This window comes from Candidatus Pelagibacter sp. PS_11 (assembly GCF_059417975.1).
The window spans coordinates 915,480-1,030,822 of the sequence record NZ_CM182075.1 but is presented as its reverse complement, the minus strand read 5'-3'; the positions used below and the strand labels follow the sequence as shown (position 1 = coordinate 1,030,822).

Annotated in this window: 106 protein-coding genes, 2 tRNA genes and 2 other RNA genes (2 of these 110 cut by a window edge); 72 read left to right on the top strand and 38 right to left on the bottom strand. The window is 29.3% G+C overall.

What is annotated here, in order from left to right; all coding sequences use genetic code 11:
• Positions 1 to 2,123 carry the 3' portion of a PilC/PilY family type IV pilus protein gene (locus AC5SLT_RS05405; RefSeq protein ID WP_494591589.1) on the top strand. The gene continues 2,593 nt to the left of window position 1, outside the view, so the window shows 2,123 of its 4,716 coding nt (coding positions 2,594–4,716); its start codon lies beyond the left edge, outside the window; it ends in the stop codon at positions 2,121 to 2,123.
• A 29-nt stretch (positions 2,124 to 2,152) separates the two neighbouring features.
• Here AC5SLT_RS05405 and AC5SLT_RS05400 read toward each other — a convergent pair whose 3' ends face one another.
• The 3 genes from AC5SLT_RS05400 to AC5SLT_RS05390 form a co-directional block, all read right to left on the bottom strand.
• Positions 2,153 to 2,362 (bottom strand): hypothetical protein, encoded by a 210-nt coding sequence (locus AC5SLT_RS05400; protein ID WP_006997841.1) that lies wholly within the window; start codon positions 2,360 to 2,362, stop codon positions 2,153 to 2,155.
• Positions 2,363 to 3,076, bottom strand: a complete 714-nt coding sequence (locus AC5SLT_RS05395; RefSeq protein ID WP_494591587.1) for a hypothetical protein — start codon at positions 3,074 to 3,076, stop codon at positions 2,363 to 2,365.
• A 66-nt stretch (positions 3,077 to 3,142) separates the two neighbouring features.
• Positions 3,143 to 3,907: a prepilin peptidase gene (locus AC5SLT_RS05390; protein WP_027307142.1), complete on the bottom strand. Its 765-nt coding sequence runs from the start codon at positions 3,905 to 3,907 to the stop codon at positions 3,143 to 3,145.
• Between the two features lie 99 nt (positions 3,908 to 4,006).
• Between AC5SLT_RS05390 and AC5SLT_RS05385 the strand changes: the two genes are divergently transcribed.
• The 7 genes from AC5SLT_RS05385 to AC5SLT_RS05355 all read left to right on the top strand — a co-directional run bounded on the left by AC5SLT_RS05385 (position 4,007) and on the right by AC5SLT_RS05355 (position 15,151).
• Positions 4,007 to 5,353, top strand: a complete 1,347-nt coding sequence (locus AC5SLT_RS05385) for a GAF domain-containing SpoIIE family protein phosphatase (RefSeq protein ID WP_018413512.1) — start codon at positions 4,007 to 4,009, stop codon at positions 5,351 to 5,353.
• Between the two features lie 1,341 nt (positions 5,354 to 6,694).
• Entirely contained in the window at positions 6,695 to 9,433 is a 2,739-nt protein-coding gene (pilM, locus tag AC5SLT_RS05380; protein ID WP_494573923.1) for a pilus assembly protein PilM, read from the top strand.
• Positions 9,434 to 9,435: 2 nt separating this feature from the next.
• Positions 9,436 to 10,113: a pilus assembly protein PilO gene (locus AC5SLT_RS05375; RefSeq protein ID WP_494591586.1), complete on the top strand. Its 678-nt coding sequence runs from the start codon at positions 9,436 to 9,438 to the stop codon at positions 10,111 to 10,113.
• Positions 10,100 to 10,606, top strand: a complete 507-nt coding sequence (locus AC5SLT_RS05370; protein WP_006997847.1) for a hypothetical protein — start codon at positions 10,100 to 10,102, stop codon at positions 10,604 to 10,606. Before AC5SLT_RS05375 ends, AC5SLT_RS05370 begins: the two co-directional genes overlap by 14 nt.
• Before the next feature lie 2 nt (positions 10,607 to 10,608).
• Positions 10,609 to 12,165 carry a secretin GspD/PilQ domain-containing protein gene (locus AC5SLT_RS05365; protein ID WP_494591584.1) on the top strand — a complete coding sequence of 519 codons (1,557 nt, stop codon included), beginning with the start codon at positions 10,609 to 10,611 and terminating at the stop codon, positions 12,163 to 12,165.
• Entirely contained in the window at positions 12,165 to 13,916 is a 1,752-nt protein-coding gene (locus tag AC5SLT_RS05360; protein ID WP_006997849.1) for a GspE/PulE family protein, read from the top strand. Before AC5SLT_RS05365 ends, AC5SLT_RS05360 begins: the two co-directional genes overlap by 1 nt.
• A gap of 2 nt (positions 13,917 to 13,918) precedes the next feature.
• Positions 13,919 to 15,151: a type II secretion system F family protein gene (locus AC5SLT_RS05355; protein ID WP_006997850.1), complete on the top strand. Its 1,233-nt coding sequence runs from the start codon at positions 13,919 to 13,921 to the stop codon at positions 15,149 to 15,151.
• On the opposite strand, the gene AC5SLT_RS05350 is transcribed toward AC5SLT_RS05355, so the two are convergent.
• From AC5SLT_RS05350 to AC5SLT_RS05340, 3 genes are read right to left on the bottom strand one after another with little or no spacing between them, the layout of a single operon-like run.
• Complete coding sequence (locus AC5SLT_RS05350) at positions 15,148 to 15,582, bottom strand: ATP-binding protein (protein WP_494591582.1); 435 nt, start codon at positions 15,580 to 15,582, stop codon at positions 15,148 to 15,150. The two genes, AC5SLT_RS05355 and AC5SLT_RS05350, sit on opposite strands and share 4 nt — an antisense overlap.
• Positions 15,583 to 15,589: 7 nt before the next feature.
• A complete protein-coding gene (locus AC5SLT_RS05345; RefSeq protein WP_494591580.1) occupies positions 15,590 to 15,889 on the bottom strand; it encodes an STAS domain-containing protein in 300 nt (99 codons plus the stop codon).
• Positions 15,886 to 16,170 carry an STAS domain-containing protein gene (locus AC5SLT_RS05340; protein ID WP_006997853.1) on the bottom strand — a complete coding sequence of 95 codons (285 nt, stop codon included), beginning with the start codon at positions 16,168 to 16,170 and terminating at the stop codon, positions 15,886 to 15,888. The genes AC5SLT_RS05345 and AC5SLT_RS05340 overlap by 4 nt, the downstream gene beginning before the upstream one ends.
• A gap of 158 nt (positions 16,171 to 16,328) precedes the next feature.
• Here AC5SLT_RS05340 and AC5SLT_RS05335 point away from each other — a divergent pair, with 158 nt between their 5' ends.
• From AC5SLT_RS05335 to AC5SLT_RS05305, 7 genes are all read left to right on the top strand, one after another.
• A complete protein-coding gene (locus AC5SLT_RS05335) occupies positions 16,329 to 16,808 on the top strand; it encodes a prepilin-type N-terminal cleavage/methylation domain-containing protein (RefSeq protein ID WP_494591578.1) in 480 nt (159 codons plus the stop codon).
• A 9-nt stretch (positions 16,809 to 16,817) separates the two neighbouring features.
• Positions 16,818 to 17,261, top strand: coding sequence for a type IV pilin protein (locus AC5SLT_RS05330; protein ID WP_494591576.1), 444 nt, complete (start codon positions 16,818 to 16,820; stop codon positions 17,259 to 17,261).
• Positions 17,262 to 17,333: 72 nt separating this feature from the next.
• Positions 17,334 to 17,624 carry a hypothetical protein gene (locus tag AC5SLT_RS05325; protein WP_018414356.1) on the top strand — a complete coding sequence of 97 codons (291 nt, stop codon included), beginning with the start codon at positions 17,334 to 17,336 and terminating at the stop codon, positions 17,622 to 17,624.
• Positions 17,625 to 17,756: 132 nt separating this feature from the next.
• Positions 17,757 to 18,086 carry a heavy-metal-associated domain-containing protein gene (locus AC5SLT_RS05320; protein WP_494591574.1) on the top strand — a complete coding sequence of 110 codons (330 nt, stop codon included), beginning with the start codon at positions 17,757 to 17,759 and terminating at the stop codon, positions 18,084 to 18,086.
• A 13-nt stretch (positions 18,087 to 18,099) separates the two neighbouring features.
• Entirely contained in the window at positions 18,100 to 20,337 is a 2,238-nt protein-coding gene (amt, locus tag AC5SLT_RS05315; RefSeq protein WP_494591572.1) for an ammonium transporter, read from the top strand.
• Between the two features lie 32 nt (positions 20,338 to 20,369).
• Entirely contained in the window at positions 20,370 to 20,600 is a 231-nt protein-coding gene (locus AC5SLT_RS05310) for a SpoIIE family protein phosphatase (RefSeq protein WP_494592578.1), read from the top strand.
• A gap of 223 nt (positions 20,601 to 20,823) precedes the next feature.
• Positions 20,824 to 21,672: a bile acid:sodium symporter family protein gene (locus tag AC5SLT_RS05305; protein WP_494591570.1), complete on the top strand. Its 849-nt coding sequence runs from the start codon at positions 20,824 to 20,826 to the stop codon at positions 21,670 to 21,672.
• Here AC5SLT_RS05305 and AC5SLT_RS05300 read toward each other — a convergent pair.
• Positions 21,665 to 22,645, bottom strand: a complete 981-nt coding sequence (locus tag AC5SLT_RS05300; RefSeq protein ID WP_494591567.1) for a helix-turn-helix transcriptional regulator — start codon at positions 22,643 to 22,645, stop codon at positions 21,665 to 21,667. The two genes, AC5SLT_RS05305 and AC5SLT_RS05300, sit on opposite strands and share 8 nt — an antisense overlap.
• Before the next feature lie 158 nt (positions 22,646 to 22,803).
• Here AC5SLT_RS05300 and AC5SLT_RS05295 point away from each other — a divergent pair, with 158 nt between their 5' ends.
• Positions 22,804 to 24,969, top strand: a complete 2,166-nt coding sequence (locus AC5SLT_RS05295; protein ID WP_494591566.1) for an autotransporter outer membrane beta-barrel domain-containing protein — start codon at positions 22,804 to 22,806, stop codon at positions 24,967 to 24,969.
• 8 nt (positions 24,970 to 24,977) lie between these two features.
• Here the strand turns inward: AC5SLT_RS05295 and AC5SLT_RS05290 are convergent, their stop codons facing one another.
• The gene (locus AC5SLT_RS05290; RefSeq protein WP_494591564.1) at positions 24,978 to 25,322 is read right to left on the bottom strand and encodes a hypothetical protein; all 345 of its coding nucleotides are present in this window, start codon (positions 25,320 to 25,322) and stop codon (positions 24,978 to 24,980) included.
• Entirely contained in the window at positions 25,322 to 27,886 is a 2,565-nt protein-coding gene (locus tag AC5SLT_RS05285; RefSeq protein WP_494591562.1) for an autotransporter outer membrane beta-barrel domain-containing protein, read from the bottom strand. Before AC5SLT_RS05285 ends, AC5SLT_RS05290 begins: the two co-directional genes overlap by 1 nt.
• 138 nt (positions 27,887 to 28,024) lie before the next feature.
• On the opposite strand from AC5SLT_RS05285, the gene AC5SLT_RS05280 reads away from it, so the two are divergent.
• The 3 genes from AC5SLT_RS05280 (at position 28,025) to AC5SLT_RS05270 (ending at position 34,838) form a co-directional block, all read left to right on the top strand.
• A complete protein-coding gene (locus tag AC5SLT_RS05280; RefSeq protein WP_494591561.1) occupies positions 28,025 to 30,211 on the top strand; it encodes an autotransporter domain-containing protein in 2,187 nt (728 codons plus the stop codon).
• Between the two features lie 4 nt (positions 30,212 to 30,215).
• Entirely contained in the window at positions 30,216 to 32,489 is a 2,274-nt protein-coding gene (locus tag AC5SLT_RS05275) for an autotransporter domain-containing protein (protein WP_494591560.1), read from the top strand.
• A gap of 129 nt (positions 32,490 to 32,618) precedes the next feature.
• Positions 32,619 to 34,838, top strand: a complete 2,220-nt coding sequence (locus AC5SLT_RS05270; protein WP_494591559.1) for an autotransporter domain-containing protein — start codon at positions 32,619 to 32,621, stop codon at positions 34,836 to 34,838.
• Between the two features lie 130 nt (positions 34,839 to 34,968).
• Here AC5SLT_RS05270 and AC5SLT_RS05265 read toward each other — a convergent pair whose 3' ends face one another.
• Both AC5SLT_RS05265 and AC5SLT_RS05260 read right to left on the bottom strand, forming a co-directional pair.
• Complete coding sequence (locus AC5SLT_RS05265; protein WP_494591558.1) at positions 34,969 to 35,187, bottom strand: hypothetical protein; 219 nt, start codon at positions 35,185 to 35,187, stop codon at positions 34,969 to 34,971.
• Between the two features lie 104 nt (positions 35,188 to 35,291).
• Positions 35,292 to 35,462 (bottom strand): hypothetical protein, encoded by a 171-nt coding sequence (locus AC5SLT_RS05260; protein WP_494591556.1) that lies wholly within the window; start codon positions 35,460 to 35,462, stop codon positions 35,292 to 35,294.
• Positions 35,463 to 35,483: 21 nt separating this feature from the next.
• Here AC5SLT_RS05260 and AC5SLT_RS05255 point away from each other — a divergent pair, with 21 nt between their 5' ends.
• Positions 35,484 to 36,233 (top strand): hypothetical protein, encoded by a 750-nt coding sequence (locus AC5SLT_RS05255; protein WP_271481487.1) that lies wholly within the window; start codon positions 35,484 to 35,486, stop codon positions 36,231 to 36,233.
• 234 nt (positions 36,234 to 36,467) lie between these two features.
• A complete protein-coding gene (locus tag AC5SLT_RS05250) occupies positions 36,468 to 37,523 on the top strand; it encodes a D-alanine--D-alanine ligase family protein (RefSeq protein WP_494591554.1) in 1,056 nt (351 codons plus the stop codon).
• Here AC5SLT_RS05250 and carB read toward each other — a convergent pair.
• Together carB and carA are read right to left on the bottom strand one after the other, a co-directional pair.
• Entirely contained in the window at positions 37,520 to 40,744 is a 3,225-nt protein-coding gene (carB, locus tag AC5SLT_RS05245) for a carbamoyl-phosphate synthase large subunit (protein WP_494591552.1), read from the bottom strand. The genes AC5SLT_RS05250 and carB overlap by 4 nt on opposite strands.
• Positions 40,722 to 41,918 (bottom strand): glutamine-hydrolyzing carbamoyl-phosphate synthase small subunit, encoded by a 1,197-nt coding sequence (gene carA, locus AC5SLT_RS05240; RefSeq protein ID WP_494591550.1) that lies wholly within the window; start codon positions 41,916 to 41,918, stop codon positions 40,722 to 40,724. The genes carB and carA overlap by 23 nt, the downstream gene beginning before the upstream one ends.
• A 128-nt stretch (positions 41,919 to 42,046) precedes the next feature.
• Here carA and AC5SLT_RS05235 point away from each other — a divergent pair, with 128 nt between their 5' ends.
• The 6 genes from AC5SLT_RS05235 to AC5SLT_RS05210 all read left to right on the top strand — a co-directional run bounded on the left by AC5SLT_RS05235 (position 42,047) and on the right by AC5SLT_RS05210 (position 49,333).
• Positions 42,047 to 42,508: a GatB/YqeY domain-containing protein gene (locus AC5SLT_RS05235; RefSeq protein ID WP_271479995.1), complete on the top strand. Its 462-nt coding sequence runs from the start codon at positions 42,047 to 42,049 to the stop codon at positions 42,506 to 42,508.
• A complete protein-coding gene (dnaG, locus tag AC5SLT_RS05230; protein WP_494591549.1) occupies positions 42,508 to 44,283 on the top strand; it encodes a DNA primase in 1,776 nt (591 codons plus the stop codon). Before AC5SLT_RS05235 ends, dnaG begins: the two co-directional genes overlap by 1 nt.
• 66 nt (positions 44,284 to 44,349) lie before the next feature.
• Complete coding sequence (gene rpoD, locus AC5SLT_RS05225) at positions 44,350 to 46,173, top strand: RNA polymerase sigma factor RpoD (RefSeq protein WP_006997871.1); 1,824 nt, start codon at positions 44,350 to 44,352, stop codon at positions 46,171 to 46,173.
• Between the two features lie 305 nt (positions 46,174 to 46,478).
• Positions 46,479 to 47,498, top strand: coding sequence for an O-antigen ligase family protein (locus tag AC5SLT_RS05220; RefSeq protein ID WP_494591547.1), 1,020 nt, complete (start codon positions 46,479 to 46,481; stop codon positions 47,496 to 47,498).
• A gap of 25 nt (positions 47,499 to 47,523) precedes the next feature.
• A tRNA-Val gene (locus AC5SLT_RS05215) sits at positions 47,524 to 47,598 on the top strand.
• Positions 47,599 to 47,842: 244 nt separating this feature from the next.
• Positions 47,843 to 49,333, top strand: coding sequence for a S1C family serine protease (locus AC5SLT_RS05210; protein WP_494591545.1), 1,491 nt, complete (start codon positions 47,843 to 47,845; stop codon positions 49,331 to 49,333).
• On the opposite strand, the gene AC5SLT_RS05205 is transcribed toward AC5SLT_RS05210, so the two are convergent.
• The 10 genes from AC5SLT_RS05205 to AC5SLT_RS05160 all read right to left on the bottom strand — a co-directional run bounded on the left by AC5SLT_RS05205 (position 49,330) and on the right by AC5SLT_RS05160 (position 54,092).
• Positions 49,330 to 51,174 (bottom strand): caspase family protein, encoded by a 1,845-nt coding sequence (locus AC5SLT_RS05205; protein WP_494591543.1) that lies wholly within the window; start codon positions 51,172 to 51,174, stop codon positions 49,330 to 49,332. The genes AC5SLT_RS05210 and AC5SLT_RS05205 overlap by 4 nt on opposite strands.
• Before the next feature lie 18 nt (positions 51,175 to 51,192).
• On the bottom strand, positions 51,193 to 51,948 hold the full coding sequence (locus AC5SLT_RS05200; protein WP_494591541.1) for an anti-sigma factor: 756 nt from the start codon (positions 51,946 to 51,948) through the stop codon (positions 51,193 to 51,195).
• A complete protein-coding gene (locus AC5SLT_RS05195; RefSeq protein WP_494591539.1) occupies positions 51,948 to 52,334 on the bottom strand; it encodes an RNA polymerase sigma factor in 387 nt (128 codons plus the stop codon). The genes AC5SLT_RS05200 and AC5SLT_RS05195 overlap by 1 nt, the downstream gene beginning before the upstream one ends.
• Before the next feature lie 169 nt (positions 52,335 to 52,503).
• Positions 52,504 to 52,686: a hypothetical protein gene (locus tag AC5SLT_RS05190; protein ID WP_494591537.1), complete on the bottom strand. Its 183-nt coding sequence runs from the start codon at positions 52,684 to 52,686 to the stop codon at positions 52,504 to 52,506.
• Positions 52,687 to 52,688: 2 nt separating this feature from the next.
• On the bottom strand, positions 52,689 to 52,919 hold the full coding sequence (locus AC5SLT_RS05185; protein ID WP_494591535.1) for a hypothetical protein: 231 nt from the start codon (positions 52,917 to 52,919) through the stop codon (positions 52,689 to 52,691).
• Positions 52,919 to 53,059, bottom strand: coding sequence for a hypothetical protein (locus AC5SLT_RS05180; RefSeq protein ID WP_494591534.1), 141 nt, complete (start codon positions 53,057 to 53,059; stop codon positions 52,919 to 52,921). Before AC5SLT_RS05180 ends, AC5SLT_RS05185 begins: the two co-directional genes overlap by 1 nt.
• Positions 53,060 to 53,063: 4 nt before the next feature.
• Complete coding sequence (locus AC5SLT_RS05175; RefSeq protein ID WP_494591531.1) at positions 53,064 to 53,306, bottom strand: hypothetical protein; 243 nt, start codon at positions 53,304 to 53,306, stop codon at positions 53,064 to 53,066.
• Positions 53,307 to 53,398: 92 nt separating this feature from the next.
• A complete protein-coding gene (locus AC5SLT_RS05170; protein WP_494591529.1) occupies positions 53,399 to 53,539 on the bottom strand; it encodes a hypothetical protein in 141 nt (46 codons plus the stop codon).
• A gap of 120 nt (positions 53,540 to 53,659) precedes the next feature.
• The gene (locus tag AC5SLT_RS05165) at positions 53,660 to 53,833 is read right to left on the bottom strand and encodes a hypothetical protein (RefSeq protein WP_494591527.1); all 174 of its coding nucleotides are present in this window, start codon (positions 53,831 to 53,833) and stop codon (positions 53,660 to 53,662) included.
• A gap of 97 nt (positions 53,834 to 53,930) precedes the next feature.
• Positions 53,931 to 54,092 carry a hypothetical protein gene (locus AC5SLT_RS05160; RefSeq protein ID WP_494591525.1) on the bottom strand — a complete coding sequence of 54 codons (162 nt, stop codon included), beginning with the start codon at positions 54,090 to 54,092 and terminating at the stop codon, positions 53,931 to 53,933.
• 98 nt (positions 54,093 to 54,190) lie between these two features.
• Here AC5SLT_RS05160 and AC5SLT_RS05155 point away from each other — a divergent pair, with 98 nt between their 5' ends.
• Complete coding sequence (locus AC5SLT_RS05155) at positions 54,191 to 55,951, top strand: caspase family protein (protein ID WP_494591523.1); 1,761 nt, start codon at positions 54,191 to 54,193, stop codon at positions 55,949 to 55,951.
• Between the two features lie 47 nt (positions 55,952 to 55,998).
• Here AC5SLT_RS05155 and AC5SLT_RS05150 read toward each other — a convergent pair whose 3' ends face one another.
• Positions 55,999 to 56,175 carry a hypothetical protein gene (locus AC5SLT_RS05150; RefSeq protein ID WP_494591520.1) on the bottom strand — a complete coding sequence of 59 codons (177 nt, stop codon included), beginning with the start codon at positions 56,173 to 56,175 and terminating at the stop codon, positions 55,999 to 56,001.
• Between the two features lie 126 nt (positions 56,176 to 56,301).
• Positions 56,302 to 56,502, bottom strand: a complete 201-nt coding sequence (locus AC5SLT_RS05145) for a hypothetical protein (RefSeq protein WP_494591518.1) — start codon at positions 56,500 to 56,502, stop codon at positions 56,302 to 56,304.
• A gap of 196 nt (positions 56,503 to 56,698) precedes the next feature.
• Here AC5SLT_RS05145 and AC5SLT_RS05140 point away from each other — a divergent pair.
• Positions 56,699 to 56,775: transfer RNA gene (locus AC5SLT_RS05140), tRNA-Ile, on the top strand.
• Between the two features lie 20 nt (positions 56,776 to 56,795).
• Here AC5SLT_RS05140 and AC5SLT_RS05135 read toward each other — a convergent pair.
• The gene (locus AC5SLT_RS05135) at positions 56,796 to 57,389 is read right to left on the bottom strand and encodes a Tgt2/MlaC family protein (protein ID WP_494591516.1); all 594 of its coding nucleotides are present in this window, start codon (positions 57,387 to 57,389) and stop codon (positions 56,796 to 56,798) included.
• A 13-nt stretch (positions 57,390 to 57,402) separates the two neighbouring features.
• Complete coding sequence (locus AC5SLT_RS05130) at positions 57,403 to 58,188, bottom strand: MlaA family lipoprotein (protein WP_494591515.1); 786 nt, start codon at positions 58,186 to 58,188, stop codon at positions 57,403 to 57,405.
• A gap of 69 nt (positions 58,189 to 58,257) precedes the next feature.
• On the opposite strand from AC5SLT_RS05130, the gene AC5SLT_RS05125 reads away from it, so the two are divergent.
• The 20 genes from AC5SLT_RS05125 to ligA all read left to right on the top strand — a co-directional run bounded on the left by AC5SLT_RS05125 (position 58,258) and on the right by ligA (position 80,883).
• On the top strand, positions 58,258 to 59,001 hold the full coding sequence (locus AC5SLT_RS05125; RefSeq protein ID WP_494591513.1) for an N-acetylmuramoyl-L-alanine amidase: 744 nt from the start codon (positions 58,258 to 58,260) through the stop codon (positions 58,999 to 59,001).
• A gap of 42 nt (positions 59,002 to 59,043) precedes the next feature.
• Positions 59,044 to 59,398, top strand: an RNA gene (gene rnpB / locus AC5SLT_RS05120) — RNase P RNA component class A.
• Positions 59,399 to 59,653: 255 nt separating this feature from the next.
• The gene (gene mraZ, locus AC5SLT_RS05115) at positions 59,654 to 60,121 is read left to right on the top strand and encodes a division/cell wall cluster transcriptional repressor MraZ (protein WP_494591511.1); all 468 of its coding nucleotides are present in this window, start codon (positions 59,654 to 59,656) and stop codon (positions 60,119 to 60,121) included.
• Positions 60,122 to 60,123: 2 nt separating this feature from the next.
• Entirely contained in the window at positions 60,124 to 61,611 is a 1,488-nt protein-coding gene (gene ftsZ, locus AC5SLT_RS05110) for a cell division protein FtsZ (protein WP_494591509.1), read from the top strand.
• A gap of 18 nt (positions 61,612 to 61,629) precedes the next feature.
• Positions 61,630 to 62,640 (top strand): 16S rRNA (cytosine(1402)-N(4))-methyltransferase RsmH, encoded by a 1,011-nt coding sequence (gene rsmH / locus AC5SLT_RS05105; protein WP_494591506.1) that lies wholly within the window; start codon positions 61,630 to 61,632, stop codon positions 62,638 to 62,640.
• Positions 62,637 to 62,945, top strand: coding sequence for a cell division protein FtsL (locus AC5SLT_RS05100; RefSeq protein ID WP_494591504.1), 309 nt, complete (start codon positions 62,637 to 62,639; stop codon positions 62,943 to 62,945). The genes rsmH and AC5SLT_RS05100 overlap by 4 nt, the downstream gene beginning before the upstream one ends.
• Positions 62,932 to 64,614 carry a peptidoglycan D,D-transpeptidase FtsI family protein gene (locus AC5SLT_RS05095; RefSeq protein ID WP_494591502.1) on the top strand — a complete coding sequence of 561 codons (1,683 nt, stop codon included), beginning with the start codon at positions 62,932 to 62,934 and terminating at the stop codon, positions 64,612 to 64,614. Before AC5SLT_RS05100 ends, AC5SLT_RS05095 begins: the two co-directional genes overlap by 14 nt.
• Positions 64,615 to 64,621: 7 nt before the next feature.
• Entirely contained in the window at positions 64,622 to 67,465 is a 2,844-nt protein-coding gene (gene murF / locus AC5SLT_RS05090) for a bifunctional UDP-N-acetylmuramoyl-L-alanyl-D-glutamate--2,6-diaminopimelate ligase MurE/UDP-N-acetylmuramoyl-tripeptide--D-alanyl-D-alanine ligase MurF (protein ID WP_494591500.1), read from the top strand.
• On the top strand, positions 67,455 to 68,540 hold the full coding sequence (gene mraY / locus AC5SLT_RS05085) for a phospho-N-acetylmuramoyl-pentapeptide-transferase (protein ID WP_494591498.1): 1,086 nt from the start codon (positions 67,455 to 67,457) through the stop codon (positions 68,538 to 68,540). Before murF ends, mraY begins: the two co-directional genes overlap by 11 nt.
• Positions 68,540 to 69,835 carry a UDP-N-acetylmuramoyl-L-alanine--D-glutamate ligase gene (gene murD / locus AC5SLT_RS05080; protein WP_494591495.1) on the top strand — a complete coding sequence of 432 codons (1,296 nt, stop codon included), beginning with the start codon at positions 68,540 to 68,542 and terminating at the stop codon, positions 69,833 to 69,835. The genes mraY and murD overlap by 1 nt, the downstream gene beginning before the upstream one ends.
• The gene (locus AC5SLT_RS05075) at positions 69,832 to 70,956 is read left to right on the top strand and encodes an FtsW/RodA/SpoVE family cell cycle protein (RefSeq protein ID WP_494591493.1); all 1,125 of its coding nucleotides are present in this window, start codon (positions 69,832 to 69,834) and stop codon (positions 70,954 to 70,956) included. Before murD ends, AC5SLT_RS05075 begins: the two co-directional genes overlap by 4 nt.
• Positions 70,957 to 72,027 (top strand): UDP-N-acetylglucosamine--N-acetylmuramyl-(pentapeptide) pyrophosphoryl-undecaprenol N-acetylglucosamine transferase, encoded by a 1,071-nt coding sequence (locus tag AC5SLT_RS05070; protein ID WP_494591491.1) that lies wholly within the window; start codon positions 70,957 to 70,959, stop codon positions 72,025 to 72,027.
• Positions 72,017 to 73,411: a UDP-N-acetylmuramate--L-alanine ligase gene (gene murC / locus AC5SLT_RS05065; protein ID WP_494591489.1), complete on the top strand. Its 1,395-nt coding sequence runs from the start codon at positions 72,017 to 72,019 to the stop codon at positions 73,409 to 73,411. Before AC5SLT_RS05070 ends, murC begins: the two co-directional genes overlap by 11 nt.
• On the top strand, positions 73,381 to 74,319 hold the full coding sequence (gene murB / locus AC5SLT_RS05060; protein WP_494591487.1) for a UDP-N-acetylmuramate dehydrogenase: 939 nt from the start codon (positions 73,381 to 73,383) through the stop codon (positions 74,317 to 74,319). Before murC ends, murB begins: the two co-directional genes overlap by 31 nt.
• Before the next feature lies 1 nt (position 74,320).
• A complete protein-coding gene (locus AC5SLT_RS05055; RefSeq protein ID WP_494591485.1) occupies positions 74,321 to 75,235 on the top strand; it encodes a D-alanine--D-alanine ligase in 915 nt (304 codons plus the stop codon).
• Positions 75,216 to 75,893 carry a cell division protein FtsQ/DivIB gene (locus AC5SLT_RS05050; RefSeq protein WP_271486875.1) on the top strand — a complete coding sequence of 226 codons (678 nt, stop codon included), beginning with the start codon at positions 75,216 to 75,218 and terminating at the stop codon, positions 75,891 to 75,893. Before AC5SLT_RS05055 ends, AC5SLT_RS05050 begins: the two co-directional genes overlap by 20 nt.
• A complete protein-coding gene (locus AC5SLT_RS05045; RefSeq protein ID WP_271486878.1) occupies positions 75,893 to 77,002 on the top strand; it encodes a cell division FtsA domain-containing protein in 1,110 nt (369 codons plus the stop codon). Before AC5SLT_RS05050 ends, AC5SLT_RS05045 begins: the two co-directional genes overlap by 1 nt.
• 65 nt (positions 77,003 to 77,067) lie before the next feature.
• The gene (gene lpxC, locus AC5SLT_RS05040; RefSeq protein ID WP_494591482.1) at positions 77,068 to 77,988 is read left to right on the top strand and encodes a UDP-3-O-acyl-N-acetylglucosamine deacetylase; all 921 of its coding nucleotides are present in this window, start codon (positions 77,068 to 77,070) and stop codon (positions 77,986 to 77,988) included.
• Positions 77,989 to 78,021: 33 nt separating this feature from the next.
• Positions 78,022 to 78,849, top strand: a complete 828-nt coding sequence (locus tag AC5SLT_RS05035) for an outer membrane protein assembly factor BamD (protein WP_494591481.1) — start codon at positions 78,022 to 78,024, stop codon at positions 78,847 to 78,849.
• Between the two features lie 3 nt (positions 78,850 to 78,852).
• A complete protein-coding gene (gene ligA, locus AC5SLT_RS05030) occupies positions 78,853 to 80,883 on the top strand; it encodes an NAD-dependent DNA ligase LigA (protein WP_494591479.1) in 2,031 nt (676 codons plus the stop codon).
• On the opposite strand, the gene AC5SLT_RS05025 is transcribed toward ligA, so the two are convergent.
• Positions 80,866 to 82,560 carry an aminopeptidase P family protein gene (locus AC5SLT_RS05025; protein WP_494591477.1) on the bottom strand — a complete coding sequence of 565 codons (1,695 nt, stop codon included), beginning with the start codon at positions 82,558 to 82,560 and terminating at the stop codon, positions 80,866 to 80,868. The two genes, ligA and AC5SLT_RS05025, sit on opposite strands and share 18 nt — an antisense overlap.
• Positions 82,557 to 84,593 carry an ATP-dependent helicase gene (locus AC5SLT_RS05020; RefSeq protein WP_494591474.1) on the bottom strand — a complete coding sequence of 679 codons (2,037 nt, stop codon included), beginning with the start codon at positions 84,591 to 84,593 and terminating at the stop codon, positions 82,557 to 82,559. The genes AC5SLT_RS05025 and AC5SLT_RS05020 overlap by 4 nt, the downstream gene beginning before the upstream one ends.
• A gap of 44 nt (positions 84,594 to 84,637) precedes the next feature.
• Here AC5SLT_RS05020 and AC5SLT_RS05015 point away from each other — a divergent pair, with 44 nt between their 5' ends.
• The gene (locus AC5SLT_RS05015) at positions 84,638 to 86,089 is read left to right on the top strand and encodes a hypothetical protein (protein WP_494591472.1); all 1,452 of its coding nucleotides are present in this window, start codon (positions 84,638 to 84,640) and stop codon (positions 86,087 to 86,089) included.
• Here the strand turns inward: AC5SLT_RS05015 and fumC are convergent.
• Entirely contained in the window at positions 86,077 to 87,465 is a 1,389-nt protein-coding gene (gene fumC / locus AC5SLT_RS05010) for a class II fumarate hydratase (RefSeq protein ID WP_494591469.1), read from the bottom strand. The genes AC5SLT_RS05015 and fumC overlap by 13 nt on opposite strands.
• Before the next feature lie 66 nt (positions 87,466 to 87,531).
• On the opposite strand from fumC, the gene AC5SLT_RS05005 reads away from it, so the two are divergent.
• The 3 genes from AC5SLT_RS05005 to AC5SLT_RS04995 all read left to right on the top strand — a co-directional run bounded on the left by AC5SLT_RS05005 (position 87,532) and on the right by AC5SLT_RS04995 (position 90,334).
• Complete coding sequence (locus AC5SLT_RS05005) at positions 87,532 to 87,903, top strand: pyrophosphohydrolase domain-containing protein (RefSeq protein WP_494591466.1); 372 nt, start codon at positions 87,532 to 87,534, stop codon at positions 87,901 to 87,903.
• A 138-nt stretch (positions 87,904 to 88,041) separates the two neighbouring features.
• The gene (locus AC5SLT_RS05000) at positions 88,042 to 89,127 is read left to right on the top strand and encodes a GIY-YIG nuclease family protein (RefSeq protein ID WP_494591464.1); all 1,086 of its coding nucleotides are present in this window, start codon (positions 88,042 to 88,044) and stop codon (positions 89,125 to 89,127) included.
• 379 nt (positions 89,128 to 89,506) lie between these two features.
• Complete coding sequence (locus AC5SLT_RS04995; RefSeq protein ID WP_494591462.1) at positions 89,507 to 90,334, top strand: hypothetical protein; 828 nt, start codon at positions 89,507 to 89,509, stop codon at positions 90,332 to 90,334.
• A 10-nt stretch (positions 90,335 to 90,344) separates the two neighbouring features.
• Here the strand turns inward: AC5SLT_RS04995 and AC5SLT_RS04990 are convergent, their stop codons facing one another.
• The 5 genes from AC5SLT_RS04990 to ssrA form a co-directional block, all read right to left on the bottom strand.
• Positions 90,345 to 91,019: a hypothetical protein gene (locus tag AC5SLT_RS04990; protein ID WP_494591460.1), complete on the bottom strand. Its 675-nt coding sequence runs from the start codon at positions 91,017 to 91,019 to the stop codon at positions 90,345 to 90,347.
• Between the two features lie 294 nt (positions 91,020 to 91,313).
• Complete coding sequence (locus AC5SLT_RS04985; RefSeq protein WP_494591458.1) at positions 91,314 to 92,744, bottom strand: bifunctional DNA primase/polymerase; 1,431 nt, start codon at positions 92,742 to 92,744, stop codon at positions 91,314 to 91,316.
• A complete protein-coding gene (locus tag AC5SLT_RS04980; RefSeq protein WP_494591456.1) occupies positions 92,734 to 93,036 on the bottom strand; it encodes a hypothetical protein in 303 nt (100 codons plus the stop codon). The genes AC5SLT_RS04985 and AC5SLT_RS04980 overlap by 11 nt, the downstream gene beginning before the upstream one ends.
• 235 nt (positions 93,037 to 93,271) lie before the next feature.
• A complete protein-coding gene (locus tag AC5SLT_RS04975; RefSeq protein ID WP_494591454.1) occupies positions 93,272 to 94,267 on the bottom strand; it encodes a tyrosine-type recombinase/integrase in 996 nt (331 codons plus the stop codon).
• Positions 94,268 to 94,360: 93 nt separating this feature from the next.
• Positions 94,361 to 94,662: a transfer-messenger RNA gene (ssrA, locus tag AC5SLT_RS04970) on the bottom strand.
• Positions 94,663 to 94,666: 4 nt separating this feature from the next.
• Between ssrA and thyX the strand changes: the two genes are divergently transcribed.
• Positions 94,667 to 95,614 carry an FAD-dependent thymidylate synthase gene (thyX, locus tag AC5SLT_RS04965; protein WP_494591452.1) on the top strand — a complete coding sequence of 316 codons (948 nt, stop codon included), beginning with the start codon at positions 94,667 to 94,669 and terminating at the stop codon, positions 95,612 to 95,614.
• On the opposite strand, the gene AC5SLT_RS04960 is transcribed toward thyX, so the two are convergent.
• Positions 95,595 to 96,470 carry an Mrp/NBP35 family ATP-binding protein gene (locus AC5SLT_RS04960; protein ID WP_494591450.1) on the bottom strand — a complete coding sequence of 292 codons (876 nt, stop codon included), beginning with the start codon at positions 96,468 to 96,470 and terminating at the stop codon, positions 95,595 to 95,597. The two genes, thyX and AC5SLT_RS04960, sit on opposite strands and share 20 nt — an antisense overlap.
• Between AC5SLT_RS04960 and hflK the strand changes: the two genes are divergently transcribed.
• The 18 genes from hflK (at position 96,471) to msrB (ending at position 115,070) form a co-directional block, all read left to right on the top strand.
• On the top strand, positions 96,471 to 97,571 hold the full coding sequence (gene hflK, locus AC5SLT_RS04955; protein WP_494591448.1) for an FtsH protease activity modulator HflK: 1,101 nt from the start codon (positions 96,471 to 96,473) through the stop codon (positions 97,569 to 97,571). It begins immediately after the preceding gene.
• Positions 97,571 to 98,437, top strand: coding sequence for a protease modulator HflC (gene hflC, locus AC5SLT_RS04950; protein WP_494591446.1), 867 nt, complete (start codon positions 97,571 to 97,573; stop codon positions 98,435 to 98,437). Before hflK ends, hflC begins: the two co-directional genes overlap by 1 nt.
• Positions 98,438 to 98,446: 9 nt before the next feature.
• Positions 98,447 to 98,632: a DUF2065 domain-containing protein gene (locus AC5SLT_RS04945; RefSeq protein ID WP_006997904.1), complete on the top strand. Its 186-nt coding sequence runs from the start codon at positions 98,447 to 98,449 to the stop codon at positions 98,630 to 98,632.
• Between the two features lies 1 nt (position 98,633).
• Entirely contained in the window at positions 98,634 to 100,046 is a 1,413-nt protein-coding gene (locus AC5SLT_RS04940; RefSeq protein WP_494591445.1) for a Do family serine endopeptidase, read from the top strand.
• A gap of 2 nt (positions 100,047 to 100,048) precedes the next feature.
• Positions 100,049 to 100,990 (top strand): tRNA (adenosine(37)-N6)-dimethylallyltransferase MiaA, encoded by a 942-nt coding sequence (gene miaA / locus AC5SLT_RS04935; RefSeq protein WP_494591444.1) that lies wholly within the window; start codon positions 100,049 to 100,051, stop codon positions 100,988 to 100,990.
• A gap of 19 nt (positions 100,991 to 101,009) precedes the next feature.
• Positions 101,010 to 102,776 carry an acetolactate synthase 3 large subunit gene (locus AC5SLT_RS04930; protein WP_494591442.1) on the top strand — a complete coding sequence of 589 codons (1,767 nt, stop codon included), beginning with the start codon at positions 101,010 to 101,012 and terminating at the stop codon, positions 102,774 to 102,776.
• Positions 102,777 to 103,325, top strand: coding sequence for an acetolactate synthase small subunit (gene ilvN, locus AC5SLT_RS04925; RefSeq protein ID WP_494591440.1), 549 nt, complete (start codon positions 102,777 to 102,779; stop codon positions 103,323 to 103,325).
• 20 nt (positions 103,326 to 103,345) lie between these two features.
• Positions 103,346 to 104,365, top strand: a complete 1,020-nt coding sequence (ilvC, locus tag AC5SLT_RS04920) for a ketol-acid reductoisomerase (protein ID WP_006997909.1) — start codon at positions 103,346 to 103,348, stop codon at positions 104,363 to 104,365.
• 105 nt (positions 104,366 to 104,470) lie between these two features.
• The gene (locus tag AC5SLT_RS04915; RefSeq protein WP_494591438.1) at positions 104,471 to 106,039 is read left to right on the top strand and encodes a 2-isopropylmalate synthase; all 1,569 of its coding nucleotides are present in this window, start codon (positions 104,471 to 104,473) and stop codon (positions 106,037 to 106,039) included.
• 1 nt (position 106,040) lies between these two features.
• Positions 106,041 to 107,078: a rod shape-determining protein gene (locus AC5SLT_RS04910; RefSeq protein WP_494591436.1), complete on the top strand. Its 1,038-nt coding sequence runs from the start codon at positions 106,041 to 106,043 to the stop codon at positions 107,076 to 107,078.
• Positions 107,079 to 107,083: 5 nt separating this feature from the next.
• Positions 107,084 to 107,941 carry a rod shape-determining protein MreC gene (gene mreC, locus AC5SLT_RS04905; protein ID WP_494591434.1) on the top strand — a complete coding sequence of 286 codons (858 nt, stop codon included), beginning with the start codon at positions 107,084 to 107,086 and terminating at the stop codon, positions 107,939 to 107,941.
• Entirely contained in the window at positions 107,938 to 108,459 is a 522-nt protein-coding gene (locus AC5SLT_RS04900; protein WP_494591432.1) for a rod shape-determining protein MreD, read from the top strand. The genes mreC and AC5SLT_RS04900 overlap by 4 nt, the downstream gene beginning before the upstream one ends.
• Entirely contained in the window at positions 108,449 to 110,416 is a 1,968-nt protein-coding gene (gene mrdA, locus AC5SLT_RS04895; RefSeq protein WP_494591430.1) for a penicillin-binding protein 2, read from the top strand. Before AC5SLT_RS04900 ends, mrdA begins: the two co-directional genes overlap by 11 nt.
• Positions 110,417 to 111,538 (top strand): rod shape-determining protein RodA, encoded by a 1,122-nt coding sequence (gene rodA, locus AC5SLT_RS04890; RefSeq protein WP_494591428.1) that lies wholly within the window; start codon positions 110,417 to 110,419, stop codon positions 111,536 to 111,538.
• 68 nt (positions 111,539 to 111,606) lie between these two features.
• Entirely contained in the window at positions 111,607 to 112,848 is a 1,242-nt protein-coding gene (locus AC5SLT_RS04885; RefSeq protein ID WP_494591426.1) for an NAD(P)/FAD-dependent oxidoreductase, read from the top strand.
• Positions 112,849 to 113,748 (top strand): DMT family transporter, encoded by a 900-nt coding sequence (locus tag AC5SLT_RS04880; protein WP_494591424.1) that lies wholly within the window; start codon positions 112,849 to 112,851, stop codon positions 113,746 to 113,748.
• Positions 113,741 to 114,691 carry a D-2-hydroxyacid dehydrogenase family protein gene (locus AC5SLT_RS04875; protein ID WP_494591422.1) on the top strand — a complete coding sequence of 317 codons (951 nt, stop codon included), beginning with the start codon at positions 113,741 to 113,743 and terminating at the stop codon, positions 114,689 to 114,691. Before AC5SLT_RS04880 ends, AC5SLT_RS04875 begins: the two co-directional genes overlap by 8 nt.
• Positions 114,692 to 114,695: 4 nt before the next feature.
• Positions 114,696 to 115,070: a peptide-methionine (R)-S-oxide reductase MsrB gene (msrB, locus tag AC5SLT_RS04870; RefSeq protein WP_494591420.1), complete on the top strand. Its 375-nt coding sequence runs from the start codon at positions 114,696 to 114,698 to the stop codon at positions 115,068 to 115,070.
• A gap of 1 nt (position 115,071) precedes the next feature.
• On the opposite strand, the gene grxC is transcribed toward msrB, so the two are convergent.
• Positions 115,072 to 115,326 carry a glutaredoxin 3 gene (gene grxC, locus AC5SLT_RS04865; protein WP_494591418.1) on the bottom strand — a complete coding sequence of 85 codons (255 nt, stop codon included), beginning with the start codon at positions 115,324 to 115,326 and terminating at the stop codon, positions 115,072 to 115,074.
• Between the two features lie 3 nt (positions 115,327 to 115,329).
• Positions 115,330 to 115,343, bottom strand: partial view of a TIGR03643 family protein gene (locus AC5SLT_RS04860; RefSeq protein ID WP_271625945.1) — the 3' portion only. 283 nt of this gene lie beyond the right edge of the window; 14 of the gene's 297 nt are visible here — the last part of the coding sequence; its start codon lies off the right edge, out of view; it ends in the stop codon at positions 115,330 to 115,332.

The window sequence follows — 115,343 nt, the reverse complement described above, 5'->3', positions numbered from 1 at the left end:
AAAGTAGAAGAAATATTTTATATGCAGGTTCTAACAGTGGATTACTCCATGCTTTTTCTGCTGAAACAGGAAATGAAGAATGGGCATTCTTACCACCCTTTTTAATTGGAAAATTACCTACATTAATTAACTCCAGACTTGATGGAGCAATTGATGGATTTAAGGGAGGTAGTAATGCAGTGTTTGGAGTAGACGGCTCTCCAGTTGTCCATGATGTGTTTATGAAAGGCTTAACTCCAGAGGGTGATGTCGAAGGTTCCGCTAGTTGGCATACCATATTATTCCAACCGTTTGGAAGAGGTGGATCTGGTTTTTCAGTATTAGATGTAACCACTCCACTAGTAAGAGATGGTTTAGGACCAATGCATATGTTCAGTGTATATAATGATTATATTAATAATGTTGTATATATCATGGACAACGAAGGAGAAGTTAGAGAATTAGAGTATTTTTCAAGCTCTGCAGAAATATCTGCTTCAGATGAAGCCCTAAAAGCGCAATCAAATTTTAATGAAGCTGTTACTGCTGATGAAGCCATCGACTCGGAGACGACTACTAATCAAGATGCAATTGCTGTATGTCAGTCTGATGCAGATGTGACTGGAGAATTTAAAACTGCTGGAACTGCTTCTTGTTACATAGGAAGAACTTTCACTTTTAGTGATATATCTTTTAATACCCCAAATAATCAATCCATACCTGAAAACATGATAAATGTTTCAGAAATGGTTGATGGTGAATTTTTGCCAGTAGAATTTTCAGATGCAAGAATGATCGATGGCCAATTTGTAATTACTTTTGATGAAGATAAAATTTATAATCCAGGTGGAAGTGTAAATGAAACAAGAGAAACAACAAATATATTTGTTCAAACCTCATGCACATCATCTTCTGGAATTGATCCATTCTTTGACTATAGTAAATTAGGTGAAACTTGGTCAACACCAAGGATTGTAAGATTACCATCAGACATTGAAGCAGAGAGAGAAGACCCAGCAAATGATAAATATGTTGCAATTATGGGTGCAGGAATGGCTAATAATAATTTATGTGCGGGCTCTGCTTTGTTTATGGTTGAATTAGACAATATGGATGAGCCAGGAAAACTTTACGGTGGAGATCAAAACGGTGGACCAATTACAATTGTTGATACATCGCCATCAGGCGTGGCTCTTGGAAATGATATAATTGAAACACCTAACGGTAGCAATATTAATAATGCGGTTCCAACGTCCCCACTTGTGATCACTCCTGATACTGGATTTGGAATTCCTTGGCGTGGGGCAATGGTTTATATTAATGATAGAGAAGGAAAAATTACTAAAATAAATTTAACAGACTCTACAAAAAATGATGCTAAATTATTTGATCAAACAACCTTATTTAGATTAAACGCAAGTACTACCAATAAAAGATATACTTTTTTCTCAATGGATGCAGGTGTAGGAGTTACCACAAAAGATTTTTGGTTGTTTGGAGGTACTGGAGACTTTAATAAACTTGGAGATATAGATAGAAATATGGATAATATTTTATATGGGATTAGAGATTTTGATTATCCTTATTTTAAACATTTAAATGGAGTGACTATTCCTTCATTTGATGATCAAGCTTTTACATCCACAGCTCATCAAGGAGCTGATAATGCTAAATCGATTGATGATGCAACTGTTTGCTCAGATGTTACAGGAGATACTGATGCTAGTCTTTGCCCAGATTCTGCAGAAAGTGCCTGGGTAATCCATTTAGATACACAAGGTGATAATAATTCACACAGAAAAGCATCTGCCCCACCAACTTTATTTAAAGGACAAGTATATTTTCCAGTTTATGAACCGCCTCCAGGATCAAATCGATGTAATATTGGAAATGCATATATTTGTGTAGCAGATGATGAATGTGGAACTAATAATTCACATAAACTTGTTAAAGGCGCAGAAGCTAACGGAAGCAACTGTACATTCATTAGAGAAGGGGTTTTATCTGAATTAGTAATATTTGGTGACAAACTTTACGCAAACGTTGCAGGGCCTAGTGAAGACAGTGATACTTTATATTCTGTTATAGCTGTTCCTGGTGAGATCTTGTCAAATACAGGTGGTTGGAGAGATACAGGATATTAATTCAAGTTATAACACTCTCACAAGTGGATCTAAGAAGCTGAAAACAACCTAAAATAGGAATATATAACCCACACAAACATATCAAGCATAGTTATAAATATAATTGCCAAACCAACAATTGAATCTTGTTTTATTTTTTTTCTCCATTTGATTGGAAAAAAATTTAAAGAATATGCATAAACTAAAATGAATATATTTAATGATGCAATAATAATGTTGATAAATAAAAAAGTATTCATTTAGTTAATCAAACCTTTCAGCTTGTTCTTTAATTTGTCTTTTACTGTATTCTCTATTTGCTTGATATCCAAATTTTTAACAGCATCTAATAAATTATTACTCATTATTTTTTCTCGTACATCAACCACCATGTCTTTAAATACTTTTTTTAAAATATCTTTGTAGTTTTTACTATCCTTAGTATTACCAATATCTTTAAAATTCATATCATTAATTGTAAAGGTTTTTTCAAAATCAAAATCAGAAGATAATACGGCTAAATTAATATTTTTAGCATCTAGGTTTTTAATATTAAAGTATTTGCTTGATTGAGAGTCGGTATTTTTAAATTCAAGATCTTGTTGAAGATTTCTTAGATTGTCTGAAGTAATTCTGTCAGAAAATTTAAAATAATAATTTAAATTTATATTGTTTAATTGAACATCGTTAATCAATATATCATTAGAAAAAATTGAGAATGTATCTAAATTTACTTTAACAAAATCTACTTCTGCTAAATTACCATCAAACTTTTTGTTAAGTATCTTAATGTTATTTGCACGAGCTTCACCACTTAAATAATCAATACTTAATTTTTTAATTGATACTTCTCTATTTAATGAACTTGAAATATTATCTTCTAATATATTTTTAATTAATCTGTCTCCTATAAATTCAACCAATATATAAAAAGATAAAGTGAATATGGTTATTATGGAAAGAAATTTTTTCATACACACTGATCTATATTAATTTAAAAAATAATTCTAATGGTTAATCGACCACTCTGGGTTATATTCTTAATTCAAAAATAATCTTATCTGTTCATTAAAAATAAGAAAAACTAAGTTTCCTATAATTAAATAAGGACCAAAAGGAATTTGAGACGAAAGATCTTTTTTATTTTTAATTATATCTGGGACAACACTTAAAAGTGCAATGACAGATGAAAAAAATATTACAAAAGGAATTGAAGCCCATCCAAACCAAAAACCAATTACAGAAAGTAATTTAGCATCACCCAAACCCATTCCTTCTTTGTTTCTTAATTTTTTATAAGTAAAAATTATTAACCAAATGATTATGTAACCAAACAAACCACCTATTAAAGAGTTAACTAAATTTGGAAACAGAGTGGTATTTAAATTTGGATCAAATGATTTTAATAAACCAATTATCATAAGAGGGTATGTTAACTCATTTGGAATTATGAAATGTTTTAAATCAATAAAAAAAATAATCACAAAACAGATGCTTAAAATAAAAAAAAGAAGAGTAGTTAATGAAACTCCAAAGAAATGAAAAATTACTACAAAATTTATTGCTGATATTAATTCTACTAAAAAATATTTAATATTAATTTTAGCCGAACAACCTCTGCATTTTGCTTTTAAAAACAAATATGAAAATAATGGAATGTTATCGTGCCATTTAATTAGGGTTTTACAGGATGGACAGTGGGATCTTCCTGTTACAACGCTTATATCGTCAGGAATTCTATGGATACAAACGTTACTAAAGCTGCCCCATATACTTCCAAAGATAAATGCTATAAGATATAACACAACTTATAATTTAATTTTGGAGGACAGTTCTATGAAACCATCAATGCAATATTGTACAAGCATCATTGCGTCTGTAAGGTGTAAGTAGAAGTTAGGACTATGAATAATGAGTTCCATCAGTCTCAAAACTATCAAAAATTTAATGAATATCAATTTATAAATAACATGTTCTTTGGTGCTAAAAAAACAGAAACAATAAAAGTCGACAATACAAGCGTTAAAGACTTAGAATTGGTTACAAAAATGGGCCAGGAGTTTGCTAAAACTCTTGATTTAAAAGAAACACTACAAACTTCATTAGAGCTAATTATTAAAAGAATTAATGCTCAAGCTGCTAACATTTTTTTAATAGATAATGATAAGCAAAACTTTCAATGTATTGCATCAAAACACCAAGCATATCTAGAAGATTTTGAAATTCCAATTACTCAAGGTGTCATGGGAAAAGCAGCACTCATGAAACAATGTATAAGAGTTGGAGATGTTAGAAAGGATGTAAGAGAAATTGCAGAATTTTATTTTGATTTAGATAATAAAACAAATTTTACAACTTATTCTGTTTTATGTTCACCATTAATTGTTTCAGATGAATGTATTGGTGTTATTCATTGTTTAAATAAAAAAACAGACAACAAACTTTTTGAAGAAAGCGATAGAAAACTTTTAGAAACTTTATCTGGTCCTGCTGCATTAGCAATTAGAAATGCTAAGATGGCAAAAGATTTGATTGTTAAAAATAGAATAGAAAAAGAAATAGAAATTGTTGGAGAGATTCAAAAAACATTACTATCTCAAAACATTAAAGAAAATTTTCCTATTGCTGGAATAAATATTCCTGCCAAAGTTGTTTCTGGAGACTTTTATAATTTTTCAGAATTATCTAATGGAGTTTACGGATTTGGAGTTGCAGATGTTTCAGGTAAAGGAATTAAATCTTCATTACTAATGTCTAAAGCATCTAGTCTTTATAGATGTTTAAGTAAAACAAATTTTTCTGCAGCAGGTCTTTTAGATATTTTAAATACAGAAATTTGTGAAACTACTTCAAGAGGAATGTTTGTAACAATGCTGGTTGGAATTTACGATAGTAACAAAAAAGAATTAACTTTATCAAACGCTGGTCATGAACCTCCGTTAATTTATTCTAAAGATGGAAACTTTTCTAATTTTGAAGAAGCAGGACCTCCTTTAGGCATTGCTCCTAAGTTTAAATTTAAAGAAACTAAAATTAATTTTTCAAACAGCTCAATGTATATTTTTACTGATGGTATTACGGAAATAAGAGATGCTAAAGGAAATATGTTAGAGGCAGAAGGATTTAAAGATTATATAAAAAAGTATCAACAAATTCCAAACCATGAAAGATTAAACAAGATTATCGAGGATATAATTAAATCTGGTCGAATACAAAAGGATGATTTAACAATTGTAACGGTTGATGGTTAATAATTATGGATAGATGTTTTTATTTACACTCTTTAAGATAGAGTAAAAATGTTTATGGGATAGTTTCCAGTTAATAAGAGTAATTACCCCCAGTTTCATGTAATAATTCTAATTTTGGGTCAAATATCTGATAATTAGAAATAAATCCTGCAATCCTAGTCAAATCTCTAATTTAGAGTGAAATCTCTCATAATTTGCTATAAATCCTATACTGGTAGTCAAATCTCTAATTTAGAGTGAAATCTCTCATAATTTGCCACAAATCAGATTTAATTAGTTAATTTGAGTTTAGTCCCCAGATTTAGGCTTTAACCATAATATAAATTGTATCAAAATCTAATATTGCCATCCGCAATAATCAACAATTGATGGATCAATGTTAAAATTTATATATATTATCCCAAAGGGATGAGTGATGTAAGGCTGTTTGAGCTTTTGTTAATATTCATATTTATCTCTAACACACAGCATAAAAAATATAAATTATCTCTAACACATAGGATAAAAATTAAAATTATCTCTAACACAAATCAATAAATTTATTGAAAATATAAAAAATGTTGATTTTATTGACTTTTTTAAAAATATGATAATATTAATAATTATAACACAAAATAAATATAGCTCTAACACATTTTATGTTTTATATTCATAATATTAAAAACGTTGATTTTGCTTACTTTTTTAAAAAAGAATATTATGTTAATTTTCTAACACAAAATGAAATAATTTTTTTTTTTAAATGTGTTAGAATAAAATTTTTGTGTTAGAGAAAAAAAAATAATTTTTTTTTTTATAAATTAGAATAATTCTAAAATTTGCAAAAAATATATTAGAATCTTTCTAAAGTAAAATAAAAATATATTAGAATCTTTCTAAAGAGAAAAAAAATAGTTTGGAATATTTCTAATGTAGGAAAAAAAAATATATTAGAATAATTCTAAACAAAAAAAATTAAAAAAATTATAACACAAATAAATTTTTCTCTCACACAAAAAAAATTTTCTCTCACACAAAAAACAATTAAAAGTTGTTTTAATAAAAAATAGCTATTTTACTTATTTTTTAAAAATAGAAAAAAATATTAAATTTCTAACACAATATAAAAAGATAAAATTATGATAAATGTGTTAGAGAAAATATTATTTAGAAAAAAATATCTTAAATTTAATTTTTTTCAATGATTTTAATAAACTGTTGATTTAATTGAATATTTTGTATTTCATTATTAAATTCAACCCATTTTGAACATAATGATTATAATCTTGTGTTAGAATTTTATTAATTTTGTGTTAGAGAATCAATTAACAATTTAAATATTAATTTTTATTTATAAGTTTTATGGACGAAGATAATAAAGATAAATTTGATTATAAAGAGGAAGATACTCTCAAGAGTGATCAGGAAAACCAATCTGAAAACGATTCAACTGATACTTTAAATCCTCAAGAAACTGATAATAATGAATCAGAAAAATCCAATGAAAATGATAATTTAACTGAAAATTCAGAAACTTTACAATCTCAAGATGAATCTGTTGAGCAAAATGTAAGTGCATCAAATACTAATAATGATGAAGAGACTTTAAAGAGTGATCAGGAAAACCAATCTGAAAACGATTCAACTGATACTTTAAATCCTCAAGAAACTGATAATAATGAATCAGAAAAATCCAATGAAAATGATAATTTAACTGAAAATTCAGAAACTTTACAATCTCAAGATGAATCTGTTGAGCAAAATGTAAGTGCATCAAATACTAATAATGATGAAGAGACTTTAAAGAGTGATCAGGAAAACCAATCTGAAAACGATTCAACTGATACTTTAAATCCTCAAGAAACTGATAATAATGAATCAGAAAAATCCAATGAAAATGATAATTTAACTGAAAATTCAGAAACTTTACAATCTCAAGATGAATCTGTTGAGCAAAATGTAAGTGCATCAAATACTAATAATGAGGAACAAAAAAAAGAGCATGAGGTAATTCATAAAAAAGATGGAAGACTACATATATATGTAAGGCAAGATAAATATAAAGGTGAACTTAAATCAAGAAACTGGGTAGGTAGACTTTATATTGATGGTAAACAAAAAATTTCATCTTCTGGAACAACAAATTTAGATGATGCAATACCAATTTTGGAAAAATGGTTTGATGATGTTCATGAAGAAAGTAAAAAATTAAAAATTGAAGAAAATATTAAGCCAGAAGAGGGTGAATCTTCACAAATTGATATTTCAACAACCAATCAAAGTAATAATGAAGCACAACCACAAACTTCAAGTGTTCCATTAAATGAAAACTCAGAAATATCTACCCAAGATCAGGTAAAAAGTAAATTATCAAATATTTTTGGAAAAATTAAGGAAATTAAAATTAAAAAACCAGATTTTGCTAAAAATATAAAAAAATCATCTTTTAATAATTCTAAAGTTGGAAATTATAAATCAAAAATACAAAATTTTTTCAAATCCAAATTAGGTAAATCTAGTGTTCAAGGCGAAGAAATAATTGGTATTGAGTTAGCAAATAAAGAAATAAGAATAGTCCAAGTTTCTAGTAACAAAGCTAATCAATGGGTGTTAGAAAAATTACATATTCACCCCGTCGACATTACAGATGATAGTACTCCAATTGATAATGCGGATAAATTTTCAGAAGAATTAGTATTAGCAATTCAAAAATACAAAATAACTTCACCAAATGCAGCAATTGCTATTCCGGTAACTAGTGCAATCATAAGAGTAGTCACCGCACCTTTAATGAAAGAAGATGAATTAAATAAAGCAATCGAAACTAATTCATTGTGGGAAAACCTAGTTCAACTAACAGATAGTTTGGAAGATTATTCTATTTTTCATCAAGTCATAAATAGAAATGATAAAGAAAATACAATGGATATTTTATTCGTTGCATCAAAATTAACTGATATAAATAGTTATACTTCAATAATTAAAAATGCAGGTTTAAATCCTGTAATCATAGATGTTAAATGTTTTGCTTTAAAGTCATCAGTTGATCAAGTTAATCAAATAACAAATAAAACTGAGGATGCCAATTTAACTGCTGTTTTAGAATTTGGATTAGATGAAAATTATTTAATGATCCTCTATAATAATAACCCAATAATAACTGATATTTTTATTAGAGGGCAAGATAGAAAAATTTTACAAGATTCCCAAGATACTGAAGAAAAAGAAGGATTAGTTAGAAGATATGTTACTCAAGTTAAGCAAGCAATTCAAGATTTTGAGACTAAATATGAAAAGAGAATTCGAAACATAAAAGTTGTTTCAGATATCAAAAATGTAGACGAATATTTAGGAAGTTTTAGAAAAATTTTAATGAATGTTGGATTTAACACTTTTGATCCCACAGAAGGATTAAAAATTCCAAGTCAGTATCAACAAATTTTAGATAATAAGTTAAATAGATCTTATCTATCTACTTCTGTTGGCTTAGCCTTTAGAAAACTTGATGTCTTTGGTTATTATAAATTTGTTACTGCAGTTAAAAATATAAATCTTCTTCCAGATAGATCAAATGTAATGAAGCAAAAGAAGATGAAAGCAATTTCAGGTTTTGCATTCAAGGGTATTACTGCTGCTGTAGTTGCAATTTATGTGGTATTATTTGGTTTATCTTTTTGGAATATTGTTTCCTATAATAATAAATTAAAACAATATGAAACTGTAAAAATAGATCATGCTAAAATTATTAAACAGAAAAAAATAGTTTCAAAAGAACTTAGTGTAATTAATACGTCTTTAAAATTAAGTAGAACACTTAAATCAAATAAAGAATTAACTTATAGAATTTTAGCTCAAGTAGCCTCAAGTGTTCCAAACCGTGTAAAATTTGATCAAGTTGAATTTAATGGATCTAGAAGATTAACTATTCAAGGAATAGCTGCAAGTGATCAAGATATTTTGAAATTTATAGAAAATTTAGGAAATCAAAAATTGGTTGAGCAAGCATCATTATCATCAATGCGATTACCAAAATCTACAGCAGGTGGTGCTACAATGAAAGGTTTTAGAGTGTTTGTAAAAATTAAAACAGGTAAAATATAGCAATGGATATAGATTTAAAAAATATTAACATGTCTGACATCAAGGATCAGATTACAAAATTAGCTGATAAAAAAACTCTTATAAAAATAGGAATAATTTTTGGTGCAATCGTTTTTTTCTTAATAGTTTATTACGCAATTTTAAATCCAATGGTTGAGTCTAGAAAAGCTAAATTGGACGACATGAATTTGAAAATACAAGAAACTGCAAAATTTACTTCTGAAATTTATTCAATGAGAGCAAGAATTAAAAAACTTAAGCCTGATTATGAAAAATACTCTAGCTTGTTTCATTCTAAAGCTGAAGTAGAGGGTCTTTATCAAACATTAAGTGAATATGCCGGACAAAATGATCTAGTAATCACTAGAATTGAAAAAAAGGTAATTCAAGAAGTATTAAAAGCACAAGCCTTAGCCCAAGCAGACGGTAAAAAAACGAAAAAAAAGAAAAACAACCAAGTTAAAAATGTTGCAAATATTGCCTATTATTTGATCCCTGTTGATTTTGAAATTGATGGTAATTTTATTGGTTACATAAAATTTAAAAGAGCTCTATCGCTTTCTAACAAAATGTTAAACTTTGACAAAGAGTCTATTCAGGTGGTAAAAGGGAATACAACTGGAGCGATAAAAGTAAAAGGTACGTTAACAATAGTGGGGTTACCAAATGAATTTTTTTAAAATAATCATTATTTCAGTGTTTTTTATGTTGCTATCAAAAGTTTCCATGGCTGATAGTCATGATAAAGAGCAAAACATTATTGATAAAGCTAAAGAGATAAATAAAAAGATCAAAGAAAAACAGGCAAATTCACAATCGAATATTTCATCAGAAATTAAAGATGAAGAGCCTCTTCCATTAAACGATCCTTTTGCTGGAGATAGTTCATTAACTGGTGGTAATACAATTTTATCAAGTAATCCAGAAGAGGCACAAAATGAAATGAGCTTATATAAGTTTAAATTAGTTGGGATAATGACCTCTGCAAATGATGATGGGTTCGTATCTTTAATTAATTCAAGTGGAAATATAATTACTTTAGCTAGGTTTGAAGAATTAAGCCCTGGAGTAAAATTAGTTGGACTTAACAATAGAGAAGCAGTTTTTGAAAAAAATGAAAACTCTCTCTTAGTGATAAATTTTAATAATAAAATTACAGAAAGAACAAAATAATTATGAAATTTAAAAACAAAATATTATTTTTAATTTTACCTTTTTTATTTATTTTTTTAACAGGTTGTGCTGAAAAATTTGCTAAAAACACTGGTTCTTTTAAACACGACACCCCACTAATAAAAACTGATATCAAGAAAACTGGAAAACTAGAGGTTGAAAAAAGTGTAGAAATGGGACCAACTCCTGCTGAAGGTGATGTCGTAAAGCTTAAAAAAAGAAAACAAATATCATCTGTTAAAGAGAGAAATTATTTATTAATTTCGGAAGATTTCAAATCTTTAAAACAAAATGTTTCTTTTAAATTTCAAGCTTTAGATTTTAAAGAAGCAATGAAATTAATGTCTGAAGTTGGTCAAATTAATATTTTAGTAGGTGACGATGTGGCAGGATCAATAAGTGCAGAGTTAGATAATGTTCCATGGGATAAAGCATTTAATGCATTATTAGATTTAAAAAATTATGCAGCAGACATAGATGTAGCAAGTAATATTATTAGAGTTTCAACTCCTGCTAATCTAACGTCACAAGAAGGTTATAAATCAGCGAGAGCTTCAGCAGTTAAGAAAAAAGTTGAATTAGAAGATTCAGTAGAACCAATTATTTCAGAAATTTTTAGACTTTATTATATAACCCCATCAGAAGCTAAAGCCACAATCACAGAATTATTTACATCTGTTGGAACGAATGGGAATTTTATACCAATACAAGTAACGGAAGAAGCAACCACAAGATCAATTATTGTTAGAGGTAAAGAGAAAGATTTAGATATCGTTGATAAAGTTATTCGAGAAATTGATAAAAGAACAAAACAAGTTTTAATAGAAGCTTTTATAGTTGAAGCTACTTCAACATTTGAGCAAAGTTTAGGAAAAAGACTTGGAGCTGCTTACACAAGAAAAAGTTTAAGAATGGGTGGTACACAAGGAGGTAGCAGTGTAGGAGCTGCATCAGGAACAGGGGCTGCATTATCTGATTCAACAGGTGCTTTTACAAGCGGTGCTGGAACAGATAATTTATTAAATTTTGGGTCAGCTGCTGCAACAAGTGGAATTGGAATATTGAAAAAAACAGGTTCTGCTGTTTTAAAACTTGAACTTGATTTTTTAGAAGCTCAAGGCTTATCAAAAACAGTATCTAATCCAAAATTATTTACATTAGATAATCAACAAGCAAGTATTAATCAGGGTGAAACAATTTATATTGATGGTGGAGAAGGGGAAGATAAACCAGTTGATGCATCATTAAAACTGATAGTTACTCCTAATATCATAGGTGATGGAAACGTTATGCTTTCAATTCAAGTAAACAATGATACTCCAAATAGAGCAAATGCAGCATCAGTAGGTGTAAATAAAATGGAGATAAATACAAAATTATTAGTAGCTGATGGGGATATAGTTGTAATTGGTGGTATTAAAAAAAATAACGTAGCGAATAATAGACAAGGTGTTCCAGGAACGTCAAAAGTACCAATTCTAGGAAAAGTACTTAGTGGAAAATCAAATTCTGATACAATGAACGAGTTATTGGTATTTATCGCTCCAAGAATTTTATAATGTTTAAAATAAGTAGAGAGAGTGAAATTAATTTAGTTAATGTCTTAATTGATAATGACATTATTTCTGGAAAAGATTTAATAGATATTAAAAAAGTAAGCACTGAAAACAATAAATCTCAAATTGATGCAATATTTGAATTAAAGCTTACTGATGAAAAAAAAATAATTGATTTATTAATTAAAGAACAAAATCTAGAAATAATTGATCTAAAGTCAGTTGAAATTACTGAAGAAGTAAAAACAGTTTTACCATCAAACTATATTAAGATGAATTTTGTAGCACCATTTAAAATTGATGGAAAAACTTTACACATGGCAATCCCAGATAGTTCAAAATTGGGATTGATGCGAAATTTAAAAGCTATTACAAAAAAAAACATAGAACTTCATGCTGCAAAAATAGGTGATATTTCTGAATATATTGAAAGATTATCAAGTGAAACAGATGAAGTAACTATTGCGTCAATTCGAAATGAGAATAGGAGAAAAACAAAAACTTTTGAAACAGATTTAGGAGATGCAGGGGAAGTTTTAGACAATAAACCAGAAGAAGATATTGAAGCAATTGAAAATGAGTCAGAGGTAATCAAATTTAGTACAGCGGTGGTAGCAGATGCAATTAAAATGGGTGTTAGTGATATTCATATAGAGCCTTACCGATTTAGTTCAAGAGTAAGATATCGATTAGACGGTATGCTTCAAGAACAAGAAACCTATAGACAGTTTCTGCATGACAATTACGGGGCAGTAGTTACTCGATTTAAAATTATGGGTAAATTAGATATTGCAGAAAGAAGATTACCACAAGATGGAGCTATTAATTTTAAAATTGGTAATAAAGTAGTTGACTTACGTTTATCAATTTTACCTACTGCAAATAATGAGAGAATTGTTATGCGTATTCTTAACAAAGACGCGGGAGATATTACCCTTGAACAATTAAATTTTGAAAAGCAAGATTTAGAAAGTCTAAGAAAAGGAATTCACGGTAGTCAGGGATTAATTTTGGTAACTGGACCAACAGGATCTGGGAAATCAACAACGTTATATAGTATTTTAAAAGAAGTAAGTAAGCCCCATTTAAATATTTTAACAGCTGAAGATCCTGTGGAATATGAATTAGATGGTGTAGGACAAGTACAAATTAAAGATGATATCGGTTTTACCTTTGCTAAAGCTTTAAGATCTTTTTTAAGACAAGACCCTGAAATTATTCTAGTTGGTGAGATGAGGGATAAAGAAACAGTTGATATCGGATTAAAGGCTGCCCTTACAGGTCACTTAGTATTTAGTACTCTACACACTAATGACGCTCCAAGTACTATTACTAGATTACAAAACATGGGAACGCCAGATTATTTAATAAGTGCTGCCTGCCAACTTGTTGTAGCCCAAAGACTAGCTAGAAAAAATTGTAAAGATTGTAGAGTGCCTGATGATGATGTTAATCCTAAGGTTCTTAAAGATATGGGATTTAGTGATGAAGACGCTTCAAAAGTAAAAGCCATCAAAGGTAAAGGTTGTGCAAAATGTAGTGACTCAGGATACAAAGGTCGACAAGGTATTTATGAAATCTTAGTGGTCTCAAAACCAATTAAAGAAGCTATTTTAAAACAAGCAACCACTCCTGAATTAAGAGAAATAGCTATTAAGGAAGGATTTAGAACGATGCAAGATATGGGCAGAAGAATGATTGCATCTGGTGAGCTTAATTTTAGAGAGTATGAGAGAATTCTTTCAAGCGAATAAAAATGGAAGCTTTTACTTATAAAGGAATATCCGAAGGTAAATATGTAGAAGGAGATATTGAGGCAATCAACCTTGATGAAGCTTCTCATTTATTAAAAGAAAAAAAAGTAATAATCACCAACATAATTAAGTCTAAGAAAAAAAAAGGTGAAGCAAAAAAAAAATCAGGTGGCTCATCTCTTTTTGGTAAAAAAAAAGTTAAAGTAGAAGAAATTCTTATATTCTCAAAGCAATTTGCAACCATGGTTAAGGCGGGCTTACCTATTTTGCAGGTTTTAATAATGTTAAGGGACCAATTAGAAAGTCCTGCTCTTAAAGACATTATAGAAGATATTAGAAAAAGTTTAGAAGGGGGTGTGAACCTATCAAAATGTTTTGAAAAATATCCTCAATATTTTGATAATATTTATGTCAACTTGATTAAAGCTGGTGAAGCAAGTGGTAAGCTAGATGTATTTTTACTTAAAATAGTAGATTCATTAGAGAAAAAAGAAAAGATTAAGAAAAAAATTAAGGGAGCTTTAATGTATCCAGCGATCATGTTTACGGTAGCGATTACTGTAAGTGCTTTTATGTTGATTAAAGTAGTTCCAGTATTTGCAAAAATGTACGATGGAATGGGCTTAGAATTACCCGCTGCAACAGCAACCATCATGGCAATGAGTGATTTTTTAAGTGGTACAGGTGGAAAAGTAATTCTGTTTGGTGGAATAGGTGGATATTTCGGGTTTAATTTTATTGTAAAAAGAAATGCTGCAATTCGTTTTAGATGGCATAAACAAATTTTAAAATTACCTATTTTTGGAGATATGATCTTAAAATCTCTACTGGCAAGAATTGCATTGATTTTAGGTAATTTAAGTGCTGCTGGTGTAAATTTATTAGAGAGTTTAGAAATTGCAAAATCAGTTAGTAATAATGATGTGATAACTGATGCACTAGAGAGTGTAAAAAAAGGTGTGTTCTCTGGTGACACCTTAACAAAACTTTTTTTAAAAGAACCACTCTTCCCACCGACTTTTAGTCAATTAATTTCTGTCGGAGAACAAACAGGTCAATTAGATGAAATGTTTAATTCTGTATCTGCTTATTATGAAGAAGAATTTGATACTACAGTCGATAACATGTCTGCTTTAATTGAACCTATCATGATTGTTTTCATGGGAGTAATGATTGGTGGTTTAATGATAGCTATGTACTCACCAATATTTAACGTGGGTGCTTTAATTAACTAATTTTTTAATTTTTTGGTTAAAACTAAATTATTAATCCAGGGTTCTTTTCCTGGTTCAAAATTAATTGAATCCATAATTTGTTGAATGAAAAATGTTCCTAGTCCACCTGGTTTAATATCATCAATCGCTCTATGTTTAACTTTGCTTTTTTCTACTGGTTTGCCTTTATCAAAGAAAGAAATCTCTAGAACATCATCATTACAAGATATTCTTACAACCATTTTATCTTGAGTATCAGGCATATCTTTATATGCATGTTTAACTATATTTTGTGCAGCTTCAGCAATTGCTAAAACTAATTCTTCTCTTAATTCTTCATCAATTTTAAATTTTTCAAAAACATCTCTAGAAAAAGCTCTGACATCTTTCAAACTTGCTGAGCTAACTAAAAAATCTTTTTTTTCTGAACGATTAAAGTTTTCTAAACTCATAATTTATTTACTCCAAATTTAAAATTTGTTCTAACTTTGCCATCATGATTACTTTTAAAACAGATTTACTCACATCTTTAATGACAAGCTTGGTTCCCTTTTCAAGGGCTTTTTGATGACTTTCTATTAAAACTGAAATACCAGAAGAATCCATGTATTGAACATTACTTAGATTTAAAGCAACATTTTTACCAGAGTCGATAACAGGAAAGATAACTCCCTTAACTTCATCCGTTTTATCCATGTCTATTTCACCATCTAAAAATATGGTGCTTATATTGTCTTGTTCTGTAATTTTGTATGTCATAAAAACTTTCTTGCCATTGCTAGAACTTTTTCAACAGGTTGACTAACCTCTTTAAGTTCAACTTTAGTATTTTTCTCTCGAGCTCTTTGATTGCTTTCTATAATTATCGATATACCAGAAGAGTCCATGTAGGGTACATCTTTTAAATTTAAATGAACTTCTTTTCCAGCATCAATTAAAGGAAAAACAATTTCTCTTACCTCATCTGCAACATCCATATCTATTTCTCCAGTAAGAAAAACAGTGCTTACATTTTCATTATCTGTAACTTTATATTTCATATTTTATTTACTATTTATAGCTATTAACAAAAATAAGAAACAAGTAAACCCAATATGGTCAATTATCTTTGATTATTATTTAATATAATAAGATTTTTAGTTTACATCATCAATAATTATAATAAATTTAATAATAATAACTAATAACAGAGGAAATTATGAAAAATAATAAAGGTTTTACACTTATTGAATTGCTAGTTGTTGTAGCAATTATAGGTATTTTAGCTGCGGTAGGTGTTGTTGCTTACAATGGTTACACTAAGAGTGCAAAAATTAATGCTTCTAAATCAAACCAAGGGGCAGTAACAAAATATTTAGCTGCTGAAATTCAAAAATGTAACATGGGTACAGAGGCTAAAGCTATGAGTGGATTATTAACATGTTCGACTAGAGATGAAGCTTCAATCATAGTAGCTGCTGTAGCTGCGCTAGCAGATTTTAAAAACACTTACACGCCACTTTGTAAAGGAGTAACAGACGGTGAAACTGTGGCAAAGGCTTCAGATGGTACAGATTGTCTAGCATTAGGAAAAGGTGTTACAACAATAATAGGGGATGAAGCTGGAACTATTACCGTTTCAACACAGTATGGTGAGACAACTGCTGACGTATTAACTAATGCTGTTGCAATAGAATAATCATCTCGATTGCAAGAAACAAAAAAAATAAAAATTAAAAGCTCACTAGGGTTTTCCCTGGTTGAGCTTTTAGTTGTGGTAGCAATAATTGGTATTTTAGCTTCTGTAGGAGTTATTACTTACAGCGGTTATATTTCAGGCACTAAAGAAAAATCTGCAAAAAATGTGATGCTACAAATATCACTAGCTCAAACAGAAGAATATTCAAATAGTGGAAGTTATTACACGCAGGACGATGATAGCTGTACACCTTCTTCATCAACATCTAATGATATTGAAACAATTTTATTTGGTGGAGGAGATCAAATTGGTAAAGACATGGGTTATGAAATTTGTGTTGCAAGCATAGGTTCTTCAAATTTTAATATAATTGCAGAAGAAATTAAAGATACAGATCCTTGTCAATTAATCCTTAGTCGTAACGGCAATTTTACTAGAGGCGATGATTGCTAAAAAAATTAGCTAACCACCCATAATGGATAGTTTTACAGTTTCAAATTAAATATTATTGTATAAATTGATGATGTGAAAAAAATTATTTTAATATTCTTGCTTATACCGTTATTAAATAATTGCGGTCCATATTCTGCAGCACTTGGGCCAAGCTTGACTCTAGTAAACTCTGGAAGTATTTTACAAGCTTCAGCATCTTATGCTGGCTCTTCAGCAATGAAAAAATTTAATAAAGATTATATCAATGAATTAAATGTAGAAAAAATTTGTCCAACGGTCCATTCTAGTGAGTTAAATGAAATTTTTTTTGAAACTATAGATCATATGGATTGTTATTTTGATCCAATGAGTATTCATAGATAATATATAAACTATTCAAGAAATATAGGAATTTGAGTTCATCTTAATCAAAAGGCCTCATTTTGGGCGATTGACGAATTTAAAAATGAATTGATACGTGATAGCTTTGACTTATAATTAACAATAGGAAAAACTATGTTCAAAAAATATATACTATTTATAGGTTTCGTTTTATTTTCAACCAATTTATTTGCAGCTCAAACTCAAATTGCTCAAGTAAATGGAATGATGTGTATTAAATGCCAAAAAATGGTAACTAAAGCACTTCAAGCAGCTAGCCCATCTGCTACTGTTAAAGTTTCATGGCCAGAAGGTGTTGCGGTATCATCTTACCCTGATAAATCTGATTTAACTAATGAAGATTATAAAAAAGCAATACTTGGAACAGGCTTTGAAGTTATTAAAGTAGTAAGTGTTGATAAGATTATTACTGATGCTGGTGAAGCTAGAAAATTAGTAGATTAATTAAAATAAAATTATGACTGCAGCTGATACTCAGATATTGCTCAATAAGCTGCAGTCCAACATAAATCAATTAGAGCTTACTAATAAGGGAGCTTTAAATGCATTAGAATTTCGCTTAGATGCAATCTTACAAGCAAATTTAGATACCTTTTGGCTTTTAATTTGTGCAATCCTTGTTTTTTTAATGCAGGCAGGCTTTATGTGTTTAGAGACTGGTTTGTCTCGGAACAAGAACAGTATTAACGTTGCCCTTAAAAATGTTTCAGACTTTGGAATATCTGTTGTAGTTTTTTGGGCGTTTGGTTTCGCATTAATGTATGGAACCAGTGTATCAGGACTGTTTGGTACCAAATTTTTTTTCTTTACCACTAAGGTTGCTGGCTATCAAACATATTTTGTCTTCCAAGCAATGTTTGTTGCAACAGCTGCAACTATTATCTCAGGTGCAGTTGCAGAAAGATTAAAGTTTTTCTCATATATAATTATTACATTATTAGTTTCTGGCCTCTTTTATCCAATTGTAGGTCACTGGTCTTGGGCATTTAATTTTGAAAATCCTGCTGAAAAATTTGGTTGGTTAGGTCAATTAGGATATTTAGATTTTGCAGGTGCATCCGTTGTACACTCTGTAGGAGGATGGATTGCTTTATCAGTATTACTGGTAGTTGGTAACCGTACTGGAAGATTTAGAGAAGATGATAAAAAAAAATCTTTTCAAGGAAGTAATACACCAATGGCAGCTTTAGGTGCTTTAATTTTGTGGTTTGGGTGGTTTGGATTTAATGGTGGTGCTAATGGTGCAATGGATTTAAAAATTCCATTAATTTTAATTAATACTTTTTTATCAGCATCCTTTGGACTTATTTTTTCAAGTATTATGGGTATCATTGTCTTAAAAAAACCAGAGCCATTATTTATGATCACGGGTCCCCTTGCAGGACTAGTTTCAATAACTGCTTCTTGTGCTTATGTTGATCCCACTCATGCAATCATAATAGGAAGCATTGGTGGAATTATTTCAGGCTCAACAATTGTATTACTTGAAAAAATTAAAATTGACGATGTGGTTAGTGCAATACCAGTTCACTTAGCATGTGGAATTTGGGGAACTATTGCAGTTGCTTTGTTTGCAAATTTTGAATTGATGGGTGTTGAAAAAACAAGATTAGAGCAAATATATATTCAACTAATTGGCATAAGTTCAATTGGTGCTTTTTGTTTCATTGGTTCTTATTTAATATTAAAAACTATTAATTCTTTTTTCCCTCTTAGAGTAAGTAAAATTCATGAAGAACTTGGTTTAAATATTTCAGAACACAATGCATCAACGGACACGCACGAATTACTTGAGGTATTAACTAATCAAGCAAAATCAGACAATTATTCAAGCCGCGCACCACAAGATCCTTTTACTGAAAGTGGAATTATTGGCACGCAATATAATGTCATAATGAACAAATTGGAACAAAGTGAAAAGCAAAAAAACAAATGGAAGAATAGAGTTTCTAAAGAAATTAAACTTGCAATGAATGTTCAGCAACGATTAATGCCAAAAAGAGATATAGAAAACTATCCTATATTTGGATTAAATATTCCTGCAAGAGAAATCTCGGGAGATTTTTATGATTTTTACCTTCATGATGATGAGGTGTATTTCACCCTATCTGATGTTTCAGGAAAAGGGGTGAATGCAGGAATGGTTATGGCAAAAGCTATTACTTTATTTAAGATCTTCGCTAAGCAAAAATTTAAGCCTAACGAAATTTTATTAGAGATGAATAATGATTTGAAAGAAACTAATCCTGTTGGTACCTTTATTACTTCAATTGTTGGAAGATATAATTTGAAAACAGATTTAGTTGAAATTGCAAATGCTGGACATCAGCCAACTTTATTAAAAGTGGGTAAAGATTTTAAAGAATATCCTTCAAGCTCAATGCCTTTGGCAGTTATTAAGCATAAAGATGAAAGTGTTTATCAATTAGAAAGCTTTAAATTAAATGGTGGACGAATTTACTGTTTTACCGATGGATTTTCAGAATGTATGGATGAAAATAAACAAGAAATAGGAATTGATGGTGTAAAAGAATTAATTCTAAAACATACAAACTCTTCATTACAAAAAGAATTAACAAGTGCGACAGAAGAAATTCGATTAAAAAGTTTGAAAAAAGGAACTTCAGAAGTAGGTGTTAAAAAAGATAATGATATTCTTGATGATGATTTAACAATTATTGCAATTGGTAAATAAGAAATTTTAAGAGTTATTATTAATTTTAGCTAATTAATAAACAACTTTTAAATGGAAACAAATTTTATGTTTTTACAGATGGATTGTCTGAAAGTTTAAATGCTGAAGGACAAGAAATAGGTATTGAAGGTTCAATTGAAATAATTGAAGATAACTACACAAAAGATTCGAAGAAACACTTATCAGATATTAGTAAAAAAATAATTGACAGCTCTAAATCTGGAAAATTAAGTGATGATCTTACTTTAATATCAATTGGATAGTTTTTGCTTTTTTTAAACACCATCTTTTAAAAGATAAAAATCTTATAATTTCTTAAGCATCTTAGTGTATTTAGAATAAATCTTTATTAGTTCTTTAATCGAATTAACTTTAATATTTGTAGTTTTTTTTTAGGATTTATCTTGTCCTGTTTACAACCGACCAAAATGGGTTGACAAATGATCAAAATGGGTGGAACTATGCATAAATTTTTAAATTAAACTAATGGAAATAGTAACCAACATCGCTCCAATCGCTCTAGCTATTATTATGCTTGGACTAGGAGCTTCTTTAACAGTAGATGACTTTTTAAGAGTTGCAAAAAACCCTAAAGATTTTTTTATTGGTTTTATTTGTCAGTTAATTGTTTTACCAATCGTTGCCTATCTACTTATCATTACCTTAGGTGTGCCGATTGAAATGGCCTTAGGAGTAATGCTAATTGCAGCTGCTCCAGGGGGTGTAACCTCCAATGTTCTTACAAAATTTGCAGAGGGTGATGTAGCGCTATCAATATCACTGACAGCGGTTATGAGCTTATTAAGTATAGTTACGGTGCCATTCATTGTGATTAATTCAATTAATATATTTGATATCACCTATGTTGAAAAAGAAATAATAATGACAGCTATAGCTTTAAAAATGTTTTTTGTAGTCACAGTTCCAGTAATAATTGGAATGACTATCAGGCATTTTACTGGTGACCTTGTCATAAAAAATTTGAAGTTAATTCAAAGATTTTCTATTGCATTATTTTTACTTGTTTTTGCTGCAATATATATTGAAGAATGGGATAAAATTGTAAGCTTTTTAACTCGAGCAGGTTTAATAGCCCTAATATTAAATGTAACTATGATGGTGATAGGATTTTATGTTGCAAAATTTTTTGCATCAGGTGTACCTCAACAAAGAGCTATTTCTTTAGAGTGTGGTTTGCAAAATGGAACTTTAGCAGTTTTTGTTGCAACTCAATTATTTGATAATATTATTTATATGGTGCCAACCGCTGCTTATGCTTTAGTAATGATGGCAACCTCTGTAATCTTTGTTTTTATTTTAAGAAAATCTAATTAGAATTTATTACTTTAATTTGGTTAAAAACCCTATACAAAAATTTACTTAAAGCATTCATATTTCTATCTTGTAATTTAGAAATCACTTTAAATTGTTTACTTTGCACACCTATACCAAAAGTATAAAGTTTTTTTTCATCAATATTTAGAAATTTATTTTTAATTAAAAATTCTAGTTTTCTAACAACCGTTGCCCTTGGAATTCCTGTTATCTCAGCTATAGAAAATGCATTAATACCAATATGATCAGGTTTTTGAATTTCTTTAAGATATTTTTTTCTATCTAAATTTTTATTTTTAAAATTTTTATTTTGGACAGTATTAATCAATACAATAAACCCTACACATATTGTTTCTAAATCTTGAGTTTTAGTACCTGTTTTCCAGCTGTTAGCGAAAATGAATATAAACTTGTAAAATTGATACCAACAAAAAGAAAAGTTTTCTTTAATTAATTTTGAAATTTCTTCTGCATCAAAAGATTTATCAACTATATTTTTATCTTTTAATACTTCACTAAATTTAGAAACAAAAACACTTAAATCATTTAAAGTTATATTGGGCTTTGCTTGTGAAAAACCAGATATTTCAATAAAGATTTTTTTTCCTTTTCTTTTAATAATACCTCTTTCTTCTAATTCAGATATTTTTCTTCTTACATTTTCTTTAGGTATTAGAAGGTCTTTTGCGATATCAGAAATATTAATTTTTGGAATTTCTAATGATTTATCCTTATAAAACGTATCGTAATCAACTATTAGTCCATTTTTTTTATAGAATATAAAGTCTTTATTAATCAGATAAATTAAAATTATAAACTTATCGATACCCTTATGAACTTTGTAAGCATTTATAAGCCAACTACTAACTAATGTATAATATGCAGGTGCCAGTTGACTAAAATTTTCATTAATAACTTTGAAGATTTTTTCTTCATTAACTTCACTAGAAATGCTGGGAATACTTTTTATCATTTTTTATTTAAGAATTATTAAATTGGTATTTCCACCCATTTTGAGCAGTTGTCAATGGATCAAAATAAATCTTCAAAAATGAAGTTATTGCTAACAAATTTAATCTGATTTGAGCACCAACACACTTGTATTTATCCTAAATTCATTAGTCTGCAGAAGTGAAAAAAATTCTCAAGACATCATTTTTTGTATTTAGCTTTTTAGCTTTATTTTATTCTAATGCTTTTGCTTTTATAGAATTTAAGCAATCAAAAGATATTTCATCAGACACTGTAGCTGTTAGAGGAATAAACTTTAATCCAGACGGAACCATAATGTATATAACTAACCGTAAAACTGATACTGATGGTGGTGATGGTGAAAAAGGAGAAGTAACGCAATATTCTCTTAGTGTACCGTTTGATATTAGCACTGCAACAAAATCTTTTACAACTCAATTAGTAGGTGATGGAGGTTCTGTTCCACAAATGAAATTACCACATGCAATTGAATTTAAATCTGATGGAACAAAAATTTTTGTAACAACCAACAAAGATCCAACTTCAGTCTATCAATACAAATTAACTACTCCTTGGGATACCTCTACATTAGAGTATGAAATAAGATATTCAGTAGATATAGCTGGAGGCACAGATTATACGCAACAAGTAAGAGCTTTAGCATTTAAACCTGATGGAACACGTATGTTTATTGGTGAAAAAAATAGTGATCGAATAAGAGAATATATACTAACAATTCCTTTTGATCTTACATCTGGAGTGTCATTAGGCTCTAGATCGGCTGCACTAACAAGTGCTGATAACAACATGAGAAATATTCAATTTAATTCAGATGGAACCATTATGTATATTGCTGGCAATCAAAATAATAATATGAACAAATATACTTTAAGCACAGCTTGGGATATTACAACTATTTCTTCTACTCCTACTTCTTATGATTTAGGCAGTAGATTTTCCAACATGAGAGGTTTTATATTTGCAGCAAATTTTACAAAGCTATTTGTAACTGATGATACCAGTTCAACAAATACAATTTTTGAATATAGTCCAGCTTGTGCTGGTACCATTACTTGTGCTGATGCATCAGCTAATGATGATGTTAAAGCAATCATTGAAGCAAATGTCGAATTATCAAAACGTATAATTAAGAATAATACGCTTCCAATCTTTCACCGAATTGAATGGTTAAGAAGACATAAAAACAAAGACAATCTTTCAAATCTTAATGCAGAAATTGATTTTACAAATGAAAAAATATCAAAACTAGTTACCGCTCTTAAAAGCTCTAAAAAAGAAGTTGATAGAAGTTATGATAGTGAGGATTGGTTTCAGTGGAGTGAAGGTAGAATTAGTTTAGGTAAAAATAAATCTATAAATTCATCATCAAGAGATTTTCACAGTTATGGTATCTCAGTTGGTGCGGATAAAATTAAAGATGATGACAGAGATGCTATGCATGGATACGTTTTTCAGTATGCAAACGATATTATTGATATTGGATATAAAGGAAGCAAATTAGAGACTGATGCTTATAGTTTTGCCTTATATAATACCAAACTTAGAGATGATCACGTTTTTACAGATGCGTTAATTGGAGTTAGTTTACTAGATATAGACCAAAAAAGGGTTACTTTTGGCAACACTTTAGAGGGAAACCGAGAAGGCCAACAGATCTATGGATCATTTAATTTTGGAAAAAGAATAGTTGATGAAGATCTAAATCTTAATCCAGGTATTAAATTAGATTTAGGGTACACAAAACTAAAAGCTTTTAGAGAAAAATCAAATGTAGCAAATAGTTTAACCGATGTATTACTTTATAAAGAGCAAAATATAAAATCAGCATTAGTAACACTCGGTGTCCTTTTAGATAAAACAGATACAGATAAGGAAGAAGATGAAATTATTAATCATCATGGGAGATTAGAATATATTGCTGATCTTAGTCCATCATCAGATGCAGAATTTTATTATCTAAATAGTCAAAGTACTGTTTACAATTATAAAGTAGACAATAAATCCAAACATAATCTTAGAATTGGTTACGGTTTTGATGTCACTTCCATATCAGGTTGGTCATTAGTTGGAAATTTTGAAAGATTTCAATCTGCCAAAAGCCACAGTAATGAAATTTATTTATCAGTAGGGTATGTGCCAATTGATGAAATGAAATTTGTGTTTGATATAAATAATTTTGAAAATACTAGTTTATCATTAACCAATAATGTAAATGGATTTGATTTAAAAATGAGTTCTAACTATAATTTTTTAAGTGATGTACCTGACTATGGTGCAAATATAGAGGTTTCAAATAAATTTTAATTTAATAATTATTCTATAACTTCAATTTCATTAATGATGCTTACAATTTTTCTACCCTTAAGGACAGCTTTCACTCTTGCACATTCATAGTAAGCAGATGAGCTCTCTTCTGCTGTTTGTTTCATTTCCAAACACCTAGATTTGTTCTTAGTTAATAAATGCTCATATAATTTTGGTGGGTCACCCAAATACATCATGAGACCAATTACTTCACCTTCTTTTTCAAAATCTGCTTTTTCTTCTATATCTGCTACTCTGTCATCAACACCAATTTCAAAATTTTGAAATGCAACAAAGCCTTTATAAAAAATAAAAGCTAAAGCTAAGTAGAAAATTATTTTTATTTTACTCATTAAAATTTACTTAAAACTTCTAGATTTGCACCATAGTCAGGAATTTTAGTAAATAAATTCATATTAGAGTTTAATTTGAGATTAAAATTATTGATGTCTTTTACGTAGCTCAAATTCGCAGAATTATTTGATAAAGGATCAAAATCAAAAGCAAACTGCGTATCTTCCTCAGAGATATGTCCAACTTTAATTAAAAAACTATCTGTGTGTGAAAATTTATCACTGTCAAGATGCTGAAATCTTTCGTAGTTTAATGAAAGCGTAAAGTTGTTATTATAAACGTTCTCGTATCCGTAATTTGCTCGAATATTTTTTTGAGAATATTTTTCAACTGTATATTGTTGAGCATTAGAACTTCCCGCATAAGAATATTCAAAAGTAATGTCAGGTGAATAGTCATAAACAAATTCTAAGCCACCGTTATGGAACACAGTTCCAGTAGAATGTTTTACTGGATCAGAATTAAATAAAAATCCCGTTGCCAAATCACCAGTTTGAAATGTTTCTTTTTCATGAATTAGATTTGTCGCTGCTGAGGAAGTGTTTGTCATAAACTCAGTAAAGTCAGACAATGAAGTTAAAGCATGTTTTATTTTTAGAGATGGTGTCAGGTTAAACTTGCCATATTCACTATCACTTCTAAAATCAATTGATGTAAAAAGTTGTTTACCATTTCTTTGACCAGTTACAACTCCTCCAGTTTTAAGATCGTATTTAAGTGAACTTAAACCAAAAACTGTATTAGTGTATCCACTATCTTTTAAAGGGGTAATCAAGTAATAATTTAATGTTAATGAGGCCATCGTAGTGCTAGGACCAGAAGCAGCAAAATTTGATTTACCATCTGCATATCTAATTGCATAACCAGTATAATTATTTTTACTATTTTTTTTATCTGCTCCAAAAGTTAAACCACTAGTACGTATATCCTTGGGTTTTTCCAAATTTATCCCTAGTCCTCCTGATTTTCCATGATAAGAACCAATTGTTACATCACCAAAACTCCAATACAGCCAATCACTTTTTTTATTTTTACTTAACTTCTCTTTAAGGGCTACTTGATAAGCAGTTATTGTTTCTGGAAGTTTATCCATCCAAGAATTTAACAATGGGTTATCTGATTTAATTGCAGTGGTAAAATTATTTAATTTGTTATTATTTATATCTTTCGGACCAATAGTTATAGACTGACCATTTTCTACTTTTTCATTAACTGAAAGTAATTTATCTGGAAATTTTTTTACCCAGTAATTTAATAATGGGTTATCTGATTTGATGGAAGCAGTAAAATTATTAAGGTTATTACTATTTCTATTTCTTTTTATCCATTCAAATCTTTTAAAAATTATTGAAGTGTTCATACTTATATTATTTTTTGCCAATTGAACTTGAGTACCTAAGCTTGATCTTGGGTCAGATACACAGGCAACTAAACCATAGTTACAAGATAAACTTACTTGCGTAACAACATCTGCACCAGTACCAGCAACCTGCGGACCTATATCATTAATAATATATAGTTTATCTCCCATACCACTAAAGGCTATTCCATAAGTTCTTAAACTTAATTCTTCAGGTAAAGTAATTGAACCTATCATAGTTGCAGTGCTCGTTGAAAAAGATGTAGTCAAACTAAATTGAAAAACAGAATCTAAGCTTGTGTTATTATCGTTAGTATTATCATTTATTAAAACAAACATTGTCATTCCATCTTGGCTAAATTCTAAAGCCATTCCATGATCTTGACCACTCGATAAATTAGCAGTTGTGGTTAAGGTTATGGTATTGACCAAAGTTATAGATGTAAGATCGTAGGCGGTTGACAAACTGTATTCATCAATATGCTGACCTTCTCTAGTACCATCTAAATAAATAAGTTTTTTTCCATCATTACTAAAGCTAAAGGCTGGCGATGCACCAAGGTCACTTGTTACATTATTTGAATAAGTTAAACCTGTAAGATCAAATGGTTTAGCCAATTCAAATCCATGAATTTTTCCCGTTATGTTTCCTAAAAACAGTTTAAGTCCATCTTTGCTGAATTTAATATCAGTACATTTTGTATCATTAGAGACATCTGTCAGACCTACTTTTGATACTAGTGGATCAGCTTGGTCCACAACCAAAGAAGCGGTTCTTAAATCGTAAGGAGTTGAAAGAGTCATCATTTTAAAACATTTATGAGCATTGTTTAAATATTTATTGGATACAAAAACTTTTCTACCATCATTACTAAAAGCTAAACCTGTTGGATCTTGAAAAGCATCGTTCACAATTTGATCTCCTTCTGAGTCAGTTGTGAACGATGCTAGAGGTCTTATTGAGATATCAGATGTTAGAGTAGCTTGAGCTTTAGCTGTCGTCTCGAGAAAAACTATTATACTAGCTATTAAAAAAAATGATTTTAATAGTTCTATTATAATTAGTTCTTTATTTTTTCTAAAAAAAAAATTATTTAAGAGTTTTGTATATTTAGCTTCTTTTAAAAATTTAAGCATATTTAAATTTAGATAATTTGAATTTATGATGAAGATTATTTTATCTTCGATAAAACGCACGCTCATATTAGAAATTAGGCCCGGTTTGAGCACTTAAATGAACTGAAAAACCACTAAATTAAATTTTATATAGTATTTTTTATTATGGTATTTTTTTACATAAAATTAGCTGTAGGTTTATTTGTGTTATCATTTTTTTTCTTGATGCAAGCACAAGCGGAGACAGTTAAACCAACCTTTGTACGTTCATCTGCCGCTGTTCTGGAAATACCTGTTGGACTAACACTTAGCCCGGATGGAACTAAAATTCACTATGCTAGATATAACCTTGATACTATTTTATACCAGTATGATTTAAGTATTCCATTTAATGTATCATCAATAGATTCTAGCTCAGAAGTTACCCTCAATGTAAATGGTGGTGGTGACGATAATCTTAGTAGTACTGATTTACATGATTTAACATTTAATGGAGACGGTACAAAAGTATATACAATAGATTGGCGTGGAAACATGAATGTTCACAGTTTATCAACACCATATGATTTATCTAATGCTACACAGGATGATGATGACGGTATTGATTGGAAAACTGATCTTGCTGGAGGGGATTCGGATGGTGCTCATAGAATACATGCTATGCGTTTTAATAATGATGGAACAAAAATGTTTTTAGTTGATGCTGATGGTACTGTAGGAGTTATAGAATATAATTTAAGCACTCCTTACCTTCCAGGTTCTGCATCATTTGGTAATTTTTTTGGATTAGGGGATTTAGGATCGCACTTTCAGGATATAGATTTTGATGATGATGGCACAAGAATGTATGTATTAGAAGGTAGATACGGTGGTACAAATGCAAATAGAATTCATGTTTATAAATTAAGTACTGGTTTTGATACTTCAACTGCAACTTTTGTTAGTAGTATGTTAAATTTTTTTGATGCAGCAGGAGGTGGTGGATCACCAGGAAGTATGCATTTTTCTAAAGATGGTATGAAATTTTATCAGGCAACTTTTCAAGATAACGGTTATGGTAATCAAAAAAAAGTTTTTGAATATGATTTAAGTTGTCCTTATGGAATTGTATTATGTGAAAGTGAAACATCATCAGTTGCAAGTGCTCAAGTAGAAATTGTTAAAAATGTTATTCATCAGAATACTTCAACAATTTTTAAAAGATTTGAATGGTTACGTAGAAATGAAAATAAAACAAATTTAAATAGTCATAATTTAAAATTAAATATCAATAATCCAATTTTAGCGTCTTTAAAAAATGAACTACAATCATCTTTTAAGTCTTCTTTTAAAGATGTTAAATATACTCAAGCATCATTAAAAACAAAAAAACCAGCAGAGAATAAAAGAAAATGGTCCCACTGGTCAAATGCTGATATTTCATTTGGAAGAGTGGGTGATACCCTCTCATTAAAACCAAAAGAAATTACTACTAAGGGAATATCAATAGGAGCAGATAAATTAACCAAAAATAACAACTTTTTTGGATTTGCAGTGAGATACGGTAATGACGATGTTGATATAAAATCTGCAACTAATGAGAAATTAAATTCTCAATCATTATCTTTTAATGTGTATAGCCAATTACCTGTTAATGAAAAATCAAATTTAAATGCTTTATTAGGGGTAAGCTTTTTAAGTATAGACCAAATGACCTCTGGAACCATTACGGGTGAACGAAATGGAAAACAAATTTATACGGCTTTAAGTTACGAAGAAGAGCAAAATTACACTAAATTTGACATAATTCCTTATGGTAAAGCAGAATTAGGGATTACTCAATTATCTGAATATACGGATTTTGGTACCTCATCGACAAATAATATCGAGACCCATGAAAGACTAACTTTTAAAACTGGAAATGCATCTGCCGGCTTTAAGTTTGATCACACTTTGTATTGGGATGAAAATAAACTAAGTGGAAATGGGCATTATGATGAAAACAAACTAAATAGAAATGGATTTCTAGAGTATGTGGTTGATTTCACTCCTGATATTGATCATCGTTATAAAAATCACATTGATAGTGTCACAGTTCAAAACACCATTAAAAGATATTCTTTAAATAATATTAAAGGAAATATTGGCTTTGAATTATTTAAAAAAAGTGGTCAAACATTTGCATTAAATTATGAACGGTTTCAAAGCTTAGATAATAGTGCACACACAGATAGTTTGCTTTTTAAATTTGGAAAACAGAAAAATAAAAATACTAATCTTAATGTAATTTATGATCCTTTAAAAAATAATAATACTGAAATCAGTTATTTAAAAAATTACGATAATTTTAATTTAAAAGTAAAATCTAACTACGCGATGTATAGTAAAATTCCTGACTATGGAGCAGGTATTGAATTATCAGCAACATTTTAATCTTATGAAATTTATAAAAAACTTTATTTTAATTTTATTATTTATACTTCCAATCTCTAATTCATTTGGAGCTATGGTTACATTTGTGGATAGTTTTCAAGTTAGTAATGGAACAAGCGAAGGTACAGATAGAGCTGGACTTGCTAATAACACTGATAAAGAAATCGGAGGTGTGCAGTTTAACGATGATGGCACAAAAATGTTTGTGAGATTTTTCAGAGATGAGGATGGTGGTGCAGATCCAGATACTGAACTTTATAGTTACATTGATCAGTATAACCTTTCAACTCCGTTCGATGCTTCAACAGGTACTTATGCAGTATCATGTGAATTAAATCATGGATTAGTAGCAACAACGGGGCATCAACCATTTGATTTAAATTTTAGCAGTGATGGAATGAAATTTTATGTTGCTAACCGTAATGTTGATAGCTCCAACTCAGATAAAAATTTTGTTTATAGATTTGACCTTACTGCACCTTACGATATTTCTGGTTGCTCTTATGCACAAAGAACTGAAAATTTAGGTAACTTTATAAATGGAAGTCAAGCAGGAGACAGACCATCACTTGGACATACAAGCAATCGTCTTCAAGGTGTTTCACTTAGTAATGATGGAAAAAAAATGTTTACCATGATGAGTTATGGTCATGTTTTAGAATATGACTTATCAACTGCATTTGACGTTACAACGTTTTCGCTTAACCTTAATGGAGGGATGGATTTATCTTCTGATACAACCAATCCTCAGTCGATAGAATTTAGTGAAGATGGTACTAGAATTTTTATTGCAAATCATAATAATCACAAAATACTACAAGTCTCATTAAATGCACCTTTTGATACATCTTCATATACTGTAGATGGTGCTGTTGCTTTTAACATTTCATCTCTTGGTGGTGTTAACCAAATGAGGACAGTAACATTCAGTAAAAATGGGTTAATAATGTATATTGGAAATGATGATTCTGGGGGTAATGATATAGATAGAGTTCATGAATATAATTTAGTTTGTCCTTTTAATATTATTGAAGGAAAATGTCCTGAAATTACCAAAGGTGACAGAACTGGAATAGCTATTGCACAAATAGAAGTTGCAACAAGAACTATAGAACACTCAACAGATACTGCTTTAAATCGATTGAAGTGGATTAGAAGAAATAAAGATAATCAAAACTTAACTAATCTTAATTTAGATCTTAATTTTACCAATCAAATGCTTGCCTCTCTTACTAAAGTTGTAAAAACTTCAGCTACTACAAAGAAAAAAGATGAAAAACAACAAAACGTATTTTATTGGAGTGAAGGAAGTATTGCTGTTGGCAGAGTAGGAGACACAAATGTTTCTTCATTTAAAAAGATTAAAACTGATGCAATTACAGTTGGAGTGGATAAATTTACCAAAAATAATGGTATAAGGGGACTTGCTTTTAGATTTGGTAAAAATGATATTGATGTTGGGTCAGCTGGAAGCAATTTAGATACGAATACTTATAATTTAACCCATTATTCCTCTTCACCAATTGAAGATGATACAAAATTTATAGACACTGTTTTTGGAGCGGGTATCCTCAACTCTGATATTTTATCAGTGCTTGATGGTAAACGTGTAACTGCTGATAGAAAAGGTAGACAAATATATGGAACAATTAAATTAAAAGATGAGATTAAGAAAAATAATTTAATTCTAATTCCTTCTGGACAAATAGACCTTGGTTATACCCGGTTAGATAGCTATCAAGAAAGTGGTAACACTGCTATGAAATTTAAAAAGCAAGGTATTCAATCAAGAAATGCCAGACTTTCAATTGCTGCAATTGATGAATTAGAAAATGAAAAATATAAAATTAGAAAACATGGAAAATTAGAATACAAAGCAAATTTACATCGTTCTTCTAATATTAAATATTCTTACGTCTCTGATGCAACAAGTGGTGAATTTGATACCAAACTAAACTCAGGTGCTTTACACAATTTAAATGGTGAATTAGGTATAGATATAATTTTACCAGATAGCTTTAGTATTTTTTTAATTTATGAAAGAAATCAAGCATTAGGAACCGGTCATACTGATAAAATACATTTAGCGATAGGATATTTACCTAACAGAAAAACTAATTATGCTTTTAAATTAGTAGGCTCAGAAAATTTAGGATCTGAGTATAAGATAAGTAAAAATATTAATGATTTTGAAATTGATTTTAAATTAAACAATCAAGATGTATTGAGGCCAAATACTTTTGATGAAGCAACGATTAATTTAAAGAAAATCTTTTAATTTAATCTGTTTCAGACAAACTTTAAAAGCTCAGTAAATTCATCATAAATGTTAGTTAATCCCGCCCGGTTTGAGCACTAACAAAGATAGGCTAAGTAATAAAATAAATTTTATAGGCTATTTTCCATTATGGAATTTATTTTAAGAAAACTAGCTAGATGTATTCACATCACTTTTTTTTTAATTATCTTTTTTAGTTCAAAAATAGTTTATTCAGCAGATTTCACTTTTCCTTCATCTTTAACAACCGATACCTCAGATTTCGTTTTAGTTTCTGATACTGGCACTACTCCTTCTGTAAGTGGTTTCTCGACTGAAGTACTTATAACAATCACAACAACAGCGGGTTATGTAAAGGTAACAACAGTTACAGGCCTTGAACAAATCCACGGTCTCTGTGGTTATACATCTGACTCTAGTGATGTACCTACTAATTGTTCAGACAATGATAGATCAGAGATTGGCTTTCAAGGAACTCAAGCAGAAGTTAATACTGCATTGGCGACACTTTCATTTAAGGGTGATGGAACCACTTCAAATACTACTATTTCGGTTTCAGCAACTCCGGAAGGTGCTTCTTATAATCCTGTTAATGGTCATTATTACAGAGTTCTTGGCAGTTTAACTTCACCTCCTCAAGCTATTGATTGGCAGAATGCAAGAAGATATGCTAAAAATGAAATAGATGATCCGATGCATTCCGAGGATCAAACATTTAATGGACTTACAGGATATTTAGTAACCATTACGACCGAACAAGAAAATAATTGGATTAAAGAAAAAATTTCAACAAATGCCTGGACGGGTGGATCTGATAGTGAAACTGAAAACATATGGAAGTGGATGGATGGTCCTGAAGCCGGTCAAACTTATACCTGCCAAAAATATGTTGAACCAAGTGTAGGCGGAACAGGTGCTGCAATCAGCGGATGTTCAGAACAAAGTTATCTTAATTGGGTCCCAGGTGAACCAAATTCACATGAAGCAGTACGCCTCGGATGGGATGAAGATTATATGCACCTTTATGGAGATCGAACTGATGTTAAATTTGGTCAGTGGAATGATTTTCCTAGTCCTGCAACAGCTAGCAATAATAATGTTACCAAATATATCGTTGAATACGGTGGCATGGGAGGCACAGCCACAGTTTTTGGATCAGCATCATTATCAATAAATTCTACTGAAGTTGATTTTTTTGTAGATAAAGATTTAGTTGGGATAATTGAAGGACAATCAGAAAGTGCAAAAAGATTTATTTATAGTTCAACTTATCCTATTTTAGAAAGAATGGAGTGGTATCGAACCACCAAAAAAAATGACAATATTAAATTTCAAGATCTGGGCATAGATATAGATATAACAAACAAAGACACCTATCCGTATGCAAAATTATTAGATGCTTATCTTTTAAAAGGTGATGTTAATAAAGAACAAAAGTTATCAAATAAGAATATTGAAAAATTTATAAGCGAATTACCCCTTTCACAATATTTAAAAAATGAATTTGGAATGGTGCCTCGAAAATGGAAAGTATGGAGCTCTGGATATTTTAAAAAAGGTAAAATTAAACTTCAATCAGGCAAGGTTAATCAAGAGTTCGATTCAGATGCTTTAACACTTGGAATGGATAAAATAATAAGGAAAAATACGCTTTTTGGTATAGCCATTAGACTACAAGATGAGGATACTGATGTGGGGCAATCAGGTACTCAAATTAAATCTGATGCAAAAAGTGCAACAATATATTCAAGTTGGCATAAGAATAGTTCAACTTTTATTGATGGTTTAATTGGCTATGGATACATGGAGAATGATCTTACAAGAATTGTGCAAGCTAACCCTTCCAATCCTTTAACTGGAAATAGAGGTGTTAAGCAATATTTTACTTCAATTAAATTTAATAAAATAAGAGATAAAGATAACTTTACATCATTATTATTTGGAAGATTTGATTATGGTTTATCTAAATTAAAAAGCTTTTCAGAGTCGGGGAATGCGCATGCATTAAGATTTGAAGAACAAAATTTAAAAAATAAATCTATTTCGATTGGTGCTTTAACAAAATATAAAAAAAAAATTAAGAAAGGTTATTTTTTACCTTACGGTAGAATTGAATTTTTTGAAAATTTAACTCCTAATTCAGAAGTTAAAACTTCTTATGTCTCTGATCCTAACACCACATATAATTACATGGTAAAAGAAGACTATTCAAACTCCCTAAAATTAGAGTTAGGTTTTGATTTAAATCTAATTGATAGTTGGTATTTTGCTACCTCAATTAGAAGATTAATTAAAAATAACAATGACTTTGAAAATGAGTTTGCAATTAAAGTAAGCAAACCATTTTAATTCAAACCTGATATGGGCACCATTAGCTTTTTTCTATTATTAGATAATTGTTGCTATAATCTTTAATAGGAGGGAAAAATAATTGTCTGCCCCTGAAGGAAGTGGTGGACCTAAATATGGAAAAATGTAATTAGAAAAATAAGATTAGTCCAGCAACAAAAATTAAACAAACTATTAATCCTGCAAAAACTAGGTTTGCTCTAGTTTCTTTTTCTTTTTCTTTTCTAGTTCTTTTTAAAAGAATATTAATATCTACTCTTCCTGATGATATTACTTCCTTACCTTTTTGAGAGGTCTCCAAATGAGGAAGATTTTTTATCCCAGTATCTAAATTTTTTTCTTCACTCATGATGTAAATAGATCAGATTTGACTATAAGTAACAATTAAAGTGAGCCCATACTGGGTCTAATTAGTTTAATTGGTCTAATGTATTTTTCAGTATGGGTCTAAAGTTATAAAGCAATGCCAATAATAGTGATTATAAAAACAAAAATTATCGAAATTGCCATCATTGTTAAAGCATAAGCAGTCATCGATATTTCTTTAATAGCGCTAATTTCAAAACTAAAGGGATTAAGAAATCTGCAATCAATTTTATCTAATAAATCTATACTTGGTAACAAATAACATTTACACTCCCTGCAATGCATTCTTATAAAAAAATTTTCATTTTCCTTACGATCTTTTTTCTTTCTTCAACACTGCATGCGGAAACTAAAAAATTTTATCCTGAAGGTAAAATTAGATATTTTACAACATTAATCAGTGATGGAGGAACCAATTATAACAATACTAGGCCAGGTTTGGTAATTGATTCGCATTTTACATATTTGCTCAATAAAAATTTTGCTATCCGCAGCGTTAATCACATTATTAATTATGACGATACAGTTAACGATGGAACAGAGCAGAATTTTGAATTTGATCAAAGACTAGGCTTGATAATTAAAAAAAAAAATCTTGTACTAATGCCTTATGCAAAAATTACTCACCACGATAAAAATGTGTCCACACAAAATGACAATTCTCATTTAGGATTTGTGTTCCAGGCCAAATTACATAAAGATTTATTTTTTGACTATGATTATAGGGAAGAAACTAGCAATGGTGCAAAAATTGTTAGAACTGGGTACGTATATGGCGATAAGGTAACAGATGTTAAACTTACAAAAAAAAATCTTTTTTTCTTAGATGTTTTTCCTGTTCATCTAAAAATTGCTCAGACCGATGTAAGTAATTTTAGACGCAGTCGTGTTATAAAGACAACTTTAGATGTAAATAAAAAAGTAGATCTTGCTATCAAATATGTTGATAATAGCGGTAAGAGTTTTTTTAAAAACAATGTGGCACAAAATAGAAATTATCTTGTAGCTGAATTTGGGTATAAGTTTTAGTTTTAAGAGGTTCTTTAGAGTTTGTTTTAAAGAGCAATACACCCTTATAAGTCATGAAAAGAGCCTAATTTAATTTGCTTCTATCTATTACCCTTATAACTGATACATAGTATTTTTTAGATACTGCCAGATTAAATTACAAATCATTATAGAGGCAAGTATTTTTCGAAAAGTACCGATCTAAAGACAATTCAGAAGTCATGAATTTATCATGGTTGATGAAGGTTATTTATTATGATTATAAAAGATATAGCTAAACAAGGAATACCAGAAATAGGTAATATTTTACCTCTTATAAAAAATAATATTATTCCAATAAAGATTAATAAGACGATAGAAATAGTCGTAGTTCCTAATTTGGGTGAAGTAAATTCGCATCAAGATAACGTCGGAATTGTTATAGAGGAAAAAAATATTCTAAGGATTTTATCTAAACGATATAAAGATGTTTTAATTACTGAAATTAATTCTGAGCAAGATCTCGAAGCATTAGTTAAGAGAAAACCTGACTTAGTATTTTCTGGTGTTAAGTACTTCTTTTTTAACAATAGAAACATATGGTTAAATGACTATTTAGAAATGTTCGAAATACCTTATATCGCTTCAAGTAAAGCAGCTCTTGATAATGAAAGTGATAAAAATAGAGCAAAGAAAATTATGCAAAAAAATAATATTAGAACTGCTGATTTTTTTATAACAAATCCAGGTGAATATTTAACTGAAAGTTCAATTCCAATAAAATTTCCACTATTTATAAAACCAGTAACTGGTGGAGATAGCAGAGGAGTTGATAAAAATTCTATTGTATTTAATTTCGAAGGATTTACTTCAAAAGTTCTTGATATTAAAATAAAGCAAAACTCACCTTCATTAGTTGAAACATATTTAGCAGGCAAAGAATATAGTGTTGGTATTTTTGAAGATAGCATTGATGGAGCTTTAAGGGCTATGCCAATAGAAATTATCGTAAAAGAAAATGTAGACGGTCATTGTATCCTTGATTTTGATGTTAAAAAAAATGATGAAGAGAGTGTAATTGCTGTTTCTGATGTTGTAGTTTTTGACAAACTTTCAAAACTTGCAAAAGATTCATTTAAAGCCTTAGGTGGCAAATCTTTAGGTAGAATAGATATTAAAATGGATCACTTAGGGGTTCCTCATTTTATAGAAGCAAACTTAATGCCGGGTCTTCGAAAAGGTTATTTTTATAGATCGTGCGTACTAAACCTTGATATGAGTTATGAAGATATGATTTTTAGTATTGCAAATACTGGCTTGTCTTCACATTAAATATCTTGAAGCGCAGTTACTGTAATCTCTTTTGTCTTTAAAGATCTAATCCCCATTAAGCAAGCTTGAGCAGTAGACATGTTTGTACAATAAGGAACTTTATTACCTAGGGTTGCTCTTCTTAAAGCCATTGCATCATGAAGACGATGCTCACTATTTCCACCACCTGTATTAATTACAAGTGCAATTTTTTTAGAATTTAGTACATCAACAATGTGAGGTGAGCCTCCACTTACCTTGTTTATTGTTTTGCATTTTATTCCATGTTTACGAATGTAGTCGGCAGTTCCACCAGTAGCGCATAAAGTGAAATTTAATTTTATTAATTGTTTTGCTAGATCTACACCTTCATCTTTATGACCATCTTTAAGAGAAATAAATGCTAGACCTTTTGTTGGTAATGAGTTTGAAGCAGCAATTTGGCTCTTTGCATAAGCCATACCAAAATCCTTATCAAACCCCATAACTTCACCTGTTGATTTCATCTCAGGTCCTAACAATAAGTCGCTATTAGGGAATTTATTGAAAGGAAATACAGCTTCTTTAACTGCAAACAAGTTTTTATTTTTACCCTTTAAATTAAATTTAGATAACTTTTCACCAGTCATTACACGGGATGCAATTTTTGCAAGAGGAAGACCTTTTGCTTTAGATACAAAAGGAACTGTTCTGCTTGCTCTTGGATTTACTTCAATTACATAAATTTCATCATTTTTAATGGCAAATTGAATATTCATAAAGCCTTTAACATTTAAAGCTAAAGCTAATTTTTTTGTTTGAGTTTCTATTTCAGTTATCAGCTTTGGTTTTATAGATATTGGAGGTAAAGAACATGCAGAATCCCCTGAATGAATACCTGCTTCTTCAATATGCTGCATGATACCTGCAACAAACACTTGCTTACCATCAGATATCGCATCAACATCAACTTCCATCGCATGACTTATAAACTTATCTATTAATATCGGATTTTCTTCTGCAGCTTTAAATGCTTCTTCTACAAAGTTTTTTAATTGACTTTTCTCATGAACAATTTCCATTGCTCTTCCGCCTAAGACATAAGAAGGTCTAACCATTAAAGGCAGTCCAATTTTTTCAGCAATTTGAATGGCTTGTTTGTAAGTTTTAGCAATACCACTTTCAGCTTGTTTTAATTTTAATCTATCAAGTAACTTTCTAAATCTATCTCTATCTTCAGCTAAATCTATCGATGTGTACTGCGTACCTAAAATTGGAAGTTTGTTGTCATGTAAAAACTTTGCGAGTCTTATAGGAGTTTGCCCACCAAATTGAGCGATGATCCCCACAAGGTTTCCTTTTTGCTGTTCTTTTTTAATAATATTATAAACATACTCTTCTTTAAGAGGTTCAAAATAAAGTCGGTCACTTGTGTCGTAGTCTGTTGAAACCGTCTCTGGATTACAGTTAATCATTATAGTTTCAAAACCACTATCTTTAAGAGCATAACTCGCTTGGCAACAACAATAATCAAACTCAATACCTTGGCCTATACGATTTGGTCCACCGCCTAAGATTATAATTTTTTTTCTTGTAGAAGGTTCTGCTTCACACTCTGAGTTTAAAGCATAATTTCTTTGATATGTTGAGTACATATAAGGTGTGAATGATTTAAATTCAGCAGCACAGGTATCTACTTTTTTGTAAACGGGTAATACTTTTAAAGCAGTTCTTTTTTTTCTAACAAGGTCTTCAGGAATTTTAGTAATCTCTGATAGTTTTTTATCAGAAAAACCTATTGATTTAATTCTGTTAAACTCATTATAGTCTTTAGGAAGCCCTTTTTTTTGTATCTTATTTTCTTCATCAACAATTTCCTTTATTTGCTGTAAAAACCAAGGGTCTATTTTGCAAAGTTGGTGAATTCTTTTAAGATTTATTTTTTTTCTAAACGCTTCAGCAGCTAATAATATTCTGTTTGGAATATTTTTTTTTAATTCTTTTTCAATTTGTTTTTTGTTTAATGGAAAAATACGATCTAAACCTGAAAAGCCAATTTCAAGAGAAACCAATGCTTTTTGAAGAGATTCTTTAAAGTTTCTCCCAATTGCCATTGCTTCACCAACTGACTTCATTGATGTTCCAAGAATTGCCTCTGAAGTAGAGAATTTTTCAAAGGTAAATCTTGGTATTTTAGTTACGACATAATCAATACTAGGTTCAAAAGAAGCAGGCGTTGTTTTAGTAATTTCATTTTTTAATTCATCAAGGGTGTAACCAACTGCTAGTTTTGCTGCAACTTTTGCAATTGGAAACCCAGTTGCTTTAGATGCAAGGGCAGATGAACGTGACACTCTTGGGTTCATTTCAATGATAACCATTCTGCCATCTTTAGGATTGATTGCAAATTGAACATTTGATCCACCTGTTTCTACTCCAATTTTTCTAAGACAAGCAATTGAGGCATTTCTCATAACTTGATATTCTTTATCTGTGAGTGTTAGAGCGGGTGCAACGGTAATTGAATCTCCTGTGTGAATTCCCATTGGATCGATGTTTTCAATAGAACAAATAATAATACAGTTGTCTTTTTTATCTCTGACAACCTCCATTTCAAATTCTTTCCAACCCTCAAGGCATTCTTCAATTAAAATTTGGTTAACAGGGGATTCGTGTAAACCATCTTTAACTATTTTAAGATATTCTTTTTCAGTTTTAGCAATTCCTCCACCCAAACCACCCAAGGTAAAAGCAGGTCTAATGATTGCAGGCAACCCAATTTGTTTTAAAGCTTTTGCAGCATCTCTAATATGAGATACCACTTTAGATTTTGGTAAGTCCAAACCAATATCTAACATATTTTTTCTGAATTTTTTTCTGTCCTCTGCATTAGAGATCGCTTTTGAATTAGCTCCAATTAACTCAATCTTATATTTTTTAAGAATTCCCTTTTTTTCCGCCTCCATTGCTAAATTCAAAGCAGTTTGACCACCCATTGTTGGTAAAATTGCATCTGGTTTTTCTTTTTTTAGAATTTTTTCTAATACTTCTAACGTTATTGGCTCGATATAAGTTTTATCTGCAACACCAGGATCTGTCATGATCGTTGCTGGGTTAGAGTTAATTAAAATAACTTTATAACCTTCATCTTTAAGGGCTTTACAGGCTTGTGTCCCTGAGTAGTCAAACTCACATGCTTGACCTATGATAATGGGTCCAGCACCAACGACTAATATAGTTTTAAGATCTTTTCTTTTTGGCATTTTTTTTTATGTTGTTAATAAATTCTTCAAATAAGTAAACACTATCTTGTGGTCCTGGATTTGATTCAGGGTGATATTGAACAGAAAAAACAGGTTTATTTTTTAATCTAATTCCTTCAATACAATTATCAAATAAAGATTTGTGAGTGACTTCAATATTTTTTGGCAATGATGCTCTTACAATTTCAAAGCCATGGTTTTGACTGGTGATTTCAACATTGTCTTTAATTAAATTTTTAACTGGATGGTTAGCGCCTCTATGACCTAGTTTCATTTTTTTAGTTTTTGCACCTAGTGTTAGAGCTAGAATTTGATGACCAAGACAAATACCAAAAATAGGTAAATTATTTTTTATTAATTCTTTAATGATTCCAATTGCATATTTACTAGTTGCTGCAGGGTCACCAGGACCATTAGATAAAAAGATCCCATTTGGCTTTAATTTAAGTATGTCTTTTGCACTCGTTTTGCACGAAACCACTGTTACTTTACAATTAAGATCTGAGAAATATCTTAGAATATTTTTCTTTATCCCATAGTCAATAGCAACAACATGTAATGAACTTTTCTTATTTTTTAAATAACCAGTTTCTTTTTTCCAAGTTTTAAAACCTGACCAAATATAATTTTTTTTAGTAGTTACTTGTTCTGCTAAATCTAAATTATTTAATCCACTCCATTTCGCTGTGATATTTGCTAATTTACTAATATTGAAATTTCTTTTACTAGAAAAAGAAATAGTGCCTTTTGGGGCTCCCTTATCTCTAATATAATTAGTCAAGCCCCTTGTATCTAAACCAGTGATCCCAACAATTTTATTTTTTTTTAACCACAGGTCTAAATTAGCTAAAGATCTATAGTTAGACGGACTTGTTATTTCAGAGTTAAAAATTACACCTTTGGTCCAAACTTTATCAGACTCTAAATCTTCTTTATTAGTTCCAACGTTACCAACGTGAGGAAAAGTAAAATTGATAATTTGCCCAGCGTAAGAAGGATCTGAAATAATTTCTTGATAACCAGTTAGAGAAGTATTGAAACATACTTCACCTGTCGCTGTTCCTTGATAGCCAATACCAACTCCTTTAAAGATAGTTTTATTTTCAAGAACTAAAACGCCTGTGTGAATCTGTGAGATTTTGTTAGAGCTAATCTTTTTTGCTTTTTTGATCAATTACAACTCATGAGTTAAAGGTTAATACAATAAAACCCTAATTATCGCAACAGAGATGTATTATAAAATTATAAAAAAACAATTTTTCTTTTGAAGAATTTTCACTTTGCAGTAGATTAAAAAATATTATGACATTGAAAGAAAAAATAGAAACTAACTATAAAAATTCTCTAAAATCAAAAAATAAGGTTGAAATCTCAACCTACAGGTTAATTTTATCTGGAATAAAAGATCTTGATATTGTCAATCGATCTGGAGCCAACATAAAAGAAACAGACGATGATGATATAAAAAAACTTTTAAAGAAAATGATTAAGCAAAGAGCCGAATCAATAGAGATCTATAAAAAGAATGAAAGAATGGATTTGTTAGAAGTTGAGCAAAATGAATTTGATCTTTTATCTAGTTTTTTACCACAACAGTTAAGTGATGAAGAAACTAAAAAAATATGTGCAGATACAATAAGTAAATTGGGTGCCGCATCAATTAAAGACATGGGTAAAGTAATGGGTGAATTAAAAAAGTCATACCCTGACAATCTAGATTTTGCTAAAGCTGGACCTTTGCTAAAAGAACTATTAAATAAATAATGAAATACCCAAAAGAGTATTTGGATGAAATTAAAACTCGTTTAAAGGTTTCGATAGTTGTATCAAAGTCTGTCAGTCTAAAAAAAAGAGGCAAAGAATTTGTAGGTTTATCACCCTTTAAAACTGAAAAAACGCCTTCATTTACAGTTAATGATGAAAAAGAATTTTATCATTGTTTTGCAACATCGGAACATGGAAATATTTTTGATTTTGTAATGAAAACTCAAAATTTGAAATTTGGAGAAGCGGTAAAATCATTAGCAAATCTTGCAGGTATGAGACCTTACACATTTTCAAAGCAAGATGAAGAACGTGAAAAAAATTGGCAAGAATATTGCTCAATCTACAATCAATATGTTCAATTTTATCATGATGAAATTTTAAAAAATGAAAGTTTAACTATTGCAAGAGATTATTTAAAAAAAAGAAACCTTAGTAAAGAAGAGGTTAAAAATTTTAAAATAGGTTTTATTGAAAGAAACTCAAATTTTTATGAAAAATTAAAAGATGAATTTAGTGAAAAAGTTTTGGTTGAAAGTGGTCTTTTTTATTTAGATGAAAAAAAGAATACATACGTTGAAAGATTTCGAGATAGAATAATATTTCCAATTAATAATATTTCAGGCCAACCTATTGGATTAGGAGGAAGAACCATCCAGGAAAATAGTTATTCAGCAAAATATATTAATTCTCCCGAAACACCTTTTTTTAAAAAGGGTTCTAATTTATATAATTTAGACTTAGCTAGAAGATTATCTAATAAAATAGATCATGTATATTTAGTTGAGGGATATATGGATGTAGTTGGTTTAAGTAAAAATGGAATTGAAAATGTTGTGGCAAATCTTGGAACTTCTTTAACGGATCGTCAAATTTTAATGCTTAACCAATTCTTTGAAGATATTATTATTTGTTTTGATGGTGATGAAAGTGGATACAAAGCAGCTCTTAGAGCAGCAGAAAATTCAATTAAAGAATTACAACCAGAAAAACAAATCTCGTTTCTTTTTTTACCAGATGGAGAAGACCCTGATAGTTATGCAAATAAAAATGGTAAAGCAAATTTTATTGATTTTACAAAACAGGCAAAAATTTCAATTCATCAGTTTATATTTAACCATTATAAACAACAAACAGATAATAATCCTTCATCAATGGCTATTTTTGAAAAAAAATTAAGAGCTATTGCTGCAACTATTAAAGATGATTTCATAAAAAAATACGTACTAGAGTTTTTCTTGGAGAAAATTTCATCTTTAACCCCACATAGCAATATTGAAAAAAAACAATTTTATACAAAAAAAGTTAAATCATTACAGTCTACTCAAAAACACTTTAACGAAAGTAAATTATTGAGTGGCGTTGAGCTTAAAGAATTTTCATTGCTTTATTTAATAATAAATAATTTAGATTTATTTCAAGAAAATATTCACATGATTGAAAATATAAATCTATTTAGCGAAGAAAATAAATTAATCCTTGAAACTTTGATAAACAAACTAAAGAGTGGAGAAAAACTTACCTTAGATCAAATTCCAATTGACCCTCAATTAACGGAAAAAATCTTTAAATTTGCCTCAATAAAACATATTCTAAATAATCACCAAAATGATCAGAATAAAATGTTTGAATTATTAGACGAAGTATCTAGAGACCTCAAAAACTACGATTTAGAGTTTAGGATTGAAGAGCTCGAGTCGAAGTTCTCTAAAGATTTAAGTGAAAGCACTTTCAACGAAATAAGAGAGCTAAAAAAACAAAAAAACATCAATTAAATCCTTCAAAAAATACGTGGATTTTTCTCAAATTGGGCTTATATAAGTCTTCTCAAATATACTATTGTGGAAAGAATAATTACAAAATCATTTGCTAGACTTATGGGTCGTGGAACCCATAGAGGATTTATAACTTTTGATGAGCTAAATAAATCATTAGGTAAAAGAAATCTTTCAGACGAAAATTTAGAACAAGCCTTCATGCACATTCTTGATGAGAGTGTAGCATTGGTTGAAAAAAAATCTGACTTTAAAGTTTTAAGAAAAAAAGAAAATTCATCTAAAGAAGAAGGCAAGACAATTGAAAAAAGTGATGACCCTATAAGAATGTATTTAAGAGAGATGGGTGGAGTAGAGCTCTTGTCTCGTGAAGGTGAAATTGCAATCGCAAAAAGAATAGAAGCTGGGAAAGATGTAATGCTGATCGCATTAGCACAAAGCCCAATTACTGCACAACAATTTGTAGAATGGGATGAAAAACTTCAAAGTGATGAAATATTAGTTAGAGAAATTATCGACATTGATACTAACTACATGGAAGACGAAAATACAGGTCCAAGTGCTAAACAAAGAAATTCTGGGGAAACTGATAAAAATGAAGAGAATAATGGAGACGATGATGAGTTTAATCCAACGCTTGCAGCAATGGAAACTGAAATCAAACCAAAAGTTTTAAAAACTGTTAATACTTTAACAAAAGAATATGCAAAATTAATCAAGTATCAAAAAGAAAAACTTGATTGTATTTTAAATGCAGTAAGTTTCTCAGCTGCTAAAGAAAAAGGACATGATAAAATTGTAAGTGATATTTTAGAAAATATTAAATCATTACAATTGTCACCCTCTGTATTAGAGGAATTGGTTCAAAAACACTATGTGGAAAATAAAAAAATTGTTTCACTAGAAGGAAATCTTTTAAGACTAGCAATGGATCAAAAAATTCCAAGAAATGAATTCATTAAGTTTTATATTGGCAATGAAATTAACCCAAATCTTAAAAAGTTCTTGGATACTAACCCCATGTGGAAACAGTTTTTTTCAAAAAATAAAGATGAATTTAAGAATATTAGAGAAAGATTAATTGAGATTAGTCATAAACTTGGAATTTCAGTAACTGATTATAAAAAAATAGTTAGTAGAGTTCAAAAAGGTGAAAAAGAATCTAGAATTGCAAAAAAAGAAATGGTTGAAGCAAACTTAAGATTGGTAATTTCAATTGCAAAAAAATATACAAATAGAGGACTTCAGTTTCTAGATCTTATTCAAGAAGGAAATATTGGTCTTATGAAAGCTGTAGATAAATTTGAATACAGAAGGGGTTATAAATTTTCAACATATGCTACTTGGTGGATTAGACAAGCAATCACCAGATCTATTGCTGACCAAGCGCGAACGATTAGAATTCCAGTTCATATGATTGAAACTATTAATAAAATTGTAAGAACCCAAAGATTAATTTTAAGTGAGTTTGGTAGAGAGGCTACACCTGAAGAACTAGCACAAAAATTAAGAATGCCTTTAGATAAAGTTAGAAAAGTTTTAAAAATATCAAAAGAACCAGTATCTCTTGAAAAACCAGTTGGAGATGAAGAAGATAGTAGTTTGGGTGATTTTATCGAAGATACAAAAGCATTAGCACCTTTAGAACAAGCTATTAAATCTAATCTAAGTGAAGCTACGACTAAGATTTTATCAACTTTAACACCAAGAGAAGAAAGAGTTCTTAGAATGAGATTTGGTGTTGGAATGAATACAGACCATACTCTTGAAGAAGTGGGTCTTCAGTTTTCTGTAACTAGAGAGCGAATTCGACAGATAGAGGCTAAAGCTCTAAGAAAATTAAAACACCCAAGCAGATCCAAGCAGTTAAAAAGCTTTTTAGAAAGTTAAACGAACTTATTTAATTTGATCAGTCAGATCTTATTTGTTTTTAATATTTAATAGAGTATTAGATTAATTAAATGAATAATAAAATTCTTAATTTTTATTTCCTTTTTTTATTTTCTTTTATACCTGCGTCTATAATTATTGGACCAGCGATTTCTTTGTTTAATATTCTGTTAATTGATTTTTCGTTTATTTTCTTAATATTTTATAAAAAAGACTTTAAATTTTTATCTAATAAAACTGTAAAACTCATAATATTTCTTTGTTTATATTTAGTTTTTAATTCCATTATTGCAAAAGATTTTTCAATGAGCGTACTTAGAAATTTTGGATTTATAAGATTTGGGATACTTTTTTTGGCATTTAATTATTTTTTTTATAATAATAAGAATTTTGTTATTATTGTTTTAGCTACATGGTTATTAACTTTATCTTTATTATCCTTGGATACATATAAGGAGAGTATATACGGAACAAATATTCTTGGTTATGGAGAAGCTCATGGAGCAAGGATAGTAAGTTTTTTTAAAGATGAACCAATTGTAGGTGGTTATATTCATGGATTTTACTTAATGATTATTGGATACTTATTTTTTTTAGATAAGAATATATCTAATAAGTATAAATATATTATCTTTGTTTTTTCTATTTTTTTTCTTATTGCAATAATACTAACAGGTGAAAGATCAAATGCAATTAAAGCTATCTTTGGTTTTTTTCTATTCTATTTTATTAATGATTATTTCAAATTTAAAGAAAAAATGTTCTCAATTTTACTACTAATTTTAATGATTGGTTTTTTTTTAAATAATTCTGATTTTTTAAAATTGAGGTATGGGGGTCAATTTTTTAAACCAATAGCTTCATTTTTTCAGACTAACAATGAATTAAATAAAGGAGATGAATTTAAAGACAATATTTATATCAGTCTCTACCAATCTGGATTTGAAGTTTTTAAAAAATACCCAATTTTTGGAGCAGGAAATAAAAATTATAGATTAGAGACATGCTCAAATGAAAAAAACCCTAAATATTTGTGTAATTCTCACCCTCATCAACTGTATTTTGAGTTTTTAGCAGAGCATGGAATATTTGGAACGATGATTTTATTTTTTATTTTATTCAGCCTAATTTTTAGTAAAATTAAGCTTATTTTTATCTCTAAAAATTACTTACAATTGGGAAGTTTAATATTTTTACTAACCTTGTTTATTCCATTTTTACCCAGTGGTGCGTTTTTTGCAGATTATAATTTAACTATTTTTTGGATTAATTTATCTATTATGTACGCAGTCGGAGAAAAAACTAATGTATATAGATCTAATTAAATATAAATTAATGAATTATGCTAAAGGGACTGTAGCTCAATAGTAGAGTACTGCATTGACATTGCAGGGGTAGTTGGAGCGTAACCAACCAGTCCCACCATTTTCATTATCTTTTACCTATGCTAGACATCGGTTACATTATAATATAATTAAAGCTTAATTTTTAGGGCCTGTAGCTCAGTTGGTTAGAGCAGTACACTCATAATTTCTCTTTTTACTTTAAACCAATTCACTCAACGAATAAGCTACCATTAACACGATTTTTTGCCAAGCAATTTAAGAATTTAATTTACCAATCACTTACCAATCATTTACCAATAGATCGAAAGATAGTAGGGTAATTAATGGTAAAAAAAAGAAAATCCCAACCAGCAAATTTTTTTCAGAAATTTTGGAATGGTGATATTTCACTTCCAAAATCTTACTGGTTAGTTGGAGTTGTCTTTGGAATGATTGTTGGTTTTGTAATTGGAATTATTGTTATTTCTTTAGGCATGTCAGAAATAGCAATAAACTTATTTTTAATCCCTTGGGTTATATTTAGTACAGTCGGTATTTGGCGTTCTTCTGATAAATATAAAGGATCAAAATTTTGGGCCGTTCTAACTAAAGTCGTATTAGTAATTGGTATTATCAGTTTTGTTGGTCAGATAATTACAGGAGCGAATGCTGATGAAAAAAAATTGAAACTAAGGGGTAGTAGCAATAATTTAGAATTAAAGTCAGTACAAATTAATATAAGTCCAGATTTATTAAAAATTGATAAAGCTTTAGAACTAAAATCTAAATATAAAGTCGCTAAAGAATTTGCAATTAAAACTGATGAAAGTTTAAAGAAAAAAAAGAAAATTAAGTTTAGAGGTTCAGCTAAAAATATTTATAAAGATTATGCTAACAGTGTTGTATTTCTTTATAATGCAACTGAAGGTAAAGAAAGTCTTGGAGCTGGTTTTTTAGTTCACGAGTCTGGCGTCATACTAACTAATTGGCATGTTACAAAGGGAACTAAGGAGATTTTTGTTTGGCCACTACCAAAAGATGGAGCTGTTGAAACAGAAGTTTTATTCAAAGACATCGACCCTTATTTTGGATCAGTATTGGCTGAGAACAAAGGTCAGGATTTAGCTTTAGTTAAAGTGAGTGGTCTAACAGCAGGTACAAAAGTAGTTGAACTCGGATCTAACGAGAGTGTTAGTATCGGTGATACAGTTTATGCAATCGGACATCCAAATGGATTACCTTGGAGTTTTACTCTTGGGACAGTTAGTCAAATTAGAAAGAATAAAAAGTGGGTTTATGAGGATAAATCTGAACATCAGGCAACAGTTATTCAAACTCAAACACCAATTAGCCCAGGTAATTCTGGAGGACCTTTATTTAGTGAGTCTGGAAAAATAGTTGGCATTAATACTTGGGGTGCTGATGGTCAAAACTTAAACTTTGCAGTTGCGGTTGATCACGCAAAAGAATTTATTAAAGCAAATCCAAATATAACAAAAGTTAATACTATTGATGCAGTTATTAAAAAAGATTACCCAAAGGCTAAAACACAAGATTATAATAAAAATGGTGTTGTAGATACTTGGTATGTTGATGACAATAAAAATGGAAAAATTGATTTAGGATTCATTGATGATGATGAAAATGGATTTGTTGAAGGCACATTAATTGATAAAGACGAAGATGGTGTTTGGGAGATATTAGTGCTCGACAATGATGAAAATGGAAAATCTGACCTAGCTTTTTTGGATGAAGATGCTGATGGTAAATTTGATGTTAAAGCTCATGATTATAATGAAGACGGTGAGTGGGACAAATTTGAAGAGCTTTCTTAAGATTTAGGGTAAAATAAAAATTCTCCACCATCATGACCAGTTCCATAAATTCCTGACATATTTGGGGTTTGGGAGGCATTATCAATTACATATTTTCTTACACTTCTAAATAAATCTGATGCACCTATTACTTGGTCATTATTTTTTAGTGTTCTAATTAATTTGTCAGCAAAAAAAGAGTTTTGACCACCATTACTATCAACTACTGGAGTGTTACCACCAGAAGTAATCGCCAATCTAGTTTTTAGTGCTTTAAATCTCTCAATTTCATTTTTATTAATCTTGATGTTTTTTGGAATCTTATTATCTCCCCTTAAAACAGATCCTGCAAAACAACTATCCACTATTAGCAAAATATGTTGTGCTTTAGATCTTCGTATCCAATTTTTTATATTATCATTTCCTAGCCATTTTGCATCTTGTTCAAGACCAGCATCAATAGGTAACCAATAACCTCTATCCTCTTCTTTTTCCAACTCACCATGTCCTGCATAATATATAAGAAGGTTATCTGTCTCATTTCTATTTTTAGTAAATTTAATAACAGCATTTGCAGTTTCATCATAATTTGCATTAAGTAATAAAGTCGTATCAAACCCATAACTTTTATCTAAAACTTCTGCCATTCCTCTAGCATCATTTTCTGCTGCATCTAATTTTTCTAGATTTTGATAATTATTATTTCCAATAATTAATGCAAAATATTTTTCATTAGTAGTAAACTCAGGCATAGTAGTTACACCCTCTAGTTTTCTACCATCTTGGAATAAGCCAATATATTTTTCACCTGATGCATATGTTAGGTTTCCATATCCATTTTCCCAATCCTGCTGCCACTTCCCTTTGTAAACATCACCATTAGAAAATTTCATTGTGCCATCACCATGACGCTTTCCATTTAACCATTTTCCTTTGTAAACCCCGCCATCTTCATATGTCTTTGTGCCACTACCAGTTATCTTTCCGTAAACAAAATTGCCATCATAAGTTTCACCATTTTTCCAAGTATATTTCCCCTTGCCGTGTACCGAGGTATCTTCAAAATTTCCTTTATAACTATCTCCATTTTTATATTTTATATCTCCTAATCCATTCTCATAAGCATCTTCCCAGTTTCCATTATATGTTATGAATGTTTCAGAATTATCCTTAGAGCAATCCATTACACCTTGACCTTGTTCCCAATTATAGGAAATTTCACCCTCATAAAAACAACCACCATGATAATAAATTTTGCCCTTACCTGATCTATAGCCTTCAAAAAAGTCACCTTCAGCCTTAGTTAGATCAACATCTGTGCCTTCAGGAAAAAATTGTTTGCCTTTGCCATGATATAAGTCGTTTTTCCATTCGCCTTCATATCTTATACCATTTTCTTTTATTTCTATTGCGTATCCATTAACTTTATGTTCTTTAAAATCACCTATGATTTCATCTCCATACTCAGAGAGGTATTTCACTTTGCCATGTGCTAAATCATTTTTGAAATCACCTTCAAAAATAGTGCCATTTTTTAAAAAATATCTACCTTTGCCATTAGCATTATTATTTTTATAATCACCTATGTAAACGCCACCCCAAACTTCTGTATACATGCCTACGCCATCTAACATTCCATTTTTCCATTGACCTTTATAGGTACCTCTAGGAAATGAGTACTCAGCAAAGCAATCATTCCAGTTTTTATAATTGGAGTCTTCACATGGTTTTGAGCTATTTTTAATTTTTTCTATTTTAGCATTTGCTTCAGATAATCTTTTTTCATAAAGTTCATCATTGGCATTAACAACTGAGATTTGAAAAATTAATAATACAAATAATAAAGAAATCTTTTTAAACATCTCTTTATTTAACACTATTTACTTAGATAAGTTAATAGATGTAATTTCATAATTATTGTTTATTTTACATATATCTAGAGAAACATTAGATCCTTGATCATTACTGGATAGTTTTAAAGGTTCATTAAATGCAACTTTTTTACAATTATTTCCATTAGCATCAAAGTTTTCAACTAATATGAACTTAACTTTTTTACCATCATTATCTTCTAAAGATGATTCAAACTCATCATTTATTTCTAAACTATCTAATTTAGAATTAATATCTTTAATGAATTGGTCTGCATTAAAATATCTATAAAGATTGGTTACTCTTGTAGATAAATCTTCATCAGCACTTGGCATACCTCTAAATTTAAGATCTTTAGGTGCCTCAACTTTTTGAGTTAAAGCTGTTACTTGATTTGATTTACCAACATCTTTTCCTGAGATAAAATTATCGACATAAATTCCACCCACAAAGAACATTACAAATGCTGCAGCCATCCCAGCTGGCTGTATATTAAACAATCCAAAGAAATTTAAAGAATTAGACCCTCTAACTATTGGCTTTTTCCAGGTCTTAAGTATATCCGCTTTATCTTGTAAGTTTTTAGGCAATGGTTGAGATTTTATTTCATTACCAAGTTTAAATAGTAAGTCCCCAGTTTCTTTAAAAGTATTATATAATTCTTTTAGTTTTGGATCAGCTTCAATTGCTTTTTTAACCTCTTCATGATCTTCGACGGGTAAAGTGCCATCGGCATATTGCATTATTTTTGTTTCATCAATCATTAAGCAACCAGTCCTTTTAATTCTTTTCGACAATTTGATAATCTACTTAAAACTGTTCCTAAGCTTTTAACTTCAGTTATTTCTTGCATTTCCTGCATACTCATGCCCTCTGAAGCTAGCATTAAAATTTCTTGGCATTTTTCACCCATAGTTTTAATAGCTGAAAGAACTTTGTTACATTCGTTACTTAGACTGATTTGATCTGAAATATCAGCCTGTTTCTCGTCAACTACCTGTAAATCGTTTCCCTCGTCATCAGTCATAGAAGAAAACTTTTGATTTTTTCTAATTCCATCAATAAAGAGACCTTTCATTTTTAATACTACTATTGCTTTAATGTTTGGATGATCCATATATTTTTCTTTATTAGAAATTAAATATTCCATAGCACCATTCACTAATTCGTAAGGGTCGCTTTTCCCCCTCACTATCCCTAGCGCTATCACCACTAAACTCTTGATAAAATTCTCGTCCAGTTTCTCTGTCATATCTATAATCTCTAACTAAATCTAATGTATCTAGCTTAATGTAATTATAATTCTTATTCAAATTCATTTATATCCTTACAAATTTAGGTGCATTTCCACACCTGTATGTGGGGTTATTTAAGTTATTAATAATTTGAATTTTTACTTCATTACTACAAGTAAGATAAATTTCATCAGCTTTTGCACGACTAGCTACTACAATTATTTTAATAAAAATAAGGATAGTAATTAGCATAATTTTTGAGCTCATATTTAGTATATTCCTTTACTTTTATAAAAATCATTCATTTTTTTGTTGCACTGAGAATCTTGAGCAAATTTTAAAATACTTTTTTGTCCATGTTCATTAAATCCATCAGAGTTATAACCAAATCCATAATCTTTATCTTTGTAATGACAAAAATAATCTGCATTTGCGCGACTAGCTACTCCAATCACTTTCAGGGTAATTAGAATAGCTATAATTATAAATTGAGGCTTCATTAAAAGTTTCCACCTTTAATTATTTTGTTAGTGTAAAAATTATAACCAGTTAACTCACTAGAAATTATGTTCCATTCGCTAGCTTGAGAAGTATTGGTTAAAACTGAAACTATCCCAATAATTAAAAATATTTTTTTCATTTAATTATTTAGAGTTAGAGTTAAGTAATGCACTTCCAATTAAACCAAAAACGATTGGTGAAAATCTTGATGCTGAACCTAAAAATGGAGTTAAATTAACACCTGCAAAAGATGCTACAAAATCAATAGCTGCAAAGCCAATCATTAAACCACCTATAATTTGTGTAACTGATGTTTTTTCTTCTTCTCTTATTACCATTGCTTTTTTCATTGTGTTTCCTTTGTTAAGTTGTTTGTTTGTGTTCATGTTTAATTAACGTTTGAAGTCAGATTTTATTCAAAAAAAAAGATAAAAAAAAAGCCCCTGAAAAGGGGCTTTTAGATAATATTTTTTTGGATTTAGTAATTATAAGTACTTTTCCATTGAGTAGCACCACCCATATAATTCGTATCAGAATAAGGAGTATGTGACCAAGATCCAGCATTTGCACTTGTTGCTAAAACTGAAAGTATTCCTATTACCATTGCTATTTTTTTCATTTTGTTTCCTTTGTTAAGTTGTTTGTTAGTGTTCATGTTTAATTAACGTTTGAGGTAAGATTTTATTCAAAAAAAAAGCCCCTGAGAGAGAAGGGGCTTTAATATTGAATTTTATTTAGATTATTTTTTTACACATCCACCGTTGTTGTTACACCAAAAAAGGCCACCAGGGCCATTAGACCATCCTGCTTGTGAAGGAGTAGTTAATGCAGTGCTCATTGATAATATTACTAATAAACTTAAAATTATTTTTCTCATTTTGTTTCCTTTGTTAAGTTGTTTGTTTGTGTTCATGTTTAATTAACGTTTGAAGTCAGATTTTATTCAAAAATAAATGAAATATTTTTAAGTCTAAAAAGGGCAGTAAAAACTACCCTTTTTAGGTGATTATTTATTTCTCATAATCCCATTTGCCAGTAAATGGATTGTACTCAAGATTAGAGTCTGATCGTTCATGAGACCAATCTCCATCAAAAGGATTGTACTTCAAGCTAGAATCTCTTGGAGCACTTTCCCACTGACCAGTAAAAGGATTATATTTGATATCTGCCATAGTTATATTAGGCAGGAGAACAAATAATGCGATTATGATAGTTTTTGCTTTCATAATACCTCCTGAAATATTAACGTTTTAATGCTAGAATTATTCAGATGAAAAAGAGTGGATTTGCAAAAGGTGTTATATGGACATTATCAATAGGCATAGTTCTTGTGGTAATTTTAGCTACAATAGGAGTGGTCGCTTACAAAGGCTATACGAATGCAGCTTTAGAGGCTAGTTATTCAAGAGGCAATACCGAAACAACAATCAAAATTGAAAAAAAAGATAAAAATACTAAAGCTTCTATAGAAGAAGGTGACCAAACTAAAATCATAGCAAGTTATAAGAATATAGATTTTCCAGATAAGAAATATACAGGACAAGTCAATAAAGATGGACAGCCTCATGGTCAAGGATCATTTGTTTCTACAAAAGAAGGAATAAATAAAGGTGATAGATATGAGGGTAATTTTGTAAATGGTCTGAAACATGGAAAGGGTATTTATACTTGGAGTAATGGGGAAAAATTCGATGGACAGTTTGAAAATAACTTAAGAGTTGAAGGCACATACTATTATAAAGAAGGTGCAATTTTTAAGGGTACGTATCAAAATGATGAAATCTTTTATGGAGAATTAAAATATCCAAGTGGAAAGATATACAAAGGACATTTTAAAAATGCTTTGTTTAGTGGTGAAGGTAAATTTTCTTGGGATAATGGAGATATATTTGAGGGTAAATTTGAAAATAATTTAAGAATTGAAGGAACTTACACTCATCTAAATGGTGACAAGTTTATTGGCAAATATAAAAATGGTGAAATTTATTATGGAACTTATTATTTAAAATCGCTGGGTAGCACACATACGGGATATTATAAAAATGGAAAAAGACATGGGCAAGGTATTTATACATGGAGAAATGGAGATATATATGATGGACAGTGGGAAAATGAAGATCAAAACGGCCAAGGAACTTTCACTTCTAAAAATGGTACAATTTATACTGGTCAATTTAAAGATGGAAAAAGAGATGGGTTAGGAAAATTAATTTTAGCAAATGGAAAAATATTTGAAGGAAAATTTTTAGATGGTGAATTTATTGATGATCAAAAAGTAGTTCAAAAATTGAAATCAAAAAAAACTATTAAAACTGATGAAAAATATTATGCTTTAGTTATTGGGAATAATAACTATGAACATTTAGAAAAATTAGATGCAGCAGAAAATGATGCTGTCGTTATTGCTGATGTATTAACTAATAAATATGGCTTTGAAGTAGATTTACTTCTTAATGCTGATTATGACACTACTGTTAACTCACTATTTAAAATTACAAATAAATTAAAAAAAGATGATAATCTCTTAATTTATTATGCAGGCCACGGTGAACTTGATAAAGCTGAAAATAGAGGTTACTGGCTGCCAGTTGATGCAAGTTATGAACTAAGATCTAAGTGGATTAGCAATCAAAGAATTGTTGATAGAATTAAAGCAACAAAAGCAAAACACGTATTATTAATTGCTGATAGTTGTTTTTCAGGAACCTTGATGAGATCAAGCGTAACTCCTGAAAGTAATGAAGCGTTAGATGAAAAAAATATTGATAGATTAAAGAGTAAAAAGACTAGACTTGTCATTACTTCAGGTGGTAACGAGCCTGTTGTTGATAGTGATGGTGGTGATCATTCATTATTTGCACTTAAGTTAATAGATACACTAAAGAATAACAATACTGTTATTAATTCACAGATGTTATTTGAAAATATTAGAAGATACGTGATCTCAAATGCAGACCAAACTCCTGAAAGAGCTCTAGTTCATAAAACAGGGCATGATGGAGGAGATTTTTTATTTTTCCCTAAAAAATAAAAAGCCCCTCAGGAGAAAAAGGGGCTTTTTTATTAAGTAGAAGTTTATTAACAACCACTAAAATTATTTGAACAAAATCCATCAGGACTTGTTCTGTAGTGTGAATCTACATAAGTACCGTTACTTTTGAAGTATCCATCAACTAATACTAAAGCATTAGCTGCACTATTTAAGTTTAAGCCTATTACTGAAATTAGACCAATCATCATTATTACTTTTTTCATTGTGTTTCCTTTGTTAAGTTGTTTGTTTGTGTTCATGTTTAATTAACGTTTGAAGTCAGATTTTATTCAAAAAAAAAGATAAAAAAAAAGCCCCTGAAAAGGGGCTTTTAATTTTTCTTGTATCTTTTAGAATAATCCTGGAAGACCGTGAGATCTAAGAATGTCACCAGTGCTTGGAATAAAAGTGCTTGTATAACCACCATTATAAGTTGGAGTGTGTGACCAAGATCCAGCATTTGCACTTGTTGCTAAAACTGAAAGTATTCCTATTACCATTGCTATTTTCTTCATTTTGTTTCCTTTTGTTAGTTGTTTGTTTGTGTTCATATTTAACTAACGTTCGAAGTCAGATTTTATTCAAAAATAATTTATAAACTCTAATAAAAGGAGAAATTCTCTTACCAATAGATTTACCAATAAATCTCAAAACATACGGTACACAAAAGCAACATTAAAAGAACAAATGTTCTTTTCTTGACTTGAATGAGAATAAAAAACAAAGTAAAAGCTTGTTAATTGAGTAGGGCCTGTAGCTCAGTTGGTTAGAGCAGTACACTCATAATGTATTGGTCCCAGGTTCGAGTCCTGGCGGGCCCACCAAAAATTATTTTTATAGATGATTATTTAATAAACTCTTTTAAAGTAGAAAAAAGAGCGTTGATATCCCCATCATTACTTTGAATGATAGAAGAAAATTCTTCCTTTTGAGTTCTTGCTAGACTTAAGCCCTCAATAATTAAATCTCTGATTAAAGGATTTTCTGGATTTTTTGTATAAATTCTCCAATCAATTTTAACCTCAGGCCTTTGTTCTGTTCCAACTAAAATACTAGATACCATTGTATAATTTTCATTTAATTTCTCTTTAGACACGACCTCAATCTCTGGATTTGAGTATTCAGCCAGTCGACTAGAAAAACTTTTTAGAAAATATTGTTCAAAAAGCATCTCATATTGATTTATTTCATTGTCACTTATATTTTTTCTATAAGCTCCTAAAGTATAATAACCTATACCATTGATATCAACTGTTTCACTTGCAATTTGTTTTAGCTTTTCTATTTTTTCTTCTTTTGAATATTTGTTATTTAAGGCATCAGAAGCTCTATTCACAGTTGATTGAACAAATACATCTGGTTCAATTGAATATGATTGATTAATACCAATAAAGTTAATTATGACGAAGGTAAATATTAAAAACTTTTTTAATCTCATTAAGTTTTATGAATTATTGAGCTTCTATTTCTTCCCAATCACTATCGTTTTGGGTTTCAGTTATTGCATTAGAGTTAGCTATTTTTTGTTGTCTATCTTGCAAATATAAGCTTCTAACTGAAGCATAAAAGTCTATTGAATTTTTTTCCAAGTTTTCAAACGAGTCTATATTTTTTGCTCTAAAATCTATCCCAGAACTTGCTCTTGATGCATAATAATCAAAGTCAGAAAAATGCTGAGTATCATTAGCTACAGTTACGTTATACCAAGCATCTCCACCTAATAAATTTACAAATGATCCAGCTGTGTCTCTAACAGTGGATGGTCCCAAAACAGGTAAAACAAGATAACATCCTGGACCAACACCCATTACACCAAGTGTTTGGCCATAATCTTCTTTTTCATACTCTGGAAAACCAATTTTTTCAGCGACATCAAATATTCCAACAACTCCAACTGTTGTATTAACAATAAATCTACCTGTGTTAACTCCAGCTTTTTTAAATTCTCCTTGAAGAATATTATTAGGTATTGTTACAAGTGTGGAGAGATTGTCTAGTGCATTACCTGTCCCAGCTCTAACTGGAGAGGGTAAAATTCTATAAGCTTTTGCAACAGGTTCAAAAATAACACCATCTAACACTTGGTTAAATTTAAATGTTGCTCTATTTACACTTTCAAAACAGTCTTTAACTTCACCAGAATTTTTTTTAGATAAGTTGTTTTCACCGTCTGTATCAGCACTCACATTTGTTGCTAACATTAAACTTATTAGTGAAGTTATTAAAATTTTTTTCATTATCCTATGATTATATAATGTATATAATATCAATGTAAATCTAGATTTAGCTCTAAATATGACGCAAAAATGGCTTTAAAAACAATATTAAACTATTCCCCAAATTTTAATCCTAAAAAAAGAACTTCTAAGCAAATCAAATTTATTATCTTTCATTATACGGGTATGAAAAGCGAATCTGATGCTTTGAAAAGATTAACAGAAATACAATCTGAGGTTAGCTGTCATTATTTAATCAAAAATAATGGAAAAATTGTAAAAATAGTACCTGATTTATATATTGCATGGCATGCAGGAAAATCTTCTTGGAAAAATTATAAGTCTTTAAATCAAAATTCTATTGGTATTGAAATTACAAACCCAGGACATGAGTACGGTTATAAAAATTTTACACAAAAACAAATTACTACTCTTGTAAAGTTAAGTAAGTTTTTAATAAAAAAATATAAAATTAATCCTAAGAATATTTTGGGACACTCAGACATAGCGGTACTTAGAAAAAAAGATCCAGGTGAAAAGTTCCCATGGGAATATTTGGCTAAAAATAAAATAGGGATATGGCACACATTAAATAAGCAAGATTTACTAAAGAATAGAAAGCTAAAAATAAGCAAGGTAGAAGAGAATATTTTTTTTAGAAACCTGTTTAAGATTGGATATTCAAAAACATTTCCAAAAAATATTGGTAGGAATAAATATTTAAGAGAATTAATAAAATCTTTTCAAAGAAGATTTAGACAAGAGTTGGTTGATGGAAAAATTGATCAAGAATCCTTATTAATCAATAAAAGCCTCATCAAAGCATACAATTAAATTTTTCTTGAAGTTCTATAATTAAGTAATAAATTACATTTGCTAGATGAACGACTTATCGCTTTAATTTATTAAAGAGGAAAGTCCGGGCTCCGCAAAGACACAGTGCCAGATAATACCTGGCGGGGGAAACCCTAGGGATAGTGCCACAGAAAATATACCGCCATAACATGGCAAGGGTGAAAAGGTGTGGTAAGAGCGCACCGGTTCTATTGGTAACAATGAACGCTGGAAAACCCCACTGGGAGCAAGACTAAGTAGAGATGACATTGTTGCAAAACTAAAAGCCGTCTTTGGCTAGTCATCAGGGTTAGTTGCATGAGCTTAAGAGTGATCTTAAGCCTAGAGAAATGATAGGTTTAAATGACAGAACCCGGCTTATAGTTTGTCTAGCAAACTTATCCACAGTTCAATTTTAATTAACTTTAGATGTTCACCTTTTGATTCATAATTGAATCATTTCTGTTCTTATTTTTAGTCTTAGAATTGTATTGAGTTAAAACTAAAAATTGATTTTTGAATTTATGTAGATACATAAAAGTTATCTACAATCATTGCTAAATAAGCCTAAAATGAACATATTGACTCTATCTTTAAAAACCCATATTGTCCCATATATTCCCAAATATGGAATTTATGAAATATAAAAAATATGTTTTTATCTACTTACGAGAACAAAATAGACAAAAAGGGAAGGGTATCTGTGCCTGCTAGTTTTAGATCTCACCTTTCTAACTTAGGATACAATGGTGTTATCTGTTATCCCTCATTTAATAATCTGTCTATAGAAGCTTGCTCACAAGATAGAATTGAAAAACTTTCTGCAAGTATAGATTCATTAAGTCCATTTGAAGAAAAAAGAGATTATTTTGCAACATCAATTTTATCTGAGAGTATGAATTTACAATTTGATAGTGAAGGTAGAATTTCATTATCAACAAAATTATTAAAACATGCAAAAATAAAAAATAGCATGTTGTTTGTTGGTCAAGGTCAAACATTCCAAATATGGGAACCAGCAGCATTTGAAAAATTTAAGATCAACGCAAGAAAAAAAGCAAATCTAAATCGTGCAAGTCTTAAATGGGAAAAACATTTTAATAACAATGAGGGGAAATAAAAATGACAATTAACTTTAAATCACCAGAAATAAAAGAATTACAACCAAGATTATTAGTAGTGGGAGTTGGCGGAGCAGGTGGAAATGCACTTAATGAAATGATTGATAATGGACTTCAAGGAGTAGAGTTCATAGCAGTAAATACAGATGCTCAAGATTTAAAGTTAAGTAAAGCTAAAGCAAGAATTCAAATTGGCCTAAGTTTAACAAAAGGTTTAGGTGCTGGAGCAAAACATGACATTGGTCAAGCAGCTGCAGATGAATCTTTAAATGAAATTGTAAATACTCTTCAGGGTGCAAACATGGTTTTTATAACTGCTGGTATGGGTGGTGGAACTGGCACAGGTGCTGCACACGTTATTGCAAGAGCTGCTAAAGAATTAAATATTTTAACAGTAGGTGTTGTAACACTTCCTTTTTTATATGAAGGGCCATCAAGAATGAGAAGAGCTCAGGTAGGCCTAGAAGAATTAAGAAAACATGTGGATACAATCATTGTAATTCCAAATCAAAACCTATTTAAGGTTGCAAATGAACAAACTACATTTGAAGAATCTTTTAATCTTTCAAATAATGTTTTAATGCAAGGTGTACAGAGTGTGACCGATCTTATGGTTAGACCAGGTATAGTTAATCTAGATTTTGCTGATGTTGAAACTGTAATGGCTTCAATGGGTAAAGCAATGATGGGAACTGGTGAAGCTGAAGGAGAAGGTAGAGCAGCTAAAGCAGCAGACATGGCAATTAGCAACCCATTGATTGATGATTATACGTTAAAAGGTGCGAAAGGATTACTAGTAAATATTACCGGTGGTAAGGATCTTAAACTTTTTGAGGTTGATGAAGTGGTTAATAAAATAAGAGCTGAAGTAGATCCTGAAGCAGAGGTGATTATTGGTGCTATTACATCTGGCGACCTTGATGGAAAAATTAGAGTATCAATAGTTGCAACGGCACTAGATGGACAACAACCAGAAAGTAAATCTGTAATCAATATGGTTCACAGAATACAAAATAGAAATCCTGGTTATTCAGATTTTAACAGTGCTAGTTCTGCTCAATCGTTTAATTTTTCACCTACAATGACTAGCCCTATTTCTCATGGAGCAAATGCATTAAAGTTAGAAAATGAAATAATTGCAGAACCAGTTACAAATACTACATCATCAGAAATGATGAATGAGCAAACTGTCAGCAATCAAGAAGTTGAAAGTATTGTTGAAAACAATCAATCAAATGATTATGAGCAATCTTTTTCAGAGGAGGCACTTACAACTGCAAAGCTTGAAGAAAATAGCCCAATGGAGGAGGAGCATATTTCTAATGGACTTGAAAACTTTGGTGTAGAAGGTGAAGACGCACCAGATCTATTTAGTTCGGATAGTGCAACTTCAGAGACAGAAGGATTTTTATCAACTGAAACTTCGGAAAATACCTCAGAAGATGATGATTTAGAAATTCCAGCATTTTTAAGAAGACAAAAGAATTAATGGTCTTCAAAAAAATAAATGATAGCCACCATAATACCAGATGTGAGAAATCATTATCCGGTATTGCTAAGTGAAATAATTAGCATTATTACCCCTCAATATGGTGGCACATTTATTGACTGTACGTTTGGTCAAGGCGGATACACAAAAAGAATATTAAACTTTCCTGAAACAAAAGTAATTGCATTAGATAGAGATTCTGAGAGCTCTATAAAAGCTCAAGAACTTCAAAATAGTTTTGAGGATAGGCTGTTATTTAAAAATATAAAATTCAGTCAATTAAATAATCTAAAGTTAAAACATGAAAATATAAAAGCTGTAATTTTTGATTTAGGGTATTCCTTGAACCAGATTAAAGACCCAAAAAAAGGTCTTTCATTTGATAGTATTGGTGAACTTAATATGAAAATGGGTATAAATGAATTTTCAGCAAAAGAAGTAATTAATCAATTAGATGAAAAAGAACTTACAAAAATATTTAAATATTTTGGTGACGAAGTAGACAGTAAAAGAATAGCACACAATATTGTTGAAGACAGATTTAAAAGAGAGATCACAACAGAAGAGCTAGTTAGGATTATAAAATCTTCGAAAAGAAAAAGAAATTATAAGACACATAGTGCAACTAAAATTTTCCAAGCATTAAGAATATTTGTAAATAAAGAAATTAGTGAACTAATTTATGGATTAATTAATGCTGCTAAAGTTGTTAAAAAGGATGGAGTTATTGCAGTTGTAACATTTCATTCTTTAGAAGATAAAATTGTTAAATACTTTTTTAAAAGTTTATCTGAAAATAAAAGCATCTCGAGACATATGCCAAAAACAGAAGAAAAATTAAATTTATTTAAATCTGTTATAAAAAAACCAATAGTACCAAGTGATAAAGAGATTAGAGAAAATCCACCTTCTAGATCAGCCAAGTTACGTTATGTAATTAAAAAAGAAGATTTTTTCGATTTTGAAACAGATATCTTAGATAAATTTAAACATTTAATTGACATTGAAAATTTGTCAAAAAAACTATGAAACAATTAGTGGTAGCTATTATTTTCGTATTAATATTAATTACATCACTTATTAAAACCTCTACAAAAGAAATAGAAGATCAAATTTTTATAGTTAAAGAAAATATAAGACCTTTAAAATCGGAACTTGAAGATGTATTGCTTGAGTTTAACTATTTGAGCTCTCCTGAAAAATTAGTTCAGTATCAAACGCAATATTTTGAAAAAGATTTAATCAAAATTGAAATTATGAATATTAAGGAAATCTTTAAAAATAATGAAACTTTAGAAATAAAAGACTTAATCAGCAAAAGTGGTAATGAATAATAAAAAGAATATTATTCTAGAAGAATATGAAAATGAATTTTCATATAAAAAAAGTAAAACTAATTTAGATATACAATTTAATAGAATAGCGTTTATTTTTTTTATTTTCTTGGTGATTTCAGTAATTTATTCAATACAATTGCTTCATTTAGGCTCGTTAAAAGAAGAAAATACCAAGGAATTCTCAACTATAAATAAAAACTATAGAGCAGACATACTTGATAGAAATGGAAATTATTTAGTTAAAACAGTTAAGTCGATAGATATTGGTATTAATCCTATTGAAGTAATTGATAAAAAAAAACTATTAATTAATTTACAGTTAATATTCCCAGATAAAAACTATGAAGAGATTACTAAGAAGCTTGAAAAAAATAAATTCTTTTATTTAGAAAAAAAAATATCTTCTGACAATTATGAAAAAATTATGTTACTTGGAGATAAATCAATTAAGTCAGAAGAAAAATTAACTAGAATTTATCCTCAAAAAAATCTCTTTAGTCATATTATTGGTCAAATAGATGATGACAATAAAGGTATATCAGGACTTGAAAAATCCTTTAATGAAAAATTAAAACAAACAAACGAACCACTTAAATTAACAGTAGATACTGACATACAATTTTTAATTAGAGAAGAGTTAGTAAAGTTTCAATCTATATTTAGAAGTAAAGGTAGTACAGCAATTTTGATGAATGTTAATAATGGAGAAATTATATCTATGGTTTCATATCCAGATTTTGATCTAAATAAAAGAGAGAAGATAGTGGATCTCAACTTTATTAATAGAGCAACAAAAGGAGTGTATGAGCTGGGCTCGGTATTTAAAACTTTTACAGTAGCAGCTGGATTAGAGGAAGGCTTAATTGATACTGACACAGAATTTTTAAATTTAGAAAAAAAACTACAATGTGGAAAAAGTAGTATCTCTGAATATGACAATAAAATACCATCAGATCTTACCGTAGAACAAATTTTAATTAGGTCTGGAAATATAGGATCTGTAAGAATTGGACAAAAATTAGAAATTATTAAATTAAAAGCTTTTTTAGAAAAAATTGGAATCTTAAGTAAAATAAATTTTGACATAGAGGAGGTTGGAGAGCCTATTCCATTTAAGTGGGGAAAATGTAAACTTGCGACGGTGTCTTTTGGCCATGGAATAACTACCACTCCATTACAATTAGCAAAAGCTTATGCAATAATTTCAAATGGTGGTTTTGCTATTGAGCCCAGCTTAATAAAAAAAGAATTAAAAGATCCTGAAAAAGAAAGAAGAATAATCAAAGCTGGTATTTCAGAGAAGATAAATCCAATACTTAGAAAAATTGTAAATACTAAAGAAGGTACAGCAGGACTTGTAAACATTGAAGGTTATGAAGTTGGTGGAAAAACAGGAACTGCTCAAAAAACAATAGTAGGAGGTTATTCTAGAGCAAAAGTAAATACATTTGCAGGTATTTTCCCTACTTCTAAACCTAAATATGTGCTGATAGTTCTACTTGATGAGCCGAAAACTTCATCAGACTACGTATATCAATATAAAAATAAAAAAGGTTCATATAAAGGAACCCCATTTAATACAGCAGGGTGGACATCTGTTGAAGTAGCTGGAAAAATCATAGAAAAAATTGGGCCTATTTTGGCCACAAAACATATAGAAAATTAACACTTATATGTTGATTGGTAACTTCCTTAAAAATATTAAAAAAGAATTTAAAAATCATCAGTTTGCTGGTCTTAGTTTTAACAGTGAAGATTGTAAAAAGAATTATATTTTTTTTGCAATCCAAGGAACAAAATCAGATGGAACTAAATTCATAGACCATGCAATTAAAAAGGGTGCAACAGTTATTATTTCAGAGCAAAAATTTGAAGGTATTAAAAATAAAGTGTTATTTTTAAGATCAAAAAATGTAAGAAAAGTATTATCAGAATTATCATATAAGATAAAAAAAAATATACCTAAAAATTTAATTGCTGTAACAGGAACAAATGGAAAGTCATCAATTGCAGATTTTTATTTTCAGCTACTCAACTTAGGTAATAAAAAAGTAGCTTCTATTGGAACATTAGGAGTTAAGACAAAAAATAATTTAAAGAAAGTTTCTAATACGACATTAGATCCAATTAAATTAAGCAAAATATTAAATGATTTAAAAAAAAAAATTGACAATGTTATAATGGAAGCTTCTAGTCATGGTCTTAAGCAAAATAGACTTGATGGTTTAAAATTTAATACTACAATTTTTACAAATTTGTCTCATGATCATTTAGATTATCACAAAACATTCAATGATTATCTCAAATCAAAGTTATATCTTTTTGAGAAGCTATTAAAACCTAGAGGAACTATCATCACCGATAGTAAAATTCCTGAATATAAAAATTTAAAAAGAATATCGCTAAATAATAAATTGGATCTTCAGGCTTTATCAAAAAGTAATAATGGAATAGATATTTATTCTCATCAATTTAGGGATGATAAACAAATAGTTGAAATTAAATATAATCAGAAACATTATAAATTACAGATAAACTTAATTGGTAAAATTCAATTAAAAAACTTATTTATGGCAATGCTTGCTGCTAAAAAAAGTAATTTAAAATTTGATCAAATAGTTAAATTAGCTTCAAGAGTAAAATCAGTAATTGGTAGGTTTGAAAAAATTGGAACTTTAAAAAATAATTCAAAGGTTATTTTAGATTATGCCCATACACCCGATGCATTAAAAACTTGTTTGACTAATTTGAAAGAACAATTTGAAAATAAAAGAATTTTCATTGTATTTGGATGTGGTGGTAATAGAGATAAAGACAAGAGACCCATAATGGGAAAAATAGCCAATCAATATTGTGACAGAGTTTATTTAACTGACGATAATCCAAGAGACGAAAATCCAAAAAAAATAAGACTAGCTATTAAAAAAACTATTGATAAATCAAAAGTTTTTGAGATTTCAAGCAGGTCTAAAGCTATTCATAAGGCTATATTAGACTTAAAAACTGGTGATATCTTAGTTATTGCAGGCAAAGGTCATGAACAGACACAAGATTATGGAAATTTTGTAAACAAATTTTCTGACAGATTAGAAATACTTAAAAATATTAAATTAAAAAATAAAATTCTTTCAACTAATATTAAAATAAATATTTTAAAAGAAATCAGCAACTCTCCCCAAATTAATTCAAATATAAAAATAAAAAATGCATCAATTAATTCAAAAACAATAAAAAAAAATGACATATTTTTTGCAATAAAAGGAAATAATAAAGATGGAAATCTATATGTTAATGAAGCTTTCCAAAATGGTGCATCATTAGTAATAGCTAACAATCAAAAAAAATCTAAAAAAAAAATTGTAGTAGATGATACGTTGCAACTTTTAACAGAGGCTTCATCAAAATTAAGAGAAAATTTATCTAGTAAAATTATATCTATAACAGGCAGCTGTGGAAAAACTTCTCTTAAAGAATTGCTAGGAAAAACTTTAAGTAAGATTAGTAATGTAACTTATTCACCAAAATCTTTTAATAATAAATTTGGTGTACCATTAAGTTTATTTAATCTAAAAAAAAATGATGAATTTGGTATTTTTGAGATTGGAATGGATAAAAAAGGTGAGATTGATTATCTATCAAAAATTATCAAGCCTGATGTGGGTGTTATTACAAATATTTCCTACGCACATATTAAAAATTTTAAAAACATTCATCAAGTAGCTTTAGCAAAGTCAGAAATTATTAATAATATAAAAACAAATGGAATTCTTGTTTTAAACCAAGACGACAGATTTTATAATTTACATAAAAAAATTGCCAAGAAAAAAAACATAAATATTTTTACATTTAGTTTAAAAAATAAATTAGCAAATATTTATCTAGAAAAAATAGTTAAAGAAAAATCTAAATACAAAATATTTGTAAATGTTAATAAAAAACAAACTTATTTTTATGTAAGATTAATTTTTGAAAATAATTTAAAAAACTTATTAGCTGCAATTGCAATTATATCAATTTTTAAAGATACACAAAAATTAGAAAAAAATATATTTCTTGATTATGAGATGACGAAAGGCCGTGGTGATATTATAAAAGTTAAATTAAACAAAAAGAGTATTTACATTGTTGATGAAAGTTATAACTCTAATCCATTATCATTAAAGTCTGCTATAAAAAATTTTGATGAATTAAAAATTGATAATTCTAAAAAAAAATTAATACTGAGTGACATGTTGGAGTTAGGAAATTATTCAAAGAAACTACACTTAGAGGCTGGCAAAGAAATTAATAAAACTTCTCTTAAAAATATTAATGTAGTGGGCAAACATATTTTACATACTTATAAAAACCTTGATAAGCACCGAAGAGGGGTCATTTTGAAAGATAAGTCTAAAATAATTGATTTGATTAAAAATGATTTAAATAATAATGATTATTTAATGATTAAGGGTTCAAACTCTACTGGACTTAACAATCTAGTTAACAAATTAAAAACTGGAAAGTTTAATGCTTTATAGTCTTATTACTCAATTAATTGACCAATACAGTTTTCTAAATGTATTTAAGTATTTAACTTTTAGAACAGGCCTTTCGATGTTTACATCAATGTTTGTAGTTTTATTAATTGGTACTCCTTTTATTAAATTTTTTTCAGCAAGAAAAATATTAAATCCAATAAGAGATGATGGTCCTACCGAACATATCGTTAAGAAAATTGGAACACCAACAATGGGAGGTGTTTTAATTTTACTTGGACTTTTTTCAGGAACATTACTTTGGGGTGATTTATCAAATTACCATATATGGTTTTTGTTATTTATTGTTTCAGGGTTTGGACTATTAGGTGCATATGATGATTATAAAAAAATTAAGTTTAAAAATTCATCTGGTGTTTCATTTAAATTTAAGATTATTTCTCAAATTTTAATAGCCATTGTTGGAATTTATGGTTTAACTCAATTATCTCAAAACACTGAACTTACAAATTTATATTTTCCTTTTTTTAAAAATTTAATTATTAATCTTGGATGGTTTTTTATTCCATTTTCAATTTTTATAATTGTTGGATCCTCCAACGCAGTTAATTTAACAGATGGTTTAGACGGCTTAGCAACAGTGCCAGTGATATTAGTTGCAGCATGTTTTGCATTTATTAGTTACGTAACGGGCAATATTGTATTTTCTGAATATTTAAATATTCCCTATCTTGAAGGTATGGGGGAAGTTTCAGTTTTTTGTGGATCAATTATAGGAGCTTGTTTAGGATTTTTATGGTTCAATGCTCCACCTGCTAAAATATTTATGGGTGACACTGGTTCATTAGCATTAGGTGGATCTTTAGGGGCAATTGGTATTATTACTAAACATGAGATTGTTTTAGCAATAACAGGAGGGTTATTTGTACTAGAAGCTGTATCAGTTATAATCCAAGTATTTTCATTCAAACTTACAGGTAAAAGAATTTTTAGAATGGCACCTATACATCATCATTTTGAAAAAAAAGGTTGGGCAGAATCAACAGTTGTAATTAGGTTTTGGATTATATCAATAATCTTAGCAATGATTGGATTAGCGACATTAAAACTTAGATAATGTTAAATCTAGAAAAAAACTTTTTAAAAAAAAGAATACTGATTTATGGTCTGGGTAAAAGTGGTCTATCCACTTATAGTTATTTAAAAAAAAATAATATTATTAGTTTATATGATGATCGAATAATTACTAAAAAAAATATAAAAGATACTCACACAACATACAAAGAAATAATTAAAAAAGAATTTGACTGTATTATAATTAGTCCAGGAATAGATATTAATAATTGTAAATTAAGTAGATTTTTAAAAAAAAATCATAAAAAAATTTATACAGATTTAGACATTTTTTATAGTCGATATGCTTTTAATCAAAAAATAACTATTACAGGAACAAACGGAAAATCAACTACCGCTAAGCTTTTGTACAATATATTAAAGGATCAAAAAAAAGATGTTCGTTTAGTTGGCAATATAGGAAATCCAGTTTTACTTGAAAAAAAGATCAAAAAAGACACTTTATTTGTAATAGAAGCTTCATCCTATCAACTAGAATACAGCAAGTTATTTAAAACAAATATATCTTTAATCTTAAACATTTCACCAGATCACCTCGAAAGACACAAGACTATAAATAAATATGTAAGTGCTAAATTTAAATTAATAAAAAATCAATCTAAAAATGATATTGCAATTTTAAATACAAAAAATTTTTATATTAAAAGAAAATTAAAGCAAAAAAAATTTTCACCATCAATTTTGAAAATAGAAAGATATATAAGTGATAGGTTTATTAAAAAAATTGATAATCATTATTTTGATACAGATGGTAATAAAGAAAATTTGACATTTGTGCTGAAGGTTTCAAAGATATTAAAGTTAAAGAATAACTTGATATTAAAATCATTAAAAAATTTTAAAGGACTAAGTTTTAGACAAGAAATAATTCATAATTCAAAATTTTTAAAAATTATTAATGATTCTAAAGCAACAAGCTTTTCTTCATCAGAAAAATTATTGAAATCATTAAAAAATATTTATTGGATAATAGGTGGTTTACCTAAAAAAGGAGATAAATTTCTACTTAAAAAAAACGATTGTAAAAAGATCAAATTATACATTTTTGGTAAAAATCAAAAATTTTTTATTAATGAATTAAAAAATAAGATGGTGGTTAAATCATTTTTAAATTTAAAGAGTCTAATTGCTAAGGTTTTTTTAGATATTAAAAATGAAAATAATTTTATTAAAAAGACAATTCTTTTTAGTCCAGCCTCTGCATCATTTGATAGTTTTAAAAACTTTGAAGAAAGAGGTAGATATTTTAATAAACTTATTAAAAATTATATAAAATGATAAATAATAGTTCGCTCAACTCAATATATTATAACTGGTGGAAAAATATAGATAAACCAATTTTTTTATTGATAATAATTTTGTTTAGTTTGGGTTTATTTTTTTCTTTAGTTTCAACTTCATTAATTGCTTCTGATAAATTAGATACAAATAATTATTTTTTCTTTTTTAAACATTTGGTCTATATTTTTATTGGCTTGTTGACCTTAGTGTTTTTCTCTTCTCTAAGTGAAAATAATCTTTTTAGAGTCTCTATTTACCTTTTTTTTATTACTTTATTTTTTCTATTTTTAGTACCAATTTTTGGTACTGAAGTTAAAGGATCAAAAAGATGGTTAAATCTTTTTTTTCTTCCTCAATTTCAACCAATTGAATTACTAAAACCATTTATAATTATTTTTGTAGCAACAATTTTATGTAGTGAAAAAAATTATAATATTTATATCAAATACTTATTGACTATTATTTCTATTATCCCAACTGGGTTACTATTAATAATGCAGCCTGACATCGGACAAACACTTTTAGTGTTTTTATCGTGGGCAATATTAGTTTTTGTATCTGGCATAAACTTATTATTCATTTTATTATTTATAAGTCTTTCTATTATAAGCCTGCTATATGTAGTTTTTTTTATCCCAAAATTTATTTATATTAAAAGTCGTATACTCTCTTTCTTTAACCCTGATGGTGGAACCCATAATTTTCAATCTGATAAAGCTATAGAAGCAATTAGTAGTGGTGGTTTTTTTGGTAAAGGAATAGGAGAAGGTACCTTAAAAACAAGAGTTCCAGAGGCTCATACCGACTATATAGTTTCAGTTATTTCAGAGGAGTTTGGTGTTATTGCAATAATATTTTTATTAATTTTATTTTTATTTTTTATTTACTCTGTTTTTAAAAAAATTTACTTAGAAAAAAGTGAAAAAAATAAACTAGTACTAACTGGAGCAATAAGCCTAATAATTTTTCAAGCATTAATACATCTTGGGGTGAATATAAGACTATTTCCCACAACAGGAATGACATTGCCATTTTTAAGTTATGGGGGTTCTTCAATTATAGGAGTTTCTATATTATCTGGAATAATTTTAAATTTAACAAAAAGAAAAATCAATTAGATGAATAGAAAAATACTAATTAGCACAGGCGGATCAGGAGGACACGTTATACCCGCAACCATAATATATAAACATCTAGAGAGCAATTTTGATGTTTCAATGACATCTGACTTTAGGGGTATCAAATTTTTAAACAAAGATGAGTACAATTTAAAAATATTTAATGTGAGGCCAATTTCAAAAAACTTATTAATAATACCACTTGATTTTATTTTTATGATATTTTTGATTTTTAAATCAATTTCTTTTTTAAGAAAAAATAAAATTGATACATTAATTTCGACAGGCGGATACATGTCACTACCCTTATGCTTAGGATCTAGAATTTTAAATATTAAGCTGTTATTATTTGAACCAAATATGGTTTTAGGTAGATCAAACAAATTTTTTTTAAGTTACTGTCAAAAAATATTTTGTTATTCTAATAATATCAAAAAATTTCCTATTAAATTTAAAAATAAAATTAAAGTAATTCCAGCATTATTAAGAAAAAATTTTTATAATAAGAGAGATTACAATAAATCCTTAGATACAATTAATTTGCTTATAATAGGTGGTAGTCAAGGAGCTAAAATATTTGATGATTTAGTTAAAAATGCAATTATTGAATTAGCTAAAAAATATAAACTAAAAATTTACCAACAAACTAGTTCTATTAACTTTGAAAGTTTTAAAAAAACTTACGAAGATAAGAATATTCAATGTGAATTATTCAATTTTAATGATGATGTCATAAATTTTATGCAAAAAACAGACCTGTGCATTACTAGAGCAGGAGCATCAACATTAGCTGAGTTAAATTTTACTGAGACTCCATATTTAGCAATACCTTTGCCAACTGCGAAAGATAACCATCAATTTGAAAATGCACATTTTTATAATAAACTTGGCTTTAATTGGTTGTTAAATCAAAAAGAAATAGATGAGAAAACATTACTCAATAAACTAATTAATATTATTGATAATAAAGAAGAATATCTTGTTAAAAAAAAGAACATGAAGGATTTTAACTATGAAAACACATGGAATAATATAAATCTGAAAATTATATCTGTTATTAATGAAAATTGAATTAGCTAAAACTGAAATTATACATTTTGTTGGTATAGGGGGTATTGGAATGAGTGGCCTTGCACTCATTATGAAAAGGATGGGATTTAATGTTCAAGGGAGTGACGTCCTTGGAAATAAAAATATTGAAAGATTAAAAAAAGATAAGATCAAAATTACAATTAGTCATACTAAAAAAAATATAGCAAAAGCAACAATTGTTGTCATTTCGTCAGCTATTAAAAATAATAACCCTGAATTAATTGAAGCCAAACTAAAACAATTACCTATTTATAAAAGAGGAGAGATGTTGGCAAATATAGTCTCTTTAACAAAAAATATAGTTGTTACTGGTTCACATGGAAAAACAACAACTACATCTTTATTAGCCTCAATATTTTCAAAGACAAAATTGGACCCAACAATTATTAATGGAGGTGTCCTTAATGCAATAAAAAATTCTGCAAAACTAGGTAAAAGTGATTGGTGTATATTAGAAGCTGATGAGTCAGATGGTAGTTTTATACATGTGCCACCAACTTATTCTATAGTAACAAATATAGATCGTGAGCATATGGATTTTTATAATTCAATTAAAGATCTTAAAGAATTATTTATAAAATTTATCAATAAAGTGCCCTCGTTTGGGAAGTCTTTTATTTGTATAGATGACAAGAACAATAAAAATTTATTAAGTAAATTAAAAATGAAGAATTATTATACATATGGAACTGACAATAAATCAAATTTCTATATTAAGAATATTAAACAAGAAAAAGAATATTCTCAATATGATTTAGCTATAAATTTGCCAGGAAAAAAGAATTTAACTATAAGAAAAATTAAATTACCATTATTAGGAATTCACAATATTAGAAACTCTACAGCAGCAATTGCTGTGGCAGTAACAATAGGAATATCACAAAGTATAATCAAAAAAGGATTAAAAGAATTTAAGGGTGTTCAAAGAAGATTTAATAAAATTTTTACACATAGAGGAACTAATTTTTATGATGATTATGCCCATCACCCAACTGAAATTAGAGAAGTATTAAATGGTGTGAGAGCTGCTTATAAAAAGGAAGAAGTGATTTGCATATTTCAACCACACAGAATTTCCAGATTAAAAGATCTTAAAAAAGAATTCAGCTTATCATTTAAAAAAGCTGATGTTGTAATATTATGCCCTATATATACTGCAGGAGAAAAAATAAAATTAGGTTTTAAATATAATAATTTTGCAAAAGATATTATTAAAAATTCAAAAGTAAGATTGTTTATGGTTGAAGATCAGTACCAGTTAGCAAAATTTATTAAGAATACTATTTTTGGCAAAAAGATAGTTGTTGGTATGGGTGCTGGTACAATTTCAGCATGGATGAGACAATTACCAGAATTGATCTAATGAGCATTGAAGAAATAAGAAAATTTTCTAATGAAATTAGTAGTAAAATTAACTTTGATTATGATTTAAAAAAGAGCAATTGGTTTAATATTGGTGGACAAACTAAAGTTTACTTTAGACCAGATAATTTACCTGACTTAATTTTGTTTTTAAAAAAATTTGGAGAAAAAGAAAAAATACATATTTTAGGTGCAGGCTCGAATACTCTTATAAGCGATGAAAAATTTGATGGTGTTGTTATCAAACTAGGAAAAAATTTTTCCAATATCTCTATATTACCAAATGATGTCATTATAGCTGGCAGTGCCTGTCTTGATAAAAAGCTTTCTGATTTTGCACTGAATAATGGAATAGGTGGATTTGAATTTTTAGCATGCATACCTGGTACTATAGGTGGTGGATTAAAGATGAATGCTGGATGCTTTAATAAAGAGTTTAAAGATGTGCTAGTATCAATCCAAGCAATTGATATAAATGGACAGGTTTTAACAATACCAGCGAGTAAAGTTATATTTAAATACCGAAGCAATGATTTAAAAGAGGACTTAATTTTTTTAAGTGCATCGTTTAAAGGAACAAAAAAAAATAAAGAAGAAATAGAAAACGAAGTTTTAGAATTAAAGAAAAAGAAAGATAAAGCACAACCAACAAAATTAAAAACAAGTGGTAGCACATTCAAGAATCCAATTGATCAAACTGATAAAAAGGTCTGGGAATTGATAAAAGATTCTGTACCACTAGATATAAGCTTTGGGGATGCTCACATTTCAAATAAGCACTGTAATTTTTTTGTAAATAAAAATAATGCTAGCTTTGAGGATATGAATAAATTGATTGAATTTGTTAAGACAAGTGTGGAAAAAAAAACTGGAATAGTGCTAGAAAAAGAAATTAAAATTTTAAAATAAAATGACAAAAAAAATCTTAATATTATCTGGTGGTATATCTAAGGAACGGTTAATTAGCTTAGATACTGGAAAGCAAGTTGCCAAAGAGTTAATTAAATATGGATATAAGGTTTTAATTAGTGAGCCAGATAAAAATCTATCAAAGAATATCACTTCATTTAAACCAGATGTTGTTTTTAATGCGCTACATGGACAATTTGGTGAAGATGGATACATTCAAGCAATTTTAGAGACTAAAAAAATTCCATACACACACTCAGGTGTAATTGCATCATCAATAGCAATGGATAAAGAAATTTCAAAAAAAATTTTTATAAAAAATAAAATATTAACTCCAAAATATATTAAATTTAATCATAAAAAAAATAAACTTAACATTATAAAATTAATTGAAAAAAATTTAAAATTCCCTGTAGTAGTAAAACCTATAAATGAAGGGTCTAGCGTTCATGTATATATTTGTGACAAAACCAATATAATAAAAAACTTAAGAGCATTAAAAAGTTATAATGAAATATTAATTGAGGAATTTATATCAGGTAGAGAAATCCAAGTTGCAATAATGAATAATAAATCACTTGGTGCAATTGAACTTGAGCCTAAAAGAAAGTTTTATGATTATGAAGCAAAATATAATTCTAGTGCTAAGACTAAGCACATAATTCCTGTAGATTTGAGTAAAAATAATCTAGCTAAAATTACTGGCATAGCAAGAGCAGCTCATAAAATTATAGGCTGTAAAGGTGTTACAAGATCTGACTTTAAATTTTTTAACGGGAAGTTTTATTTATTAGAGATTAATACTCAGCCTGGAATGACTAAACTTTCATTAGTCCCTGAGATTGCAAAACATAAGGGTATAAGTTTTATAAAATTAATTGAATGGATTTTAAAAGATGCATCAATCAATAGGTAAAAAAAATAAAATAATAATTTATTTATTATTTTTATTCATTTTAAGCACTACTAGTGCAAAATTTATAAACGATCAAAAAAAATTATCTTCATCAATAACTAAAATAAACATTACAGGTCTTTCTGAGAGAAAAAATTTGGAGATCTTAAATAACCTTAATAACCTTTTATACAAAAGTATATTTGTCATTAATGAGGAAGAAATAATAAAAATTTTAGAAAAACATAATATTATACAAGAGTTTAATATAAAAAAAATTTACCCATCAACACTTAACATTGAAATTAAACCAACTAAATTAATTGCTCGAGTTTCTAATAATAGTCAATATCTAGTAGGTGCAAATGGTAAGTTAATTGAAGATAAAAGTAACAATGAACTACTCCCATACATTTTTGGTGAATTTAATTCTCAAGATTTTTTATCATTTAAAAAAAATATTGAAAAATCTATGTGGTCTTTTTCAAATTTAAAAGAATTATCTTTTTTCCCATCAGGTAGATGGGATATTTTAACTGATAAGGATATTTTGATTAAGCTACCACAAGAACATATTGTAGCGTCATTAAACTTATCTAAGGAACTTATCAATAATGATAATTTTAAAGATTTTAAATTTATTGATTTGAGAATTAAAAATCATTTAGTTGCCAAGTAATGAGTGATAAAAAATTTCATACAATAATTGACTGCGGTTCTTCAAAAATAAGAGCAGGTGCATTTAATGAAGAAAGTAAGAATAATCCTTTTTTTATTGAGAGTAATTTTTATACAGAGCAATTTAATCTTAAACCAGATATTCAAAAAATTATTGCATCGCTAGAAAAATCCACAAATGAATATATTGATAATATAGATTTGATGATAGATAGTTCAAAAACGATTTCTGTTGCAATTTCTGTATTTAAAAAAATTGAAGAACTGAAATTAAGACAAGATGATATCATATTTTTAATTCAAGAAGCAAAGCAGCAAATAAAAAAATATTATTCAGATTATAATATTGCACACATAATTATAAATAATTATAAAATTGATAATGTTGATTATTCTGAGTTACCAGATGAAATCGATTGCCAATTTATATCGCTAGACATTATTTTTATCTGTCTTCCAAGTGAATTAGTCTTTAGCTTTAAAAATATTTTTTCAGAATTAAATATATCAATTAATCAAATAATTTGTTCTAGTTATGCAAAATCAATCAATTATAAAAATAATTTAAATTTAATAGGAGAGGTATCTTTCATTGATATTGGTTTTAAAAAAACATCAATTTTTTTCTTTAATAATGATAAATTGATCTTTTTAGACGTTCTGCCGATAGGTGGAAACCATATTACTAAAGATATTTCTCTACTTTTAAAAATTGGTATTAATGAAGCAGAAAAACTTAAATTAAATTTTGAAAAAAATAACGAACATAGCGATAATCCAAATTTTTCTTTGGAAATGTTACAAAAAATAGCTTTTGCTAGAACAGAAGAGATTCTTGAATTATGCGATAAATCTCTTGTCTCAAATGCAAAGGTAAAGACCCAATCTAAGATGATACTGATGGGGGAAGGATCAAAAATTTTAGATAATAAATTTAAAGATAAAATTTCATTTTCTAAAGATATTGATTTTTTAGAGGAAACCCTAGGTGATGTTTGTCAATCTGGGTACAAACTAAGAAAAATGTATGACAAACAAGAGGTTGTAGTTGTGCCAAAAAAACAAATAAAACAAGGTTTTTTTGAAAAACTTTTTCATTTTTTCAAATAGACTAGTATTTTCTCGTAACATTTGTTGTTTTTCTAAATTTAAACCAATTATTTATAAGAATAATAATGTCTGTTCTTAATCAAAAAACTATCAATAGAGATATTATCTTTAAAGGCGTTGGGCTTCATAGTGGAGCAAATGTAACTATGACCGTCAAGCCAGCAAAACCAAATTCGGGAATTCTTTTTAAAAGAGTTGATTTAAAAGAAAATAATATAGTAGTTCCAAACATTTTTAATGTTAGTAGTGCAGTATTTTGCACAACCATAGCAAATGAAAGTGGGGTTAGTATATCAACAATAGAGCATTTAATGGGAGCATTATATGGTTTAGGAATTGATAATGCACTAGTAGAGATTGATAATCAGGAAGTACCAATTCTTGATGGGTCAGCAAAAATTTTTATTGAAGAAATATCAAAAGTTGGAATAAAAAATAGTAAAGCACCAATAAAGATTATTAAAATTGAAAAAAGAATTGAATTTAATGATGGTAAAAAAACAATTTCTATAGAGCCAAGTAAAGTTAGTTTAGATATAGATTTTGAACTAAAATATGAAAATAACTTAATTGGAACGCAAAGAAATTTAGTAAGTGTATTCGAGTCAGATTTGACTGATATTTATAACTCCAGAACGTTTTGTTTATTTGAAGATATAGAAAAATTAAAAGAGATGGGCCTAGCTCAAGGAGGAAGTCTTGAAAATGCAATAGTTGTTAAGGACAATGAAATTTTAAATGAAAAAGGTCTTAGAAATAAAAAGGAATTTGTAAACCATAAGATTTTAGATTGTATGGGAGATTTATATCTAGCAGGTTATAAAATAATTGGAAAAATTGTTTGTTCTCAAGGAGGACATAAATTAACTAACCAATTATTGAGAAAAGTTTTCCAAAACGATGAAAATTTTTCATTAATAGAGATTACTGAAAAACATTTGCCAAATACCTTCATAAATAAGAGTCATTTAAGGTCTATCGCTTAGTTTTTTTTATTATATAAATTATAGTAAAATTAAATGAATTTCTTTTCTAAATTAATAATAATATTAGCAATCCTGATCCTAAACGCTTGTTCAAAAAATGATAAGGAAATTTCTTTAATTAAAGAAATTAATCAAGAAAACGAAATGATACAAGCATACAAAGAAGGTGTAAAAGCCTTAGAGGAAAATGATACTTTTTTTGCTGCAAAAAAATTTTTAGAAGCAGAATTATTGTACCCCCAATCTGATTGGGCACCAAAATCTTCTTTAATGGCATCTTACACCTATTACCTTGAGGGCAATTATTTCAATGCTATATACAATCTTGAAAGATTTTTAAAAACATATCCAAAAGACCCTAGATTAGATTATGTGTATTATTTGATGGGTTTATCATATTACGAAAATATCGAAGGAGAAAAAAAAGATCTCAAACCACTACTGGAAGCTAAAAAAAAATTTGAATTTATAATTGAGAATTATCCAAATACTGATTTTGCCCTGGACTCAAAATTTAAAATCGGCCTAATAAATGATATTTTGGCATCAAAAGAAATGTATTTAGGTAGACATTATATAAAAAAAGAAAAATGGGTAGCAGCAATTAATAGATTTAAAACTATATTGAACGATTACGACACCACAATCTACACAGAAGAGGCAATACATAGATTGGTGGAAATTCATTATAAAATAGGTCTAGAGGGTGAAGCTAAAAAATATGCAAGTTTACTGGGTTATAATTATCTATCTAGTGAATGGTATGAAAAAACTTACAATATATTTAATAAAGAATATGAAGTAGATAAAATTAAAAGTGAGAAAAAAAGTTTAAAAGAAAAATTTAAAAAACTTTTTTAATAAATGGATAAGAAAAAAATAAGTAAAGATTATTTACATAAAATTAATTTATTAGAAGAATATAATAAAAACTATTATGACAAAGATAATCCAATTGTTTCAGATCAAGAATATGATTTACTTAAAAAAGCAATAATTGATTTAGAAAATTCGTATAAATTTCTAAATAATGATCGATCACCTACAAAAATAGTTGGTTTTAAACCATCAAAAAATTTTCAAAAAATAAAACATAAAGTTCCAATGTTGTCACTTGGAAATGCTTTTAATGAAGAAGACTTAAAAAATTTTGAAAAAAAAATAATTAATTTCTTAAGTTTAAAAGATGTAAATTCTATCGAATATAGTGCTGAACCAAAAATTGATGGAATATCCGCATCCCTAATTTATATTAATGGAAAATTAACCAAAGGGCTTTCTAGAGGAGATGGTAATGAAGGAGAGGATATTACACAAAATTTAAAAACCATTAAGGATATACCTTTGGAGATAACTAAGAGTAACTTCCCTAAAGAAATAGATATTAGAGGTGAAGTTTTTATTGAAAATAATGACTTTAAAAAAATTAATGACAAATTTGCAAACCCGAGAAATGCTGCCTCTGGATCATTAAGACAAAAAAATTCATTAATAACTGCAAAAATTCCATTAAAATTTATTGCCTACACCTATGGTTATGAAAAAAAAATGAATATCAATAACCAAACAAGTTTCTTAGAAAATTTAAAATTATGGGGATTTAAAACAAACCCTTTTAATAAAAAAATTATTGGAGTTAAAAATTTAATGTTAAATCATAAAGAATTAGAGGAAAAAAGAAAAGAACTGGCATTTGATATAGATGGAATTGTTTATAAAGTTAATGATTTTGATTTACAAAAAAGACTGGGTTTTGCTGCTAATGCACCCAGATGGGCGATAGCACATAAGTTTTCAGCTAATAGCTCAATTTCAGAAATAATGAATATTGAAATACAAATTGGTAGAACGGGGGCACTTACCCCGGTTGCAAAAATTAAACCAGTTAATATAGGGGGTGTAATAGTTTCAAATGCAACGCTTCACAATGAAGATGAAATTGTTAGAAAAGATATAAGAGTAGGGGATACGGTCACTGTCGAAAGAGCTGGAGATGTAATTCCACATGTAGTTTTAGTAGATTTAAAAAAAAGAAAACAAAACTCAAAGAAATTTATTTTTCCTCAAAAGTGCCCATCGTGTGGAAGCAAAACAATTAAAGATTATAATGAGACAACTAAAAGACAAGATGCTGTAAGAAGGTGTGCTAGCGAGGGGTTTGAATGTGAAAAAATTGCCATAGAGAGAATTAAACATTTTGTTTCTAAGGACGCATTTAACATAGAAGGATTTGGCAAGAAAATTGTTGAAAATTTTTGGAACCTAAAATTAGTAAGACTTCCACAGGATATATTTAAGCTTGATTATAATAAAATAGAAGAACTCGAAGGATGGGGAAAATTATCAGTTGCTAATTTAAGATTTTCAATTGAAGAAAAAAAAAATATTTCTCTAGAGCGATTTATTTATTCATTAGGAGTAAGACATATTGGACAAGAAAATGCTAAGCTTATTGCAAGACACCTTAAAACAGCATCTAATTTTTTTAGACTATCAGGGGAAAACAATATTGAAAGTTTATCTAATATTGATGGAATTGGAATAACTCAAATTCAATCCATTAAAAAATTTTTCCTGAATAAAACTAATCTTAAAGTGCTGTCTGAGTTAGAAAAAAATTTATTAATCAAAGATGTAATTTTAATAAATAATAATGGATTGTTAAAAAATAAAACTTTTATGTTAACTGGAAAGTTAAATGGAATAAGCAGGGCGGAAGCAAAATCAATGATAGAACAAAATTCAGGAAAAATAATTAATAACGTTAATAAAAAACTTGATTATTTAATTGCTGGAGACAAACCAACTCTAAAAAAAATAAACACAGCTAAGGAGTGGAATATAAAAATTATTAATCAGACAGAATGGTTAAAAATGTTAAATAAGAGTGGCTAACCACATTCTTTCTTTTTTATTAAGCAAACCAGAAAATTCTGAATAAATATTTAAATGATATTTAAATAAATAATCTTTTTCTATTTTATTTAATAGCTCGTAGTTAATTAAATCTTTTTCTAAAGGAGCAAGTGTAAGGTTTTCAAAATTAAAGCTTCTTTTGGTTTTTTTGGCATAGATTAAGTTTTCGATCCTAATACCAAAGTGATTTTTTTTGTAAAAACCAGGCTCATTACTCAGGATCATTCCATTTTTTATCTTTATCGAGTTATGTTTTGAGATGGATTGAGGTCCTTCATGGACGTTTAAAAAAAAACCAACTCCATGTCCTGTTCCGTGAGCATAATCTTGACCTTCTTTTTTTAAAAATTTTCTAGCTCTGATGTCGATTTTTTTTCCAGTGTCATCTTTATTCAAATTTGTTAAGGCAACTGCAATATGTCCTTTTAATACGTTCGTATAAGCATTTTTGATAAATTTGTTTTGTTTTGAGAATGAAATAGTCCTCGTAACATCTGTAGTACCGTAATGATATTGTCCACCAGAATCTACTAATAAAATATCATTCTGTTCAATTTTTTTAGTTGTTTTTTTATTAGCCCTATAATGAACAATTGCTCCATTTGAGCCAGCGCCAGCAATAGTATCAAAACTTGGAAATAAATAATCTTTATTTTGTTTTCTGAATTTATTTAATTTGTTTTGCGCATACACTTCTGTAATTTTTTTTTTATTAATATTTTTAATCCAATAAATAAATTTTGTTAACGCTAAGCCATCTTTTTTATGGGCTTCGATCATATGTTTTATTTCATTAGAATTTTTGATTGATTTTAATTCATAAACAGGATCATCAAATTTAAGTATATTAAAATTTGATTTAATTATTTTTTCATAAAAAATTGAGCAGGTTTTATTATCAATAATAAAATTTTTACCTTTTAAATTATCTAAAAATTGTGGAAGTGATTTGATTGGTAAAATTTGTTTCTTTTTAATCTTTTTATCTAATAGGAGATTTTTTAATTTTTTTTCATTTGTTATTAAAAAAAATTCTTTTTTTTTATTTAGTATCAATCTTGCATTCGCAATTGGGCTATTTGGATTATCATATCCACGAATATTTAAAAGCCATGCCACATTTTCAGGTGCAGAAATGAAACAATAATCTACTTTGTTGTTTTTAAGAAATCGCACTACTTTAGAAATTTTAGAACTATATGGCTCACCTACAATTTTTGTGTCTAAAGAGTAGAATGGCTTAGTAGGTTTATCTTTGAATCTAAATATTTGGTCAATTAAGTTTTGGTCAATTGAAATTAAGTTATTATTCTTAAAATATTTATTAAGTAATTTTGATGTAAATAGTGTTGGGTCATATCCTAAATTCAAATTTTTAATAATTGTATGAGGTAGTTTTTTATGAATTTCAATAATCTTAAAATTTTTAGATGATTGTTGATGGGCTTGAATAGTATACCTTCCATCGACAAATAAATAATTTTGTTTTTTTAAAACTATAGCAAAACCTGCAGAACCTGAAAATCCTGTAATATTCTTTAACCTGTCATTTTTTGCATATTCAGAAAAATATTCATCATTTTTTGGAATAATATAACCATCAATTTTATATTGTTTAAATTTTTTTCTTAGAACTTTTATTTTTTTTAAAATCATTTAATTCTTTTTTGATATCTTATCCATCCAGGACTTCTAGTTCCTTCTTCAATTTCAAAATCTTGATTAAATTCAAAATCTTCTTCATTATCTTTAGAGTCGTCAAAAAAAGAATTTTTTTCTAAAAATTTTTCTGGTAGTTCCTCAATAAATCTTGAAGCCATACTGTCTATCCAATTTCCTTGATAAAACCTATTCATAGCAAAAGATATTAGTGCTTTTTTTTTAGCTCTTGTTATTCCCACATATGCCAATCGCCTTTCTTCTTCAAGCCCATTTTGGCCTTTCTCTTCAATAGATTTTTGGTGTGGGAAAAGACCTTCTTCCCAACCGGGTAAGAAAACCACATCAAATTCAAGTCCTTTAGATCCATGCATTGTCATCATGTTAACTTTTTCTCCATCCCAATCCTGATCAACTGAGGTGGCAAGAGCCACATGTTCTAGAAAATTTTCTAAATTATCAAAATCTTTCATCGCACTTAAAAGCTCTTTAATATTTTCAAGTCTGTTTTCATTTTCCAAATCTTTTTTGTTTTTTAACATACTTGAATAACCAGATTCATCTAAAACTAGTTGTAATAATTTAACATGGTTAATTTTTTTAATATTAATGTCATTCCTCCACTTATCCATTAAGAATAAAAAAGAGCTTAGACCAATTTTAGTTTTGGGTTTAATTAAATTTTCTTCAATTAATTTTTTAGAAGCAATTTCCAAACTAACAGCATTTGTTTTTGAAAACTCATGAATTAATTTTATAGTACTTTCTCCAATTGCTCTTTTGGGATTATTGACTATTCTATCAAAAGCTAAATCATCTTTTGGCTGGTGAATCAATCTTAAATAAGCAACACAATCTTTAATTTCTGCTCTTTCATAAAATTTTGTCCCACCAAGAATTCTGTAGGGTAAGCCAATTTTTAAAAATCTTTCTTCAAATTCTCTTGTCTGAAAAATAGCTCTAACAAGAATAGCAATATTATTAAAAGAATATTTTTTTTTAAGTTTTTTTTCTATTTCATCAGAAACCCCTATTGCTTCATCTTTTCCATTCTTAAAACAATTAAGCTTAACAAGATCTCCTTCCTCCATAGTTGTCTTTAAAGTTTTTCCAACTCTGTTTTGATTGTTAGCTATAAGATTTGAAGCAACAGATAATATATTTTGTGAGGAACGATAATTTTCTTCTAATCTTATTACTTTTGAATTTTTATACACTTGATCAAACTCTAAGAAATTTTTTATCTCTGCTCCACGCCAACTATAAATGGATTGATCATCATCTCCAACACAGCATAAATTTTTATGCTTTTCTGAGAGCAAGTTTAGCCATCTACTTTGTATATAATTAGTATCTTGGTATTCATCCACAAGTATATATTTAAAATTATTTGAATAAATATTTCTAATGTCCTGATTTTTTTCTAAAATTTTAACCACGTGTAAAATTAAATCTCCAAAGTCACATGCATTTAAATCTAATAACTTTTGTTGATAAATTTTATATAGAGGACGTATAGTTCTTTCAAAAATATCATTTTTATTGATAACGACTTCATCTGGATAGAAGCCTTTATTTTTCCACCTATCAATTATTGAAAGAATAAACTTTGGGGCTAATTGTTTTATGTCTATATTTTCAGCTTTACATATATTTTTGATTAATCTCACCTGGTCATCTGTATCAATAATTGTAAAATTAGAAGTTAATCCAGCTGCAGGTGCATGTTTTCTTAGAAGTTTTGCACATATAGAATGAAAAGTCCCGAGCCATGAAAGCCCGATTGCCTCAGAATTTAATATAGAGCTTACTCTGTTTTGCATTTCTTTTGCAGCCTTATTAGTAAAAGTCACTGATAAGATTTGATTTGGAAAAGCCTTTTTTTCATTGATTATATGAGCAATTCTTGAGGTTAGAACTTTTGTTTTTCCAGATCCAGCTCCCGCAACAATCAATAATGGTCCATCAAGATATAAAACAGCCTCTTTTTGAGCATTATTCAGGTTGTTTAAATATTCAGAGTTTATCATTTTTTAAATTTGATTATAAGCTATTAAAACCTTCAATGTGATTTATGAAACAAATTGTTAAAAATTTTAATAACTTAATTAAAAAGACAATATTCAAACTTAAAAAAAAAACAAATAATAAGTTTCATGTTAGTACTTTTAATAAATATATAATAACCGCAATTAGTATATTATTTGCCTATATTTTTTATTTATTAATACCTCTATTGTATGACAAAAATTGGGTACAAAATAAGATTGTTAGTAAATTAAGCTCTGAATTTAATATAAATTTAACTAACTCTTTTGATATCTCATATCGCATTTTACCAAAACCTCATTATTTAATTAGAGACAGCAAAACTTCTTTAGCAGAGATTAAAACATTAAATGTTTTAATTAGTCAAAATAATTTTTTCAATAAGGATAGTATTAGAATAAACGAAGTATTTATTGAAGAGGCAAATTTTTCTTTATTAAGTAATGATTTAAAACCACTTTATAAAGACAGTGAAAATAAATTTTCTAAAAAAAAAATTAAAATTAATGATAGTAATGTTTTTTTTAAGAACAATTTAAACGAAGTAATTTCAATTATAAAAATCTCCAATGCATTTTTATTTTTTGATGAAAAAAATTTATTTAATCTTTTTGATTTAAAAGGAGAAATTTTTAATATACCTTTTGAATTAAATTATCAAAATACAATAAATTCACAAAAAAATATTAAGATAAAGGCTTCCGATATTAAACTTAAAATTATAGACAAATTTTTTAAAAAAGATGAAGATTTAAACAGTGGAATGAATAATATTTCTATACTAAATTCATCTATCAATACGAAATACAGTATTAAGGATCAAATAGTAATATTTCAATCAGATGGCTCTAAAACTCTTAACTCTAAAATAAACTATAATGGACAACTTGCAATAAATCCATTTGATCTAAATCTAAAAATTAATTTATACGATTATAAAATTTCAAATTTATTTACACCAAACTCTATAATCAACGAATTTATTAAATCAGGTTTATTATTTAATGAAAATATTAGTGTACACACTTTAGTAAATATTAAGTCTACAAAAAAAGATAAAATCTTTAATGAAGCTAAACTGAAGTTAAAAATTTTAAATGGCAAAATAAGTTTTGATAAATCAATATTTATCAACAATAATATTGGTTTAATAGAAGTTTCTAATAGTGATTTATTTTTAGAAAACGATAAATTAATTTTATCAGCTAATTTATCAATAGATATTAAAGATCCTGATAGATTGTATTCTTTTTTAAGCACCAATAAAAGATTAAGAAAAGATATTAAAAACATCAAGCTAAATATAATTTATGATTTTCTGGGTAATGAAATTACTTTTAAAAATATTAAGATAGATGACAACAAGGTGAGTGATCAATTCTATAATATAGCTGAGGGTTTTAATGATAATAGTTCTAATAATTTGACTAAAAGTAGAAGATTATTAAACGAACTAATAGGTCTTTATGAGGGGTAGATCATTTTTTTAGGATCTACTATTTTCTCATAATCTTTTTCATCAACAAGACCTGTTTTAAGAGTTTCATGTTTTAGTGTTGTCCCATTTTTTAAAGCAGTCTTTGCAATTTTTGCTGCATTATCATATCCAATGTGCGGGGCTAGCGCTGTTACTAGCATTAAAGAATTATCCAGATGCTCTTTAATTCTTTTCTTGTTAGCTTTTATTCCTTTAACACAATAAATTGCAAAATTTTTAGTACTATCAGCAATAAGATCTATCGATTGAAGTACATTATGAGCAATCATTGGCTTAAATACATTCAATTCAAAATGCCCGTGCGATCCAGCAATTGTAATTCCAGTATGATTGCCTATTACTTTGGCACAAACCATTGTTACTGCCTCACATTGAGTAGGGTTAACTTTTCCTGGCATAATAGATGAACCAGGTTCATTTTCTGGCAATATTAATTCACCATATCCAGCACGTGGCCCTGAACCTAAAAATCTCACATCATTTGATATTTTCATTAATGCAACAGCACAAGTATTTAGTGTACCTGAAAAATTTACAATAGAGTCGTGAGCTGCAAGTTCTGCAAATTTATTTGGAGCTGGTTTAAAGGGGATTTTTGTATATTTAGCAATCTCTTTAACAATTTTTTTATCAAAACCTTTTTTAGAGTTTATACCCGTCCCAACAGCCGTCCCGCCTTGCGCTAAAAAATATACTTCTTTAAGTGAAAGCTCTACTCTTTCAATGCATTTTTTTAGCTGTACCTGGTAGCCTGAAAATTCTTGCCCAAGTGATAATGGTGTTGCATCTTGTAAATGGGTTCTACCAATTTTAATAATATTTTTAAATTCTTTAGATTTTTTTGCTAATTCTTTTTCTAAAATTTTTAAGTTAGGTAATAGTTTTGATATAGTCTCTTGAGCAACGGATATATGCATAGCTGTTGGAAAAACATCATTTGTTGATTGAGATTTATTTACATGATCATTTGGATGAACTGGTTTTTTTGAACCTTTTTTTCCACCCAATATTTCAATTGCTCTGTTTGCAATTACCTCATTAACATTCATATTAGTTTGTGTGCCAGATCCTGTTTGCCAAACCTTTAGAGGAAAATTTTCATCTAGTTTTCCTTTAATAACTTCATCTGAAGCTTTAATTATTGAATTAGTAATTTTTTTATTTATTTGCTTTTCTTTATAATGCACTAAAGCAGCAGATCTTTTAATGATCGCAATAGATTTTATTATAGAAATATTAACTAAAATTTTTCCAATATTAAAAAACTTATTAGACCTTTGAGTTGATGCACCCCAATATTTATCACTAGGTACATTGATGTTTCCAATACTGTCAAACTCTTTTCTTAATTTCATTGATTAATATATAATTAGTAATTTAATATACTTATATATTAATTTTTAAAAACTTACAGGAGCTAAATGTCAAATTTTAACAAAGTAAAAACTTTTATGGAAACCTTTGGTCAAGAAGTCAAAACTAAGCCATCTTTTAGCACTGATAAGATCAATAGTCTTAGATATGATTTAATAAAAGAGGAATTAGAAGAGCTTAAAGAAGCAATGGAAAATAAAGATCTTTTAGAAGTTGCAGATGCTTTAACAGACATATTGTATGTCACTTATGGGGCTGGACATGCGTTTGGTATTGATCTTGATAAGTGCTTTGAGGAAGTGCAAAACTCAAATATGAGTAAGTTAGGTGAAGATGGTAAACCAATTTATAACGAATCTGGAAAAGTTATGAAGGGCCCTAAATATTTTAAACCTGATCTAACTAAATTTATAAATTAGTAGGGGCGTTCTGTTACCCGGTGCCCCGGACCGTGCTTCTATAATCCTTATTTTGCAACGAAGTTGATTTAGCAAACAGCAGAAGTTTGGATGAAATTACGAGTCAATTACGAGTCAGTTTTGTGCTAAAATTTATAAATGAGAAAGGCTAAACCACCTGGATACTGGACTCCAGAAAGAGTTAAAGAAAAAGTTAATAAACATAAAACGCTGAAGGGTTTTTTCACTAAAGATTTTGATGCATATAGTGCTGCCTCCAGATTAAAAATATTCAAGGAAGTAACTAAAAATTTGTCTAGAGAGCAATTTTCAGCTGGTCATTGGACAAAGAAAACTGTGAAGGAAGCAATTAAAGACTTTGAAACCTTTAAGCAATGGCAAGAGAAAGATAAAAAATCATATGCTGCAGCTACAAGACTTAAATTATTAAATAATGAAGATGTTGTTGGACACTTAATTAAAGTTAAAGGTCAACCAATTTCTAAATGGTCAAAAAAAGCAGTGCTTGAAGATGCTTTATTAGATGATAGTAGATCAGCTTGGAAGTTACGTTCACCTGGAGCTTACCGTGCGTCACGAGACAGAGGCTATTTTGAAGAAGCAGTCAAGCATATGACCTTGGTGGGCAACAAATATAAGCGATGTATATATAGTATAGAAATTAAGGATGAAAATAAGATCTATATAGGATTAAGCCAACACTTTAAAACTAGAATGAATGTCCATTTAAAAAGTGAAAGATTCAAAAAATATAAACAGGAGGAGTTAATCATGACTCAACTTACAGACTATATTGATCGTGAAAAAGCTGCACAACTTGAAGGAAATTTGATAAAACAAAAAGAAGACGAGGGTTACAATTTATTAAATAAAGATAGGGGTGGAGGTTTAGGTGGAGCAATTCTTGAATGGACAAAAGATAAGGTTTTAGAGTCCGCAAAAAAAGAACAACATAAAGTTAGATGGAAAGAAAACGAACCAGGTGCATATCATGCAGCAAGAAAAGGTGAATATTTAGAGGAAGCTGTTGCACATATGGAAGTTTTAAACCCCAAAGGAAAATGGTCAGAAAAAGAAGATGTCCTAGCTGATGCAAAACAATATGATTACCGTTATGAATGGCAAGATGCTTCTGTTGGTGCTTATGAAGCAGCAAAAAATAATGAATGGTTTGAAGAAGCAGTTGCTCACATGCCTAGGCGAGGACCAAATAAGAAAAAGTAGTCTAAAATTACGAGTCAGCTACGAATAAAAGTAATCTAGATCTTAATCAACATTATAAATAAAGAGAAGTAGAAGTTTCTGTAGGGGCGTTCTGTTACCCGGTGCCGTGGACCTGGCTTCATGAATCTTGGTCAAAACCAACAGCTTCAGCTATTATTCTATGTTTTGTGAACTCAATATTCAAGGATTAATAACGACTCCAAAACGTCCTTTATAGGAGGACGGAGTCGATGTTTGTCCTGTTGGACTCGCAGGTACATCAATAGAGGTACCAACTGGGATAGGAACTATCTTTAAGATTGGAACCTTAACCCCGGATATATAAAAAGGAGTATCTTCTACCCTCTATTATATAGTCTGTTTGGCTTAGACCTAGAGGTTGAAATATTTTTTAAAAAATTTTATTTCAATTACATCACCTAGACACCTAGTTATAAGTTTGATACCATTTTTATACGTGCTTTCAAAATATTTTTATCCTAAAAAAGTTAACAATTTAATTAGACTTGGTAATAAATTAGATGGTGGCTATATTTTTAATAAAAAATCTCTTTTAAAATGCAAATATTGTTTAACATTTGGCTTGGGTGATAACTTTACCTTTGAAAGTGATTTAAAAAAAATTAATCCAAAAATAAAAATTGAAGTTTATGATCATACTGTAGATTATAAATTTTGGATTAAACATTTTTTTTATTGGCTTTGGAAATCTATTAGATTTAGAAAATATTTAAATTTTCTAAATTTTGTAAAATATATTTATTTTTTTTATATAAAAGAAAATATACACTTAAAAAAAAAAGTTGGATCTAGTCAAAATACTTTGTCTAAAATTTTAGAAAGATCAAAATTTGATCCATTATATACACTATTAAAAATTGATATAGATGGAGATGAATATAAAATAATAAATGAAATTAAAAATTATAATTTTTTTGGTCTAATAATAGAATTTGAGAATTTAAATAAGAATTTTAAAAAAGTAGAAAAATTTATTTGTAATAATAAAAATCTTGAATTAATTCATATTCATGGTAATAATTTTTCGTCTGTAATAGATCACATACCAGACTCCATAGAATTATCCTTTGTAAATAAAAATTTTGCAGATGTGAGAAAAAAAAATCATAAAAAATATCCAATCAAAAATTTAGATTATCCCAATAACATTATGAAAAAAGATATAGAATTAATATTTAAGAAATAATCTTAATTTTTTATTTTGGGTTCTTTCCTAGTGTTCTCTTGAGAAGATCGTTAACCAGGCTTCTCTCAGACTCATTCAAATCTGCAATAGCAACACCAACTTTAAAATAATCTGCAAGATTGATCTGCTTTGGTTTTACAGGCTCTTTATCTTTACGGTATTGACTAAGATCCACCACTTTACCACCACCTGCAAGATTAAGTGTGCTCATTATCCCTGACATAGCGATGTCTATTTTTTGTAATGCACCAGACAAGATCATGTCCTGCATTCTTTGTTTTTTTAGTCTTGCGTCTGGATCACCACCCAATTCAAACTCTTCTTTTTCATCAAGGAATTTATCAAGGTCTATGTTTATCGGGATCTTTCCTTTTTTCTTCTGTTCCTCAAAATACTTCTTATCCTCGTCGTCTGTGGTTCCGGCTACACGGATCATGGAACTTGGATCACTGCCTTTGATCTTTATTTTTTTTTTATGTGTTGAATTGAAATGACCTTTTTCAAAAGGTGTCATGGTTTTGTAAATTAATTCAAAATCATTTTTAGGGTTATCGTAACTAACCATATTTTTATTATTCATATGTTTTGGCTTATCCATTTTGGTATCTGAGAAATTATATAACTGCCTCTCTATAAATTCTTGTTGGTTTTCAATGTAAGGGTTACTTTGAATTATTTTCTTCATTTGTTGTGTTTCCTTATCTATTCCATTTATTTGGGGTAAGTGGAGGTAAGTTTTAAAACCTCTCGATTACCTTTCAAAACTTGTTCAGACAGGACGGAGTCGACCGAAGTCGGCTTCCTATCCGCCCCACCTGCGAAAAATCAAACCTAAGAAAGATGGAATAAAATTTCTTATGTTTAATGCAGTATACCATTTATGGAATCCAACCTGTAGTAATAAGTAAAAAAAAATATATTTTTGCCAGATAGATTTTGAAGTGTCTGTCTGTCTGTTGTTTTTTTTATCCTATTAATACTAAAATGCATTTTTAAATTTTTCATGATGTTCATCCATTGTTTTTCTAACTGCTTTTGCAACTCCGGTTTCGTCAGCATTTCTAAGTTTAAGAATTTCTCTAGAAAATTTCCACAGTCTTACGTCTTTAGTATGTACATTTATTTTAACAGGAACTGCACCCATGTGTGTCTGCATATGTTCAACTAATTTACGTCGTTCAAATGATACGTGTTTCCTAACTAATAGGGCAGTAATAGTTTCTAGTTTGGTGTACAAGCAATCATCTTCTTTATTGTGCCATACTCCCATCCCATGCCCTATACCCATGTCTTTATCAAATTGATTATCGTTACGATTAAAGTATTCAATTATTTGTAGACCTATACTTTGATAATAAGAAGCATCTATTGGCACTTCCACCTTTTCAACATCTTTTAAAAGATCAGCTATTATTCCTTTCCAATCTTTAGGTGTAACAACAGGTGCTACTTCATAACAATTCTCTAAAATTAGAATTGATAACTTTGTATAAGACAGCAGCATTGCACTATCCATGATCGTGATCCATGTATCTTTATATTTTAACTTCCAATATTTAGGTTCACTCTCATACACTTTAAGTGCCGTGAAACATGAACCACTGTCCTTGACTCCAACCCACTCAAATAATGATGCTACAGTTTTTACAGAACAATCTAAAATTTCAGCAAGCTTAGGAAAACCAAAATTTTTAGTTTTAGGATTTTTAGCATTAGTACCTTTTGCCATTCTTTTATTTGCTTCATCATCACCAGAACGAAAGGCAAGACTATAAACAAAGTTATTTATATTATTTTCATCCCAATCGGTATGTTGACTCAAAACCCCTGCTATTGCAGTACAATAATCGTCTCTAGAGCCTGTAGCAGGGTAAAGAATACTTAATGCAGCACTTAACACTATGATTGAAATATCTTCTTCTAAGTTACCAGCATATGGATTGATACCCGCAAATTTATTCCACTCAACATTTTCGTTATCAACTATTGAACCGGGAGCTATTGATTGGTGACCGTTACCACTTCTAATTTCCAATAATGTATTTCCATGTGGAAATCCTTTGCAGTAATTCTCTAACTCTTCTGGCAGTTTATATTTAAAATATTTAGATTCTCCTAAAAATAAGTAATGACTCATAGGGTTACTTTCACGACCATATATGGCACCACAAGATTTAAGATAAACTTCAATAAATTTTTTAACTATGTGATTGTCAATATCAATGTCGGTTTTACCACCTAGCTTTAAACCAATATTATGTGAAATATATTTGTCATTCCATTCATCTTTTTTAATTACTTTATTTTGCCACTTACTAAGTATTGGTATCTTATTATCGCAAGGTGTTATGTCATGTCCTTGTTCTAAATAGTCCAGTGGTATTTTTAGGGCTCCATTATTAAAGGTCATTGTCGCCTCCATTTTTTCTAGAATTGTTTATGTATTTAGCAAGCTTTTCACACTGCAGTTCTTTCTCTACCAGCAGGTAAGCCAGTCTATCCATTATTACATAAGCTCTTTTTGTAAGTTGATACAAGTTTTTATATGGAACTTTATCGTGTTCACAAGGTGTCGGTATTGGCAGTTTCCGAGTATAACTGAATGCTTTCTTTACACCCGGCGACTTTGGATATCTTTTGTGTGTTGGTATTTCTTTTAATCCTTTTGAATTTAACGGATTATACTTTTTATTATTTGACATATTTTACTCCATTTGATTTTTCAATTATGGAAATCTCACTTCCTTTGGAGATAATGTTTCGTGATTAATTTTTTCGTGGTTCCTACTTTTACAAGTTTTTTAATTGGTAGCTTCCAATGCAATATTAATACCATGATAAGTGTAATTTACCAATGCCAAGAGCACATACCTAATTCAAGGTAACTATTCCATTTTGGTATGCCTCATTATCCTATGAGTCAAAAGGTGCAATTAATTATTTAAAATTAACAACATTATTTATTTTCTCTAATAAATCTTCTGCTTTAATTCTTGTATATCTTTTTAATTGGCTCCAATCTTTATGACCACTTACTGTAGATACTTCGGCAATGCTCCAACCATTCAATAAAGCATTAGTACAAAAACAAGCTCTCAAATCATGGAATCTAAAATCTGCAATTCCTGCTCTCTTACAAGCTATGGTGAAATGTTTCCTTAATCTTCTAGCTATAATATTAAAAATATGAGATCCAAATCTATACTTCTTTAATATATTCAAAACATTATCAGGTGCAGGTATGGTTCTATTTTCACCGTTCTTTGTATCCATAAAAAGAATTAATTTTTTATCAAAATCAATATGCTCTTTTTTAAGTCTAAGTATTTCACCTTGTCTTGCACCTGTGGAATAAGCAAAAACCACAATATCTTCTAAAATGTTCAAATGTGAGTCTCGGCAAGACTCTAGGAGCGACGTATATTCTGATTTAGATAGTATTCGGTCTCTAGTATCATTAACTTTTGGCAGTGTTACCATATCGCAAGGATTGTCTGCTGGAAGATTAATTCCCCATTCTTTCTTAGCAACACGCCACGCATGACAAATTAAATTAACATACTTTTTAATAGTACTAGGTGCTCTAGTATTCCCCAACTCAAGCATTAGCTTATGAATATGATGCGACTTCAAACGCATTAAACTATTCAAACTTATCTTATGATTTATTAGATAATTAATTGTATAGGTTTCTTCTCTAGCACCTTTTTTTAATACGGTTTTTTCATCTCTATATTTAACTAAAATTTCTTTTAAAGTTATTCCTCTTGCACCAGAATAATCTTCAAAGATTTGCCGTTCCATTTGAGACTCAACATCTTTGCAAAATTTCTTAGCATCTTTAATTGTGGAGAATGATTTGAAAACTCTAGGATATCCTTTTTTATTTATTTCAACTTTGAATTTGCCACGCTTAACTCTTATGTATGCCATAACGACTATTCCACTTTCTAAATAACGTCCTATGAACGTCTTTTTGATTATTTTTTTCTGGAAGCGTTGATATGATTAAAGAATCATTTAGCAAGTAGGGGCGTTCTGTTACCCGGTGCCCCAGACCGTGCTTCTATAATTAACCTAAGTTAATTATGCAGCAATAGCGTAACTTTCGTTAGCATTTAAAGTTTAGCCCGTTACGGTGGAACAATCCCGAACGAAAGAATAGCCTTTAGTCACCCGTCGATCCTATTTCACCCCCGTAAGTTGTAAATGGTGGAGGTGGTGGGTACTGCCCCCACGTCCGTAATGGTTATTACGAAATTCGTTTATCGTCGTAGTTGGCAAGCCAACACTATTACTATAAAAGCATTTGAGAGAGATTCAATAAAAATCATGAAATTAACTAAAGAACAATCAAAAGAGATCAAAGATCAACAAGGTCAGCAAAATCAAACGAAAAGGGTTACTGCCCCAGCGCTTGAAAATATTCTGTATGAGGCAATGCCAGCATTAGACCATGGTTTTGTAAGAGTTATTGATTACATGGGAGATGACACTTCAATTGTTCAGTCAGCTAGAGTTTCATATGGAAAAGGAACCAAAAAAGTTTCAACAGATGCAGGTTTAATTAAATATTTAATGAGACATTGGCACAGCACTCCATTTGAAATGTGTGAAATCAAATATCATGTGAAGCTTCCAATTTTTATTGCTCGTCAATGGATAAGACATAGAACAGCAAATGTTAATGAGTACTCAGCTAGGTATTCAATTTTAGATAAAGAATTTTATTTGCCATCTGCAGAAAATTTAGCAGCTCAATCTTCAAGCAACAGACAAGGTAGAGGTGATGTTATTGAAGGTGAACAAGCAAAAGAAGTTTTAGAACTTTTAAAAAATGATGCTGAACAAACTTATGACAACTATGAGATGATGCTCAATCAAAGATTTGATGGATCAACGATTGATGAAAATAAAAAAGGGTTAGCAAGAGAACTTGCAAGAATGAATTTAACTTTAAACACTTATACCCAGTGGTATTGGAAAACTGATTTATTAAACTTAATGAATTTTTTAAGATTAAGAGCTGATAGTCATGCTCAGTATGAAATAAGAGTTTATGCTGACATCATGTTAAATACTGTTAAGAAATGGGTACCTATAACTTATGATGCGTTCATGGATTATAGAGTAGGGGGCACAGAAGTTTCAGCTAAAGGAAAAATTATCATTCAAAAACTTATTAAAGGTGAGGATGTTAATCCAGATAGTTCAGGCTTATCCAAAAGAGAATGGAATGAACTTATGGTTTCTTTTGATCTTAAAGATAAGTTGATTTAATTTTTCTAGCAAAGTCTAAATATATTTTAGAAATTTCGTGTTCAGGATTAGCTTCAACAATCGGCTTTCCTTCATCTCCACATTTTCCAACCTCAGGATTTATTGGAATTTCTCCTAAAAATTCTTTTTCAAATTCATCTGCAGTTCGCTTAACCCCACCTTCACCAAATATTTTATATTTTTTACCATCATCACCAGTGAAATAGCTCATGTTATCAACTAAACCCAAGATCTTAACTCCAAGCTTGTCAAACATTTTAATCCCTCTTTTAACATCAAGAAGAGCTACTTCTTGAGGAGTTGAGACAATAATTGCTCCATCCATCTTAATTTCTTGAGAAAAAGTTAATTGGGTATCTCCAGTTCCTGGAGGCATATCAACAATGATAAAATCTAAATCTTTCCAACCAACTTTTTGTGTAAATGTTTTAATTGCACTAGTAACCATAGGTCCACGCCAAATCATTGGAGTTTGCTGGTCTGCAAGAAAACCAATGGACATACATTGAATGTCATATTTTGTAATTGGAGTTAAGGTTTGACCATCACTTTTTGGTTTTTCATTAATATCAAACATCTTTGGAATTGAAGGACCATAAATATCAGCGTCAAGTAAACCAACTTTGCAGCCAATTTGTTTTAATGCTAAAGCAAGGTTGGTTGCAAAAGTTGATTTTCCAACTCCTCCTTTTGCACTTGAAACAGCTATTGTAAATTTTGTTCCTAAAATTGGGTTCTTTGTGAACTTTCTAGGTTCCAGTTTTTTTTTCATTGCGTCACTTAGTTCTGGGTTTTTATCTGTCATATTTTTATCATTACTTGTTTTTTGTGAGAAAGACATTATATACTTTGTCATATGTCAGACGATTTTCAAAGTAGAGGCGGAAGCCCATGGGGAACACCTCCAGGAGGAGGAAATGGTTCGGGAAAAGGACCTACACCACCTGATATAGATGCAATCATTAGAGATATTCAAAGTAAAATAAATAAATTTTTACCTGGTGGAAGCTCATCAGGAGGAAAACCAATTATATTAGTTCTAATTATTTTAGCCTTCGTATGGTTAGCAAGTGGCCTATATAGAGTACTTCCAGATGAACAAGGTGTTGTTCTTAGATTTGGTAAGTTTATTAAAACTACACAACCAGGATTAAATTATCATATTCCTTTTCCAGTAGAGGCTGTTGAAACACCAAAAGTTACAAAAGTTAATAGAATGGATATTGGTTTTAGATCTGAAAGAGAAAGTGGTTTTTCACAAGGTGGAGGAGTGGCAGATATCCCTCAAGAAAGTTTAATGTTAACAGGGGATGAAAATATTGTTAATATTGATTTTTCAGTATTCTGGATAATTAAAGATGCAGGAAAATTCTTATTTGAGGTCCAAGACCCAGAAAGTACAGTGAAAGCTGCTGCAGAAACTGCAATGAGAGAAGTTGTTGCTAAAAGTAATATTCAATCAATTTTAACCGAAGGAAGAGCTAAAATTGAAATTGAAACACAAGAAATTATTCAAAAGATATTAGATGAATACAATAGTGGTATTCAAGTAACTCAAGTACAAACGCAAAAAGCAGACCCACCTAATCAAGTAATTGATTCTTTTAGAGACGTGCAAGCTGCAAGAGCGGATATGGAAAGATCAAAAAATGAAGCTGAAGCTTATGCAAACGATGTGATCCCAAGAGCTAGAGGAGAAGCTGCAAAAATTATGCAAGCAGCTGAAGCTTATAAACAACAAGTGGTTGCTCAAGCAGAAGGTGAAGCTAGCAGATTCGTATCTATCTATGAAGAGTATGCAAAAGCAAAAGAAGTTACACAAGAAAGAATGTACTTAGAGACAATGGAAAAAGTTTTAGCTGATATTGATAAAGTAATTATAGAAAAAAATGCAGGTTCAGGTGTGGTGCCGTATTTGCCATTACCAGAGCTAGGTAAAAAAAAGGCAAGTAACTAATGAAAGTACAAAAAATTTTATTACCAATAATTATTGCATTAGGAGCGCTAGCGTTTCTATCTATGTTTATAGTTAAAGAGACAAACCAAGCGATTGTTCTCCAATTTGGTGATCCTAAAAGAATTATTACAAAACCAGGTTTAAATTTTAAAATTCCTTTTATTCAAAACGTAGTTTTTCTAGATACAAGAATTTTAAATTTAGATACACCACCAGAAGAAGTTATTGCATCAGATCAAAAGCGTTTAATTGTTGATGCATTTGCAAGATTTAGAATTGTAGATCCTTTAAAATTTTATATTTCAGTTGGAAATGAAAGAGTTGCAAGATCAAGATTAGCAACGATTATTAACTCAAGACTGAGAAATGTACTAGGTCAGCAAGAATTACAAACCTTACTTTCAAAAGACAGAACTAAACAAATGGCTTTAATACAAGAAGGTGTAAATACTGAAGCTGAAAGTTTTGGAATTAAAATAGTAGATGTTAGAATTAAAAGAGCGGACCTTCCACAAGCAAACAGTGATGCAATTTACAGAAGAATGCAGACTGAAAGGGAAAGAGAAGCAAAAGAGTTTAGAGCAAAAGGTGCTGAGATGGCAGTTACAATTACTTCAACTGCAGACAAAGATGTTTCTGTAATTTTAGCAAATGCTAATAAAGAATCTGAAATCATGAAGGGTCAAGGTGATGGTGAAAGAAATAAGATCTTTGCAGAAGCCTTTGGAAGAGATGCAGAATTTTTTGCTTTCTACAGAGCGATGCAAGCCTATGAAACTGCTTTAATTGGTGGACAGACATCTTTAATTTTATCACCCGACAGTGAATTCTTTAAATTTTTTGGTAACATAAAACCTAAAAATTAATCTAAAATAATGAAAGAGCTAATTATAGCTTTTGGACTTTTTCTTTTTATAGAAGGAATTTTATATGCCTTATTTCCATCAAAAATGAAAAGTATGTTAAAAAAAATGGAGATGATAAAAGATTCACAATTAAGAAGTGGTGGGTTAATTTTTGCAGTTATAGGTTTTATAATTATTTGGTATATAAAAAGTTAAAATGAACAGAATTAAAGAATTATTTATTATATTTTTTGCAATAAGTTTTGCATCACAAGTATTAGCAAAAGATGCACCAGCATCATTTGCGGATCTGGCTGAAAAATTAATGCCATCTGTTGTAAACATTTCTACAACAACAACAGTTACTACAAATTCTAATCCATTTCCTGGTTTTCAGTTTCCCCCAGGATCACCTTTTGAAGATATGTTCAAAGAATTTGGAACACCTCAAACAAGGAAGTCTGCTGCACTAGGTTCAGGATTTATAATAGAAGAGAGTGGAATTGTAATCACTAACAATCATGTTATTCAAAATGCAGAGGATATTTTAGTTCGAGTTGATGGTGATAAAGAATATAAAGCAACGGTTGTTGGTGCTGATCCTTTATCTGATATTGCAGTCCTTCAAATAAACTCAAAAGAAAAATTTACACCAGTTAAATTTGGAAATTCTGATCAAGCAAGAATTGGTGATTGGGTTATTGCAATTGGCAATCCTTTTGGCTTAGGAGGAACGGTTACTGCAGGAATAATATCAGCAAGAAATAGATCAATCGGTCTGTCTCGTTATGAAGATTACATTCAAACAGATGCATCAATAAACTCAGGAAACTCAGGCGGACCTTTATTTGATATGAATGGTGATGTAATTGGAATTAACACAGCAATTTTGGGTAAAGGTGGTTCTATTGGGATAGGTTTTTCGATACCATCGAACGATGCAAAAAGAGTTGTAAATCAATTAATAGAATTTGGTGAAACTAAAAGAGGATGGCTGGGTGTTAGAATTCAGGTAGTTTCTGAAGAAATAGCTGAAGTTGAAAAATTAGATGAACCTCGAGGAGCATTAGTTGCTAGTGTTGCAGAAAATAGCCCATCTGACAAAGCAGGAATTAAAGCAGGAGACATTATATTAGAGTTTAATAATACTAAAATTAAAGAGATGAAAGAATTACCAATAATTGTTGCGCAAACAGAAGTTGGTAAAACTGTAGATGTTAAAATCTGGAGAAATAAAAGAGAGATTACTAAAAAAATTAAACTAGGAAGGCTTGAAACTTCAGAGGATTTTAAAGTAGAAAAAAAAGAAACCAAAGAAGAAACACCTGAAACTTCTGAAATTAAATCTTTAAAAATAACTGTAAGACCATTGAATGATGAAGATATTGAGCAAAGAAAATTACCCAATCAAACAACAGGTTTAGTTATAACAAATATTGGAAAAAATAGCCCAATTGATTACTTAAATGTTGGAGATGTTATTGTTGAAGCTCAAAAGAAAAAAGTAAAATCTACTAAAGATCTTGAAGATATTGTAGGCACTGTTTTAAAATCTAATCAAAAAACTATTTTGATTGTAATTTATAACAATCAAAACCAAAGAAGATATATTGGTGTTAAGCTAGATTAATAATGGACAAACAGTCCAAAATTATTCTGATTTCAGGACCGACTGCATCAGGTAAATCAAATTTTGCTTTAAAGATTGCAAAAAAAATTGAAGGAGAAATCATCAATGCTGACAGTATGCAGGTTTACAAAAAATTAAGAATATTAACTGCAAGACCCAACAAGCAAGAACAAAAAAATATTAAACATCATCTATATGGATTTGTTGATTTAAATGAAAAATTTTCAGCTGGACAATGGTTAGAACTCACAATTAAAAAAATTAAAAATATTCAAAAAAAGAAAAAAATTCCAATTTTAGTTGGTGGAACAGGTCTATATTTTCAATCATTAATCAATGGACTAGTTAAAATTCCAGAGATACCTCTTAAGTTTAGAAACAAAGTTAGACTAATGTCTAAAAAAGAAGGACAAAAAAAATTTTATAAAAAACTTTTAAAACTTGATCCTAAAATCAAAGACAAATTTGATCCAAATGATACTCAAAGATCCATAAGAGCTTATGAGATTAAATCTTACACAAATATATCTATGTATGATTGGTTAGCTAAGACTAAATCTGAATTTAATGATAGTGATTTTTTAAAACTCTATATTGAAACAAAAAGAAAAAAACTTGTTGAAAGAATTGATTTAAGAACTTCTAGCATGGTAAATAATGGAGCCATTTCTGAAGTTAAAAAATTTCTTAAACTAAAAATTAAAAAGGATCAGAGTGTAAACAAGGTAATTGGGATTGCCGAATTGACACAGTATCTAAATCATGAAATTACCTTGGATGAAGCAGAAGAGTTAATATCAATTAAAACAAGACAATACGCTAAAAGACAAGCGACTTGGGCAAGAACTAGGATGACATCTTGGATTAAAATTGATCCAATCAAATTAGATGGTTATATAAAAAAATTAAAAAAATCTTCTCTTAAACTTGACCAATTAACATAAAGTCCGATAGATTGCCTGGATGCCAAAATTATATTCAGGAGCAGAGATAGTATTCAAGTGTCTTGAAGACCAAAAAGTTGAACATATTTTTGGATATCCGGGTGGAGCAGTTCTTCCTATCTATGATGAACTAAAAAATCATCCAACTATAAAACATATTTTAGTTAGACATGAACAAGGAGCGGGTCATGCTGCAGAAGGTTATGCAAGATCAACTGGAAAACCAGGTGTTGTATTGGTTACTTCAGGTCCGGGTGCAACAAATGTTGTAACCGCATTAACCGATGCATATATGGATTCAGTTCCTCTAGTTTGTATTTCAGGACAGGTACCTACACACTTAATTGGAACAGATGCTTTTCAAGAATGCGATACTACTGGAATTACAAGACCTTGCACCAAACATAACTGGTTAGTTAAAGATATAAATGATTTGCCAAGAATTATGCATGAAGCCTTTGAGGTTGCAACAACAGGAAGACCAGGACCAGTATTAGTCGATATTCCAAAAGATATTCAATTTGCAAAAACAAAATACTCAAAACCAAATAAAGATAAAAAAGTTGTTACTAAAAATTTAAATAGATTTAATCAAAAAGACATAGATCAACTTATTGATTTAATGAGTAAGTCTAAAAAACCAATATTTTATACTGGTGGTGGAGTAATTAACTCAGGACCCAAAGCAAGTGAATTATTAAGAGAACTAGTTTCTTTAACAGGGTTTCCTATAACCTCAACTTTACAAGGCCTAGGTGCTTATCCTGGAAATGATAATCAATTTTTAGGAATGCTTGGAATGCACGGAACTTATGAAGCTAATAATGCAATGCATGACTGTGACTTATTAATTAATATTGGTGCAAGATTTGATGATAGGATCACAGGAAAAATAGATGAGTTCTCTCCTAAATCAAAAAAAGTTCACATTGATATAGATCCATCCTCAATCAATAAGATAGTTAAAGTTGATTTATCAATAGTTGGTGATGTATCGGATGTAATCAGTTCAACGACTAAAACATTAAAAAAGAAAAAATTAAATCTAGAAAAATCTAATAAACAAAAAATTTCAAACTGGTGGCTACAAATTGAAAAATGGCGTACTAAACAATCTTTAAGTTTTGTGAACAGCAATACAATTATTAAACCTCAATATGCAGTTCAACGATTGTACGAATTAACAAAAAATAGTGACACTTATATTACAACTGAAGTCGGACAGCATCAAATGTGGGCAGCACAACATTATAAATTTGATAAACCTAATAGATGGATGACATCTGGGGGTCTTGGAACAATGGGTTACGGATTACCAGCAGCTATTGGTGTTCAGGTAGCTCATCCAAAAAAACTAGTGGTAGATATAGCAGGTGAAGCCTCAATTCTTATGAATATGCAGGAGATATCAACGGCAGTTCAGTATAATTTGCCAATAAAGATATTTATTTTAAATAACCAATATATGGGAATGGTTAGACAGTGGCAGGAGCTACTACACGAAAAAAATTATTCTGAAAGTTATTCAAAAGCTTTACCAGATTTTGTTAAATTAGCAGAAGCTTATGGATGTGTTGGTATTAGAGCAAAAGATCCAAGTGAATTAGATGAAAAAATTGAAGAAATGATTAACACAGATAGACCTGTTATTTTTGACTGTCTTGTAGATCAAGGAGAAAATTGTTTTCCAATGATCCCATCTGGAAAACCTCACAACCAAATGCTTTTAGGTCCAAAGGATCAGGATACAAATAAAATTACAGGAAAAGGAAAAGCGCTAGTATAAATGGTAAAATCTAAATCTGCATATAGCACACCGAGTAAATTTGGAAAAATTGATACACATATTATTGTTGTATGGGTTGATAACGAAGCAAGTGTTTTATCAAGAGTGGTAGGGCTATTTTCAGGTAGAGGATATAATATTGAATCCTTAGCTGTTGCTGAAATTGACCATAAAAAAAATCTTTCTAGAATTACTATTGTCACAACAGGGACACCACAAGTTATAGAACAAATTGTATTGCAGCTTAAAAAATTAGTTCCAGTGCATAATGTTGTTAATTTTAAAAGAGAAGATAAAAAAGTGATATTTAAAGAAATGGCCCTATTAAAAATTGTTGCAAATTCTATCAAAATTAAGAAAGCTTTAAATGCTTGTAAAAAGTATAATCCAGTTATATTAGATCAGACAAATAAATCTGCTGTAATTCAAATTACAGCATTAAGAAGAGAAATAGATAGTATGATAAAGAATTTAAAACCACTTGGTCTTGTCAGTGCCTCAAGAACGGGAGCGGTAGCAATGACCAGAGGTGCAGAAATTTTAAATTAATTACCAATAGGAGAAAAAAAATGAAAATGTTTTATGAAAAAGATGCAGATGTAGATTTAATTAAAAGTAAAAAAATAGCAATTTTTGGTTATGGAAGCCAAGGTCATGCACATGCACTAAATTTAAAAGATAGTGGAGCCAAAGAAGTTGTTGTAGCGCTTAGAGATGGGTCAGCAAGTAAAGCAAAAGCTGAGTCAAAAGGATTAAGAGTTATGAATATGTCAGATGCTGCTGAATGGGCAGAAGTTGCAATGATCTTAACACCTGATGAATTACAAGCTTCAATTTATAAAAATCATATTGAGCAAAGAATTAAACAAGGAACAAGTTTAGCTTTCGCTCATGGATTAAATATTCATTACAAGCTGATTGATGCTAGAAAAGATTTAGATGTATTTATGGTTGCTCCAAAAGGACCAGGTCACTTGGTTAGAAGTGAGTTTGAAAGAGGTGGTGGAGTTCCATGTTTATTTGCAGTTCATCAAGATGGAACAGGCAAAGCAAGAGACCTTGCATTATCATATGCCTCAGCAATAGGTGGGGGGAAATCTGGCATTATTGAAACTACCTTTAAAGATGAGTGTGAAACAGATTTATTTGGTGAACAATCAGTTTTATGTGGTGGATTAGTTGAGCTTATTAAAAATGGCTTTGAAACCCTAACTGAAGCTGGCTATGAACCAGAAATGGCATACTTTGAATGTCTACATGAAGTAAAGTTGATAGTAGACTTAATTTACGAAGGTGGAATTGCTAATATGAATTACTCAATTTCCAATACAGCAGAGTATGGAGAGTATGTATCTGGTAAAAAGGTTGTTGATAGTGAGAGCAAGAAAAGAATGAAGGAAGTTCTAGCTGATATTCAATCTGGTAAGTTCACAAAAGACTGGATGAAAGAGTGTGAAGGTGGCCAAAAGAACTTTTTAAAAATGAGAAAAGATCTTGCGGATCATCCAATTGAAAAAGTTGGTGCAGAACTTAGAGCCATGATGCCTTGGATTGGTAAGAAAAAATTAATAGATAGTGATAAGAGTTAATTTTTACTAAAAACCTAAATCGATCATAAATTATAACCAAAATATAACATTTATTTTGCAATCTCTATTATAGATTGTATTATAGATTTTCTAAAATTATTGGTTATGAGCGATAAAGATAAAGTTATTATATTTGATACTACGATGCGAGATGGTGAGCAGTCACCTGGTGCATCAATGAGTATTGAAGAAAAAATTCAAATTGCAAGAATTTTTGATGAATTAGGCATAGATGTAATTGAAGCTGGTTTTCCAATTGCATCCCCTGGTGACTTTGAGGCTGTAACTGCAATAAGTAAAATTCTAAAAAATTCTATTCCATGTGGATTATCAAGAGCTAGCAAAAAGGATATAGATGCATGTCATGAAGCATTAAAAGCTTCCCCAAGATTTAGAATTCATACTTTTATTTCCACAAGTCCATTACACATGAAACACAAATTAAATAAAACTCCAGAACAAGTTTTGGATGCAATAAAAGAAAGTGTAACTTATGCAAGAAATTTAACAGATGATGTTGAGTGGTCTTGTGAAGATGGAACTAGAACAGACATGGATTTTATGTGTAAGATAGTTGAGACAGCAATCAGCAGTGGAGCCAAAACAATAAATATTCCTGACACTGTTGGTTATACAATTCCATCAGAATTTACTAAAATTATCACAACTTTAAAAAACAAAGTTCCAAATATAGATAAAGCTATTTTATCTGTTCACTGTCATAACGATTTAGGATTAGCTGTTGCAAATTCTTTGGCTGGAGTTCAGGCTGGTGCAAGACAAGTTGAATGTACAATTAATGGTATTGGAGAAAGAGCAGGTAATGCTGCACTTGAAGAAATTGTAATGGCGATAAGAACAAGAAATGATTTAATGCCTTTTACAACAGGAATTAAAACTGAATTATTAAGCAAAGCTTCAAAAGTTGTCTCTAATGCAACGTTTCCAGTTCAATTTAATAAGGCAATTGTTGGAAAAAATGCTTTTGCTCATGAAGCAGGTATTCATCAAGATGGAATGCTTAAAAATAGAGAAACTTATGAAATTATGACACCAGAGAGTGTGGGGGTTAAGAAAACTTCATTAGTAATGGGTAAACATTCGGGGCGACATGCTTTTAAAGAAAAGTTAAATGATCTTGGTTATGCAGATGTAACTGATGACGTAATCCAATCTGCTTTTGGTAAATTTAAAGTTTTAGCTGACAAGAAAAAACATGTTTATGATGATGATATTATGGCCTTAGTTGATGATAGTTTAATTTCAGACAATAAAATTAATGCAATAAATTTAAAGTCTTTAAAAGTTTTTGCAGGAACAGGTGAGCCTCAAAAAGCAGAAATGACACTTGACGTTTATGGACAAGTAAAATCAACATCAGAAACAGGTGATGGTCCTGTAGATGCTATTTTTAAATGTATAAAAATTTTATATCCACACGACGTTAAATTACAACTTTATCAAGTACATGCAGTTACTGAGGGAACAGACGCTCAAGCTACAGTAAGTGTTAGAATTGAAGAAGAAGGTAAAACTACAGTTGGACAAGCTGCTGATACTGACACATTAGTAGCGTCAGCTAATGCTTATTTAAGTGCTTTAAATAAAATGATTATTAAAAGAAAAAAAACTGTTCCAATGGAGCATGAAACTCAGAAAGTGAAGGGAATATAAGATGGCTAATTGGTTTAAAAGTATAACTAACGTTTGGAGTCAAGATATGGCGATTGATCTTGGAACCGCTAATACACTTGTTGTTTTAAAAGGACAAGGAGTAGTTTTAAATGAACCCTCTGTAGTAGCCATTGCTGAGAATATGGGAAAAAAAACTGTGTTAGCTGTTGGTGATGAAGCAAAGACGATGCTTGGAAGAACACCTGGTAATATTAGTGCTATTAGACCTTTGAGAGACGGAGTGATTGCAGACTTTATAGTTACCGAGGAAATGATTAAACATTTTATAAAAAAAGTTCACAAAAATAAAACTTTTGCAAACCCAAGAATTTTGATCTGTGTTCCAACAGGGTCAACACCAGTTGAAAGAAAAGCTATTCAAGATAGTGCGTTAGCAGCAGGTGCAAGAAGAGTACAATTAATTGAGGAACCTATCGCTGCAGCAATTGGTGCAGGTCTTCCAATCTCAGAAGCAACAGGATCAATGGTTGTTGATATTGGTGGAGGTACTACGGAAATAGCTGTTATGTCACTGGGAGGTCTTGTTTATTCTAGGTCATTAAGAGTAGCTGGAGATGCAATGGATACAGCTTTAGTTAATTATATGAGAAAAGAATACAATTTAATGATTGGAGATAGTACTGCTGAAAAAATAAAAAAAGAAATTGGTACAGCTATACCATCGAACAGCAATACTTATGCTGTTAAAGGTAGAGATTTAAGATCAGGAACACCTAAAGAAGTAAATATTACTGAAGAAGATACAGCAGAAGCTTTAAATGATATTTTAAAAGAAATGGTGAATGGGATAAAAGATGCTCTTGAAAATACTCCTCCTGAATTATCAGCTGATTTAGTGGATATGGGTTTAACTTTAACAGGCGGTGGGGCTTTATTAAAAAATATTGATAAAAGATTCTCAAAAGAAACTGGATTGCCAGTTTTTATAGCAGATGATCCGTTAGCATGTGTTGCAATTGGGACAGGAAAAGCGCTAGATCAAGAAGAAACATTCTCTACTATGTTATCTGAGTATTAGAAATAATGGAAACAAGCAGAGATGATTTTGTAATTGCATTAAGATCTGCTTTTTTAAAAAAAGGAACACAGCAAAGATTCTCATTATTAAGTTTAATATTTTTTTCTATAGTTTTTTTAATTTTGGGCAGTTTTAATTTTAAAATTATAAACTATGTAAAAATAGGCATTAAGGAAGTAGTTTATAGATCGTCTTTTATAGTTTCTGTGCCAGAAAATTTATTAAAAGATAGTTATATTACAATCCAAAATCACAAAAAACTTTATAAGGAAAATGAAAAAATAAAGTCTGAACTGGAAATTTTAAAAGCCAAAGATTTATTAAATGAATTTATAATTTCAGAAAACCAAAGGTTAAAAAATATTGTTGATGATTATTTGATTAAATCAGAAACTATAATTGCTAAAGTTTTAAGTGATAAAAATAAAAGAAGTCCATATTTAAGATCAATTATCATTAATAAAGGCAGTAAACATAAAATAAACCTTGGAATGGTTGTAATAGATGGTGCATATCTTGTTGGAAAAATTGTTGAGGTTAACTATTCCTCATCTAGGGTATTATTACTTTCAGATTTGAATAGTAAAATTCCAGTCATAGTAGAACCGAACACAGTATTTTCCATACTTTCAGGGACGGGTAAAGATTATGGGATAATTCAGTATAGCAAAAAATATGAGGATATCAAAAATGAGTCCGTTATTTACACTTCGGGAGCAGGTAGTTTATTCAAGGCTGGAATACCTATAGGAAGAATGAATATTAATAACTTGAGTGATGAAAAAAAAGTAGATTTTTTTTCAGATTTTTCTCAATTAAAATTTGTAAAAGTTGTTTCATTTAAAAAAAGTGAGAACAAATGACAGGGTTAAGAAATAAAAATTTTATTAGAATAATATTATTAAATGTACCCTTAATTTTGCTTTTCGTATCTGTTTTAAATGATTATGATTTTAATTATTTGGGTTTAAAATATTTTTCATTTAATTTTTCATACATTTTAATTTTTTACTACAGTCTAAAAAAAACTGAAAGTTTAGGATATACCTATATTTTTATTGCAGGTTTGTTTAACGATGTTGTGATAGGAACTCCAATTGGATTAAGCAGTTTAATGTATTTAATACTTTGTGGAGCAGCATCCTATCTTAGAAATATTACTTTAAGACCAAGTTTACTAAAAGATAGTATATTTTTTCTTTTAACAATTTTAATTATAAATTCATTATTGTTTTTATCTTTAAAATTTATTTTTAATTATGAGTTAAATTATTTTGAACAAATAATAAATATTACATTCACTTTTTTGTTTTATTTTTTATTTTCAAATTTATTTAATTTTTTTGAAAATTATGTAGTGAGAAATAATAATGCTGGGTGAAGATTTTGGTGTAAAAAAAGTTCACACTATTAATAGAAGAATGTTCATTATTGGTGTTGCCAAGTTGGTTGTATTTACTGGAATAATTACTCGATTATTTTCATTACAAATTACAGAGAATAAAAAATATTTAACTCTATCTGACAAAAATAGGTTACGTGAGTGGAGATTACCTCCAATTAGAGGTGAGTTTTTAGATTATTTTGGAAATATTATTGCTGGAAATTTAAAAGTGTATCAATTGCACGTAATTCCAGAGGAAGTAGAAAACTTTAAATATTTGATGGTAAGGTTAAAAGATATTTTATCAATCACTAATAGTGATTTTAAAAAAATAATAGACCAAAAAAATAAACAAAAACCCTGGGAAACTATAATCATTTCTAAAAATTTAACATGGGAGCAGTTTACAAAAATAAATTATTACTTACACGATTTAGTAGGAGCCAAACCAGTTCTATCTGTATCACGAAACTATCCCTTTAATGAAAGTTATACACATGTTTTGGGCTATGTTAGTGAAGCAAGTGAAAAAGATATTCTAAATAATGAAATTATAAGAAGCACACATGTACCAGGACTCAAAGTAGGAAAAAATGGTTTAGAAAAAACTTTTGAAGATGAATTAATTGGTACGAATGGTATCCAAAGGTATGAAGTTAATGCCTATGGAAAAAGAATTAGCCAACTTGATTATACCGATGGATTAAATGGCAAAACAATTAAACTCACTGTAGATACAGAAATTCAAAAGTTTTGTAATGAGCTTTTAAAAGGTGTAGCTGGCTCAATAAGTGTAATGGATATCTACACGGGTGAAATAGTTGCTATGCAATCTTCACCGTCATTTGACCCTAATTTATTTCTTTTTGGAATTAATCAAGATGATTGGCAGTTAATTAGAAATAATCCATTAAAACCATTAGTTAATAAAACTTTATCTGGTTTGTATTCACCAGGCTCAACATTCAAACCAATGGTAGCTTTATCAGCACTAGAAAATAAAGTTATTGATGAAAATTTCAAAGTTAACTGTACAGGAAAAATTGAAATGTATGGACAAACTTACCATTGTTGGAAAAAAAAAGGACATGGTATTGTAGATTTAAAGAGCGCAATGAAGCAGTCTTGTGATACATATTTTTATGAAATTGCGAGAAAACTTGGTGTAGACCGATTAAAAGAAACATCTATAAAATTTGGCCTTGGTGAAAAAGTTTTAAAAGAAACATTTAGTATCGAGAAAAAAGGGTTAATACCTGACACCAAATGGAAAAAAAATAATTTAGGAAAAGGTTGGGTTATAGGTGAAACATTAATCACCGGTATTGGACAGGGCTATACTCAAACAACACCTCTACAATTATGCCAAATGACAGCTCAGCTTGCAAATGGAGGATTTAAGATTTATCCAAAAATAATAGTAGATGAGGATAGTAAAACTGCAGAAGAAATTAAATTCATAATGAATAAAAATAAAAAACAATTAAATAAAAAAGACAGTGGATTAAAAGATACAACAGAAGAACTTTTAGAGTTTTTAGATAAAAAAGAACATGAAACTTTATTTAAAAGTTCTAAAAATATAAACTTAGTTCGTGAAGCGATGTTTGCATCTACAAATGAGGTCAGAGGGACTTCTTACAATTCACGTATCGAAGATCCCAAATACCAATTTGCTGGAAAGACAGGAACATCACAGGTTAAAAGAATAACTGAAGCTGCAAGAGAACTTGATTTAAGTACCTCTGAAATTCCATATAATGAGAGGGATCACGCTTTATACATAGCTTTTGGTCCATATAAAAATCCAAGATACGCATTAAGTATTGTTATAGAGCATGGTGGATCAGGTAGTTCAACTGCTGCACCGATTGCAAAAAAACTGTTTAAATTAATTGTAGATAGACATGAGCTAAGAGAGAAACAAACTAAACAAAATGATTTAAAAATATAAATGCAATACAATTCATTTAATACACAACCCACTCTTTTTCAAAAATTAAGAAATTTTGATTACATTTTGTTAATTTGTATTTTATTGCTTGGGTTAATTAGTGCTTTGTCCATGTACTCAACAGATGGGGGGGGAATCTTATTTCATAGTAAAAGTCATATTTCAAAATTTTTAATTTTTTTCACAATGATGATTTTTATGTCATTTTTTAATATTAAATTTTGGCATTACTTTGCTTACTTATTTTATATTGTAGTTTTATTTTTTCTAATCTGGGCTTCTTTATATGGCATTAAAGCTTCAGGATCACAAAGATGGATCAATTTATATTTTATTAATTTACAGCCATCTGAATTAATGAAAATTGCAATAATAGTATGCCTTGCTAAATATTATCACCGTATACAATTGAATAAAGTTAATAGTTTTCAAGTTATGTTTGTTGCTTTGGTAATTTTAATTCTACCAATCATGCTTGTTATTACTCAACCTGATTTGGGAACTTCAATTTTAATTGCTTTAAGTGGATTAGTTGTCATATGGCTTGCAGGAATTAATATTAAATATTTTGTTTATTCATTTATAACTTTATTAATTTCAATGCCTTTTGCCATTGCTTTTTTACAACCTTATCAAAAGCTTAGAATTTTGACTTTTCTTAATCCAGATAGGGATCCTCTAGGTGCAGGTTACCAAATTATTCAATCTAAAATAGCAGTTGGATCTGGAGGTTTAACTGGTAAAGGTTTTTTAAAAGGAACTCAAAGTTATTTAGAATTTTTACCAGAAAAACATACAGATTTCATTTTCACTTTATTTGCTGAGGAGCATGGTTTTTTAGGTTCTCTAGTTTTATTGTTAATTTATATAATCATTATTTATAGAGTATTAAGAATTGGTGCAATCTCGAGGAGTTATTTCGCTAAACTTTTTTGCTACGGCTATGGGTCTGCAATATTTTTTTATGTAACAGTAAATATGTCAATGGTTTTAGGTTTACTGCCTATCGTTGGGTCTCCTTTGCCAATTATGTCATATGGCGGGTCTTCAATGCTTGCAACCATGATTGGATTTGCAATTGTTATGAGTGCTAAAATTAATCATAAACAGCTAATAGCGTAAGTATTTTAATGTTTTACTTGTCGAATTTGTCGCGAGAATATTTAATTTTAAGAATTATATAAAGTGTCATGGAAAAAAATTTAAAAATTGGAATTATTGGTGCTGGTATACAAGGTATTTCGAATGCTTTATTTTTACAAAAAAAAGGTTTTAGTGTAACAATTTTTGATAGAGATGAACCGGGAAGTCCTGCTGCATCCTACGGTAATGCAGGTCACTTTTCTCCATATGCATCTGTTCCTATAAATAGACCTGATGTATTAACTGATGTCCCTGCAATGCTTTTAAGCACTACAGGCCCACTTGCTCTTAAATGGAACTATGTTCCAAAAATGATACCTTGGTTTTTACAGTTTATTAGAAACTGCACTACAAAAAGAATGATGCATACTGCTAAAAATATGCATCAAATTTTAGATTTAGCATTACCTGCTTATGATGAATTATTTGATGAAATAGAACTTGGTGGATTGGTTGAAAAAAAAGGTATTTTATATATTTGGAACGATCAAAGCTTAAAAAGTAGAGAGTTAGAGATTAAAGTTAGAAATGAACTAGGGGTTGATCAACAAATAGTAACTCCAAAAGAAATTCATGATTTAGAACCAAATATAAAGCCAATCTATCATGGAGGTGTTTATTATCAATATGGCAGACACGCTAGAAATCCAAAGAAAATTCTTTTAAAACTTTATGATCTGTTTTTGAAAAAGGGTGGCAAGTTTTTAAAAATGAATATCAAAGACATAAATTTTAATGATGAAAAGCCAGTTATAAAAGCTGAAACGCAAAGCTTTTTATTTGATAAAATTGTAATTGCTTGTGGTTCATTTTCAAAAAGGCTAACAGATAATTTAGATGAAAAAATACCCCTCGATACTGAAAGAGGGTACCATGTTCATTTTAAAAATTGTGATCATCTTTTAAGTAGACCCGTAATTTTCCAAAATAGAGGATTTGGTATTACACCTATGGAACAAGGACTTAGGGTGGTAGGCACTGTTGAATTTGGTGGGTTGGATAATCCATTATCAAAATCTAGAGTTAAAAATTTAATCGATAATGCAAAATACATGATGGGTGATTTACCTGAGCATGAAGATGAGTGGCTTGGTTTTAGACCAACATTGCCCGATTACTTACCAGTAATAGGACCCTCAAAAAAACATAAAAATGTTTTTTATTGTTTCGGTCATCACCATTTAGGATGGACTTTAGGACCAATTTCAGGGAAAATAATCTCTGGAATGATAGCTGAAGAAAATACAAACTTAGATTTAAAACCATATAGCTCTCTTAGGTTTAACTAAGTGATTAATAAAAACAATGCTGCCTATGTTTTTTTATTTTTTGCAGCTTTATTTTGGTCTGGAAATTTTTTAGTTGGAAAATTTGCAAGTCAATATGAAGTACCTCCGTTCTCATTAAATTTTTATAGATGGTTTTTTGCTTGGTTAATTTTAGCACCATTTACGATGCAAGAAATATTAAAAAAAAGAAATTATATTTTAGAAAATTATAAATATTATATGATACTTGGAATAACGAGTGTCACTATATTTAATTCAATTGTCTATTACTCTTTAAATTTTACTCAAGTGATTAGTGGAGTATTGATGATCTCAACAATACCAGTAATGATTATATTTATTTCTTCCATTTTAAAAATTGAAAAAACTAACACTTTTCAAATATTGGGAGTTGCATGTTCTTTTATTGGAGTAGTTTTAATCATAACTAAAGCAAATCTTGGAATATTAATGAACTTAGATTTTAATAAAGGTGACATCACGATGGTTTTTGGAATGCTTTCTTGGGCTACTTATTCTGCTCTATTAAAGAAAAAAAAACACGAATTATCTCAACTAGGGTTATTAGAGGTAGTAATTTCATTTGGCTTTATTTTTTTAATACCAATTTATTTTATAGAATATCAAATGGGTTTTAGGATTGTTTTAAATCAAAACTTTTACCTGATTTTATTTTATGTAGTTTTATTTCCAGGTCTTGCTTCTTTTATTTTTTGGATAAAAGGAGTTGCTTTAATTGGTGCCAATAGAGCAGGTGTTTTTTTACACATGATGCCTATTTTAAGTGCAATTATGGCAATGATTATTTTTAATGAAAAATTTATGTTTTATCATATGTTAGGCGCAATATTTATTTTAACAGGAATTCTTTTATCAAATAGAAAAATTAAAAATGCTTAAAGTTGCTATCTTAGATGATTACCAAAACGTGTCTCATGAATTTGTTGATCTAAAAAAACTGTCAGGAGAATATGAATTTAAAATATTCAGTGAACCCTTTGAAGATGAGGCAGACGCCATAGAGCAATTATCAGATTTTGAAGCATTATTGATAATGAGAGAACGAACTCCTATTACTAAAAATTTAATTGATAATTTAAATGATCTTAAATACATCATCACCAGTGGTTCAAGAAATAAAGCAATAGACCTAGCTGCTGCTAAAAAGAGAAAAATTACAGTGTGTGGAACGGAGATTAATTTTACTCCAACTTCAGAATTAACTTGGGCTTTAATTTTAGGATTAGCTAGAAACTTTAAGGAAGAAATCGATAATATGTATCAAGGTTACTGGCAAACAACTATTGGCTTTGAACTTAAGGGAAAGATTTTAGGGTTAGTTGGACTTGGAAGGGTTGGTTCACAAGTTGCAAAAATTGGTAAAGCTTTTGGTATGGAAGTTATGGCTTGGAGTGAAAATTTAAACTTGGATACCTGTAAAGAATTAGATGTTCTTCCATGCAGTAAAGAAGATTTGCTTCAAAATTCTGATTTTTTATCGATCCATGTCCAGGGTGGTGAAAGATATAAAGAATTAATAAAACTAAAAGAGCTTGATATGATGAAGAAAACTGCTTTTTTGATTAACACATCAAGAGGATCAATTATTAATGAAGATGATTTAATTATCGCACTATCAACCAATGTTATTGCTGGAGCAGGACTAGATGTTTATGAAAAAGAACCTTTACCAGAAGGTAATAAACTAAGATTTTTACCAAATGCATTGTTAATGCCCCATGTTGGTTATGTAACAGCAGAAAATTATAGTGTATTTTATACACAAATGATTGAAGGATTAGAGGCATGCGTTGCAGGTAAACCCCTAAGAGTATTAGAATAAATTTATGACAAAAAAAATTAACAAAGACCTTACAGCTGAACAAAAATTAGTTTTGTTTGAAGATGGTACAGAAGCACCTGGCACGAGTGAATTAAATCACGAGAAGAGAGAAGGTAGCTATCACTGTACTAATTGTGGTGAAAAATTATTTGATTCAAACACTAAATATGAAAGTGGTTCAGGCTGGCCTTCATTTTATCAATCATTGCCAGATGCTTTTGAAACTAAAACAGATACTTTATTAGGATACGAGAGAGTGGAATATCATTGTAAAAAGTGTGGTGGACATCATGGGCATATCTTTGAAGATGGACCAAAGCCAACTGGCAAAAGATACTGTAATAACGGAGTTTGTTTAACTTTTAAGCCTAAAAACTAATTTACTTTAAAAGTTCTAGTAATTTATTTTCCTTTTCAAGAGCCCTAACATCATCGTAACCACCAATATGATTTTCATCAAAAAAGATTTGAGGAATAGTTCTTTTTCCACTAGCTTTAGTAATCATTTCATCCATCGCACCATCAACTGTTGCAATGTTGATTTCTTTATATTCAACGTTATTTCTAGTTAACAATTTCTTCGCTGCATCACAAAAAGCGCAAAGTGGACCTGTATAAATAGTTACTGATTTCATATCTTATAAATAATCAT

What these genes read in the sequence shown, in the direction of transcription:
- hflC (WP_494591446.1), top strand. Translation starts at nt 97,571, where the DNA reads ATGAAAGTACAAAAAATTTTATTACCAATAATTATTGCATTAGGAGCG.
- mreC (WP_494591434.1), top strand. Translation starts at nt 107,084, where the DNA reads ATGGAAACAAGCAGAGATGATTTTGTAATTGCATTAAGATCTGCTTTT.
- AC5SLT_RS05320 (WP_494591574.1), top strand. Translation starts at nt 17,757, where the DNA reads ATGTTCAAAAAATATATACTATTTATAGGTTTCGTTTTATTTTCAACC.
- carB (WP_494591552.1), bottom strand. Translation starts at nt 40,744, where the DNA reads ATGCCAAAAAGAAAAGATCTTAAAACTATATTAGTCGTTGGTGCTGGA.
- AC5SLT_RS04975 (WP_494591454.1), bottom strand. Translation starts at nt 94,267, where the DNA reads ATGGCATACATAAGAGTTAAGCGTGGCAAATTCAAAGTTGAAATAAAT.
- fumC (WP_494591469.1), bottom strand. Translation starts at nt 87,465, where the DNA reads ATGAAATTAAGAAAAGAGTTTGACAGTATTGGAAACATCAATGTACCT.
- AC5SLT_RS04910 (WP_494591436.1), top strand. Translation starts at nt 106,041, where the DNA reads ATGGCTAATTGGTTTAAAAGTATAACTAACGTTTGGAGTCAAGATATG.
- AC5SLT_RS04915 (WP_494591438.1), top strand. Translation starts at nt 104,471, where the DNA reads ATGAGCGATAAAGATAAAGTTATTATATTTGATACTACGATGCGAGAT.
- AC5SLT_RS05125 (WP_494591513.1), top strand. Translation starts at nt 58,258, where the DNA reads ATGGCTTTAAAAACAATATTAAACTATTCCCCAAATTTTAATCCTAAA.
- AC5SLT_RS05385 (WP_018413512.1), top strand. Translation starts at nt 4,007, where the DNA reads ATGAATAATGAGTTCCATCAGTCTCAAAACTATCAAAAATTTAATGAA.
- hflK (WP_494591448.1), top strand. Translation starts at nt 96,471, where the DNA reads ATGTCAGACGATTTTCAAAGTAGAGGCGGAAGCCCATGGGGAACACCT.
- AC5SLT_RS05350 (WP_494591582.1), bottom strand. Translation starts at nt 15,582, where the DNA reads ATGAGTTTAGAAAACTTTAATCGTTCAGAAAAAAAAGATTTTTTAGTT.
- AC5SLT_RS05265 (WP_494591558.1), bottom strand. Translation starts at nt 35,187, where the DNA reads ATGAGTGAAGAAAAAAATTTAGATACTGGGATAAAAAATCTTCCTCAT.
- thyX (WP_494591452.1), top strand. Translation starts at nt 94,667, where the DNA reads ATGAAATTAACTAAAGAACAATCAAAAGAGATCAAAGATCAACAAGGT.
- AC5SLT_RS05180 (WP_494591534.1), bottom strand. Translation starts at nt 53,059, where the DNA reads ATGAAAAAAATATTTTTAATTATTGGGATAGTTTCAGTTTTAACCAAT.
- AC5SLT_RS04945 (WP_006997904.1), top strand. Translation starts at nt 98,447, where the DNA reads ATGAAAGAGCTAATTATAGCTTTTGGACTTTTTCTTTTTATAGAAGGA.
- dnaG (WP_494591549.1), top strand. Translation starts at nt 42,508, where the DNA reads ATGAAATACCCAAAAGAGTATTTGGATGAAATTAAAACTCGTTTAAAG.
- AC5SLT_RS05400 (WP_006997841.1), bottom strand. Translation starts at nt 2,362, where the DNA reads ATGAATACTTTTTTATTTATCAACATTATTATTGCATCATTAAATATA.
- AC5SLT_RS04900 (WP_494591432.1), top strand. Translation starts at nt 107,938, where the DNA reads ATGACAGGGTTAAGAAATAAAAATTTTATTAGAATAATATTATTAAAT.
- AC5SLT_RS04875 (WP_494591422.1), top strand. Translation starts at nt 113,741, where the DNA reads ATGCTTAAAGTTGCTATCTTAGATGATTACCAAAACGTGTCTCATGAA.
- AC5SLT_RS05055 (WP_494591485.1), top strand. Translation starts at nt 74,321, where the DNA reads ATGACAAAAAAAATCTTAATATTATCTGGTGGTATATCTAAGGAACGG.
- AC5SLT_RS05365 (WP_494591584.1), top strand. Translation starts at nt 10,609, where the DNA reads ATGAAATTTAAAAACAAAATATTATTTTTAATTTTACCTTTTTTATTT.
- AC5SLT_RS04960 (WP_494591450.1), bottom strand. Translation starts at nt 96,470, where the DNA reads ATGACAAAGTATATAATGTCTTTCTCACAAAAAACAAGTAATGATAAA.
- AC5SLT_RS05150 (WP_494591520.1), bottom strand. Translation starts at nt 56,175, where the DNA reads ATGAAAAAAGTAATAATGATGATTGGTCTAATTTCAGTAATAGGCTTA.
- murC (WP_494591489.1), top strand. Translation starts at nt 72,017, where the DNA reads ATGAAAATTGAATTAGCTAAAACTGAAATTATACATTTTGTTGGTATA.
- ligA (WP_494591479.1), top strand. Translation starts at nt 78,853, where the DNA reads ATGGATAAGAAAAAAATAAGTAAAGATTATTTACATAAAATTAATTTA.
- AC5SLT_RS05205 (WP_494591543.1), bottom strand. Translation starts at nt 51,174, where the DNA reads ATGTTTAAAAAGATTTCTTTATTATTTGTATTATTAATTTTTCAAATC.
- AC5SLT_RS04990 (WP_494591460.1), bottom strand. Translation starts at nt 91,019, where the DNA reads ATGAAGAAAATAATTCAAAGTAACCCTTACATTGAAAACCAACAAGAA.
- AC5SLT_RS05290 (WP_494591564.1), bottom strand. Translation starts at nt 25,322, where the DNA reads ATGAGTAAAATAAAAATAATTTTCTACTTAGCTTTAGCTTTTATTTTT.
- AC5SLT_RS05255 (WP_271481487.1), top strand. Translation starts at nt 35,484, where the DNA reads ATGCATTCTTATAAAAAAATTTTCATTTTCCTTACGATCTTTTTTCTT.
- AC5SLT_RS05190 (WP_494591537.1), bottom strand. Translation starts at nt 52,686, where the DNA reads ATGAGCTCAAAAATTATGCTAATTACTATCCTTATTTTTATTAAAATA.
- AC5SLT_RS05345 (WP_494591580.1), bottom strand. Translation starts at nt 15,889, where the DNA reads ATGACATACAAAATTACAGAACAAGACAATATAAGCACCATATTTTTA.
- AC5SLT_RS05025 (WP_494591477.1), bottom strand. Translation starts at nt 82,560, where the DNA reads ATGATTTTAAAAAAAATAAAAGTTCTAAGAAAAAAATTTAAACAATAT.
- rodA (WP_494591428.1), top strand. Translation starts at nt 110,417, where the DNA reads ATGCAATACAATTCATTTAATACACAACCCACTCTTTTTCAAAAATTA.
- AC5SLT_RS05300 (WP_494591567.1), bottom strand. Translation starts at nt 22,645, where the DNA reads ATGATAAAAAGTATTCCCAGCATTTCTAGTGAAGTTAATGAAGAAAAA.
- AC5SLT_RS05170 (WP_494591529.1), bottom strand. Translation starts at nt 53,539, where the DNA reads ATGAAAAAAATAGCAATGGTAATAGGAATACTTTCAGTTTTAGCAACA.
- murD (WP_494591495.1), top strand. Translation starts at nt 68,540, where the DNA reads ATGTTAAATCTAGAAAAAAACTTTTTAAAAAAAAGAATACTGATTTAT.
- AC5SLT_RS05285 (WP_494591562.1), bottom strand. Translation starts at nt 27,886, where the DNA reads ATGAGCGTGCGTTTTATCGAAGATAAAATAATCTTCATCATAAATTCA.
- AC5SLT_RS05160 (WP_494591525.1), bottom strand. Translation starts at nt 54,092, where the DNA reads ATGGCAGATATCAAATATAATCCTTTTACTGGTCAGTGGGAAAGTGCT.
- amt (WP_494591572.1), top strand. Translation starts at nt 18,100, where the DNA reads ATGACTGCAGCTGATACTCAGATATTGCTCAATAAGCTGCAGTCCAAC.
- AC5SLT_RS05270 (WP_494591559.1), top strand. Translation starts at nt 32,619, where the DNA reads ATGGAATTTATTTTAAGAAAACTAGCTAGATGTATTCACATCACTTTT.
- AC5SLT_RS05020 (WP_494591474.1), bottom strand. Translation starts at nt 84,593, where the DNA reads ATGATAAACTCTGAATATTTAAACAACCTGAATAATGCTCAAAAAGAG.
- AC5SLT_RS05340 (WP_006997853.1), bottom strand. Translation starts at nt 16,170, where the DNA reads ATGAAATATAAAGTTACAGATAATGAAAATGTAAGCACTGTTTTTCTT.
- AC5SLT_RS05335 (WP_494591578.1), top strand. Translation starts at nt 16,329, where the DNA reads ATGAAAAATAATAAAGGTTTTACACTTATTGAATTGCTAGTTGTTGTA.
- AC5SLT_RS05185 (WP_494591535.1), bottom strand. Translation starts at nt 52,919, where the DNA reads ATGAAGCCTCAATTTATAATTATAGCTATTCTAATTACCCTGAAAGTG.
- AC5SLT_RS05210 (WP_494591545.1), top strand. Translation starts at nt 47,843, where the DNA reads ATGGTAAAAAAAAGAAAATCCCAACCAGCAAATTTTTTTCAGAAATTT.
- AC5SLT_RS05130 (WP_494591515.1), bottom strand. Translation starts at nt 58,188, where the DNA reads ATGAAAAAAATTTTAATAACTTCACTAATAAGTTTAATGTTAGCAACA.
- AC5SLT_RS05175 (WP_494591531.1), bottom strand. Translation starts at nt 53,306, where the DNA reads ATGAACACAAACAAACAACTTAACAAAGGAAACACAATGAAAAAAGCA.
- AC5SLT_RS05135 (WP_494591516.1), bottom strand. Translation starts at nt 57,389, where the DNA reads ATGAGATTAAAAAAGTTTTTAATATTTACCTTCGTCATAATTAACTTT.
- AC5SLT_RS05375 (WP_494591586.1), top strand. Translation starts at nt 9,436, where the DNA reads ATGGATATAGATTTAAAAAATATTAACATGTCTGACATCAAGGATCAG.
- AC5SLT_RS05395 (WP_494591587.1), bottom strand. Translation starts at nt 3,076, where the DNA reads ATGAAAAAATTTCTTTCCATAATAACCATATTCACTTTATCTTTTTAT.
- AC5SLT_RS04930 (WP_494591442.1), top strand. Translation starts at nt 101,010, where the DNA reads ATGCCAAAATTATATTCAGGAGCAGAGATAGTATTCAAGTGTCTTGAA.
- AC5SLT_RS05075 (WP_494591493.1), top strand. Translation starts at nt 69,832, where the DNA reads ATGATAAATAATAGTTCGCTCAACTCAATATATTATAACTGGTGGAAA.
- ftsZ (WP_494591509.1), top strand. Translation starts at nt 60,124, where the DNA reads ATGACAATTAACTTTAAATCACCAGAAATAAAAGAATTACAACCAAGA.
- AC5SLT_RS05000 (WP_494591464.1), top strand. Translation starts at nt 88,042, where the DNA reads ATGAGAAAGGCTAAACCACCTGGATACTGGACTCCAGAAAGAGTTAAA.
- AC5SLT_RS05145 (WP_494591518.1), bottom strand. Translation starts at nt 56,502, where the DNA reads ATGAACACAAACAAACAACTAACAAAAGGAAACAAAATGAAGAAAATA.
- AC5SLT_RS04940 (WP_494591445.1), top strand. Translation starts at nt 98,634, where the DNA reads ATGAACAGAATTAAAGAATTATTTATTATATTTTTTGCAATAAGTTTT.
- grxC (WP_494591418.1), bottom strand. Translation starts at nt 115,326, where the DNA reads ATGAAATCAGTAACTATTTATACAGGTCCACTTTGCGCTTTTTGTGAT.
- miaA (WP_494591444.1), top strand. Translation starts at nt 100,049, where the DNA reads ATGGACAAACAGTCCAAAATTATTCTGATTTCAGGACCGACTGCATCA.
- murB (WP_494591487.1), top strand. Translation starts at nt 73,381, where the DNA reads ATGGATGAGACAATTACCAGAATTGATCTAATGAGCATTGAAGAAATA.
- lpxC (WP_494591482.1), top strand. Translation starts at nt 77,068, where the DNA reads ATGTCTGTTCTTAATCAAAAAACTATCAATAGAGATATTATCTTTAAA.
- AC5SLT_RS05235 (WP_271479995.1), top strand. Translation starts at nt 42,047, where the DNA reads ATGACATTGAAAGAAAAAATAGAAACTAACTATAAAAATTCTCTAAAA.
- AC5SLT_RS05050 (WP_271486875.1), top strand. Translation starts at nt 75,216, where the DNA reads ATGCATCAATCAATAGGTAAAAAAAATAAAATAATAATTTATTTATTA.
- AC5SLT_RS05200 (WP_494591541.1), bottom strand. Translation starts at nt 51,948, where the DNA reads ATGATTGATGAAACAAAAATAATGCAATATGCCGATGGCACTTTACCC.
- AC5SLT_RS05355 (WP_006997850.1), top strand. Translation starts at nt 13,919, where the DNA reads ATGGAAGCTTTTACTTATAAAGGAATATCCGAAGGTAAATATGTAGAA.
- msrB (WP_494591420.1), top strand. Translation starts at nt 114,696, where the DNA reads ATGACAAAAAAAATTAACAAAGACCTTACAGCTGAACAAAAATTAGTT.
- AC5SLT_RS04885 (WP_494591426.1), top strand. Translation starts at nt 111,607, where the DNA reads ATGGAAAAAAATTTAAAAATTGGAATTATTGGTGCTGGTATACAAGGT.
- rsmH (WP_494591506.1), top strand. Translation starts at nt 61,630, where the DNA reads ATGATAGCCACCATAATACCAGATGTGAGAAATCATTATCCGGTATTG.
- pilM (WP_494573923.1), top strand. Translation starts at nt 6,695, where the DNA reads ATGGACGAAGATAATAAAGATAAATTTGATTATAAAGAGGAAGATACT.
- AC5SLT_RS05220 (WP_494591547.1), top strand. Translation starts at nt 46,479, where the DNA reads ATGAGCGTACTTAGAAATTTTGGATTTATAAGATTTGGGATACTTTTT.
- mraZ (WP_494591511.1), top strand. Translation starts at nt 59,654, where the DNA reads ATGTTTTTATCTACTTACGAGAACAAAATAGACAAAAAGGGAAGGGTA.
- AC5SLT_RS05100 (WP_494591504.1), top strand. Translation starts at nt 62,637, where the DNA reads ATGAAACAATTAGTGGTAGCTATTATTTTCGTATTAATATTAATTACA.
- mraY (WP_494591498.1), top strand. Translation starts at nt 67,455, where the DNA reads ATGCTTTATAGTCTTATTACTCAATTAATTGACCAATACAGTTTTCTA.
- AC5SLT_RS04980 (WP_494591456.1), bottom strand. Translation starts at nt 93,036, where the DNA reads ATGTCAAATAATAAAAAGTATAATCCGTTAAATTCAAAAGGATTAAAA.
- AC5SLT_RS05360 (WP_006997849.1), top strand. Translation starts at nt 12,165, where the DNA reads ATGTTTAAAATAAGTAGAGAGAGTGAAATTAATTTAGTTAATGTCTTA.
- AC5SLT_RS05015 (WP_494591472.1), top strand. Translation starts at nt 84,638, where the DNA reads ATGAAACAAATTGTTAAAAATTTTAATAACTTAATTAAAAAGACAATA.
- AC5SLT_RS05165 (WP_494591527.1), bottom strand. Translation starts at nt 53,833, where the DNA reads ATGAACACAAACAAACAACTTAACAAAGGAAACAAAATGAGAAAAATA.
- AC5SLT_RS05275 (WP_494591560.1), top strand. Translation starts at nt 30,216, where the DNA reads ATGAAATTTATAAAAAACTTTATTTTAATTTTATTATTTATACTTCCA.
- mrdA (WP_494591430.1), top strand. Translation starts at nt 108,449, where the DNA reads ATGCTGGGTGAAGATTTTGGTGTAAAAAAAGTTCACACTATTAATAGA.
- AC5SLT_RS05195 (WP_494591539.1), bottom strand. Translation starts at nt 52,334, where the DNA reads ATGGAATATTTAATTTCTAATAAAGAAAAATATATGGATCATCCAAAC.
- AC5SLT_RS05305 (WP_494591570.1), top strand. Translation starts at nt 20,824, where the DNA reads ATGGAAATAGTAACCAACATCGCTCCAATCGCTCTAGCTATTATTATG.
- AC5SLT_RS05005 (WP_494591466.1), top strand. Translation starts at nt 87,532, where the DNA reads ATGTCAAATTTTAACAAAGTAAAAACTTTTATGGAAACCTTTGGTCAA.
- ilvC (WP_006997909.1), top strand. Translation starts at nt 103,346, where the DNA reads ATGAAAATGTTTTATGAAAAAGATGCAGATGTAGATTTAATTAAAAGT.
- AC5SLT_RS05070 (WP_494591491.1), top strand. Translation starts at nt 70,957, where the DNA reads ATGAATAGAAAAATACTAATTAGCACAGGCGGATCAGGAGGACACGTT.
- AC5SLT_RS05280 (WP_494591561.1), top strand. Translation starts at nt 28,025, where the DNA reads ATGCAAGCACAAGCGGAGACAGTTAAACCAACCTTTGTACGTTCATCT.
- murF (WP_494591500.1), top strand. Translation starts at nt 64,622, where the DNA reads ATGTTGATTGGTAACTTCCTTAAAAATATTAAAAAAGAATTTAAAAAT.
- ilvN (WP_494591440.1), top strand. Translation starts at nt 102,777, where the DNA reads ATGGTAAAATCTAAATCTGCATATAGCACACCGAGTAAATTTGGAAAA.
- AC5SLT_RS04985 (WP_494591458.1), bottom strand. Translation starts at nt 92,744, where the DNA reads ATGACCTTTAATAATGGAGCCCTAAAAATACCACTGGACTATTTAGAA.
- AC5SLT_RS05155 (WP_494591523.1), top strand. Translation starts at nt 54,191, where the DNA reads ATGAAAAAGAGTGGATTTGCAAAAGGTGTTATATGGACATTATCAATA.
- AC5SLT_RS05250 (WP_494591554.1), top strand. Translation starts at nt 36,468, where the DNA reads ATGATTATAAAAGATATAGCTAAACAAGGAATACCAGAAATAGGTAAT.
- AC5SLT_RS05045 (WP_271486878.1), top strand. Translation starts at nt 75,893, where the DNA reads ATGAGTGATAAAAAATTTCATACAATAATTGACTGCGGTTCTTCAAAA.
- AC5SLT_RS05035 (WP_494591481.1), top strand. Translation starts at nt 78,022, where the DNA reads ATGAATTTCTTTTCTAAATTAATAATAATATTAGCAATCCTGATCCTA.
- AC5SLT_RS05370 (WP_006997847.1), top strand. Translation starts at nt 10,100, where the DNA reads ATGAATTTTTTTAAAATAATCATTATTTCAGTGTTTTTTATGTTGCTA.